Raw genomic sequence first — 115,343 nt, 5'->3', positions numbered from 1 at the left:
CTAAACTCTCTTCCTTCTCCTGTAAAGCCGATACCCATCTAGAAACATCCACCCTCTCTGAGCCCTGACTTTCACCTACTGAAGGCTCTGCTACCCAAGGAAATACAACATCCCCATTCTTGGAAACCAACTCGATATACTTATTATGGAGTTCCGCGTAATCCTCTAACCAACTGTTCTTTTGGTCCGCTAGAATTTTCAAATCTATAGTTAAATACTCTTGTTTCTGATAAGCCGCTTTCAAAAGCTCCTGACACTCAGTAAGTTCCCGATCTAAACCCTGAGCACGAGCATCTAAAAACTCCTTCTCCTGACTCTTTGTCAGCAGCAAATCTTCATAAGCACTACGTTGTGCATCCAAATCCTCAGAAAGCCTGAGTTGCTCCTTCCCCTTTACCATCTCTTCTTCTTGAGCAAGCCACACTCCTTGGAGGAAAAGCCCAAAAGCAAGCAAAAAGGAGACTCCTAAGCCAGATAACCAAAAAGAGACATATAAGGTCTCTCCAACAACATACTTAGCGACATAAAGAGTTACAAAAACCCCCAGAAGCAAAGCATAGCCCTTCCCACGAAAACATAAAATCAGAGGAAACGCTAAAAACGAAAATAGTAATAGAAAGGGAACTAAAGAAACTTTAACAACAGATGCGCAGCCTAAACATCCAAAAATCAACAACAGAGCGCTGATAAAAACCCATTCCACAGAAAATGATCGTGAGTTCTTTACCAAATCCCCTAATTTAATTAGTTGATTTACCCATCGATAAAGACGTTTGCTAAGCACGTACATCGGTTTCAACATCCCAATAAATGAATAGTTTAAGACTCATCTAAAGAGTCTCGTGCTTTTGTTAATAAATAGCTGATCACAGCTGGATCTCCTTCATAAGTCATCTCCACCTGGATTTTGCCTTCAGAAGACATCTGACCACAAGTTACCAATACGTAAGCACTTACGTCATCTTTAAAAACTTCTGGATAGTCATTGCACTCATTCCCAGACACGTCCTTCTCCTCTCCAGCTAAAGATTTATACCACAACTAGGGAGTCTACAAAAGCCTCCATTAGGACCCATATTAAGCTCTTCTTACTCCAATCTAGTACCCAACATTCTCTGGGCCGCCAAAATTTCTTATTAATTATAAAAAAAACAAAACACTTAATAACAACTAATAAAGAAAAATCATAAAAATTTTATTTTAATAAACGTTTTTCTTCTTGTTAGAATAAAACTAAACAAAAGTGAATTTTTTTATTATGTCTATAACCACCTTAGGGACTCTTCCCACAGTTAATACTATAAACAGTTCTCGTCCTCCCCTTGAGCCTCTAAATACACCTAAAATAGGTGCTGTGCTTTTTAGCATTTACGAGCTTCTTTTACAAGCAATTGAAATTCGACAACAAACAGTTCTGACTCAATCACAACAATTAAACGACAATACTAATATTCAACAACAATTAAACCAAGAAACTAATCAAATCAAGTATGCAATAGTAAGTGCTGGAGCAAAAGAAGACGAGATCACTAGAGTACAAAATCAGAACCAAAACTACTCAGCACAAAGATCTAATATCCAAGACGAACTCGTAACAACAAGACAAAACGGTCAAATTATCCTCTCACACGCCTCTACAAACATTAACATCATCCAACAGCAATCCTCACAAGACTCCTCATTTATCAAAACAACAAACTCCATAGGAAGCACCGTAAACCAACTGAATAAACCCCTAGGATAAGGAATTAAAACCATCCGTAAACATTTTAAAATCGAAAACCAGTTAGGTTGAATATGTGGATCATAGACCCTCTATCAGCAAAAAAACCTCTACAAGCAGCCATAAATGTTCCTGGCACTCCAATTACAGGAGGACCTAATACAGCAACTGCTGACGATATCATTGCAAAATTCTCCAAAGACTCAAACCCTCTGATTGTTACTGTTTACTACGTCTATCAATCCGTATTAGTTGCTCAAGATAACCTCTCCATCATTGCCCAAGAACTCCAAGCAAACTCTTCAGCTCAAACCTACCTAAATAACCAAGAAGCCTTATACCAATACGTCAGTATTCCTAAAAATAAACTGAACGATAACTCCTCTAGCTATCTACAAAACATCCAATCCGATAACCAAGCGATAGGAGCTTCTCGGCAAGCTATCCAAAACCAAATTTCCAGTTTAGGAAACGCGGCTCAGGTAATCTCCAGTAACTTGAACACAAATAATAACATCATCCAACAATCCTTACAGGTAGGACAGGCTCTTATCCAGACCTTCTCTCAAATTGTAAGCCTAATTGCTAACATCTAAGTATAGAGGAACTCATGTCGATACAACCCGTCTCTAATACAACAACTAAAGCCGATAAAGTGATTCCTGATTCTACAAAAGTAATTTCTGACTCCATCACAATTAACAAACAGTCTGCATTCTACTTTTGCATCTCCGTCATGCTTCGGCTCTCTGAATCCACAACAGAGTACGGCAAATCAATCTTAGCCGTACTAGAAGATAATACAATAGTCCAACAGCAAAGAGTGAAAGAGCTCATTAACCTCCCCTTACTTAAAGTACCCGATCTACAGAAAAAAGATGGAAGCGATGACGAATATAAGAACCAAAATGAAATCCAAGCCTACCAAAGCTCAAACCAACAGATCTCAGCAAATCGTCAAATGATACAACAGGAGCTCTCCTCGGCACAACAAAGAGCACAGGCAAACCAAAAGTCTGTAAACTCAACAACCATAGAATCCATGCAAATTCTACAAGCCACCAGCTCCATGCTCTCTACCCTAAAGGAACTAACAATCAAGGCAAATCTAACGAACTCACCCTCTGACTAAACTATGACAATAGACTTCTAATAAAACAATTCATCCTCTACTATGGGGGCCTGACCGTCAGATTGCAGGTAAAGCCTCCATGAGGGTGATTTTCCCCGATAAACATAATAACTTCCCCAACCTATCCAAGCTTTTAAAAAAACTTCCTTCAGTTATATTAGTTACTTCGTGTATCGCCCCGTTTTTCTCTTATATCATAAATAAATTTTTTGGAATTCCTGGGCTCCTCGAAATTCTAGCCCTCTCTGTTAAAGGGATACAGAAACACCATTTTTGGCAGTTTCTCACCTACCCCCTAATCACAGCAGATTCCCTATCCCTAAATAAAGATCAAAGCTTCGAAATCACCCAAAGACTTCTTTTGCGCAATGTCTTGGATTTTTTTCTTTTCTATAAAGCTATCCAACACCTCATCCGCAAATTAGGAGCCTTCAGTGTTCTCGTTGTAATCTCAGGCCAGGCACTCATTATAGGAGCTGTTCTCTGGGGATTCATGGCTCTCATCCACAGCTCCCAATCTTTCTTCGGTCCGGAAAGTATTATCTGTGGTGTTTTGACAGTACAGATCTTCTTAGATCCAGAAAAGCGCTTTACCATAGGACCCACTCCCCTATCCGTCTCAATAAAGTGGGGATTCTTGTTCGTCTTAGGGTTCTACTGTTGCATTCTTATTTTCTCAGGGGCCTTCCTTCTACTCCTCGCATCGATGCTTGCGATCGTTCTGGCTATCCTATTTTGTAAAAAAGAAAAGATCCCCAACCCCTATACTACTTCTTTGAGATTCTAGTTCTCTTGAGAGAGCGCCGCTAAAATCGCAGCTCGCACCTCACCAATTCCTGATAAGACACCCTCTTCAAAACGAAATGCCGGATTCCCTTCCAATTGAGGAAAATCCATAGGTTGCAATAAATCTTCAGGAGTGAGGTTAGGAACAATTTCCTCTCCTAACTTCTGAAGTCGTGACTCCTGATCCTCGTAGAGCTGATCTAATAATGTAACAATTTTATTTTTCACTTTTCTCTCTGCGCTTTTCTACAAAAAATTTTTTCATTAGATGCTCTGCCTCCTCGCTACACACGCCCCCAGTACAAGAAACCGTATGGAAAGGATGCTCTTCAGTAAAGATATTGACCCAACTTCCTCCTGCTCCTAAACGCACGTCTGGAGCTGCCCAGACAATTCTAGGAATTCTAGCCAATTGAATCGCACCCGCACACATCAAACACGGCTCTAACGTACAGTAAAGGACGGTATCCAACAAACGCCAATTATCTAAATCTTGGGCCGCAGACCCTATACATAAAATTTCAGCATGGGCTGTAGCATCCTTAAGCTTCTCCACTGAATTATGCGCACGAGCAATGATCTTATCGTCTTTGACAATCACACAGCCCACAGGAACTTCATCCTGATCATATGCCTTACGCGCTTCTTTGAAGGCTTGTTGCATAAAAAAAATATCTTTTTCCATATTGATAAGCTTCTCTCCACCCAATTCTAAATAATATTATTTATTCCATTATGAGTTCTAAAAACAAAAAAAATAACAATATACAATATCAATAAAACGCTTTTATGAAGCAATCTCAGACCTTTCCACAGCCCCTAATTTTTTCTTTGTTTATAGAAAAAAAAGTCTTACCCTACCAAAAGGTGTACATTAACCATGTTCTCAAGTATAATCAGCTTTTGCGGCAATTATTTTAAGGAGACATCCGATGTCTTTGGATAAAGGAACTAAGGAAGAAATCACAAAGAAGTTTCAACTTCATGAAAAGGATACAGGATCGGCAGATGTACAAATTGCTATTCTCACGGAACATATCGCAGAATTGAAAGAACATCTTAAAAGATCCCCTAAAGACCAAAACTCCCGCTTAGCATTGCTTAAGCTTGTTGGTCAAAGGAGAAAGCTCTTGGAGTATCTTAATTCTACAGATACCGAAAGGTACAAAAATTTAATTACAAGATTGAATCTACGTAAGTAGTTTTTTCGTTCCCTTTACAAATATCTAACAGGAGACCTTCATGAATTTTCAAACTATTTCTATTAATCTGACCGAAGGTAAAATATTGGTGTTTGAAACAGGGAAAATTGCTCGTCAAGCTAACGGAGCTGTTCTTGTCCGTTCAGGGGAAACCTGTGTTTTTGCAAGTGCATGCGCTGTAGATCTTGATGACAAAGTAGACTTTCTTCCTTTACGAGTGGACTACCAAGAAAAATTCTCTTCCACAGGGAAAACTCTTGGTGGATTTATAAAAAGAGAAGGACGCCCCTCTGAAAAAGAAATTTTAGTTTCTCGATTGATTGATCGGTCTCTACGTCCTTCCTTCCCCTACCGACTCATGCAAGATGTGCAAGTTTTATCTTATGTATGGTCGTATGACGGTCAAGTTTTACCTGATCCTCTTGCTATCTGCGCAGCATCTGCTGCTTTAGCAATTTCAGATATTCCACAGAGCAACATTGTTGCTGGAGTACGGATTGGATGTATTGATAACCAATGGGTCATCAATCCTACAAAAACTGAGTTAGCATCCTCTACTTTAGATCTTGTATTAGCTGGAACAGAAAACGCTATTCTAATGATAGAAGGTCATTGCGATTTCTTTACCGAAGAGCAAGTACTTGATGCCATAGAATTTGGTCACAAGCATATTGTTACCATCTGTAAAAGATTACAGTTGTGGCAAGAAGAAATTGGAAAATCTAAAAATCTAAGTGCTGTATATCCTCTTCCTGCAGAAGTTTTAACAGCTGTGAAAGAGTGTGCGCAAGACAAGTTTACTGAACTCTTTAATATTAAAGATAAAAAAGTACATGCAGCTACTGCGCATGAGATTGAAGAAAATATTTTAGAAAAATTACAGCGCGAAGATGATGATCTTTTCTCTTCTTTTAACATCAAAGCGGCATGTAAAACTTTAAAATCTGACACGATGCGTGCTCTCATAAGAGATAGAGAGATCCGTGCAGATGGACGTTCTTTAACTACAGTCCGTCCTATTACTATTGAAACTTCTTACCTTCCTCGTACTCACGGAAGCTGCCTCTTCACTCGTGGAGAGACTCAGACACTTGCGGTATGTACTTTAGGCAGTGAGGCAATGGCTCAACGCTATGAGGATTTGAATGGTGAAGGACTTTCAAAATTTTACTTACAATACTTCTTCCCTCCCTTCTCTGTTGGAGAGGTAGGAAGAATCGGCTCTCCAGGAAGGAGAGAAATTGGCCATGGCAAATTGGCAGAGAAGGCTTTAAGTCATGCTCTTCCTGATAGCGCTACATTTCCCTATACCATCCGTATAGAATCTAATATTACAGAATCTAATGGTTCTTCATCCATGGCTTCTGTATGTGGCGGTTGCCTCGCTCTTATGGACGCTGGCGTCCCTATTTCTTCTCCTATTGCAGGAATTGCTATGGGATTGATCCTTGATGATCAAGGAGCGATTATCCTTTCTGATATTTCCGGTCTTGAAGATCACCTTGGAGACATGGACTTTAAAATAGCAGGGAGTGGTAAAGGAATTACAGCCTTCCAAATGGATATCAAAGTTGAAGGAATCACTCCAGCTATCATGAAGAAAGCTCTTTCCCAAGCGAAGCAAGGGTGTAATGATATTTTAAATATTATGAACGAAGCCCTTTCAGCTCCCAAAGCAGACCTATCTCAATACGCGCCTCGTATTGAAACAATGCAAATTAAACCAACAAAAATTGCTTCAGTAATTGGGCCGGGAGGCAAGCAAATCCGTCAGATCATTGAAGAGACTGGCGTCCAAATTGATGTTAACGACTTAGGAGTTGTTAGCATCTCTGCGTCCTCAGCATCAGCTATCAATAAAGCTAAAGAAATCATTGAAGGTTTAGTTGGAGAAGTTGAAGTTGGAAAAACCTACAGAGGTCGCGTAACTTCCGTAGTTGCGTTTGGAGCCTTTGTTGAAGTTCTCCCCGGAAAAGAAGGACTCTGCCACATCTCTGAGTGTTCTAGACAGCGAATAGAAAATATAAGTGATGTTGTTAAGGAAGGCGATATCATTGATGTAAAACTCTTAAGCATCAATGAAAAAGGTCAACTTAAGTTGAGCCATAAAGCAACTCTAGAATAATCTTTCACATACATTCTATTCTATACGCTTAACATGAAAAGCTAGTCTTCTTAGAAAGACTAGCTTTTTTTATGATTACATCTAACTCTAATCTGATTCAATTGAGACAAAAAAAGAACCTAGGAGGATTTCCTAGGTTCTTTTCGGATCAGAATGCATCTTGAGGTATTCCTACCTACGTAGCATTAAACCCCAAACCAGGTAGAGTGTCTTCCTTGGGAGGAGGAGGAGGAAGATCGTCGGAAGACTTTTTAAATAGCATCCCTTCTTCTTTTAGACGTGCTCTCTTCTTCTCAGGATCCCAAGTATGGTCCATAATTTCTTTCACATCTTTAGAATCAAGAGTTTCGAATTCAATGAGCATCTGAGTCATAAGCTCTATTTCTGCCTTATGCTCATTAATAATATCTAACGCACGTTGGTATGCCGCATCTAGAAGCATTCTCAATTCTGTATCGATAGTTTTTGCTGTTTCTTCTGAATAGCTCTTTTCATGATAACCACCGTAGCCTGTCAAGCCATCGGAACGCTCATCATAAGTCACATTTCCTAGCTGAGGACTCATTCCCCATTCACAAACCATACTACGCACTAACTTTGTAGCCTGAGATATATCTTGCTGAGCACCGCTAGAAATGTCTCCGAGGAAAATCTCCTCAGCAGCACGACCTCCCATCAACACTGCGAGCTGGTCGTAAAGTTCTTTTTTCCAATAGCTGAGCTTGTTTTTCTCTGGTAGGAAATGAGTAGCTCCTAAAGAGAGCCCTCTTGGAATGATTGTAACTTTATCTACAGGATCTCCATGCTGTACACAAAGCCCTACAACGGCATGACCAGACTCATGATACGCTGTAGTTTTTCTCTCTTCGGCATCCATCTCTAAGCTTCTACGCTCTTTACCATAGAGAACTTTATCACGAGCTTCAGCGACATCAACAGCAGTCACTGCAGTTCGATCCTTACGTGCTGCTAATAAGGCAGCCTCATTTAATAAATTCTCTAAATCTGCTCCAGAAGCTCCTGGGGTACTTCTAGCCACGGCCATAAGATCTACAGTAGGATCTAACTTGATTCTCTTGGCATGTACCATAAGAATCTCAAAACGTCCCTTAATATCAGGAAGGTTCATTACAACACGTCGATCGAAACGTCCTGGGCGCAATAGAGCCTTATCTAGGACATCAGGACGGTTTGTTGCAGCCATAAGAATGACACCTTCATTGGTGCCAAACCCATCCATTTCTACAAGAAGCTGGTTTAATGTCTGTTCTCTTTCATCATGACCACCACCAATACCGGCACCACGATGACGTCCTACAGCATCAATTTCATCAATAAAGATAATGCAGGGAGCATTACGTTTTGCTTGCTCAAACATATCACGGATACGGCTAGCACCGACTCCAACGAACATCTCAACAAAATCAGAACCAGCAATGGAGAAAAAGGGACGGTCCGCCTCTCCAGATACAGCCTTAGCTATCAAAGTCTTTCCTGTTCCTGGAGGTCCTATCAAGAGGACTCCTTTAGGAATACGCCCCCCTAAACTGGTAAACTTATTAGGATTTTTCAAGAAGTCAACAATCTCGATGAGCTCTTCTTTAGCTTCCTCGATACCAGCAACATCAGCAAAGGTAACCTTATTCTGTCCCTTAAGGAGCATCCGCGCTGGGGATTTCCCGAAAGACATTGCAGAACCACTCATGCCTCTCATCTGACGAGAGAACACCAAGTAGACAAAGAGTAGAACTAAGATGATAGGTAAGAATGTGAAAAGATATCCTAAATAATGTGGCGAAGGCTCTTGGCTCTTAAATGTTTTCTCTAAAACGAGATTTCTTGGTTGGTCTGGAGCTTTAAATGATAGGGAGTGGTTAAATTTAAAGGCAGTCCACTCTTCCTTAGCCCCGGCAAACCAATGGCCAAAAACTTCAGGATCTTGTTTCTCTAAACTACGGGAGGAGAGCTCTTGGTTATTAAAATACCAAACTGTCTGGCTTAATTCACCACGGAGCTTCTCTAGTTGCGCTTGATTCAGATCGCGCGCTTCCACCAATTTATGATACTTATTCCACTCCTCCCGATAGAGACGTACAGAACGGAGTTGAGAAAAACGTTCTCCTCCCTCAGACACGACTAAAGAAGAAGAGATCCTGTTCAAAGTACTAAGAACCTGCCCATAAAGGGTGTAGGCTGCTTCCGTATCCGTCTCCTGAGTTAAGGAGACTTCCACTTGCTGGTAGAGATCTTTAAGTTCTCTTTTTAGCGTCTCAGATCCTATTCCTAAAACAGGAGATAGATATTTTCCTATTAACTCATAAAGATCGGATCCATAGGTGCGTAAAGCTTCTGGAGATCGTGATAGTGTAGGATAACGCTCCTGCAGAGAGTGGAGATTGATTAGCTGTGGAGTTGCAGGTCCTGTAACAACGAGAGGTTCTGTCAATACAGAGCCGCTGACTTCACTCGGATAAGAAATGGCATACCCTTGTTCAGGAATCGGGGATCCAGAAATTGCAGAAAACCAAAGTATGGAATTCGTGACCTCTTTCCCTAAGGTCGTAAGACTCTTGCTCGTCTCTTGAAGATCAAGGTCTAACCGATGGCCCTGATCAATAAGCTCTAGATAATGATAACGTAGTTGTCCTTCTTGAGTTTGGACATCACGAAAACGTCCGCCAAAAGAAACTAAGTTGTCATTAAGAGCTATCTTATGGCTATCTTCTGGAACAATCAGACGTAAGTTAACAAGGTGCTCGATTTGATGACTGAAACCGACTCTAGCCTTCTTTCCAGCTAGAAAATTTTGAAATGCGACTACACCAAAAACCACGCCAAACAAAAGAAAAAAAAAGACTGTAGGGAAATTTTTTTTCGGTTCAGGTTTCATTTTCTTATCTTTCGACATAAACTTCACAACTAAGCTAATCAATCAGACGGATAATTATTCAATATAACATATTTTTTATTATTTTGTTTTAGAAAAAATATTTTAAACTATAACAGCCAAATAAAAAATATGAACAGGCACTAATACAATGACCTAGTGTTCTCTCTTTTTTTCACATATAGAGAAGATAATGAGTATATACTTTCTAATCTATCACTACTACTCCAGGTTTTATGATTACTATCTTATTCCTCATGCGCAAAGTTGCGCAAGAACTCCGAGATAAATGATCATAAACCATTTGCAAAAAATGCCTTGAAACAGCAATTCCAGCATTATTAAAAAATTTCTTCATAACCCATTTGCATAAAAACGCTTGTTGAATGAGGCAGTCTGGACAGGGAAGCTCTCCTTGAGAATCTTGATGGGTAGCGGCAGAAAAAAATGGTTGTGCCTGCTTCTCAAGATACTCGGATAGTTCTGCTGATTCTTCACCTAAAGTTAGTAAAGGAAAGGTAATATTTTTTCCAAAGACCTCTTCAAGCCAAGGGAAAAGTTTTTTCCGCATCCTCGCTCTTAAATACCTTTCATCTTCATTTGAAGGATCTTGCAAATAAGAAATACCGCGAGCGTCTAGAGCTTCTTTCAACGAGCTTTTAGGAATATGTAACAAAGGTCGTAAAAGTAACACATCTTCAACGTATGATCTTTCCGCCATAGCTTTGAGATTAGTCAAATGGGCGCTTTCTAACAAACGTTTTAAGACCGTTTCTGCTTGATCATTGGCATGATGAGCGAGGAAAATTCCTCCCGCATCTAATTGTCGATAGGATTCATAAAGAAAAGCATACCGTTTCTTTCTTGCCTGATTCTCTAAATCTTTATCTCCTTGCTCTTCAGCAGTCAAAGTATATAGAACGAAGGGAACACCTTCACGAGCGCAAAGTTCCTCTAACTCTTTAGCTTCTTGAGCAGAGGTAGACCTCCAACCATGATCTATATGTACCGCAGTAAAGGAAACCCCTCGCTCTTTAAGTAGATAAAAAAGAAAAAGAGAGTCGCTTCCTCCAGAAAGAGCAAGCAAATATCTTTTTTTTACATCTAAAGAAGCAAAAAAAAGATCTAATTGCTTATCATCACGGAGTAAATCTGAGCTTAGTACCATTTTATACGCCTATATAAAAATCATTGAAAAGAATAGTGTTGCTAGGGATTTTTCAAAACAGATCGTGACTCTTTCACTCTATCAAGGCATCTAAGAAATTGTAATTACCAGGTAAGCCATGCCTATTTTATGGAAAGTTCTCATTTTCCGTTACTTAAAAACAGCAGCTTTCTGTACCTTAAGCTTAATTTGTATTTCTATAATTAGCTCTCTACAGGAAATTGTTGCCTACATTGCTAAAGACGTTCCTTACGATACAGTCTTACGTTTAATGGCTTACCAAATCCCCTACCTTCTTCCCTTTATTCTCCCTGGCTCTTGTTTTGTCTCAGCATTCTCTCTTTTCCGTAAATTATCAGATAACAACCACATGACGTTTCTAAGAGCGTCTGGAGCTTCTCAAAGCATCATCATGTTTCCTGTTTTGATGGTTTCTGGAGCCATTTGCTGTTTAAACTTTTACACATGCTCAGAGCTTGCTTCAATTTGTCGCTATCAAACATGCAAGGAAATTGCAAACATGGCAATGACATCACCAGCCCTGCTCTTACAGACTCTACAGAAAAAAGAAAACAATCGTATTTTCATCGCTGTAGATCATTGTGCTAAAAGCAAGTTTGACAATGTCATTGTAGCTCTAAAAGGAAATAATGAGATCTCCCATGTGGGAATTATAAAAAGTATCATCCCTGACACTACTAAAGATACTGTAAAAGCTAAGGATGTGGTCTTTATCTCAAAGCTTCCAGACTCGTTAACAGAATCTTCCTCACCATCTTCTCAAAGATTCTATATTGAAACCTTAGATGAATTGCTAATTCCCAAGATTACTTCAACATTGTTTGCAGGAAAATCTTATTTAAAGACACGGACAGACTATCTGCCTTGGAAGCAGCTTGTTAAACAGTCCCTAAAGCACCCGCATCTTCCTGAAACGCTCCGAAGAGTTGCTATTGGTTTTCTCTGTATCACGCTGACGTATGCTGGCATGATCCTTGGAATTCATAAACCTAGATTTCGAAAATCTATAGCTTTATATTTCATTTTCCCTATTTTGGACCTTATTCTGCTTATCGTTGGGAAAAATACAAAAAATCTACCCCTAGCCTTCATGCTATTTGTCTTCCCCCAATTGGTCTCTTGGGTTGTCTTTGCTGCTCGCGCGTATAGGGAAAGTCGAGGGTATGCTTAACGTATGTTGATTTGGAAACGCCACTTACTCACTAGATTTTGGTTTGCACTTACCTCTCTTTTGGTACTTGCTCTTATATTCTATGCTTCCATTCATCACTCTTTGCATACCCTTAAAGGGGCCTCTACAGCTGCTTCTGGAGCTTCTGTCAAGCTCTCTATATTGTACTACCTAGCACAGATTTCGTTAAAAGCAGAGTTCCTCATGCCTCAGCTTGTTGCAGTAGCAACAACAAGCACGCTTTTTGCTATGCAAAATAAGCGAGAAATTATTCTTCTACAAGCTTCTGGTCTCTCCTTAAAATCTCTAATGCATCCTCTTCTCCTTTCGGGAGCTGTGATCATGATGGTGCTCTATGCGAATTTCCAGTGGTTGCATCCTATTTGCGAGAAAATCTCTATTACTAAAGAAAATATGGATAGAGGCACGACAGATAAAGAGCAGGGAAAAATTCCTGCTCTTTACCTCAAAGATCAAACAGTACTCTTATATTCTTCTATTGAGCCTAAGACGCTTACTTTAAATAATGTCTTCTGGATCAAAGATCCTAAAACCATTTACACCATGGAAAAGTTAGCGTTCACCACCCTCTCTCTTCCGATTGGTTTAAATGTCACACAATTTTTCGCTAATGATTCAGAAAATCTTGAGCTTAAGGAGTTTTTCGATATGAAGGAGTTTCCTGAGATCGAGTTTAATTTCTATGAAAATCCTTTTTCCAAGCTATTTTCTGCAGGGAATAAAAACCGTCTTTCAGAATTTTTCAAGGCCATCCCTTGGAACGCTACAGGTTTAGGACTCTCGACACAAGTGCCACAAAGGATTCTTTCTCTTCTGGCTCAATTCTATTACGTCTTAATTTCACCACTTGCCTGTATGGCGGCTATCATTTTATCTGCCTATCTCTGTTTGAGATTTAGTAGAACACCAACGGTCACTCTAGCCTATTTGATCCCTTTAGGGACGGTAAATATTTTCTTTGTCTTCCTAAAGGCGGGAATCGTCTTAGCCAGTAGCAGCGTTCTTCCCACACTTCCTGTGATGGCTTTTCCTCTTATAGTACTCTTTCTACTTACAAATTATGCTTATGCGAAACTTCAGTGAGTTCATGCAAGTACCCGGTGAACTCCCAACCTTCAATGTCATCTTTGAAGAAAGACTTCAGACTAGAAAATCCCTGACGATTTTTCTTTAGACAGTTTACAAATTTACTTAAGAGTTCAATATGGGATACGAAGACCAGACGATCTCTAGCTACGAGTGTAGGAGATAAAACATTCGTAAGTAATAGTTTCAAGCTATGTTCATCCCAAAACGCTTCCCTAGAAAAGAACGCAAATCCCGCAATAAAGACAGAAACATAATCCAGCCCATCTTTAGATACGACGACAATAGAGTTGGGATTGGTACGTTCTATTAACTTAAAGACAATTAGGTACGAGAGGAGGTGTAGAAGCAAAAGCTTATCATTTCTGAATAGAATTTTTTTCTTAGCAAAGAAAATGTCTTTCAACGCCGTGAGTTTTTCTTTTAAGAAGCTACCTACGAACTCTTTTAATTCTTTCGTTAGAAAAAATGATGAAGCAAGAAGGGGTTTATGAAACTCTTCTTGCAGAATAGAAAAGAAATCAGCAAAAGTTTCAATATCTCCATGAATACTTTCCAAATTCTGGAGGAGTTCTTCGGGTTCAGGGAAAGAGAAGGCGTGGACATAGGGGGCGTGTTCTTCTTGTTCTAAAGCTTCTTCGATAACACGGCTTCGCGCACGTTCTTTTCTTGATATACGATTCTGAATATTTAGAACTAAAGTCACCTCACTGCGATGTGCTTTAGCATTAAGAAACCCTAAGAATTCCTCATTACAATTAGCATACAAAATCGAGCTTTGGGTCACAGGACTGGGAGATCGTATGATATCTATAGATTTCCCGTGGAGCTTTAACGTTCCTTCAAGGCTAGGGAGGATTCCTAAAATCATAGGATCATAGGGACGGGATTCATGTTCTAAAACTCTATCCATAGCTTTAAAAAGAGGCCCGTTAGGATATTTAGAGATAAGACGATGAAGTTCTTCATAAGCGTCTGTAAGATATTGTCCTGGTGAAAGAGGCTTCTTCCCGTTGGCGTTTTCTAATTTCGTTTGAATATTGAAGTAGAGATAACGAGATGCCTCTTCAAATACTAGTTTGCTTTCAAAGATCCCGAGACTTAAAGCGGAAGCAAGAAGTTTCGTCTGTTTTCTCTCTTGAGAATCAATCACGTTATTATTTAAGTCTTTCCATGCTTCTCTCAAAAAGAGCAAAAAGTCATTAAAGTACCATATATTATGCTTCTTAGGGCTTTTGAAGACCATTGTAGCTTCGTATCTTGAGAAGAACAACGCCATGACTGCGTTATGAACTTTGACCACAGCTTCGATGTCTAAATGGCTTAAAGCACGCTGATAAAACAATCGCAAGGGCATATCATTTACGATAACCAGCGAAGAGGCAATGTTTTTAACTTCTTCACTATTCCAGAGGAGTGTTTTAGTTAGGGGGTCACCTTCATTTACAGTTTCGTGTAGTTTATTTTGCTTATAGATGATCTGGACAAGAGCATCGTTATAAAAGCGTTTGTCTTGCTCATCTAGCATGTAGAAAAGCTCATAGGAACGGTCCCGCTTAACTTCAACAAGGTTATTTAAAAAGCACTCGGGTTCTTTGTGTTCCTCGGTTTCTTCATCTGTCGAGAGGTCATAAGTTGGGACTTCTTTAAGATTCTTTTTTACCTCATCATAAGCCTTAGTAACTTCAGAATATTCGTCTAGTAAAGACTTATAGAGGTCTTCTTGGTTCTCTAAAAAGGAAAAGACGTTTTGCACACCTGCAATTAAAAAATCTGATTCTTTAAGAGCTTTATCTGCATGACTTTTCGAAACACAGCTGATTTCGAGTAGATAATTTTCAACATTTTTCAGAGCCTCTTTCATTTCCATGACAGAAGAGCCTGTTTGTTTTCTCTGGTTGAAGCGTGCTGGATTATTTAGGTAGGAATCATTCGAGGTAGCTAAAGAAATCTCTTTGAGCTTTTCTAAATTTTCTAAAGCCTGTTCGAAGTTACGTCGAGACCTTTTCATTCTACCTCCTCGATGGAACCAAAAAAGTTAGATTATTTTTTATGAGATCGTCTTTCTAATTTATTATAAAAACAAATTAACCATCAATTAGTTTAAAAATAAAAATAATAGATTTAGATATAAATAATTAATAAAGAGAAAATTAAAAGTTAATAAAAACTATGAAACCTGAAAAGGCAAGAAATCAAAAGAAAAAAGAAAGAACTCGTTGAATACCAGAAACTCGTGGCTCTTAGCCACAAAGTTCCTCTATCGGAATAAACGTGAATAAAAAGGAAACGGAAGAAGAGGGATTCGAACCCCCGGACCCTTTCAGGTCTCCTGTTTTCAAGACAGGTGCATTAAACCGCTCTGCCATTCTTCCTTAAGAGAATTGTTGTAAAAACCTTAAATCGTTTTCACTAAAAAGTCGGATATCGGAGACGCCATATTTTAACATTGCCAATCTTTCGATTCCCATGCCAACAGCATACCCAGAATAGATTTCAGGATCAACATTTCCGTTACGTAGTACTTGGGGATGAATCATTCCCGCTCCCGCAACTTCCAGCCAACCTGTATGTTTGCAAAGGGCACATCCTTTGCCACAACATTCACAAGAGACATCTACTTCTATACCTGGCTCAACAAAAGGAAAGTAGCTATGTCTAAAACGTAACTCTGTTTTCCTTTGGAAGAAGGAATGGTAGAATGCACTGAGGATTGCAGTCAAGTCCGAAAACGTTACATTGTGATCTACATAAAAAGCTTCCACTTGATGGAAGAGCACATGAGAACGTGCAGAAATATCTTCGTTACGAAAACATAGGCCGGGGGCAACAACTTTGATTGGAGGTTGTTGTTTCTTTAGTTCACGAGCCTGTACGTTTGATGTGTGTGTTCGCAGTACTGTTGTAGCATTTAGATAGAAAGTATCATGCATCTGTCTAGCAGGATGATCTTCAGTGAAGTTGAGTAAGGTAAAATTATTGGCTTCACTTTCGATGTTAGGGGCTTCTCGAACACAAAATCCTAGGTGAACAAAAATATCGACAACATCATCGAGGATACTTTTTAAAATGTGTCTTCCCCCAGAAGGTTGAGAATCTCCAGGGAGAGAGCTATCTATTTTTTCTTTAGAAAAGGCTTCGGCTTGTTCTGAAGCAAGAAGCACAAGGCTTTTTTCTTGTAAAAGATCCTCTACATAAGTTTTAAAGTCGTTGATAAGGGAACCTAGTTTTGCCTTATCTGTACATTGCTTTAATTTTTCTGAGAAACTCCGAAAAATTCCTTTTTTTCCTAAGTAGCGGACCTTAAGATCTGCAAGTGCCTGAGAAGAGTTCACCTGATCTAACTCAGAGTGAAATTGCTGCTTTACAGCTTCAATCTCTTCTTTCATTTCCATAGAAATTCTAATCCCTAAACTGTGGCTTCCAAAGCTTTTTTAGCCTGGTTTGCAATTTCTGCAAAACCTTCAGGATTGTGGATAGCTATTTCTGAAAGCATCTTTCTGTTTAAAGAAATATTCGCGCATTTCAAGCCGTTGATTAAACGGCTATAAGAGAGGCTATGAATTCTTGAAGCGACATTAAGACGAGCAATCCAAAGGCTACGGAAATCCCCTTTACGGTCTTTCCTGTGCATGTAATTGAATGCCATAGCGCGCATGACACTAGAGCGACTCTGACGAATATGCCCTTTTCTATCACCCCAGAAACCTTTAGCTTGTTTTAATATACGTTTACGACGACGTCTAGAAGCTACCGAACCTGTTGCTCTTACCATAACTAACTTTCCTTACCTTTAAACAAGCATCATTCGCTTATACATACCTACCTGACCTTTATCTACAAGAGGCTGCTTAGATAGGTTGCGTTTTTCTTGCGAAGACTTTTTAGACAACTTATGTCTCTTCCCTGGACGAGTTCTTTTTAATTGGCCTGAGGCTGTTAATTTAAAACGTGCTGAAACAGACTTATTGGTTTTCATCTTGGGCATGAGACTTTTCCTGTTTTTTCTTTGTTTTTACTGTTCCTGGAGCCACAACACAAATCAAGGAACGACCTGCTAGTTTGGGTTCAGCTTCAACGAAACCAATATCCTCTAAACCCTGACTCATTTTTTGAACAACTTTAAAACCATGTTCTGGATAAGCTAATTCTCTACCACGGAACATGCATGTAATTTTGACTTTATTTCCTTTTTCAACGAACGTACGCGCTTGCTTTAACTTAGTCGAAAAATCATTTTCGTCTATGTTAGGCTTAAGCTTAACTTCTTTTATGCGCACCTGATGTTGAGCTTTTTTACTATCTTTTTCCTTTTTTGTCAGACCATAACGGTATTTACCGTAGTCCATGATCTTACATACAGGAGGCTCGCTATTTGAAGCAACTTCAACTAAATCAAGACCTGCCTCTCGGGCTAAATCCAAAGCATCTTTGATAGCAAGTATTCCTAACTGTTCTCCGGCTGAACCAATGAGACGAACTTTAGGAGCTCTTATTTGCCTGTTAATCTTAAAATTTAATGCCACACTCTATCTCAATTTCCTGTTAAGACAATTGCTATGGTCTGAAAGCACTGAGTGTTCCAGAAAAGACAATCCGATCTTTTATCCGTTCTAGACAAGAAGAAGGCTATCTTAGGGTATTAGGAAAAGAAAAGCAACGGAAATCCCTTTCTCATAATTATCCTTGTCGTCTTTAGAAATTAAAAATTTTTATATAAAAAATCTCCAGCAACTCTTTCTCTGAATCAGAAAATAAGTGAGTTCCGAAAACAAAGTACATTTTTCAACTAAGAAGTTTTTGTTGCAATTAAAACTTTCTAATAGATAACCTTGTTTCTTTCTCACAACTCCTTAGCTAAGGACCTCTTTAGCAGTTAAATGTGTATTATTAACTATTTTTTGGTTGCTTGTCATGGCCACATTGAGTCCTGAAAAATTCTCGGGGTCCCCTATTTCGATCTCGAAGGAATTCCCTCAGCAAAAGATGAGAGAAATCATCTTGCAGATGTTGTATGCCCTAGATATGGCTCCTTCAGCAGAGGACAGTTTAGTTCCTTTGCTTATGTCACAAACTGCGGTGTCTCAAAAACACGTACTCGTAGCTTTAAACCAGACTAAAAGCATTTTAGAAAAATCACAAGAATTGGATCTAATTATTGGGAATGCTCTTAAAAATAAGTCTTTTGATAGTTTAGATCTTGTAGAAAAAAATGTCCTACGCCTGACTCTCTTTGAGCATTTTTACAGCCCACCCATTAACAAGGCCATTCTTATTGCAGAAGCAATTCGTCTAGTTAAAAAGTTTAGTTATTCAGAAGCCTGTCCTTTCATTCAGGCGATTTTGAATGACATTTTCACAGATTCATCTCTAAATGAAAATTCTTTATCAATCTGATTAATTTAGACCAAGGGATTCTAAAAATGAAAGAAGCTGCGCCTATGCATTTTCCTTTTCCTGTTCGTCGTAGTGTGTGGCTGAATAGGTATTCCACTTTCCGCATTGGAGGACCTGCAAATTACTTTAAAGCCATCCATACTATTGAGGAGGCTCGTGAAGTTATCCGTTTCCTACATTCAATCAACTATCCCTTCCTCATCATAGGGAAAGGCTCTAATTGTTTATTTGATGACCGTGGTTTTGATGGCTTTGTACTCTACAATGCAATCTATGGTAAACAGTTCCTAGAGGATGCTCGTATTAAAGCGTATTCGGGTCTTTCCTTTGCAGCTTTAGGTAAAGCGACTGCCTATAATGGATATTCGGGACTTGAGTTTGCTGCGGGCATCCCTGGGTCGGTTGGCGGGGCCATTTTTATGAATGCAGGTACAAATGAAAGCGACATATCTTCCGTGGTGAGAAATGTTGAGACAATCAACTCTGAAGGAGAGCTTTGTTCCTATTCTGTAGAAGAATTAGAGCTGAGCTATCGCTCCTCGCGCTTCCATAGACAACAAGAGTTTATTTTATCAGCGACCTTCCAGCTTTCAAAAAAGCAAGTTTCTGCCGACCACTCGAAATCCATTCTGCAACATCGGCTCATGACGCAGCCCTATACGCAGCCTTCTGCTGGCTGTATTTTCCGTAATCCTGAAGGAACTTCTGCTGGCAAGCTTATTGACGCAGCTGGGTTGAAGGGATTAGCAATCGGAGGGGCACAAATTTCTCCGTTGCATGCAAACTTCATTATCAATACTGGCAAGGCCACTTCTGATGAGGTCAAGCAACTCATAGCTATCATCCAATCAACGTTAAAAACGCAAGGCATTGATCTGGAACACGAGATTCGCATTATCCCTTATCAACCGAAGATTCACTCCCCTGTCTCTGAAAAATAAAAAGTCTAGGGGCTCGACACCGATTCGCTACATAAAATGAGCTCACGCACCATTCCTTAGGATGTAACCGTTGTGCTAGGCTCTCGACACTATGTGTTTCCTTTTCTCCTTCTGGATGCCCTGGATAGCATACGACAGTAATGAGTCCATCGGGGCGGACTATGTTTAAAGCATATTCTAAGCTTATTTCTGTAGTTCTTGCCAATGTGGTGATTTCTTTATTCCCTTTCGGAAGATAGCCCAAGTTGTAGTGAATGAGCTTCACATCTTTCTCTAAAATATGCTCGTGCGACTGCTCTTTCATTTCGATAACACTTCTTTCTTGCTCTGACAAGTGTGTTTCAAACAATAGTAAAGCATTGGACAACGCTTCTTTTTGGATATCGTAGACAACAAGTCTTCCCTCTCCTTGAAGCAAGCGCGCTAAAAAAAGGCTGTCGTTACCGTTTCCGCAGGTCGCATCAATGACTGTATCTCCGGGAACAACTGTGGTTTTAAAAATTTCGTGTGATACCTGGACTACATTATGTGTAAGCAGGGTACGATATGCAAACATGAAGAAGCCTATTGCAAAGATACCATTTTCTAGTTAGGATAGTAGCTGAACTCGGGGTATTAGCTCAGTTGGTTAGAGCGTCACGTTGACATCGTGAAGGTCAGCTGTTCAAGTCAGCTATATCCCAGCCTTTTTTATAAATTCTGTATAAAAAATTTCCTGTCCCTTTGTCCGCCAAAGGTTTTCAAACCAAGAATTTCCATAAGTATCTGTCATTTTTATATAATATGGTGTTTCCATTCTTGGAGCTAAATGTGTTTGCAGCGCTTCTATGGATTCCAATAGGTATGTTTTATCATCGGTAGCCAAAGCAAAAACTGCGGAATCTTGGAGAGAGCGGGAGATTTCTTGAACGAATGAGGGTTGGAGAAGACGGTGTTTACGATGCCGCATCTTTGGCCAGGGATCTGGAAAATTCACAACAAGGCGTTGCAAAAACTGATCAGGAACATAGTACTGGAAAAAGGTTTCGGCAGTACCACAGACAATCCTTAAATTTTGGATCTGGTGGTTGATCATTTTAGACCAAATTTTCCTTACCCTATCAAAACGCTGTTCCACAGCGATCCAAAGTACTTGAGGATCTTTTTGCGCTTGAGCAACTACCCAATCCCCATTACCAGAGCATAGTTCACAAGCTATAGAAGTATGATTTTGAAAAAATTCTTGATGGTAGCTTGTTGAAAAATTCTGGTGTTCAAAGTAATGTCTAGGAACATAGAGAACTCCATCTTGAATACAAGGACGGCGTTCTTTCCATAAAAATGGCGGGGATAGATCTTGGGGTTTCATAAAAAGCAGAAATCAGAGACTGTTTGCTTTAGGAAAGTATAAAGCTTCTTGAAGTTTTTTCTAAGGACTTTCTTCGGAAGGGAAAGCTGAAAAATCCTGAGAGACGATCTAAGACCATCTCTCAAAACTCCCTTGAAAAAGAGGTGAAATTACCAACTTAAATTACCAGCGGTTTGGTATTCGGTAACCCGGGTTTCAAAGAAATTCTTTTCTTTATTCAGATCCATGGTTTCGCTCATCCAAGGGAAAGGATTTCTGGAGTGATAGATAGGCTTCAACCCAATTCTCTCTAAACGACGATCTGCAATATGACGAACGTAATCTATAAACATCGAAGATCTTAATCCCAAGATTCCTCGAGGTAAGCAATCTTTAGCGTACTCAATTTCAAGCTCTACAGCTTTTTCAATAAGAGCGACGATTTCTTCTTGTAGTTCCGTAGTCCAAACTTCGGGGTTTTCTTCTTTAATTCCATTGATAAGATCGATTCCAAAATTTAAATGTATGGTTTCATCTCTGAGGATGTATTGGTACTGTTCTCCAATTCCTGTCATTTTATTTTGTCTATGGAAAGAGAGAATCATTACAAAACCACTATAGAAGAAGATTCCTTCCATAATGATATAGTATCCTACTAAGTTTTTAATGAACTGCCCAAGGCCTTCTGAAGACTGTACAGAAAAATTAGGATCAAGGACATCGACTGTTAATGTCATTTGAAAATCATCTTTAGCCCTAATTGAGGCTCTTTCATTATAGGCATTGAATACTTCGCCTTCATCAAGTCCTAAAGATTCGCAAATATAGAGAAATGTATGTGTATGTACGGCTTCCTCAAAAGCTTGACGCAGTAAATACTGTCTTGCTTCAGGGTTTGTGATATGTTTGAAGATAGCAAGAACGATGTTATTTCCGACTAGGCTTTCCGCGGTACTGAAAAATCCTAGGTTTAACAAAATGACCCTGCGTTCGTCTTCAGACAGTTCATCTGATTTCCACAACTCGATATCTCTTGCCATAGGAACTTCAGTAGGAAGCCAGTTGTTTGCACATCCATTGAGGTAATGTTCCCAAGCCCATTTATACTTGATAGGGACTAGCTGATTGACATCTACTTGATTACAATTCACCAATCCTTTTTTACTTACCTCAACCCGTTTGAGCTTTCCATCTAAAATATCTGCTTCCATTTTAGCTCCTCTTTTTTCCGTTATTGACAAGATTCGCAACCTTCTTCCATTGAACAAACGGGGGTTGTTTTTCTTTCGACCACAATACTTGTGGACGCTGATTTATTTTTCATCCAACGAGGCTGAATGCCGCGTTTATTGATATCTATAAATGATTTCTCTACTGATGTTGCAGCTTGAGATCTTAAATAATAGGTAGTCTTTAATCCTTTTTTCCAAGCCGTGAGATACATATTGGAGAGTTTTTTACCATCTGGCTCAGCAAGATACAGATTTAGAGAAACTCCCATATCAATCCATTTCTGTCTTCTAGAGGTACACTCTATAATCCACTCGGGTTCGATTTCAAATGCCGTAAGGAAAAGCTTTTTCAAGTGATTAGGGATCCTTTCAATTTCCAATAGAGATCCGTCAAAATATTTTAGATCATCTAACATTTCTGCATCCCAAAGTCCTAATTCCTTAAGTTTTTTAATCAGGTAGGTGTTGGGGATCGTAAACTCTCCGGAAAGGTTGGACTTTACAAAGAGATGTTTATACATGGGCTCTATAGATTGGGTGACCCCTATGATATTCGAGATCGTTGCTGTAGGAGCAATTGCCATGACCTGGCTATTTCTCATTCCGTATTTCTGGATAGTATCACGAACTGGAGTCCAATCTTTTTTACTTGATGTGTCTACAAGAACATTATGCTCTCCGCGAGTTTCTTTGAGAAGCTCGATAGTATCTAAGGGTAGATACCCACGATCCCACTTAGATCCTGAATAAGAAGCATATGTACCTCGTTCTTTCGCGAGTAAGCTCGAGGCTAGAATAGCGTAGTATGCGATGATCTCCGAGCACTCGTCAGAAAATTCGACAGCTTCTTGTGAGGCATAGCTAATGTTCAACTCGTAAAGAACATCCTGGAATCCCATAACCCCCAACCCCACAGCTCTGTGAGTTAGGTTGGCTTGTTTAGCCTCTGGTGTAGGGTAGAAGTTCAGGTCAATAACGTTATCCAAAATACGGATGGCTATTGAGATAGTTTCTTTTAATTTTTCTTCATCTAACTTGTCATTACGGATATGTTCTACCAAGTTTATGGAACCTAAATTACAAACTGCAGTCTCTGATTCCGAACAGTTCAATAAAATCTCTGTACATAGATTAGAACAGCGTACGACGCCAACATGATCTTGGTTTGAGCGAATATTCGAAGGATCTTTAAATGTAATCCAAGGATGCCCTGTTTCGTAAAGCATGCTTAACATTTTACGCCACAGCACTTCGGCTTCTACTTTTTTATAAAGACGGATTTCCCCAGATTCAACCTTACGTTCATATTCTTCATAAAGCTTTTCAAACTCTAACCCATAGGCTTCGTGTAAACCTGGGACATCATCGGGGCTAAAGAGTGTCCACATGCCTTTTTTTTCTAGTCTCTTAAAGAAGAGATCAGGAATCCAGCTTGCTGTATTGATATCGTGAGTTCTACGACGCTCATCTCCTGTATTCTTCCGCAATTCTAAAAAGTCTTCGTAATCCAAGTGCCAGTTTTCTAAATATACGCACATAGCACCTTTACGTTTGCCCCCCTGATTCACTGCAATTGCAGTATCATTGGCAACCTTAATGAAGGGAATGACGCCTTGACTCTTTCCATTGGTTCCCTTAATTACAGCTCCTGTAGCACGGACATCTGTCCAATCATTTCCAATTCCCCCTGCCCATTTAGAAAGCAAAGCATTATCAGAAATCACCTTATAAATGTGACTTAGGTCATCTTTTACTGTGGAAAGATAGCATGAACTGAGTTGGGAATGACGCATTCCGGAGTTAAACAATGTAGGAGTTGCTGGGGTATAGCGGAATGTGGATAACAGATTATAGAAAGTGATTGCCCAAAAATTCTTTTGTTCTCCTTCATTTAAGGCTAAGCCCATAGAAACCCGCATCCAAAAGATCTGCGCAGTCTCTAAACGTCGTCCTTCATGCAGATTAAAATAGCGATCGTAGAGATTTTGGACTCCCATATAGGAAAACTGTTGGTCTCTAGAGAGGTCTAGGACTTCACTAAGAGCATCGAGATCATAATCCTTTAATTGAGGATTCAAGCGATACTCTTCTCCATTGAGGATGTATTCTTTAAAATGTTTTTTATGTATTTCTGATAAATTGGGGTCTTGAGAGCTGCATCCTAAGGTCTCTTCATACAAGGAACTCGTGAGGAGTTCTGCTGCGATAAAAGCGTAATCAGGTTCTCTCTCGATATTGGCACGTGCCGCCATGATGCATGCTGTGGTGACCTCGTCTTCTTTGATTCCTGAATACAAATTCATAAATGCCATATCTGCAAGCAGTTGAGAATCTGTAGTTTTAGGAAAGCGTTTGCATGCCCAAGAAAACCTCTTTTCTAAATCTGTTTTTCTCAGAAGGTAGGTGGTGCCGTCTTCTTTTTGAACAACGTACGTTTCCTCTTGGGGGACAAACTCTTCTTGTCCATCTTGATCTTTATTAGCACGGGCTCGTGCACGAGCTTCTCTATATAAAATATAATTCTTGGCCACATCATAATAGCCGGCAACCATAAGTTGCTTTTCAACAATATCTTGGATCTCTTCCAGATTAATAGCTTCTTCACCATGAAGGCTTAGGACATCTTCAACGATCCTAAGGGTAAGGTCATTAATTTCGGATAGTGTTGCAGGAGGAGTCATCCCATTAATTTGGAGCGTCGCTCTGAATGCTTTTTCGAGAGCTGCAGAGATCTTCATAGGATTAAATTTAGCGCTTCCCCCGTCTCTACGTATGATGGCAATTATGGACGAAGAGTTACCGCGCTCTGCCTTGCGTTGGTCCCTGTAAACAATATAATCGCGAGCCACATCCTGCAACCCGCTAATATAGAGCTGACTCTCTACAAGATCCTGGATTCTCTCTACAGTGACTACCTGACCTTCTGAAATTTTAGCGAGGACTTCCTTCACGACTTTATGAGTAATTTGCGCAATAGATTCTTCTAAGTCTTTAGGTAGTGGAGAACTAGTTTCTAAGCTACGCGTATCTCGAAAAGCTGCCTCCAAAGCCTGGAAAATCCGATCTTGATTAAATGGGACAAACATTCCATTACGTTTGACGATGGTGTAATGCTTTTCTTCAACTTCGACCATAACTTTTCCCTAAAATGATATTTAAATATTAGATTCTTTTATTCTTTGCGCACTAGAAAATCAGGACTCCAAAACCATAAATATTGGAGTACTTTTTCCTTTGTTATAATTAAAAAGTAGAAAGAAAAACGCCTTTAAACATAAGAAGGATTTTTCTTTAAAAAACCCAATATGTAGTGAAACGTTATGCGCTTATCTACCATATATAGGAATTGTCATGGTTTCCTGCAATTGAAAAATGCTCCCTTTCTCGGTAAAAATATCATACTCTAGGAGCTTTTGGAGATAGAGATCTTAATAGACAAGAGGACTGCAAAAACTTGTTGATTTTAGAAGAATCCATTATGCTACGAGCAAAAGAAACTCTGGCAAATTGACATGGCGGGATTAGATCTAGAAGCACGAGGCAAGCGTCGCGTAGTGACACCTAACGCTATTACTGCTTTTGGACTTTGTTGTGGATTATTTATTATTTTCAAAAGCGTATTAAGAACGTCGTCCTCTGTAGAGTTATTCCATCGTTTGCAGGGCTTATCTCTCTTGCTTATTAGTGCTATGATCGCGGATTTTTCTGATGGTGCGATCGCTCGAATCATGAAAGCCGAGAGCGCTTTTGGTGCTCAGTTTGATTCTCTTTCTGATGCGGTCACTTTCGGCATTGCCCCACCTTTGATTGCTATAAAAAGTCTTGATGGGATTTATGTTGGGAATTTTTTCTCTTCGCTACTACTCATCACCTCGATTATTTATTCTCTGTGTGGAGTGTTGCGGTTGGTACGTTACAACCTCTTTTCTCAAAAGACTGTAGATGTTTCAAAGCCTTATTGTTTTATTGGTCTGCCCATTCCTGCTGCTGCTGCAAGTATTGTCTCCTTAGCTTTATTTCTTGCTTCGGATTTCTTTCCAGACCTCCCTGCCCAACTTCGGGTAGGTCTATTATCATTTGCCCTTCTTTTCATTGGGGGTCTGATGATTTCTCCATGGAAATTTCCTGGAGTGAAGCATTTCCGCTTTAATGTTTCTTCTTTTCTGCTGGTAGTGACTATAGGTTTAGCAGCATGTCTTTTCTTTTCAGGACTTGTAGATCATTTTGTTGAAGTCTTTTTCCTTGTATCTTGGCTATATACTTTAGTAGGCTTTCCGATCTTTTCAATCATCTATAGAAAAAAGAGCTAGCATCTGTTATGAACCTCCCTGTTTCCCTAGCGTGCCTACTTTTATCTGGGTGTGTGTTTTTTCTGGGAGTCTTCGTATCGTCTTCTCTCTATGCAAGGAAGAAGCGTGCGTTTCTAGAGAAGATTCAGAAATTAGAACATGAAAACCAACTGCTACAGACTTCTTTAAATCTTAGCCGCCATCAAGAGCAGTTAATTGAAGATTTCAGCAATCGTCTAGCACTTTCTTCTCACAAACTCATCAAAGATATGAAAGAAGAGGCTCAGAATTATTTTGGTGATACGTCTAAATCTTTTCAGTCTATACTTTCTCCTATCCAAACGACACTCACGACATTTAAGCAAAGTTTAGAGACATTTGAAACTAAGCATGCCGAAGATCGTGGAAGGTTAAAAGAACAGATATCGCAATTACTTGCTGTAGAGAAAAAATTGGAGCATGAAACTCATGTTCTCACGGACATTTTAAAGCACCCAGGATCTCGAGGACGTTGGGGAGAAATCCAACTGGAGAGAATTTTAGAGCTTGCCGGGATGTTAAAATACTGTGACTACGACAGTCAAACCACAAGTGCCCAAGGAGCATTTCGGGCGGATATTATTATTCGGCTGCCTCAAGATCGCTGTTTAATTATTGATGCTAAAGCTCCGATTTCAGACTCCTATTTTTCTGTAGAGGAGATTGACAAGGGGGATCTTGTTGATAAAATTAAAGAGCACATTAAGACTCTGAAATCCAAGAGTTACTGGGAAAAGTTTCATCAATCACCAGAATACGTGATTCTTTTTCTTCCTGGGGAGAGCTTATTCAATGATGCAATTCGGTTAGCTCCTGAATTGATGGAGATTGGAGCTTCTTCAAACGTAATCTTATCCAGTCCTTTGACTTTACTTGCTCTACTTAAGACGATTGCTTACATGTGGAAGCAAGAGAATCTGCAAAAACAAATTCAAGAGGTCAGTCTTTTAGGTAAAGAGCTCCATCGTCGCCTACAGGTAGTGTTCACACATTTTCAGAAGATAGGCAAAAATTTAAACCAGACGGTACAAAGTTACAACGATATGACCTCTAGCTTTCAATACCGGGTACTGCCTACATTAAGGAAGTTCGAAGGCTTGGAAACCTCGTCATCCCATCAGATTGAAGAGCCTACCCCTATAGAAAGCTTAGCCACCTCGTTTCCACACACATGTGATATAGATACGAACTTAGCTGTTATTGAGTCTTTAGAAAAACAAGACTAAGTCTCAAATTGCTGGTACTATGGGGAAATCTTTATCTAGAGTAAGAACATTATTACGAAGCATCTCTTCCCCTGCAAAAGATATCAAAGTTGTCTCCTGAACTGTTGACTCTAGATATTTATCCATAACCATACAAATGTGTTCTTTAGTCACTTCAAGGACAGAACGGCGGAATGCTTGGCGCAACACGGGAATCCTACCACTTTTTAGCCTATAAAACGCTACGGAAGCACGGCTTCCTGGCGCTACGGGCATATCCAAACCTTGGACAACTCCAAGAGCTCCTTCATAGATATCTTCTTTAGTGAAATTACCAGAAGCAATCTCTGACACTCCCTTTAGAAACGTTTTGTAGGTAGTTGCAATTTCTGGATCTCGATAACTATAGCAATAGAAAGATCCTCGTGATAGGTTTGCAGCTGCTCCCGAGCCATAGGCTCCTCCTTGCTCTCGAATCTTAGTATGCAAGACCACATTATCTAAGATCTCTGCTGCTACTGTTAGAGCTGCAGCATCAGGATGGTCATAAGCTATATCGCCAATAGGGAAAGCAAGAGCATTGAATGCTGCACGTGCAGGAATATGCAACCCCCGAGAGGTTACATATAAGTTTATACTTGGATTTTCCCAAGGTTCGGGAATCACAATCAGGTAGTCTAAAAGACCGTAAAACTTATTATCTTTTAATTGCTGATAGTTATGAGCGCTTCCACTAATGACAATTTGCCGTTTCCCTGAGAAACACTTGGTGTATAATCGTTGTAGGATGACAACCGCTTCGTCTATATTCTGATCAAAGTTTTTTGTGAGTTCGCGAATTTTTTTCACATAGGGAAGCCCTGTAGTCAAGTAAGACATCGCCCCTGTTATAGAATTCCCAGAGCAGGCCATGCTCACTGCATAGCTCATGGGACTATTTCTCACACTATTGGTCAAGGCTTCGTTATGCTGCATCAGCAACTCACGAATCCTAGGAATATCCGTGAAATCCACGCTTGTTAACATATCGCTGACAATACCACAGAGCTTCTCAGATTTCGATGACAGAGCTTTGCCTCGGATACTTACCGATGGAGAGAGGAAACTATTTTTATTTGCATGAGGAGAGAAATCATAAGAGACGTCCACGCCACCTGTATGTTCTAACAAAAACTCTAAATGTTCTTTATAAGACCTGCCTCCACATCCCAGCTGCAACATTAAAAATACGAGCAAACGCAACCAAGGAAGTTCTTCTCCAGATAGCGGAGGGATATCTAAGACAACATCTATGAAGACAATATCATTCGTGAAGCATTCGTGATGAAGAACTTCTCCTTGACTCAGCCCCTCTTTAATTAAAGGAAATTCCTTCCCAGACGTGGGCACTTTATCCAAAGCAAGGTTAGGAAGAATACCATTCAGATCTTCCTTTTGTTCTTGAGATTCTGTGAGTTCTCGTACATTTTGTTGAATTTTTTCTTTATTCTCGTCTGTGAGTTTTTCACTAACACTGAGTAAAAGCTGCTGCTCATCTTTATTGTCCTTAGCAACAAGTTCGGTATCAGGAAGTAAAATCACTCTTGCAAAATGTGGATTATCTAAGAAGTACTTGCGGATCAACTTGGCAAGATAATCAGAATTTTTTAACGAATTACGGAGCTCAGAAAAGAGGCTATGGATTCTCAGGCCATCTTCGGCAGAGCCTCCGTGCTGTTTCAATAGTCCGGAGCGGAAAAATAGAGACAGCCCGTAGGGTAGAGAATATCCTGTGATCTCTTTTCTAGATAACTCTAACTGATGAACTGCTCCCTCTACAATATTTTCTGATATCCCTTCGCGGATGATTTCTTCAAGAGAAGCGAAAATCAAAGCTTCTAATTTCTGGGCTCCTGCTGGAGAACATCCTTTACATACCAAGGTCATGGGGATTTCACGGATATCATTCTCGATGCTCATTTCTGTCTGCTTACAGAACCCTGATTTCAGCAATCGAGATTTTAAAGGAGAGGCATCTGTACCCATGAGGATAATTTCTAACACATGCAGCGCAAGAAGTTCTTGTTGTTCTAAAATGGAACAGGTAAGCCAAGAAATTCCGAAAAGGACCTTATCTTCTTCTTGATGATCGACAGGATACGTTAAGATGTTCCTTACTGGTTCCTTAAACCGCTTTTGCAAAGGTACGGATACTGCCTGCTTTTCTAGCTTTGTAGCTTGTCTGAGTAGCTTTTCTTCCAAGAAATCTAAATGACGGGAAGGTTTGATATTTCCATAAAAGTAAAACAAGCATCGATTGATACTATACTGGCTTTGATGGAATGCTCGGACGTCTTCATGAGATAGAGTTACAATCTCTCTGGGTTCTCCTCCTGAGTTTACGCCGTAGGTCACAGAAGGGAAAATAGCTGCATTTAGAGCCTCAGAGAGCCGTGCCTCTCCCGACATCATCGCACCTTTCATCTCATTGAAAACTACTCCTGTATAACAGAGATGATTCTCGGAATTGAATTCGTATCTCCATGCCTCTTGAAGGAAACTTTGCTTGGTAAGCAAAGGATGAAACACGGCGTCAATATACACGCTGAGTAAATTATAAAAATCTTCAGGAATCTGAGAAGCTGCAGGATAGCATGTAAAATCTGGACCTGTAAACGCGTTGATGAAGGTATTCAGACTACGACGTGTCATCGAAAAGAAGGGATCCCGCACGGGGTAGTTCTCGGAACCACAAAGGACCATATGCTCTAGAACATGCGCAACACCGTTAGAAGTTTGTGGGCATGTTCTAAAGCAAATATTGAATACGTTTTCCTCATCGTTGTTGACGATCATCATAATAGAAGCTCCTGTCGGCTTATGTTCCGCCTCAAGGAGCTTACTTTCTATTTCAGGAAGATCTTTGCATGACTTAATAATGAAATTTCTATACGTATCACCAGCTTTCATACTTTCTGTAACTCATCTGATTAGTTAGGGCTGAATCCCTAATTTGTCATGCTTAATCATGCTAAAAAGCACGCTAAACCCTATGTTCTTATTTTCTTTTCGACAAAAGACAAGTTAAGTTACTGTGATATTATTTTCAACAACTGCTCTGGGAAACCTATGAATCTAGATTCGAAACATTTTGATATAAATAGTGCAAATTTCCTGGAAGAGTTTGCAAAATTTATAAGCTTCCCCTCGATATCTGCGGATAGTGATCATCTTCAGGATTGTGAAAATTGTGCACATTTTTTAGTAGATCATGTGAATAAGATTTTCGATGTAGAGCTCTGGGAAACGCCTGGGCATCCCCCTATCATCTATGCATCCTATAAAAGCGAAGATCCTCTTAGCCCTACTCTTATGCTCTATAACCACTATGATGTGCAGCCAGCACAGCTATCTGATGGTTGGAAGGGAGATCCCTTTATCCTTAGAGAAGAGAATGGCAATCTCTATGCCCGAGGAGCCTCTGATAACAAAGGACAATGTTTTTACACCTTAAAGGCATTACAGCACTATTACGAATCTCAAGGAAACTTCCCTCTAAATATTATTTGGTTAATTGAGGGTGAAGAAGAGAGTGGGAGTCTCGCATTATTTACTTGGTTAGAAAAGAAAAAAGAAGCTTTACGCGCGGACTATCTTCTGATCGTAGATGGGGGTTTCCTTTCTGAAAAACACCCCTACGTAAGCATTGGAGCTCGGGGTATTGTTTCCATGAAAATCTCCCTTGAAGAGGGGAACAAGGACATGCACTCAGGAGTTTTAGGAGGAATTGCCTACAATACGAATCGTGCTTTATCAGAAATTCTGAGCTCTCTGCATCACCCTGACAATTCTATAGCTATTGAAGGATTTTATGATGATCTTGCTCTCCCCTCGGATAGCGATCGTCCTGATCTTCCGAAGTCGGATACCCTTCGGGAATGCGAAGAAAACTTAGGGTTTCGACCTCAGGGTTACGAAGCTTCTTATAGCCCTGAAGAATCTGCGTTACGTCCTACTGTAGAAATCAATGGAATTTCTGGAGGTTATACGGGACCAGGATTTAAGACTGTGATCCCCTATAGAGCCACTGCCTACCTCTCCTGCCGACTTGTTCCTAATCAAGATCCTGATAAAGCTGCTCACCAAGTTATCCATCACTTGAAACAACAAGTCCCTTCTTCGTTAAAGTTCTCTTATGAAATTCTTCCAGGAGGATCTCGAGGTTGGAGAAGTTCTGCGAACCTCCCAATAGTCAAAGTGCTTCAAGAGATCTATAGTGACCTCTACAATGAAGAATGCCTGAGATTAGTGATGCCTGCTACGATCCCGATAGGTCCCCTATTAGGGGAAGCAGCACAAACCTCACCTATCATTTGTGGGACTTCGTATCTTAGTGATGATATTCACGCTGCAGAAGAGCATTTCTCGATGGACCAACTTAAAAAGGGATTCCTTTCTATTTGTCAGCTTCTTGATAAGCTTCCTAAAATAAAAGAGTGAAGAGAGAACTCTCTTCATTCCTCTTTATGAATCAAATGTATGACTCCAAGCTTTTTATTCTTCAGGTTTCAGGGCAATGAAGCGAATAACATCTCCTTGAGAAACCATAAGAAGAATATTCTCATTGTTAGAATCTTTTAACGTTCTATTCAGATCTTCAATCGAAGATACTTTTTGTCTATTCACAGCAAGGATCAGCTGACCAGGAGCAATTCCTGAAGAAGCTGCTACAGACCCTGGTTCAACACTTATAATCAAAATGCCTTTAGTCTCTGGAGCAATTCCCAGCTTCTTAGCAGTTTCAGGAGTTAGGTTTTGCACACGGATTCCCACACGCTGTAAAGCCGACATTCCATCTTCTTTTGGAGCTTGAGAAACTGTCACGGGTATTTCGATAACCTTTCCTTCACGAACTACCTTTAGAACAATACGTGTATCTGGATTCATTAAAGAAACAGCATTACGGAACATACTCAGTGAATCGACTTCTTTCCCATTATAAGCAATGATCACATCTTCTTGTTTTAGCCCTGCTTTATCTGCTGGAGATCCTTTAACAACATCTGTGACTAAAGCGCCATAAACCTTTTCGAGTTTGTAGCAAGCAGCGAGTTCCGCATCTATAGGTTGTAAAGTCACTCCTAAGAATCCTCGGGTAACTTGACCATCACGAATCAGCTGATCTATGATTCTATTTGCCATAAGGCTAGGAATCGCAAACCCGATTCCAATATAGCCACCACTACCACTGACAATGGCAGTATTAACACCGATGACCTGTCCATCAATATTTAGAAGAGGGCCTCCAGAGTTGCCTGGATTAATCGCAGCATCTGTCTGAATAAAATCTTCAAAATCTGCAATGTGGAGTTGATTTCTTCCTTTAGCACTGATGACACCTACGGTGACCGTAGCTTGAAGACCGAAGGGATTTCCAATTGCAATTGCCCAATCTCCGACTTTTAAGTGGTCGGAGTTTCCAAAAGAAAGATACGGGAGGTTTTGGGATTTAATTTTAATGACTGCAAGGTCTGTTTTAGGATCGAGTCCGATTACAGTTGCTGGGTACTTTTGCCCATCATGAAGAGTTACGTGAATCTTACCTGTATCTTCGACAACATGGTTATTAGTCACAATATAGCCATCTGGAGATACTAGGAAACCTGTTCCTCGAACCGCCTCTTTACTTTGAGGTTTTTCCCTCTGTGAAGGTAGACCAAAAAAACGATTGAAAAACTCATCATTAAAATAATCAAAAGGATTTTCATAAGGCCCACGGCGTCCAGGAGAAGGATGTGTTACAGCCTGGCTCTTTGGGAAACTTTCTATGTACACAACAGCGGGAGTCGCCTTGGTAGCGACCTTAGAAAACCCTCCCGAGATCTCTTTAAGAAGAACGTCTTGAGGCAGCTCGGAAACTCGAGATTCTTTTTTCCCGACAGCTTGCCCTGATAAAGGAAGAGCTAGCAGACCTGAACCAACAAGTACAGCTAGCCACGAACGCAATTGCTTAGTTATCATATCTATCCCTCAAGAAGGTTGTCTTTCGATGAAGCAGAATACCATCGTATACTAGCTAACACAGGTTCTGCTACCTAGTAATTACGAAAAACAAATCATATGTGACGAAAACATTACTACAAAGGGATTTTATATCTTTAGATTGAGAATACTTCATGATGTAGAATTAAAGTTTGAGGGAAACATCGCTCAAATCCGGAGACTTTGAGCTTGAAGATCCTCTCTTCTACTGCGAGGATGTCTTGTTACCTTAAAACTAAGCACCCCGACACTACGATCATTTTTAACTCCTTGAGAAGGGAATCTGTAATTGAATAGCTTCCGTATAAATAATGAGGCCGGCACCAACTTTCTTAATATCAACTCCTTCAGAACCGTGGTGTACGACTGCTCTTAGAAGACTGTTTCTCAACTCCTGATCTAATGTATTAGCCTTTTCTAGGCATAAAAAATCTAAATTAAGTTTACCACTCACTTCTTCTACTAATTCTTCAATAAAGGCCGGAGATTGTATAACTTCAAGAAACTTTGGCCACCAACACTGGCAAATAATGTCAGATACATGACTTAACAAAACTTCCTTATCCCCAGAGCTTTTGGTCGCACTCTCCTCATTAAGCAAACGTTGCACTTCTCCCTGGAGCTCCTGGTTATCAGTTAAGCAATATTGAAGAACTCTTTCAGGATCCAAGGAAGTAGCGCTTTGATAAGAGGTTTTCGATATATACTGCAACCACTCCCCACCTTCTGACGTTAGATAACCAATGACGTGGTCCAGCATATTTCTCACATAATCCCTCTTCCTTGTTTCTTTTTGTGAGAACCAATAACTGAAACGCGAGGTCTTTGGAATTTTCTGAAAAACGATAGGGAAAACTACCCAGTCTTTGCTATGTAGCGTATGATAATCTACATCAATACGTGGCCGTTTGGATTTATCTTTTTCAAACCAAATAAACGAGGAAACCTGGTTTACATAAGAACTGGGGAGTTTGCAGCTTTCTATATCAATTCCTAACTCCCTTATTTTTAACCAACGTTCCTTCTCTACGTCTATCCTAAAATTGCTATGTAAAAGACAACGAATTAACAGAGCTATTATGACAATCGGTACGAGTAGGTAAGAGAGTAGTTTCAAGACTTTTTCTGTCGTTGAAATAGACACAAGTTCTTGATACGCCCAACCTGAGTTACAACTATCTAGAGAAACTACTTTTAAACGGTGCCCTCCTAGAAAAAACCAAGCATCTAGTGCTGCCATTACACGGTGCTGAAACGAAGTCCTTACCGCAGGGTGAAAACTATAAACTTCCATAAAAAAATATTTTCAAAACATTCGCGAAGCGTTTATCATTATTTATTGAAAAATACAATGCATATTAAAAAAACAAATCATATGTAACTAACACAGCACTACAAAAGGATTTTTTATCTTTAGATTGAGAATACTTCATGATGTAGAATTAAAGTTTGAGGGGAACATCGCTCAAAGCCGGAGACTTTGAGCTTGAAGATCCTATATTCTACCGCGGGGAGGTCTTACTACCTTAAAACTAAGAACCTCGACACCTGCATCATTTTTGATTCCTTAAGAAGGGAATCTGTAATGCAAGAGAGTCCGGACAAATCAGGAAGATAACACCCATACTCGCAACACTGATTCCTTCAAAACCGTGGTGCAAGACTGCTTTCAGAAGGGTATTAAGGAACTTCTGCTCAAATTCATCATCTTCTGGGTATATACAATCTAAATCAAGTTTCTGACTCATTTCGTGTACTAATTCTTCACTGAAGGTCGGAGATTGTATAACTGAAATAAACTGTGGCCACCAACACTGAAAAGCCATGTCAAATAAATCACTCTGTACAACTTCCTTATCCTCGGAACCTTTGGTCGTTATATTTTCATTAAGCAGACGTTGAAATTCTCCTTGACTCTGTGGATGATCAATGAATCTGTATTGAAGGACTTTTTCAGCCCCCAAGGAAGTACTGCTTCGAGAGTCTTGCACTACCTGTTGAAGCCGTTCCTTACCCTGTGATGTTAGATAACCCATGACATGGGCCAGCATATGTCTCACATACTCAGTCTTTCTTGTTTCTTTTTCTGGAAGCCAATGAGTCAAACGCAGATCATCTGGAAGTTTCTGAGCAGGGATATAAAAAACCACCTTATCGCTGCTATGTAGCCTATGATATTCTACATCAACACGCTTCCCTTCCAAACGAATTGCTTTAAACAAAGTAGCTGAATCCATCGTGTTTACATGAGAACCGGGAAGTATGAAGCTTTTTATATCAATTCCTAACTGCAGGGTCTTTAACCAAGGTTTCTGTGATACCTTTGCCGTAAAATTGCTATGCAAAAGATAACGAATTAACAGAGCTATTATGACAATCGGTATGAGTAGGTAAGAGAGTATCTTTAAGACCTTTTCTGTCGTTGAAATAGGCACGTATTCTTCACAAGCCTGCCCTGAGTTACAACTATCTAGAGAAACTACTTTTAAACGGCGCCCTCCTAGAAAAAACCAATTATCTAGTGCCGCCATTACACGGTGCTGAAACGAAGTTCTTACTGAAGGGGAAAAACTATAAACTTCCATCAAAAAACTACTTTTTAAAATATTAGCAAATTGGTTTATATACAGTTATTAAGAAATACAATAAATATTTCAAAAGAAACGAATTATAAAGATTTTAATAAAATAATATAAAAAATGAAATTACTCCAAAAAGATGTATATCAAGACCTTATAGCAGGACTAGGAGACCAAGAGATCTCCTTTCTTTAAAAATATACGGAACTCGCAGCAGGTGGCAATTTTGGTGGAGAAAAGATGGTATAAAATAAAACTTGGTTACCACGCATAGTGAATGAGCTATTTTTCATCCCAGGGAGCCTGCGGTTTGCTTCGTTTATTATTGCCTTTAACAAATGTTCTTGGCATTTGCGATCTATTACATCACATACTGCTGAGTTTAAAATACTTGGACAACGAAACTCTCGGATTTTTTCATCTACCAGAGATTCAATGAAATCTGGACAACTCATAACTTCGAGATGCTTTTTACAGTAATCTTTTAAAAACTGTTTCGTAATACATTCCCCTTCTTTGCCCGGCTTCTCTGTACGAATTAGCGCCTCATCTAGTCTATTCACCATGTTACCTTCTCCTAATACATGTCGCGCAAGTGCCTTCCAAGATTCATCAAAATAGTGGTGAGTTACGCGAGGGGAATAGTTAGGGTCTGCTTCTTTTCCAGGGAAACTTTCGAAGGTGATGCACATCGCACGGATCTTGAGGATCACATTCGTCCAATAGGTCTCATCTAATGACAAGATATACCCAACAATGTCGGTCAGCATCGCTCTAAGATAGCTTGTTTTACTTTCTTCAGAAAACTGACCATCACTTACATAGTTTTCGCAACGGATAGCTTCTGGAATCTCCTTAAAACCGGGAAACTGAGATCTGAGATAATCGACCGGCACCATAAGCACATCTATTCCAGAGACATATCTCCGATTTTTCCATATATTTAGCCTCTCCTGATTATTGAAAAGTTGGAAATCATTGAAAGGTTGAACGTCGTGGGGGACTCTTGCGTCACTTAGAGAATCGCATTTCCAATTACATTTAAACCTAGAGTGTAAGAAACAACGGATTAGCAAAGCAATAAGGACAATAGGGATGAGTAGATAGGAAATTAGTTTCAATATCTTCTCTACTGTTGAGATAGACATATTTTCTTGAAAAGCCCGATAGTGATTACCCTCAAGCGTGAGAATTCTTACACGATGTCCTCCTAAGAAAAACCAACGGTCTAATGCCGCCATCAGGCGGTGTTCTGGTGAAGTTGGTACCGAGGGATCAAAACAATAGACAAGCATCAAAATCTATAATTATAATTATTATTAAAGTGCAAACAGTTTACATTTTAATTATTAAAAAGTAAATTATTTTATAATTATAAATTATTTATATACTTTAAAAAATAAATCATTAAATAAAAGAGGTTTTTTTCTTCTTTTCTGAACTCGATATCTTTTATAAAAGTTCCAGTTATCCATGATCCAAAAGTCACATGTAAAAAATCACGCATCACTCAAGTAACTCAGACAAATAGAAGAGACTGGTAAGATAAAATCTTTGAAAAGAAACAAAATTAACAATTTCTCTCTACTCAACTTGAATGTTTTCCCAACGCAGCAACCCAGAGAAATGAACAGAAAAGCAAAGATTCGAGAGCTTCGGAGCTAAAGTCAATGTTTGACCGGTAGAAGTCTGGAATATAGCGTTAAGTCTCTTGAAAATCTCCCCTCCAATACCTGCTTCTAGAACAGTTCGATTTGTGTTAGATACTTAAAAAAAATCGAAAACCAAAGGGTCTTATGGATCCCGCGAGCAGTTCCATGATCTAGAAGAGCCCACAGTTCCTCATTGGATCGAGTGATGGGTCCATCCCCAATGATTTCCTCTTCTCTCTTTAGCCTATCAAATACAGGAAAGACAACCTCATGACCTACAGACTCTACACGCGATCTCTTTGGAGGATTAAAAAAGTGCGTGAGAAGTAAACGCACAAGGTTTCGTTTACCACCAAGACTAATCAACTCCTCGGTCTCTGACACACGAAGTTCTTGAATCAGCTCTTCCTCTAGCCGATTTGCAAATGTCATATCTTGACGAAGGCATCTTGATGACCATTCCAGGGTTTCTAAGTCTAGAAGATCTAGCATTTCTTCTATCTTAGCCTCACTACATTTGTATGCTTGGTTTACCGAAAATCCTGGGAAGGGCACTACACTACAATGGAAATTTGCGTGCAATTGATAGCGAATCACCCAGGCGAGTAAAACTAATGGGAACAAAATAAGTGCAAGGATAATTTTAAGGATCTTTATAGCAATGGATAGTGCAACCTGTTCTTCTATTCCTCAAGCCAGATTAGGTTCATCTAAACCGATAATTTTTACCCGCTTTCCTCCAAAGAAAAAGCAGGCATCTAATTTTTCCATGAGTAAATTTTGAAATGTGGGTTGAACTTGACGAGAGAACTCGTAGACCTGCATAACATCCTGATTTTATTTTAATTAGAACTTCGTTCTAAGGTATTGATAAGATATTTCAAAAAATAAAGTCGTGTGTAAGGAAAGAAAAAAGCTTACGGATTTGAAGAAATTGGAAACAGTATACTCTTATGATATAGTATCCCACAACATCTATCTTATTTGTGTTGCCAGAATAGGGTTTGAACACACACTTAGATATGGCTGCCAGAGCACTCCTTGAAGGCACTTCTATCCACCCTTGGCTAGTTCTTAAAGAGCTAGTAGATGAGGGAAATAATATTTCAAGTAAATACTTTATAACTTGCGAATAGGTCTCTTTTTCTGATTTTCCTTACCCACAGGGAAATAGCGACGTAAGACATGAATAAGAACTAGGCGCAAGAATGAGTCCCCAAGCACAAGATCTTCATTAAAGTAGAGAGCTCCCAATCCAAAGGATTAAGCGAACCTTGTACTTGTAGGTTAGATGATTAAGCATTAGAGTTCTTTTGCCCGTAATACAGCGTCTACAGTTTTTCCGATATGGGCCGGAGACTCAACTACAGTAACTCCAGATTCACGTAGAACTTGTATTTTACTTTTGGCATCCCCAGAATTTCCAGAGATGATGGCCCCAGCATGCCCCATGCGTTTCCCTTTTGGAGCTGTAACACCAGCAATAAAAGCAACCACGGGTTTTGTGCAGTGTGCTTGGATCCAGGCCGCGGCCTCTTCTTCGGCACTACCGCCGATTTCCCCGATCATTAAAATCAGTTCTGTATAGGGATCCTCCTCCAGCGCCTGCAAGACATCAATAAATGAGGTTCCATTGAGGGGGTCTCCCCCAATACCTACACAAATACTCTGGCCGATTTTGAGCTGAGTGAGCTGCCAAACAGCCTCGTATGTCAGAGTTCCTGATCTAGAGACCACTCCAATATTTCCCGGCAGGTGGATATATCCTGGCATAATTCCAATTTTACATTCTCCAGGCTTGATAATTCCTGGACAATTCGGGCCGATAAGCTGTGAAGTACTGTTGTCCATAACTCTAGCCACTTCAAGCATATCTCGAACAGGGATCCCTTCGGTAATACAAACAATAAGTTCGATTCCGGCCTCTTCGGCTTCTAGGATGGCCTCGGCGGCATAAGGTGGTGGAACAAAAATCATGGTCGCGCGACACCCTGTAGCTTGCTTCGCCTCAAGTACAGAATCATAGACTGGCAGGTCTAGCCAAAGGGTTCCCCCTTTGCCTGGAGTCACACCCCCTACGAAATTCGTACCGTAGGCGAGGCACTGCTCAGTATGAAATGAACCTGCTTTCCCTGTAATTCCCTGTGTGATGATGGGAGTATTTTTACTTAGTGAGTGGAACATGTATCTCCTAAATCTACATACTCAGTTCTACAGCGCGTCTAGCGCCCTCTTCCATAGAAGAGACAAATTGGCAAGGAATCCCAGATTGCTGAACAATTTCTTTTCCCAATTCTACATTTGTTCCTTCGAGACGAATGACTGTAGGAACCACTTGATCTCTTGTTTCCATAACTGCAACGAGCCCGGAGGCAACTACAGAACAGTCCATAATCCCCCCGAAGATATTGATAAAAAGCACTTTCACGCTCTCATCGGACAATACTAAAGATACAGCTTCTTGGATTTGCTTTTGAGAAGCCCCTCCTCCGACATCTAAGAAATTCGCAGCATTCCCACCATGGAGCTTTAAAATATCTAAGGTACTCATGGCAAGTCCGGCGCCATTCACAATGCAACCGATATTTCCGCTTAGAGCGATGTAGGACAATCCGATTTGCTTTGCTAGGACATCCCGAACATTCTCTTGAGAGGGGTCATACAATACTTCTAAGTTGGGATGACGGTATAGGGCATTGTCATCGATCGTAATCTTAGAATCGAGGACAAGTAGCTCACCCTCTAAAGTCAACACCAAAGGATTGATCTCTAATAAAGAGACATCATTTTCATAAAAGCACTTCGCAAGCTTTTTGATCAATTGGACACCTTGGTGCATCACTTCTCCTTCCCACTCCATGAACTTAGTGGCTTGACGAAGTTGATAACTATAGATATGCCCATAAGAGGTCAGTGGTAATGTCAGGATCTGTTCTGGGGAAGAGTGTGCGACCTCTTCGATATCCATACCTCCTGCTTTTGAAAGCATAAGAACTGGGCATCGGTGTTTTCGATCCATAATCACTGCGACATAATATTCCCTTTGTATAGCAACAAGTGGTGAAATCAAGACTTTCTCTACGGGGAGAAATCCGTCGGCAGTTTGATTACTAGTAAAATGCATTCCTAAGAGCTTAGCTACGGCTTGCAAAATGCCTGCTGAGGATTTTGCAACAATGACACCACCATGTTTCCCTCGACCTCCAGCATGAACCTGTACTTTAACCACGGCGGAATCTAATCCCGACTTTGTGATAAGAAGTTCCCCTTCTTCCTCTGAAGACACTACCCAATAGGGGGGAATAGGCACATCGTAAGAAGCTAAGAGATCTTTAGCTTGGTACTCATGAAGATGCATAAATAACTCTTTGCTTTTTCCTTCTTATCTTGTATCATTTCTTTTACTTCAACTAACTTTGCTATTAGCAATGTTCAAATTCTTTAGAAACAAGCTTCAATCTTTATTTAAAAAAAATATATCTTTAGATCTTATAGAAGATGCTGAAAGTTTGTTTTATGAAGCAGATTTTGGTACTGAGCTTACTGAAGAATTGTGTGCACGATTACGTTGGACTAAAAAAGCTGACGCATCTACTATCAAAGATCTGATTACAGTTTTACTTCGCGAGTCTCTAGAAGGTCTTCCTTCTCAAGCTTCACAAAGTTCCCAGACCAGACCGATTGTTTCTTTACTTCTTGGGACCAACGGCTCAGGAAAAACGACAACAGCGGCCAAACTTGCTCATTACTACAAAGAGCGATCTGAAAGCGTCATGCTTGTAGCCACGGATACCTTTCGAGCTGCTGGCATGGACCAGGCACGACTCTGGGCCAACGAACTTGGCTGTGGCTTTGTCTCTGGACAACCCGGGGGGGACGCTGCTGCTATTGCCTTTGATGGGATTCAATCTGCAATCGCCCGGGGGTACTCTAGAGTCATTATTGATACCTCAGGTCGCCTGCATGTACATGGCAATCTTATGAAAGAGCTTTCCAAAATAGTCTCGGTTTGCGGCAAAGCTCTAGAGGGAGCTCCTCATGAAATTTTTATGACTGTGGACTCTACCTTAGGGAATAATGCTATAGAGCAGGTGCGGGTATTTCATGATGTTGTTCCCCTTTCTGGTCTTATCTTCACAAAAGTAGACGGCTCTGCCAAGGGTGGCACCCTATTTCAAATAGCTAAACGACTGAAAATCCCCACAAAGTTTATTGGTTATGGGGAATCTTTAAAGGATCTTAATGAATTCGACTTAGATCTTTTTCTAAACAAATTATTTCCTGAAGTAGAAAAGATCTAAGTCGTTGTTTAGTCTCGGTTTCCTGAAGATGAGAAAATCTGCAGCAGATACCAAAATACCATGATGACATTGCAATACATCTTAAGAGCAAACATCAAAGAGAGTTTGTAACTCAAGGTATTGTTATCCCCTATAGTAGAAGAAATCCGACGAATTGCTTGCGCATCAGCAGCTGTCAATCCAACAAAGATGACGAGCCCTAGATAGCAAATCAATAAGTAGATTAAAGGCATAGATACAAACATCGAAACCACAGCAAAGACTAGAGTCACTAGCAGAAGTCCTATCAAAGCAAAAGTCATAATCTTACTAATTTTAGTAAGATCGCTTTTTGTAAACGCTCCGTATACTGCTGCTAAGCCAAATACCAAGGCTGCTGATCCAAAAGCGGCCCAGATCACCCCTCCGCCATATTGAGCAGCGTAGACAGGAAGTAAGGTTCCAAAAAACATTCCTTCTAATGTTGAGTAGAGAAGGAAAAGGCCCCCTACAGCAGAAACCGATAGTGTCTGGATTTTAGAGTTGATAAAGAAAGACACGCCTAGCGTAGCGAAACACCACACCCACCAAAAAGAAAATAAACTTCTGTATAATCCAGAAAAATAAAGACCCAGGGCAACACATGAAGTTACGATTAGCCCTGCTGTCATCCACCCATAGACTCTTGAAGCAAAAGTTCCCTGCACTCGAGAATCTTGTATATAGTCACGATCATATAGTCCCATAGAACCCTCCTATTTGCTCACTTGAAATTGAAAAATAGAGCAAAACAAATTTAAAGCTCATGATAAATGCTAACTACATTTATTACTATCAACAAGAACATCAAAAATAAAGCAAACTTTCCTCCTGGAACTAACTGTTTCTCTCTGTGATGTTGTTTGCCATAACGCCCTTTCCACACAATCAATGTTGGGAATACCCCGATAATCACGGCGGCCCCGAATCCCCCAGCATACTTAAGACAGGTCAAAACAATTTCAGGATAACAAACAGCCCAAGCAAGGGGAATAATAAATGTTAAAAAGAAAATTGAAAATGGATGTGATTTTTTATTCCATTTTAAACCGTCTGCCAGGAAGTCCATAACACCGAGAGCAACTCCTACAAAAGAGGAGACTAAAGCAAAGAAGCCAAAAAGTTCTCCAGCAATATAAAATGCCCAAGAACGATGGGCCTGCTTGAGAGCTTCTACAGCAGTATATCCACCTATCTTAGCCTGGGAAAGAATCGGAAGAGAGACAGCACCTAAAACCACAACTTCCCATAAGACATAGAGAACAAGAGGAATCAACGTTCCTATGAGAATTGCCTTTTTAACATCTCCAACTTTTTTGTCCATGTAGTAGTACAACGTAGGAATGATACTTTGGAATCCAAAAGCAAGGAAAAACACAGGAAATGCGTTTATTGTAGTTAACCATGAGGAACGCACCAGAAAGCTAGGTTGGATTTTTAAAAATCCAAGGGCACAGAAAATTCCAAAAGCTACAGTTAAGCCGAACATAAAGAAACGATTACAGTAATCAATCACTTTTGTTCCCGCCATAATGATAGGCCCCATCAATATAGCAAAACCTAGAGGGCCAAGGTGACGAATCCATGAGATTCCTAAATTTTGACAATTAAACACGCGGCATAAGATGTTTCCCCCTTCGCAGAAATAGGCAATCAGTAGGGAGTAAAAGAGAAACAAGTAGACAAGGCATATAGAAATCTTGCCTACATGACCTAAAATAGATTCCGCCATAGAAAGCATGTTCACTGGGTTCTTTGATTCTTTCATCCAAGTCATGACTTCAAGAAGGCAAAGGCCTGAGGCCATAGAAAAAAGCCAGGAGACAATATAGAGAAAAGTTGCAGGGAAAAAACCGCCTTTTGCGGTCAATACAGGAACTGCTAAAACACCAGCACCGATGGCAGAACCTGCAATAAGCAAGGACCCACCTAGAACTTTATTTGACATAACGTATACCTAAATTTCATATGCACTCTTAAGACAAGTTCTAAAGAGTTTCATCATAGGATTGCGAGGTCTACTACTGTGAAGTACTTACTCTACAGTAACAGACTTGGCAAGATTTCTGGGACAGTCAATCTCCATTCCTTTTGCTAACGCCATAGCATATGCCATCACTTGACCAACTATAGTATATAACACAGGAGCAGCGAGAAAATGACAATCTGGGACAAAGATCTGTTGATCAGAAACTGCAGCGATATCTTCACGAGATTCAGGAGCAATAGCAATCACATGAGCATGACGAGCTTTAACCTCCATCATGTTGCCTATCATCTTTTCATAGACAATATCATCACCGCAAAATGCAATAACAGGGGTACCTTTGCTAATTAAAGCTATGGGCCCATGTTTCATTTCTCCACCAGGATACGCATTCGCTTCAATATAAGCAATTTCTTTGAGTTTGAGGGCAGCCTCCATAACCACCGGATACATCAACCTACGGCCTAGAAAAAGAAACTTATCTTCATAGGAGTAAGGCTGCGCCCAAGAATGGAGAGACTCGTTGGCAAGAAGTTTTTGACAGAGATCTGGTAAGCTTTGTAATCCCTGGCCAAAGGAACATTGTTCTGCGTGAGTCAAGGCACCATGTACATTTGCTAATTTCAAACCCAAAAACACAAGCAACAAGAGTTGCGAGGTAAAAGCCTTTGTCGTAGCTACACCGATTTCCACCCCCGCTTCTAAAAACAGACAGTGATCCACACCAAGAGCAATTGCTGATTCCGGGACATTGCAAATGCCTAGGAGATAAGCAATGTTTCTGCGACGTAATTCCTTCAAAGCAGCTAGGGTATCAGCTGTTTCTCCTGATTGACTGATCAAAATCCCCAAAGTATCTTTACCTATGTAGGGACGTCGATAGCGAAATTCGGAAGCCACTTCAATATGTACAGGAATTGAAACTAAGGACTCTATAATATATTTAGCGAGATAACCAGCATGATAGGAAGACCCGCAAGCAACAATCGTGATTTCTTTAAAACTCTTGATAGGAACATCTGATAAAAATTCAGATAAAATATGTCCTTCTTCATCCATATGTTTTTGAATCAGACCTTCTAAAACTTCTGGCTGATCATAGATTTCCTTCAGCATATAATAGCCGTAGCCACTTTTATCCGAAGCATCTTCACTACAGGTGATTTGTCGTACATCCTTATGGATTTTCTTAAGCTCCAAATTATAAACCTCAGGTTCTTTCCCTTGAGAAACTATAGCAAATTCTCCGGAGGCCAAGGCTTGAGAATGTCGAGTATATTTGAAGAAAGCTCGCGAATCTGAAGCAATAAACGTCTCTTCTTTCCCTAAACCAAGAATTAAAGGGCTCTCTTGAGAAGCGCAAAGAATCGTATGAGGATGATCTTTATGAATCAAAGCGCAGGCTACGCTACCTCGGAGTTGAGCTAGAGTCTGACAAAAGCTGAACACAAGATCTTGGGACTCTTGATAATATAGAGAAAACAGCTGAACAATAATTTCTGAATCGGTATCTGAAGCAAATGAAATGCCTTGCGCAGTCAGCTCGCGTCGCAACTCTTTGAAATTTTCTATAATTCCATTATGGACTACAGCACACGACCTTCCCTCATCCACATGTGGATGAGCATTAATCTCGGTAGGCACTCCATGAGTTGCCCAACGGGTATGGCCAATAACTGATGCCGTAGGGATTTCTCTTTCTTGAAACAAGTTTGAAAGCTCTTGAACACGACCTACAGTTTTTCTAATAAAAAGCTCTTGTTCAACTACAGCAGCAAGACCTGCGGAATCATAACCACGATATTCTAACTTTGCCAAGCCTTCTAGAACAATAGACACACCATCTTGGTTTCCCAAATATCCAAATATCCCGCACATACGATCCTACTCTCTACTACCTGTACCTAATTCTGCATCAATAACATCCGCAAGAGCCTTGGCAAGGCAGTCTACTTGATGTTTTTTATGACCTTCAACCATAACTCTGCATATATTTTCGGTTCCAGAATATCTTAATAATATGCGTCCAGAGGGGCCTAAGGCATCTTGAACATCTCTCAAGGTTCTTTCAATTAAAGGGATGGTTTCAAGAGGAATTTTCTCTCTTACAGCAACGTTGATCAATGTTTGGGGACTTTTTACAATTGGGGCTGTCAAATCTGAGAGCATAGATTCACTTTCTATCATGATGCGCAAAACTTGTAGCGCTGAGACAATTCCATCTCCAGTGGTATTGTAGTCCAAGAAAATCATATGTCCGCTCTGTTCACCTCCCAAGGTCACTTCATGTTCTAACATGGCGTGCAAAACATGACGGTCCCCTACTGGAGAGGTGAATACCTGTAGGCCTAATCCTTCCAAATATTTCAAGACTCCGAAATTTGTCATAATCGTGGCAACAACACGGTTATGAGGTAATGCGGATCTTTTTTTAAGATCACCAGCACATATACTGAGGATCATATCTCCATCGACAATATGCCCCTTCTCATCCACCATGATAATCCGATCTCCATCCCCATCTAGCGCAATCCCAAGATGTGCTTGATGTTCGATTACAGCTTTTTGAATGACTTGAGGGAAAAGAGCTCCGCAGTGTTCATTGATGTTGATTCCTGTAGGTTCGCAACCATAACAAATGACCTCTGCATCCAGCTCTTCAAATACAGAAGGTGCTACCTTATAAGAAGCTCCGTGAGCGCAGTCTAGAACAATCTTTAACCCCTTTAAAGTGCGTCCTTTAGGAAATGTTGCTTTCACAAACTCTACATAGCGTCCCATAGCATCTATCACACGTTTGTTCTTCCCAACTGCGTGATCTTCGGGTAATGGACCAAAGTCAGCTTCACTCACCATGGTTTCAATACGCTGCTCAAGAACATCAGAAATTTTAAATCCTTCTAAAGAGAAAATCTTAATTCCATTATCCCTGTAAGGATTATGTGAAGCAGAAATCATAATCCCTGCGTCCGCTCGATAGGCCCGTGTAATAAACGCAACTCCTGGCGTAGGGATAGGACCAAGAACCAAAGTTTCTATCCCCATAGAATTGAGCCCAGCAATCAATGCGTTCTCAAACATATATCCCGATAGCCTAGTATCTTTGCCTACTACAACACGATGTTTGCCCGATCTACCCTCACGAAGTACTCTAGCTACAGCTTTCCCTAATAAAACAGTCGTTTCCACTGTCATAGGTTCAAAATTTGCTCGTCCTCGCACACCATCTGTACCAAAAAGTTTTCTGACACTTTGTTGCATGTTTCTCCTAAAATCTATTCCTATTCTCCGTATCTTTTCACTTCTACACGCACAAATAAAAGCGAATTTATAAGCAGTAAACTATAAGTAAAAGAAAGTAGCCTCTGACTGTAGTACTCTTCTCGAAGAATACTTCGATCTTCTATAGAGAACTCTCCAATGGATGTAAAGTTCTATAATTGAATTCTGTCAGAAACTAGATATTTTTTATTCCATGCTTTTTACATCCTTTCTGCTCCCCAGGATCAAGGCATTTAAGAGCTCTCTACCGGGTTCTGTGGATGCTAGAGTCTTAAGAATGATCCATATATAATTAAAAATTGAAGAGGAATCTCTATAGAAAACATCTTTTGTTTTTCATTTTTATCCTTGAAAACTTCCCTAGTTTTGCTATGTTGGGATTTTAAAATGGAAGTAGACGCAAACTACACACTCTTTTTCTTCCAAGACTTTTAACTCTTAATAACTATAATAATGGTCTGCGAAAACAATATTCTCTCTGGTAGAGGCCTAGAATTGTTAAAAAAAAAATCTAATATCACTTTAACTCCTACGATCTATTCTGTTTCTAACCATAACATCAAACTCAAAGATTTCTCTCCTCACGCCCTGTCAGTGATCAAAACCCTCCGTAAAGCAGGGTATATCGCTTATATTGTTGGGGGTTGCATTAGGGATTTGTTATTAAATACCACGCCGAAGGATTTTGATATCTCCACTTCAGCGAAACCTGAAGAAATTAAAGCTATCTTTAAAAATTGTATTTTGGTCGGTAAGCGTTTCCGTCTTGCCCATATTAGATTCTCTAAGCAGATTATTGAAGTTTCAACATTTCGTTCGGGAAGCACCGATGAAGATGTCTTGATTACTAAAGATAATCTATGGGGGACTCCTGAAGAAGATGTCTTGCGAAGAGATTTTACAATCAATGGATTGTTTTACGATCCCGAGCATGAAGAGATTATAGACTATACTGGTGGCGTTAATGATTTAAGGAACCGTTATTTGCGCACTATCGGCGATCCCTTTACAAGATTCAAGCAAGATCCAGTACGCATGCTGAGACTGTTAAAGATTTTATCACGGTCGCCGTTTACTGTAGAAACGCAAACTCAAGAAGCTTTAATTGCTTGTCGCCAAGAGCTAATTAAAAGTTCTCAGGCACGGGTCTTCGAAGAACTTATCAAAATGTTAAATTCCGGAGCCGCAAAGAACTTTTTCCAACTGCTAATAGAGAACCATCTTCTTGAGATCCTTTTTCCCTATATGGATAAGGCATTCCGCTTAAATCGCGCACTAGAAGAGCAAACAGCCACCTACCTAAAAGCTCTAGATGACAAAATACTAAAAAAAGAGGCAGAGTATGATCGTCATCAGCTGATGGCTATATTCCTTTTTCCTTTAGTGAACTTTAATGTCCGTTATAAGCATCAGAAGCACCCGTATTTGTCTTTGACATCCGTTTTTGATTATATCAAAAATTTCCTAGAACAATTCTTTGCTGACTCGTTCACAAGTTGCTCAAAAAAGAATTTTATCCTGACAGCATTAATTTTACAAATGCAGTACAGACTCACTCCCCTGATCCCTACAAAAAAAGCGCTCTTCTTTAATAAGAAACTTTTACATCACACAAGGTTCTTAGAAGCATTATCTTTATTGGAAATTCGTAGTATAGTGTATCCTAAGCTCGATAAAGTGTATGTTGCTTGGATACGTCATCATCAAACACTTAAGTGTAAAAAGGATTCTCATTCTCAAAAGTAGGTCTAAACATGATCCCTTCTGGCCTAGTTTATCTGCTTTATCCCCTAGGATTTCTTGCTAGTCTTTTTTTTGGGAGTGCCTTCTCAATACAGTGGTGGCTGAGTAAAAAGCGCAAAGAGGTCTATGCTCCTCGAAGCTTTTGGATTCTCTCTTCAATAGGAGCCACTTTGATGATTGTCCACGGGACAATTCAAAGCCAATTTCCTGTGACTGTACTTCATGTCATTAACTTAATTATCTACCTCAGAAACCTAAATATTACTTCCTCTCGACCGATTTCCTTTCGAGCGACCTTAGTTCTGATGGCTCTGAGCGTGGTGTTCGTGACTCTGCCTTTCCTCTATGTGAACATGGAATGGATGGCCTCTCCTAATATCTTCCATCTTCCTCTTCCTCCTGCACAACTTTCTTGGCATCTTATAGGCTGTTTAGGGCTTGCTATTTTTTCGGGTCGTTTTTTAATCCAATGGTTCTACATAGAATCGAATAATACTAAAGATTTCCCCTTACTATTTTGGAAAATTGGACTTCTTGGGGGATTGCTGGCGCTGGTGTACTTCATTCGCATCGGAGATCCTATAAACATCCTGTGCTATGGCTGTGGATTATTCCCGTCCATCGCAAATTTACGTCTCTTTTATAAAGAACAACGTTCGACTCCTTATTTGGATACACACTGCTTTCTCTCTGCTGGAGAAGCTAGCGGTGACATTTTGGGGGGTAAGTTAATCCAATCCATAAAGTCTCTCTATCCAAACATACGGTTCTGGGGTGTTGGAGGTCCTGCAATGCGACAAGAAGGTCTCCAGCCCATTCTAAACATGGAGGAGTTTCAAGTTTCAGGATTTGCTGAAGTTCTGGGGTCATTATTTAGATTATATCGAAATTACCGCAAAATCCTAAAAACGATACTCAAACACAAGCCAGCGACTCTTATCTTCATTGATTTCCCCGATTTTCACCTTCTCTTAATTAAAAAGCTGAGAAAACATGGGTATCGAGGAAAAATCATCCATTACGTTTGCCCGAGTATTTGGGCATGGCGCCCCAAAAGAAAACGCATACTAGAGCAACATCTTGATATGCTCCTACTGATCCTTCCTTTTGAAGAAGGCCTTTTCAAAAACACATCTCTTGAGACTGTGTATTTAGGACACCCCCTAGTTGAGGAGATCTCTGACTACAAAGAACAGGCCTCTTGGAAAGAGAAATTCCTTAATTCTGACCGTCCTATTGTTGCTGCGTTTCCTGGAAGTCGTCGTGGTGACATCAGCCGAAATTTACGGATCCAGGTACAAGCTTTTCTAAATTCATCGCTATCTCAAACACATCAATTTGTGGTTTCCTCATCAAGCGCTAAGTACGACGAAATCATTGAAGATACTCTAAAAGCAGAAGGATGTCAGCATAGTCAAATCATCCCCATGAATTTCCGCTATGAGCTCATGAGAAGCTGTGATTGTGCACTAGCAAAATGTGGCACTATAGTCTTAGAAACTGCCTTAAATCAAACACCCACAATAGTCATGTGTCGACTTCGACCTTTTGACACATTCTTAGCAAAATATATTTTTAAAATTCTTTTGCCCGCGTATTCCTTACCAAATATCATTATGAACTCCGTGATTTTTCCAGAGTTCATTGGAGGGAAAAAAGATTTTCATCCAGAAGAAATCGCTACCGCTTTAGATTTGCTAAATCAACATGGCTCTAAAGAAAAACAAAAGGAGGACTGCCGCAAATTATGTAAAGTGATGACGACAGGGCAAATAGCTTCTGAAGAGTTTTTAAAAAGAATTTTTGACACACTTCCCGCTGTATGAATATTTAGGTTTCTTAAAACAAGTTCTTTAAGAACTCATAAATAAGTATAAAACAATTCGTTTTGAGCTACTTTTTTATAGTATTTCTAAATAAAAATTAATTGAATAACAATCAATCTTAGAAAGTATAATAAAATATTTCTACTTAATCCATAACTCCAAGATGCATATGTCTAACCCCATCTCTTTGTTTTCCCCTGCAGAGTTAATAGCAAAGTACAATTTAATTCCAAAAACTTCGCCGATTTATCCTCGGAGGACGGAACTTATTATCTTGGAAGAAAATGCGTGTCAAACACGCCTAACCAACGTGGCTCAGGTCCTACATCCTTCTAGCCTATTCAGTATGTCAAAAAAAATACTGAATCCCTGCGGGTGCTCTGGTGGTCCCTTATGTTGGGTGATTCTCAACATCCTAGCATTTATTATTACTTCAGTACTGTTTATCATTCTTTTACCGGTGAATCTCATCGTAGCAGGTCTTCGTCTCTTCATGCCTCTTCCCCCTAAAAAAATCGTAGAGGATTTAAGTGAACCTACTACTGAAGAAACGAATGAGGTCATTCAACCCTTCATTTTCGCTTTGCAAGCGTTGCTTTTTGAGGATAACAAACTTCGCTCTTTTAAAATTGTTGAACAAAGTGTAGGCAAAGCACCCTTACCTAATCCCTTTTTAAATAGACTAGTAGCAATTTCGCCGCAAGAAAGCCAAGAAGCCATGCGGAAGATTCCGGATCTATGCTCACAACTGAAAAAAGTATTAAAGTCTCTAGGCGTGCTAACTCCAGAATGGAAGCACATGCTGAAGTACTTTGAGGGACTGAAAAACGAACATGATAGTAATCCTGATAAAAAGACGTTCCCAATATTGATCAAGCTCCTCATAGAAGCTCTTACTGGAAAGTCCTCTTTACCCAAAACTCCTAGTACAAAGGAAAAAATGCAAGCGGCCTTATTTATTGCAAGTTCTTGCAAGACTTGTAAGCCGACTTGGGGAGAAGTCATAACCAGATCTCTTAACAGACTCTATAGTATAGCTAATGAAGGAGACAATCAGCTTCTGATTTGGGTTCAAGAGTTTAAAGAACGAGAGCTGATGTCCATCCAAGATGGTGATGATGCTGAAGAGTATCGGTTTGCGGCTCAGCAACACGGTGAGCGTTACACAGAGGCAATAGAACAAGTTCTACGAAACGAGTCAGCAGCCAAACTACAATGGCATGTGATCAACACTATGAAATTCTTCCATGGGAAAAATCTCGGTCTAGTTACAGAACACCTACAAGATACTCTCGGCGCCCTAACTTTACGTCAAACTACAGTGGACACACATCAAGGCAGAGAAGACGCTGATTTGTCAGCTGCTCTTTTCCTAAATAAGTATTTAAATTCTGGAAATCAACTTGTTAATAGCGTCTTTAAATCCATGCAAAAAGCAGATCCAGAAACCAAAGCTTTAATCCGTGAGTTTGCTCTAGATATATTATATGCATCCTTACGGCTTCCTCAAACTTCCGCTCATACCGAGGTCTTTTCTACACTCTTAATGGACCCAGAGACCTATGAACCTAATAAAGCTTGTATCGCCTACTTGCTCTATGTATTAAAGATCATCGAACTATAAGCATTAAGAGAAATAAAAAAGGGTTACTAAAAGTAACCCTTTTTTTTGATTGAAGCCCTGTCACATCGAACTAGAAAATAATACGGATACCACCATTGAAGTCATAAGCTATCAGATCTTCTCTCCATTCATAATTAAACGCTAAATACGTACTTAAATATGAATTCCATTCCGTATTATTGCTCAAGCGAGCCTTCCAAGCTTTACAAGGAATATCTACCCCATAACTCTTCCAAGAATAAGCAGCATCCTTGAGTGTAATCAAAGAGACAGGTCCCTTACGATATACATCAAAGACGTAAGCAAGCTGTACACTGTTCACTTCAGCACGTGAGCCACGCGAATAAGCATGTTCTAAAGCAAATCCAAAAGGAATGGCGACATTCTCAAAACGAGTTTTTTGGAACGTTCTAACCTCTTTACCCTGTTCGCTAATTTCTGGAAGATCTATACGGACATACTCGGCTTCTACAAAAGGAACCACTGTGGATACGATTGCCGATATAAACCGTCGAGGATTTACAATATAGCGGTAATCAATGCTTGTGCCTGCGATAAACCCTTTTCCTATCCATGAACCTGTTGAAATACCTAAAGTACCGTAATCTGTAGTCAAATCGTTGTTTATATTACCGTAAACAAAAGCTCCTTTTATTAACCAAGGACCTGCTAAAATCCCCGCATAAGCAGCTCCCATATAACTCTTCACATCGTTCTTAGCTTTGTAGGATTGGCTTTCAGTTTTACCAAAGAACTGTGAGAAACATCCTCCAATTAAGAAGTCTTCAACTAGTTGTGTATCCAAGCCTAGGGCATACCCTGTGAGATGATGTTTGAACCCATCAAACTCTCCGATGTTCTGACAATCTTCAACAACACCTAATCCTGATCCCCAGACATTTGTCGAGAAATCTAACTCCATTCTTTGAGCTATCGTATGATGAGCAAAGATCTCCTGCTTAAGAGCTCTAAGATCTGTATAATGACTCCAGAGATTATTCAAAACTAGAGCCCCTTGCTTCTCAGGATTTAACTTATATCCCGTAGGTTGCCAACCGACTACAAGTCTTCCATCTTCCATTTTACTTTCAGACCAAACTCCTGTGTGACCATACGTTGCTGGTGTGATCGAAGGTAAAGATACATCTATTTTTATATTAGATAGAGAAGCATCTGCTGTAGGCGTCCCTGTCATTCCTTCCGCTGTCTTAAGAGAAATTAATGGAATATCTTTATGAGAACTTAGAAGAGCATGATTTTCATATCCCACATTGGTAGGATCTATAATCTTAAGATCTATGGCATTAGAATGTAATTTTGTTCCCTTAGGAATGATAATTTCAGGAGGAAGAGGAAGAGTTCCGTCTTGCTCAGGAACAAATGAAGACAAATCTACAGTAATACTTATGATATCTGCAAGTACTGGAGTATCTACAGCTTTATCTTTATTGGGTGTAGGAGAGCTCATGTTAATTTGAACTCCGGCAGAAACAAGAGTCTCCTCTTTATTTTCTGTAGGAAGAGGCGCACTGCTATCAACCTGGGAATCAAAAATACGGAGAATAGATCCCGCAGACAATACGATAGAACTTCCTGTTTCCTGTTTAAGTCCTGCCAACCAAAGCTCTGCGTTTTGTGATAAAGCTAAGGTTCCCTCTTGTATAGCAGCAATCTGAGGAATTTTAGATACCCCTCGAGAAAACCGTATCGTCCCTTCATGATGTTGAGCGCTGTCATCTTGTGGCTTGGAGTTAAAAATTAATGAAGGGGCACTTAAAGGACTGACATCTTTATCTGGCAAGCCACGAATTGTGTTCTCTTCATAAGTAATTGCATCTTGGAAAATAATATTTTTATCTTGAACAGCAGAAAGCTCTACGATTTTTGAGTCATTCCCGCATAAGTGAATCGCATTGAAACTCCCATCAAAATTGATATTCCCTTCAAATAAGATATCTCCTCCAAAAGCCTCTAAACAAACAGTTCCTCCGTCTGCAATTTGGACACCAGCACCACTAGGAGCTCTGTTGCCATAGAAAGAAACGTTCCCTGCATTCTTTACAATTTTGAGGTTTTGTGTATAGATGGCCCCTCCACCAAAGGAATCTTTTTCTGATAAAGAAGCGGCTGTTTGCGTGCTATTTTTAGCAAATAGGATATCCCCACTGTTGCCTGTAATTGTAAGCGTTCGTGGGTTGCTGCCTTCAGAAGCAACCAAAGATCCTACAAAAATAGCACCTCCATAAGATCCCGTAGAGTTACTTACAAATAGGATATCTCCTGCGTTATCCTGAATATTTACAGAAGAGTTAGCAATGATAGCTCCTCCACCTGATCTTTGATTTTCAGAGCCAAAAACAAAGTTCTCTTTAAATGCTATGTTTCCCTGATTTCCACAAATCGTTACAGAGCCTTGAGGAGCTGCAACTCCAGCACCGCCAAGACGTGTTCTATTTTTAGAGAATGATACTGCCGAGCCATTGTCCGTAATGTTTACTGATTCGTTTAAAGCGCAAACGGCACCACCGAATTTCCCTGAACCATTAGAGACAAATTCAACCGAGTGGTTCGCGGAGATATCTACTTTTTTAGCTAAAATAGCTCCCCCTGAATCACAACCATTTGAAGTCACGTTATCAGAAAAAACAACATTTTGGTTACTGCAAACATTAACTTCATTAGTAGAAAGCAAAGCACCTCCTCCTACGATAGCTAAATCACCGACAGTAGAAGACTCTTCACCACCACCAAGGTTCCCAGAGAATCTCAGATTTCCTGTATTATCTGTAATAAAGATATGTTGAGCTAGAATGGCCCCACCACCACGAATATCTGTCGAAGAAACAACAGGATGTTCTTCTAACAATGAAGGTGGCACTTCCTCTTCTACAGTTTTAGGAGGATAATGATCTCCATGACTACAAGCATTAAGGCTCTTCTCGTCTTTATTTGTAGATGAAGCATCTGATTCCACGGGAGCTGTTTCTTGAGGAGCTACATATTTTTGAGCAAGACATTGGCCTTTGTTTCCTTTAAAAACAACATCTCCAGAGTTATTAGAAATTGTCACTCTATCAGTAGAGAGAATCGCACCACCACCGACATATTCTCCTATCCAGAAGGTACTTCCACCTATATTTCCTATAAATTGAATATTCCCACTATTGGAATCTAGAAGAACATTATGCCCCCATAAAGCGCCTCCACCAGCATAATCCTCAGCTTGTGTCATCACTTCTAAAACAGAAGCCTTATTTTTTAAAAAAGTGATAGCTCCGGAGTTTCCAATAATATTGATGTTCTCTCCAGAATCCTTTTGTTCTAACTTAGGATTAGATCGACATCCACAATAAATGGCTCCTCCGTGATTCCTCACTTCGTTTTGCTCAAAAAGAATTTCTCCAAAGTTATTTGCAATTATAACCTTATCATTTGCACTTAAAGCACCTCCAGTTAGAGCTGCTGTATTCTGCTTAAAGGCAACTTCGCTAATTGTTTCGTTGAGATCAACAGTACCTGCTAAAATAGCTCCACCATGTGTTTTAGAAGTGTTTTTAACACATTGCACTACTGCATTATTTCTTAAGGTAAGCGTCCCTTGAGCAGCTAAAGCTCCTCCACCTACAAAATCTGTAAGCCCTATATGCTCTCCAAGAGCAATTAGAGACTGGTTTCCTGAAAATTCAATAGCGCTACAGTTCCCTTGAATATCAATATCACTTGCTGAGGATATGGCTCCTCCTGATAATGCTTGATTTTCTTTCCACAAGGCGGTGTTTTCGTTGTTACTGTAAACAAAACTTCCGCAAGCAAAAGCTCCTCCATTGGACTTCTCAGCACTATTTTTCTCTACAACAATAGCTCCTTTATTGCCTACAACGGATAGAATTCCACCTGCAAGGTTATTTTGCACTTCATGGTTGCGAGCAGTGAAAACAGCTCCTCCACGAGAAAAATCTTTAACCAGACGTAAAGCTTCAAGGTCTAAACCAGTGGCACAATCAGTGAGAGTTACATCACCACAATGGGTCACAACAATGTTTACACCTGCGGCAGAGCCATCTTCTAAAGATTCACAAGATATAAAACTCAATCCTTTAACAAGATTTTCAAAAACAATATCTCGATCAGAATAAACTGCAGCCCCAGATTTCGGCGCCTTAAGATTTTCAAAACCTAGCCCTGAATTAGCTCCTGAACCAGAAAAGATAATTCCTTGAAATGAAGAATCCTTTTCAGAGATAGACTGAGAAGATGTATTTTTATAAAAAAATGCTAAACCCTGAAGAGGATCTCTTGCTGAAATGTTTTCTGAGATTTCAAGATCTTCAGAAATAGCTGCTACTGCAGTTTCAGGACTTTTAGGGAGATCTGATGAAACTTCTTTAAGGCCACTTTTTTTTGAAGGATCTTCAGTCTCTAGGTCTTTTCTATTCTCTTTGGTATCTGAGGAGATTTTCTCACTTACAGCATTACTTGTATCAGGTTCTTGAGTGGGTTGGGAAAAATTCCTAGTATCTAAATCTGACCAAACCAGCTTTTGATCGATACCAAATACTGTAGTCTCTTCAAAAAGATGCTGAAAATGCTCTAAGAAATTAGCATCGGCGAGATCCAAACTCTCTCCAGAGCTTCCTTGGGTAAGAGGCACTTGAGTGTACAAAACCTTCTCGGATTCTTTCTGAGAGGGATTTACAGGATCTGATCCCTTTAAAACAGATGTTTGAGCCTCTTCAACATGAGCAGAATGTTCCTCAAACTGTTTATTGAATACACCTAAATCTAGTTCTGAGCTGTGTAAGGAATGTGCTTCAAAAGCAATGCCTGCTGACAATATTGCTACTATTACGGAATGAGAAAATGAAGACCTATAAGATCGTACTGTTTTTTTCGCTACCATTGCAACCTTAAACCTGAGAGGTGTTTATAAAGTATTTTGCAAAATATGTAGCACTATCAACAAGATCCCGTCAATAAAGAAAAAGCTATACAGAGAAGCAAAAAATTGAATGTAGTTAACTAAATCAAATTAGACAAAATGCGTTTGCATAGGCGTGCTTGAGCCAGATTTATAGAGCCCAAAATGCCATGGAACAAAGAAGAACCGCACGCCTTACCATGACATTTGATCACAAGTTTAGAAAGACCACAGACTACAGAGCCGGGATAAAATGTGTAATCCAACCGACGTTGAATGTCTGCTTCAAGTTTATCCCCTAGAATACGCTGCAAGAACTCAAATACACCCTCAGCAGTCTTAAGGAAGATGTTTCCTGTAAACCCATCGGTGACAACTATATCTGCAGCACCGTCAAAGACAGCACCGCTTTCTATATTGCCTAAGAAAGCTTCGCCAAATGTCTCTCGCAGCATACGGAATGTCTGGCGATGGGCTTCCGTACCTTTACGTTCTTCTGAACCAATATTAAGCAATCCGATCGTAGGAATCTTAGAATCGCCAAGACACTGACGATAGGCAAGTCCCATACGAGCGAAACCTACCATTTCTTCAGGCTTTACAGAAATATTGGCACCAACATCTAGAATGACTGCATGACCTCGCATTGTAGGAACACAAACAAGTAATGCGGGACGAGATACGGCAGGAAATAGAGGAATCTTAGCACGTGCTAATGTAACTAAGGCCCCTGTATTCCCTGTGGATATAAAAGCGTCGAGTTTATCTTCCTGAAGATAATCCAATCCTAAAGCCATGGATGAGGATTTTTTGCGGATAGCTGCTAGAGGAGAGTCCTCCATAGCCACAAAATTTTCCGCAGAAATGATCTTAGGAAACTTCTCTTGAGGCAGATCTGATATAAATTCTTCTTGAATTTGCTTCCGAATCTCCTCGGAAGCAAAAAGAGTAAATGCAAAGGGAATAGTAGAACTTTGAGATTTAAGTACATCAACCAGCACTTGCCAAACAACAAGAGGAGAATGGTCCCCTCCCATTAAATCTATGCCAATTTGCACTTCCATAAAATCAGATAAGATTTATTTCTTTTCTACAGTCATAACGGCTTTACCGTTATAAAATCCACAAGAAGGGCATATAGTATGAGGAAGAAGGGCATGCTTACAATTGCTGCACTTTGCTGCGTGACAAGCCTTCTTAGCATCGTGACTTCTTCGAATATTCTTTCTTGCATTACTATGTCGATTGCGTGGTACCGCCATGTTCCTTACCTTTTATAAATACTCAAAGGGATTATTCCCCTCATGTTTTTTTCTGTCTTCCAAAAATTTTAAGATATTTTTCCTTTCGGGGCAGCCCTGCCCACTACACTCTTCGAAACAATCGCTTTCTAAAAGGAGCTCCTGACGAATCAAAGGTCTACAATCAAAGACTCCCGAACCTACCTCATCATGAGATATCACACGTTGAAGATCTGGCAAGCAGACGGAGTGTGAAAAAAAATTGTTACACACTGGGCAACATAAACCTAGCTGAGTCTTTAGGCTTAGCGAGAGAATCCATTGGTCACTATCTATGCGTCCCAGAGACCCTTCCACCTCGATGGGAGAATTCAAAAGCTCTTCTTCCCCCTTCTCACGAATGTATTCAGGGCTAATAGAATAGCTGATGCGTTCCGTATCTCCAGGTAGTTTCAAACGAAAAATATATAATTTTAAATTATCGACACAGTCCATACTAAAACCTTTACTACCTAGAACCAAGGCTTTTTGAGGATTAGAAAGATAGCTTACCAAAGACAATGATTATAGAAAACAAAGACCTACAGTTGAAAAGAATTAAATTAAAATAACCTAATTATTTTTAAAAAGAATCAAAAAGCCATTTCTGTAGAATTTTTTACCTATTTTCTTTATAATCACCAACGTAACTTATCTCACGAGCAGTTAGAAATTTAAGTTTCGACGTCTAGAAACCACTCTTTTCCCAAACAGAATAAGTAAGCTCAAGGATATGGTATAGGCACAAGGAAAGTCATGGAAAATGAAATTTTACTCAACATAGAATCGAAAGAAATTCGCTATGCCCATCTGAAAAATGGTCAACTTTTTGATCTAACTATAGAGAGAAAGAAAGTTCGTCAGCTCAAAGGCAATATTTATCGAGGTCGTGTTACCAACATTCTGAGAAATATCCAATCTGCGTTTATTAATATTGATGAGAGAGAGAATGGTTTCATTCATATCTCTGATATTTTAGAGAATTCGAAGAAGTTTGAACAGATGTTCGATATGGATGTAGATGCTCTTCCCGAAGAAGCTTCTGAAGCTCCTCTTCTTTCTTCTGAGGAAGCTCCCATTGAAGAATTTCTCAAATTAGACAGCCCCGTTCTCGTTCAGGTAGTCAAAGAGCCTATTGGAAGTAAGGGAGCTCGCTTAACTTCTAACATCTCCATTCCGGGACGTTATTTGGTACTTTTACCAAACTCACCTCACCGAGGTGTTTCTCGAAAAATTGAAGATCCCCATATGAGAGAGCAGTTAAAACAGCTCATTCGTTCTTTTGAAATGCCTCAAGACATGGGTTTGATTTGCCGTACAGCGAGCACTACAGCCTCTACTGAAGCTCTCATTAATGAGGCCCACGACTTGTTACTCACTTGGAAAACAATTTTAGAAAAATTCTATTCCACAGAGCAACCCTGCTTGCTTTATTCTGAGACGGACATACTAAAAAAAGCTGTGATTACTTGTATCGATAAGAACTACAAGCGACTCCTTATTGATGATTATGCTACGTATCAAAAGTGCAAACATATGTTAAAAAAATACTCTCCGGATGCTTCCATCAAGATAGAGTATTATCGGGATTCTATTCCGATGTTTGAGCGTTTCAATATAGAGAAAGAAATTGATAAGGCGACAAGAAGAAAAATTTGGCTGTCCAGCGGTGGTTATTTGTTTTTTGACAAAACAGAAGCCATGCACACTATCGACGTAAATTCGGGAAGAAGCACACAGTTAGAAAGTGGAGTTGAAGAAACTCTGGTCCAAATCAACTTAGAAGCAGCTGAAGAAATTGCCAGACAGTTGCGTTTACGTAATGTAGGCGGATTAGTGATTATTGACTTTATCGATATGAAATCTCGTAAGAACCAGCGACGTGTTTTGGAACGATTGAAAGAACATATGAAATACGATGCTGCTCGCTGTACTATTTTAAGCATGAGTGAATTTGGTCTTGTTGAGATGACCAGACAGAGAAATCGGGAATCTCTAATGCAGACATTATTCACTCTATGTCCCTACTGCAGCGGCAACGCCATTATTAAAACACCTGAAAGTGTGGTCATCGAGATTGAGAGGGATTTGAAAAAGGTTATTAATCACAAAGAACACTCTCATCTTTGTCTTGTTGTGCATCCAGAAATTGCAAGCTATATGAAACAAGAAAACGATGACAATGAAATGATCAATTTGGCTAAGCAATTAAAAGCTAAACTTCAGATCAATACATCGGACTCGGTTCATTTAAACCACTACCAATTCTTCTCTCTCATTACAGGGGAAAGTATAGATTTATAGGGCAATATACATGCAGTTTTCTAGGTATTTACGCTATGCTTTTGATAACCAGTATCTCCCAGAGCCTTTATATCAGAAATTTTCTGTTTTTCATCAGAATTACATCGATGCAGCTACAAAAAAAGCTGCAGCTGATCAAGCTGAGGTGCTATGTTTACAATGGGTCAAGGTTATCATCGAGGACTTGAAAAACCCTTTCATTTTCCCTCCGTATCATAAAAAAATTCGAGCTCCTATAGATCTATTTCGTTTGAGTATAGATTTTTTTTCTCTAGTCATTGACGATAAAAACTCTCGAATTTTAAACCTACACCGCCTTAAGGAAATAGAAGAATACATTGCTAGGGGAGATAATGTTGTTCTCCTTGCAAATCACCAGACAGAATGCGATCCACAACTCATGTATTATGCCTTAGGCAAGACGCATCCTGAGTTAATGGAGAACATGATTTTTGTAGCTGGAGACCGAGTCACTTCTGATCCCCTAGCACGACCATTTAGCATGGGATGTGATTTATTATGTATTTATTCTAAGCGTCATATTGCCACTCCACCAGAACTCCGGGAAGAAAAGCTTCTTCATAATCAGAAAAGCATGCAAATATTAAAGACCTTGTTAAATGAAGGAGGCAAATTTATTTACGTAGCCCCTGCAGGAGGTCGTGACAGAAAAAATGCGGAAGGAAGATTATATCCTTCAGAATTCTCTCCAGAAAGCATTGAAGTGTTTCGTTTATTAGCTAAGGCTTCTAATCAAACGACACATTTTTATCCCTTTGCTTTAAAAACCTATGACATTCTCCCCCCTCCTCCGAAAATAGAGAATGCAATTGGGGAGCAGCGAGCCATTTTCTTTGCTCCTGTTTTCTTCAACTTCGGAGCAGAACTATTTTTTGATGCATTATGTTCAAAAGAGGAACTTATTCATTGCGATAAACACGCCCAAAGAACATTAAGAGCAGAAAAAGTATTTTCTATTGTAAAAAATCTATACGAGGAATTGTAAGATGTTTTGGAAACTTTTATGTCCTATTTTAATTTGCACTTCCCTATCCATAACATCGTGTGAACAGCAGTTCAAAGTCGTCCCCAATCAGTGCCCTTTACAAGTTTCCACTCCTGCCGCTGCGGACCAGAAAATTGAAAAGATTATTTGTAGTAACGGGCTCCCTCTTCTTATTATTTCCGACCCTAATCTTCCTACTTCGGGAGCAGCACTCCTTGTGAAAACAGGAAATAATGCCGATCCTGAAGAGTATCCTGGGATGGCGCACTTCACAGAACACTGTGTCTTTCTTGGAAATGAAAAGTATCCTGAGGTCTCTGGTTTCCCTGGATTTTTAAGCGAAAATAATGGGGTGCATAATGCTTTCACTTACCCAAATAAAACAGTCTTTGTATTTTCAGTAGAACATTCTGCGTTTTCTGATGCTTTAGACCAATTTGTTCATCTATTTATTAATCCGAAGTTTCGTCAAGAAGATCTTGATAGAGAAAAGTACGCAGTACATCAAGAATTCGCTGCTCATCCTCTTTCTGATGGGAGACGTGTGCATCGCATTCAGCAGCTTGTTGCTCCTCAGGGCCATCCCTGCGCACGTTTTGGTTGTGGGAATGCTTCCACCCTCACCCCAGTGACTACAGAGAAAATGGCAGAATGGTTTAAGCTACATTATTCTCCTGAGAATATGTGTGCTATTGCTTACACATCAGCTCCGCTCTCTAAAGCAAAGAAACAGTTCTCAAAGATTTTTTCTCAGATTCCTAGATCAAAAAATTATGAAAGACAGGAACCTTTTCTTCCTTCTGGTGACACCTCGTCATTAAAGAATCTCTATATTAACCAAGCGATTCAGCCTACCTCTAATCTAGAAATTTACTGGCATATTTATGAATCTTCCCATCCGATTCCTTTAGGCTGTTACAAGGCTCTTGCTGAAGTTTTAAGAAATGAGAGTAAGAACAGTTTAGTCTCTTTATTGAAAAACGAGCAGCTAATTACGGATTTAGACGTGGAATTCTTTAGAAGTTCTTTAAATACTGGAGAATTCTATATTAGCTATGAGCTTACGGAGAAAGGCGATAAACACTATTCTCAGGTTATTGATAGTACCTTCCAATATCTTCGATATATTCAGGAACACGGGATTCCCAACTATACGTTAGAAGAAATTTCTACAATTAATGCTTTAAACTACTGTTACAGTTCCAAAAGTCCATTGTTTGATCTGCTTTGTAAGCAGATTGTATCCTTGGGCAATGAGGATCTATCTACGTATCCTTATCATAGCCTTGTGTATCCTAAATACTCTTCTGAAGACGAGTCTGCTCTTCTTAATTTAGTCTCTGATCCTGAACAAGCACGTTTTGTCTTATCTAGTAAGAACTCTGAGCATTGGGAAGAAGCGACTCAGCTCCACGATCCTATTTTTGACATGACCTACTATGTAAAAGCTCTGGACGGTGTTCAGGATTATGGAAAGGTGCAGTCACTAAAGCCCATAGCTCTTCCAAAGCCGAATCTGTTTATTCCTAAAGAGGTGACTCTTCCTGGTGTACACCTACTGAAAAAACAAGAATTTCCTTTTGCTCCTGCACTCAGTTACCAAGATGATAAATTAACTCTGTACCATTGCGAGGACCACTACTATACAGCACCGAAACTCTCCAGTCAGATTCGCATCCGCTCTCCTCAGATTTCGAGGTCCTCCCCTCAATTTCTAGTTGCTACGGAGCTCTATTGCTTAGCTGTGAATGATCAGCTTTTGAGGGAGTATTATCCCGCAACGCAAGCTGGTCTTTCTTTTACTTCTGCTTTAGGTGGTGATGGTATTGATTTAAGAGTTTCAGGGTACACAACAACAGTCCCTGCATTGTTAAACTCAATTTTAACCTCATTACCTAATTTAGAGATTAGCTATGAGACATTCTTAGTATATAAAAAGCAGTTGTTAGAGCTTTATCAAGGAGCTTTGCTCAACTGTCCGGTTCGTTCTGGGCTTGATGAGCTTGCCTCACAAGTTATGAAGGAGACGTATTCTAATACTACTAAGCTATCAGCTCTTGAGAAGTTAAGTTTTTCTGAATTCCAAGCGTTTGCCTCGAACCTTTTCAACAGTGTACATCTTGAAGTTATGGTCTTAGGGAACCTTTCTGAGCAGCAGAAGAAAGATTATCTTGAGATGCTACAAGTTTTCACTGCGTCACGATCTTCGCATGCTACAAAGCCCTTTTATTACGAGCTACAGTCTCAGGAAATTTCTGAGATCCATCATGACTATCCGTTAACTGCAAACGGGATGCTCTTATTACTTCAAGATAAGAGTTCCCCGTCTATACAAGGGAAGGTTTGTGCGGAGATGCTCTTTGAATGGTTGCATCACATTACTTTTGAGGAGCTTAGAACGCAACAGCAATTGGGTTATATGGTGGGTGCGCGCTATCGAGAGTTTGCTTCCAGGCCGTTTGGATTTCTCTATATCCGTTCGGATGCGTATTCTCCTGAAGAGCTTCTTGCTAAAACTTCTCTGTTCCTTAACAAGGTCTCAGCTTCTCCTGAGAAATTTGGAATATCGCAAGAGAAATTCGCAAACATACGCAAAGCGTATATCAATAAAATCTTGGAGCCTGAGCATTCCTTAGACATGATGAACTCGGCGTTATTTTCTCTAGCATTTGAGCGGCCTTTTGTGGAGTTTTCGACTCCCGACTTGAAGATTGCTATTGCGGAAACGTTAACATACGAAGAGTTCTTAAAATACTGTCAGTGTTTCCTTAGCAATGAACTAGGGACGCAAACTAGCGTCTATATACGTGGCACTCAGAAGACCTCTTAAAAACAAAGGCATAAGATCATATCTTATGCCTTTGTTTTATCTTTAGTTTACCTGAAAAAACAGTAGAGGAATTCTGGAACATTTTTCAATAACCAGAAGACTCCCAAGGAAATTATGGAGGGGCCTAAAGCTCCGAGAAACAACCATCCCATATGGATTGTCGATGAGGGAAATGCGGACCTTAAGATGAGGTATCCCACGATATTTGGGATATTGGAGACTAGGGTAAGTCCCCCTGCTGCCATGCAGCCTGCGACTACAAGATAGTGGTAGCAATCTGTAGCTACGGAGAGGTTATGTACTAGATAGTTCACAAGTGCATTATCTAAGAATATGGACAGCGTATAGGAAACTGTCATGTATCCGAAATCTGACAGACCTTGCATTAGATTCAGCACCCACCATTCTTGAAGATCTCCGAAGACTACCAATCCGGCATAAAAAAGTCCTACGTAGCATACCTTGGAAAGGTTGATTGGATCTTGATAAAAGATAGTGAACTTCTGAAACCCTAAGTAAAAGAGTAGTAGAGCTCCCATGAACAAGGGTGTGGATCGTGATAATATTATAGAACCGACAAAAATAATATTAACACAGATGATCCACCAGGGCACTTTTTCAACGCTAGGATCTTTGTCACTAGGGATATCTGGGAACTTTTTAAATTCTTTTCGAAAGATAAAATAATAGATTGTTGTAGAGATTAGGATAGCGACGATAGCTTTCCATGCGAAGTGGGAAAGAAAAAACGAGTGTTCCCATTTTAGTGCAGGAAAGATAAGGAAGAGAGCTCTTGAGGATACATAGCTTGTGAGTCCTCCTATGGAAATATTAGAAAACAGAAGTCCCATAGTAGCGTATGCGAAGCGTCTTGACGGAGAAAAAACATAAAAATGTCTCATAAGTAGAGTCGCACCGATAATCATAGCTCCTGTTTCTTTAAGGAGACAGGAGAGAAGTGGTGGTGCGATCATCAATGTCCACCACCAGGATTTGGGAGAGGTTTTTCCTAATTTTGCAATTGAGGAGAGCACAAGTTCTGCGAAATATACTATAGGGCGGGACTCTAGTAAAATGAGGATCACCATAATGAAGACAGCGAATCCATAATTTCTACTATTAAAATAGGCCATGGAAATCCTGTATCCTTCGGTATATAGAAACCAGAAGAACAAGGGTACTGCCCACAAGAAAAATACAATTTCTACTCTACTTAGGATTCTGAAGAGTTCTGACAACCGGGCATAGCGTTTCCAGCATTCTGGGAAAACAAGTTTTTTATGTTCGTAAGACTGACATAGAGTGTAGAGCCAGGGAGTCAGAAATGTGTGCAGTATGGAACAAAAAAAGAGCACTGCGGCGCCTATTTTCAAAGAATAAGAGTATGGAGGCAGGATCATAGAGAACCAGACGAGCTAAGTTAATACTTATGCGTAGACATAAAGGTATTCACAGTAAAAAGAAAGGGTCAAAAAATTTAGGAAGATCTCTGGTTTTCTTCTCGTAGAGAAATAGAAATTTCACATTAAGAAGCTAAAACACATTTATAAAAGAAATTGTTTAAAATAAAAAAATCCTTTAAGTAGGAAGAGAATGTGAGGGTTTATTTATGTCTTACAAGATTACACTTCCTAAAGCAGATGAAACGACTGCTAAAAAAGTAACGAAAATTTCCGAAGCTTCTACTCTTATATTCTCTGTGCTGAAGGAAAAGGCGAGTTTAGGTAATGTTCATGGATTTTGCCAAGCAGAAAACTCACTTTCTGTAGAGGCAAATAAAATCATATCTGTGGCTGAAAACACTCTAGCGGGCTGTTTTTGTAAGTAGATTGCTTTAGAGAATACCAATGCGGTTCCCTATAAAGACGGCTAACGGGAATTCCTTGGGTTTGTTTGATTAGGCTATGGATTTGGGAGGATACTTTTGAATCTTGTTCTAACTCTTCTAGATAACAAACGAATAGGGTAGCTCCTGAACCTGACATAAGCACATGGCTTTCGAAAGGACTCCACATCCTCTCTAACATGTGTTTTTTATTTTTCAAGTCTGTCCGTATACGAAATACGGATTTTTCTAGATCATTTTCACCATAGAAACAGGCGTTATGATTTCCTGTACTATAGTCTTGTGGAAGTAAGGATTGGTATGCCTTTTCTGTGGGTATTCCTTGATGATCGAGATAGAGAACATATTTATGTTTATGGTTGAGTTTTTTTATAGAGAAGAGGTGTTCTCCCCGACCTTTCCCTAATGCTGTTCCTGAAGAAAAAAAAAAGGAACATCGCTTCCGATTTCTCGAGCCCAAAGTTGCAATGTTGTTATAGGAATATGGGTTTGGAAATGCTCGTTAAGAGCGTAGAGGGCTGTGGCTGCATTACTACTGCCTCCTCCTAAGCCAGACTGGAGGGGAATAGATTTATTGAGGTGCCAAGAAACTGGTTGGTGAATTTGTGTTTCTCTTCTGAAAATTTCGAGGCTTTTCCAGATGAGATTCGAGGGGGAAAGCAATTCGTTAACATTACTGCTCAAACTATCCTTCATGCTATTCTTTAAAGAAAGTGTGTCTCCAAAATCTATAGCTTGATAAAGGGTTGTGAGCTCGTGAAAATTATCGAAACGCTTTCCCCATATTTTTAAAAAAAGGTTTAACTTTGCGGGAGAAAAGTATTGCATGATATCCTTATAACAAACTTTTCTACCCTACGTATTAGCCTTCTTGATTTTCCTCAGTTTGTTTTCCTTGAGCCAAAACAGTGACGTATTCATTGTCAGAGGTAACTTCGACCAATAAGGTTGCGGTTACTTCTTCTTTTAGCTTTAAAGGAATGTTTTTCTTGCCCAAATTCTTAATAGCGTAGTGGGCATGAGGAAAGTTTTTACGAACCAAGAAAATATTCTTTTTAGCAGCTTCTGCAATAATATCTGCAATGGTTACAGATCCGTACATATTGTTATCAGGGTCAACACGTACTTGGAATTCCAAAACGATATCTTTGAGAGCCTGAGCAATCCTTTCGGAATCTGCTTTATCAGCAGCTGCTTGTATTAAGCGTTGCTCTTTAAGTTTAGCTTGTAAACGCAGAGTTCCTGCACCAGCAATCACTGCTTTTTTCTTAGGGATAAGATAGTTACGGACATATCCAGGGCGAGCGGTAATTAAATCACCACTACGTCCTAATCCATCAACATCTTCAAGTAAAAGTAGCTGTTGTTTCATTCTTCTTCCTTTAAATTAATCTTCTCCAACAAAAGGCAACAACCCTAAATGGCGAGCTCTTTTGATTGCTTGGGATAGCACGCCTTGGAAACGGGAAGAAACACCTGTAATTCTTCTAGGTAATACTTTACCTCTTTCGGTAATGAATTTTTTTAAGGTTTCAACATCCTTATAATCTATTGTTTTCCAACCTGCGGAAACAAAAGGGCATTTTTTATTAAAACGCTTCCTTCTGTGTTCATTATTATGAACAGGCTTATTCATATTTTCTCCTTAACAAATTATTCGGGTAGAGAGGCGAATTCTAAAACTTCTTTTACAGAATCTGCTCTAAGAGTCATGAAACGAAGTAGATCTTCATTTAAGTGATACTCTTTCCAAAGCTCTGTAATGGCTCCAGGAGAGACAGAAAAATAAATAAAATAGTAGTAACCTTCTCTAGCTCCACGAATGGTATACGCTAGTTTTTTACGTCCTTGATCGTGAATTTTATGAATTTCACCGCCGTAATTAGTTATGCCTGAAATAACCTTATCCAAAGCTTTGCGCCTAGCTTCTTCACTAAGAGTGACGCTAAACACATAGGCGCCTTCGTAAAGTTGATTTTCTTTTTTTCCCATTAAAAACTCCTAAACACAGACAGATAGAGTAGTTTATTATCCTTAAGATATCTCAGTCCACTAAAATTATTTCAGAAACTTCTCAAGCCATTTAAAATTTCGAACACCACTCGGTAAATAGAGTAGATGCCTCAACAAATATGGATCCCAACTGAAGATTTTCTTCTTCAGAAAACTTTCCTAAAACGAAATTAGATAGCTCAACACCCTCTTCGAGGGGTCTTCCTACACCGAACCGTAATTGCCAATATTCATTGGAACCCAAGCTGGCAGTAATGCTCTTAAGACCATTGTGTCCCCCACTTCCTCCGTTAAAACAAAGGCGAAGTTTACCAAACGAACGGTTCACATCATCAGCGAGAACTAGAATGTGACTCAGAGCAACATTAAAATATTTTTTAGCCAAAACCACGGCTTTACCGCTTAAATTGACAAAAGTTGTTGGTTTAATAAAAACCAAAGGCCCTGAAGAAGACTCTACGAGAGTCATTAAAGCATGGCATTTTGATAACGGTTTAAATGGGGGGCCTTGGAGCTCCTCCACTAACCTATCAGCCAATAGGAACCCTGCGTTATGTCTAGTATTTGCATACCCATGCCTAGGGTTCCCTATCGCTACAATGAGCTTAGCCATATTATCTTCTAGAGACGGTTATAGCGACTTCTTTCAAAGGTGTAATTGTTTCTATTCCAGCAGGGATCTTTATATCGGATAGTTTTCTCGTTTGAGAAAGTCCAACAGACCGCACATCAAGTTCTAGAAAAGGTACAATATCTTTAGGTTTGCATACTACGCGAACGGCACGAATCACTTGTCGTAAAGATCCACCGAGTTTCACTCCAATACAGTCTACAGCATTGATACAACGGATAGGAATATTTAACTTTACAGGACGATCTTCTACGAGTTCTTCAAAATCGAGGTGAATTACATCGTAGGTGGTGATTTGATATTGGATATCTTTAACTAGAGCTTTAATTATACGCCCTTCATAAGACAAAGAAAAGACCGTAGAAGATAGGGCTCCGCTTTCTAAATTCGATAAAAACTTTTTAAACACAAGTGCATCCACAGTGATATTCGCAAGGCTCTTGCCTGCAGAATATACTACAGCAGGGATTCCACCTTGCTGACGAATTTTCTTAAGAAAAGATTTCTTACCAGTCTCTCGACTTGTAACTACAAGCTCCATAATGTTGTTTTCTCCGTAATCTTGAGCTAAAAGAGCTGTGCGCTATGCATTCACTCTGAGAGTCCAAACATATTTTCTTAGAGGGCCAATCACTGTCATGTCTTGGACGTCTATCGACAGTTTTCGAGGCAAAATTATATCTCCAGTTTGGAAAAAGTCAATACTTTCCCTAATTAAAGAATTGAACGTATATCCTTCTTGTAAGAAGAGACAACTAAAGAATACAGTTACCAAAAGGAGAAGAAAAGGACTCTGGGGTGGAAGGATTCGAACCTCCGATGCACGGTACCAAAAACCGCTGCCTTACCGCTTGGCCACACCCCAACAGAAAGGCATTAGTTTAACGAATCTTCAGTTTTTGAAAATAGGAAAATGATAAAAAACTCTCTTTTTTGGTCTTGAGATTTTACCTTCGCCCTTGATATGGGATATTTTATAGCTTTAGGGAGAGTCTATGAGAATCGTACAAGTCGCTGTAGAATTCACTCCAATCGTTAAAGTAGGCGGTCTAGGCGATGCTGTAGCTAGTCTATCTAAGGAGTTAGCGAAACAAAATGATGTGGAAGTACTTCTCCCTCATTATCCTTTAATTTCCAAATTCTCTTCGTCTCAAGTTCTTTCCGAGCGTTCTTTCTATTATGAATTTTTAGGCAAGCAGCAAGCCTCTGCAATTTCTTATTCTTACGAGGGTCTTACGCTTACTATAATTACGTTGGATTCACAAATAGAGCTTTTCTCAACCACGTCCGTGTACTCTGAGAATAATGTTGTACGTTTCTCTGCTTTTGCAGCTGCAGCTGCAGCTTATCTTCAAGAAGCGGATCCTGCTGACATTGTGCACTTGCATGACTGGCATGTAGGTTTACTTGCGGGTTTATTAAAAAACCCTTTAAACCCTGTGCATTCGAAGATTGTCTTTACTATCCATAATTTTGGTTATCGAGGGTATTGTAGTACGCAGCTATTAGCAGCGTCGCAAATTGATGATTTTCATTTGAGTCACTACCAACTATTTCGCGATCCGCAAACTTCTGTTCTAATGAAGGGAGCTCTCTATTGTTCGGATTACATTACGACAGTGTCTCTTACTTATGTGCAGGAAATTATAAACGACTATTCTGATTACGAACTTCATGATGCGATTCTAGCAAGAAATTCTGTATTTTCTGGGATCATCAATGGCATTGATGAAGACGTTTGGAACCCGAAGACAGATCCTGCTTTAGCTGTACAGTACGATGCAAGCCTATTAAGCGAACCTGACGTTCTCTTTACTAAAAAAGAAGAGAACAGAGCGGTATTATATGAGAAGTTGGGGATCAGTTCAGACTATTTTCCTTTGATTTGTGTGATCTCACGCATTGTTGAGGAAAAGGGTCCTGAATTTATGAAAGAGATTATTCTCCATGCTATGGAGCACAGTTATGCCTTTATCTTGATTGGGACAAGTCAAAATGAGGTTCTTCTTAATGAGTTCCGTAACTTACAAGATTGTTTAGCGAGCTCCCCCAACATTCGTTTGATCTTGGACTTTAATGATCCTTTAGCCAGGCTAACTTATGCTGCTGCCGATATGATCTGCATCCCTTCACATAGGGAGGCTTGTGGACTTACCCAGCTGATAGCGATGCGTTATGGCACAGTTCCTTTAGTTCGTAAAACTGGAGGGCTTGCTGATACAGTGATTCCTGGGGTAAATGGTTTCACTTTCTTTGATACAAACAATTTTAATGAATTTCGGGCTATGCTTAGCAACGCTGTAACGACGTATCGTCAGGAGCCTGACGTTTGGTTGAATTTGATTGAGTCGGGAATGCTTCGGGCCTCTGGCTTAGATGCCATGGCTAAGCATTACGTAAATCTTTATCAATCTTTACTCTCATGATTCTTTTCTGAATCTTTTGTTTTAGCTCTTTGGGATAAAAAGTTTTTGTTCATCCAGAAGTATTCGATTCCTGAGGCTATAGAATACACAGCTATGATTGAAACCGTAACTGAGGCAAAGATTTCCAATCCATTCTGAGAAAGAAGTCCTAGGGAGTGAGGAATCATAACCAAAAGAATTAAGAAGAAGCTGACTCCTTGTAGTATAGCTTTTAGTTTCCCACTAGCCCTTGCAGCGACAACACGCCCACGGAAAGCACATACAGTACGCAAAGTACTAATTACAGAATCCCGTGCTAGGAAGATGAATACCAGAAGCAAAGGTAAATTGACTGGAGGCTGTGTAAAAGTTAGGTAGATAGAAATTCTGTAGATACTATCTGCCATAGGATCCAGGAGTTTTCCTAAATCGGTAACCTGTGAAAATTTTCTTGCGACATAACCATCGATAGCGTCTGTTAACTCAGAGATTGCCAGGAGAGCTAACAGCACGTAAGGCAACACTACTGGAGTGATTCCAAACCATTTTCCTTTTAAATACAGGATCATGAAAATCGGTGTAATAAAGAGTCTGGAAAAAGTGATGTAATTAGGTAGCCCCACCCTACTCCCCTAATATATGGTTCTTGTCTGTCCATGAGATGAGTGCCTTACTAAGAGGAAAGCACTGAAATCACAGTCTGCGTATTTTTTGTTCTAGCTTACTTAAGGAAACCCTATAGTTATTTTATTCACAAGATCGAGGATAACTTTGAATTTAAAAGGAAGTCGTGTTTTCCTTAAAATCAATTGCTCGCATGATCCATTTTTGTATATCGAGAACCCTCTTGCTCTAAGCTAAATAGAAAATTTTCTAATTTTTCTAAATTATTGAAAATATTGTCAAGCACTATGAAAATAACTCAAAATTGAGTGTTATAATCCAAACATCTGCTCACAGGATTGTTCTTAAGATTACTCAAGAGAGTTTTTAGGTCAAAAGGTAAAAAATCTTCATATAATTTAATTAGAATGGAAATGATGTTTTAAAAACTTGTTCTCTGATCTTGTTAAATCTATGTCGTTATTTTCTTTTGGTTTTCTGTACTGCAGTATTTTTCAAAAGGTATATACTCATCCTAACACGTACCGTGAGACACACGGAAATCTACGCTTGTGGAGAAGGTGTGACTGTAGCTTTAAAATCTATGCTACCTTCAATGAAACAAGAATCTCCCGCTTTAGCTAAGGAGAATGTCAAAAGAAAAAATGTTATACCTTGGAGTCATTTGTGTCAGAACATCCCCTCACCTTACAGTCTATGATTGCGACTATCTTACGATTTTGGAGCGAGCAAGGGTGCGTCATCCATCAAGGATACGATTTAGAAGTTGGTGCTGGAACATTCAATCCTGCAACGTTCTTACGAGCCTTAGGACCTGAGCCCTATAAGGCTGCTTATGTAGAACCTTCAAGGCGTCCGCAAGATGGTCGGTATGGCGTGCATCCGAACCGGCTACAAAACTATCATCAACTCCAGGTCATTTTAAAGCCCGTGCCTGAAAATTTTCTCTCACTCTATACGGAATCGCTACGGGCCATTGGTTTAGACCTTCGTGATCACGATATCCGTTTTATTCATGACGATTGGGAAAACCCTACCATTGGAGCTTGGGGCTTAGGTTGGGAAGTGTGGCTCAATGGGATGGAAATTACCCAGTTGACCTATTTCCAAGCCATTGGGAGTAAACCTTTGGATACTATCAGTGGGGAGATCACCTATGGCATTGAAAGAATTGCGATGTATTTGCAAAAGAAAACCTCTATTTATGATGTCTTATGGAATGACACTTTAACGTATGGACAAATTACACAAGCTTCTGAAAAAGCTTGGAGTGAATATAATTTTGACTATGCAAACACCGAGATGTGGTTTAAGCATTTCGAAGATTTCGCTGAGGAAGCTTTAAGAACTCTTAAAAATGGTCTTTCTGTTCCTGCTTATGACTTCGTGATCAAAGCGTCGCATGCTTTTAATATCCTTGATGCTCGGGGAACGATTTCTGTTACTGAGCGTACACGTTATATTGCTCGTATCCGTCAATTAACTCGTTTAGTTGCGGATAGCTATGTAGAGTGGCGTGCTTCTTTAAATTATCCTTTACTTAGTCTTTCTTCAACATCTGAGCCTAAGGAAACATCAGAATCTGTAGTTCCTATGATTTCATCTACAGAGGATCTCTTACTAGAAATTGGTTCTGAGGAACTTCCTGCGACTTTTGTTCCTATTGGAATACAACAACTAGAATCGTTAGCTCGCCAGGTTCTTACTGATCATAATATTGTTTATGAGGGGTTAGAGGTCCTTGGCTCTCCACGACGGTTGGCTTTGCTTGTTAAAAACGTAGCTCCTGAGGTCGTGCAGAAGGCTTTTGAGAAAAAAGGTCCTATGCTGACGTCTTTATTTTCTCCTGATGGAGATGTGTCTCCTCAAGGCCAGCAGTTTTTTGCTTCTCAGGGTGTGGATATTTCTCATTATCAAGATCTTTCCCGTCACGCTTCCTTAGCTATCCGTACAGTCAACGGTTCTGAATATTTATTCCTATTACATCCTGAGATAAGGTTACGAACTGCTGATATCTTAATGCAGGAACTTCCTTTATTAATTCAGAGGATGAAATTCCCTAAAAAGATGGTTTGGGATAACAGCGGAGTCGAGTATGCCCGCCCTATACGTTGGCTAGTTGCTCTTTATGGAGAACACATCTTACCAATCACTCTCGGTACTATAATAGCTTCAAGAAATTCTTTTGGTCATCGTCAATTAGATCCGAGAAAAATTTCGATTTCCTCTCCTCAAGATTATGTAGAAACCTTAAGGCAAGCGTGTGTTGTAGTTTCACAAAAAGAGCGTCGCATGATTATAGAACAAGGGCTACGAGCTCATAGTTCTGATACAATTTCTGCGATTCCTCTTCCCCGTTTAATTGAAGAAGCTACCTTCCTGTCGGAGCACCCTTTTGTCTCTTGTGGGCAATTTTCCGAGCAATTTTGTGCTTTACCGAAAGAGTTACTTATAGCTGAGATGGTAAATCACCAGAAGTATTTCCCTACCCACGAAACCTCTTCTGGAGCTATTTCTAACTTTTTTATTGTAGTTTGTGATAATTCTCCGAATGATACAATCATTGAAGGAAATGAAAAGGCACTCACTCCTCGTCTCACTGACGGAGAATTTCTTTTCAAACAAGACTTACAGACTCCTTTAACAACCTTTATTGAAAAGCTCAAGTCTGTGACATACTTTGAAGCTTTGGGTTCTTTATATGACAAGGTAGAGCGTTTAAAAGCACACCAAAGAGTGTTCTCTACTTTTTCCTCTTTAGCGGCTTCCGAGGACCTAGACATTGCCATCCAATACTGCAAAGCTGACTTAGTGTCGGCTGTCGTCAATGAATTCCCTGAACTTCAGGGGATCATGGGAGAGTATTATCTGAAGCATGCGAATCTTCCCACAGCGTCTGCGGTTGCTGTAGGAGAGCACCTACGACACATTACTATGGGTCAAAAGCTCTCAACCATAGGAACTCTTCTTTCTCTTTTAGATCGTTTGGATAACTTGCTTGCTTGCTTTATTTTAGGACTTAAGCCTACGTCATCGCATGATCCTTATGCACTACGTCGTCAATCCTTAGAAGTGTTAACACTAGTATCCGCCTCTCGGCTCCCTATAGATCTTGCTTCTCTTTTAGATCGTCTAGCGGACCATTTTCCTAGCACCATTGAAGAAAAGGTCTGGGATAAGTCCAAGACTATACACGAAATCCTTGAATTCATTTGGGGTCGGTTAAAAACATTTATGGGATCCCTAGAGTTTCGTAAGGATGAGATTGCTGCTGTTCTTATAGATTCTGCAACGAAAAATCCTATTGAGATTTTAGATACTGCTGAAGCCCTTCAGCTATTAAAGGAAGAGCATACAGAAAAATTAGCAGTGATTACGACCACTCACAATCGTTTAAAGAAGATTCTTTCCTCTTTAAAACTCTCCATGACTTCGTCCCCTATTGAAGTTCTTGGGGATCGTGAATCTAATTTTAAGCAAGTTCTTGATGCTTTCCCTGGATTTCCTAAGGAAACTTCAGCACATGCCTTTTTAGAATATTTCTTATCCCTTGCTGATCTTTCCAATGATATTCAGGATTTTCTGAATACTGTGCATATTGCTAATGATGATGGTGCAATCCGCAACTTACGGATTTCGCTATTACTTACTGCTATGGATAAGTTTTCCTTGTGTCATTGGGAATCTGTAGCTGTATAATTTCATAACATTTAGATAAAGAAAGCGCTCGTGGGAGGAATCCTACGAGCGCTTTCTTTTATTAAGGGAAGATCTTGGTTATGCTATAGCTGGATCTTCTGATTGAAGTTCAGACGTGCTCTCTACTTCTGTAGTTTGTTCACTTGGTAGCGTCTCTTCTTCCTCTACGGTTAACGAAACCGGACTGACTTCTATGATATCACCAGGTCCTTCTGGAGTGACACCAACAACAATAATACTTAATCCTGTAGGGAAAGACTCATCTTTGAACAACTCCTTAAACTTTACAATCTCTGCGAGAATCGGATCTTCAATTGGAGGATAAATGAGTGGGTTCACTCCTGAAGGGACAAGTACGACGAAGTTAGCTAACTCGGAAAAAATAGATCCTGAAAGTACAGAAAGGACCTCCTCACATGTTTCACTTAACCCTATGGTGCATGCCTGGCCATCATCACCAGAATTGCAAAGTACTACAATAACCAGGGGCTTTCCTTCGATTCGGGATGCTTGCAAGCCCTGTTCATAGGAATGATAAAGACATACCTGTGTATCCTGAGATCCGACTATCTCCTGCGTATTACTGTTGCCGTCTTCTGAACCAGGGCGACTTTCCTCTCCGAAGATAGGGAATATCATTAATAATGAAAGTAGAGATAGTGCGATACGCATGTAATGCCTCCTTAATTGATCAAAATTATGTCCGAAGTAGGATGGCAAAATTTTGTTTTTAAATATACTCTAATTCTTTGTTTCTAAAGGCAGGACAGCCTGACATTGAGCCCCACCCTGTTCATCTATTAAGATATAACATAAGCGAGGGCCACTAACTGCCTCCACTTCAGGGAACATCTCTAGAAAACTTCCCATATAGAGAATCACAGGATCCATTTTGTGGAAAAAGTCTAAGGGACTGATAAGCCCGGGGCATAACACAACGACATTAAAGCCCTTGGCGATTGGCGTAGAGAGAGAAAATGAACCATTCGTTAAGTCGGCAAATTCTGGTGTGGGTCGCTCAGAGAAAAAGACTAAAATCCCAGGTTTCCCTTCCTCAATTGCATTATTATAGGCAGCTTCGAATTTACAGAAGAGTTGCGAACCTTCTGCACAGGAAAGTTGTGTAGGCCACCCCCCTTTTCTGTTTTCACTTGGTTGTAGCTCTGCCCTGACTAAAGAAGGAGAGAAAATGAGAAGTGCTAATAAAGGAATAAAATAACGGTGCATCATAATTTTTATTTAAAAATCTTTATTTAAAGTTAAAGTAAGTTATCACAGATAATCAATTTTATCAAATTGCAAACAGATAGAATTAAACTTATAATTTTATAAAATCTATTTTTTGGAGATAGATAAGGATATGAGAGTTGGAAAGCTAGATCGCGGTCAAGCTATGAATTTTAGAGACTACAGTAGAGAAAATCATACTTGCTAAGCTATAGAGAACAGGTCGCCGATATAAATAGGCAAAGATACTTTGTAAGTGAAAATATCTCAAATTTACATCACCTCATTTTGTGCTAATAAGGATTCTATTTCTAACCACTGTTGTGTTTGCCAGTCGCGGAGAATACTAGATGCTCCAACTCCATATCCGATTCCCTCTAAGAATTCATGAGCCTTCTCAGATAGAACAAGAGTCTTCACTGCCGACATTCCAATGGATTCGGTCACTGAAATTGCTCTGGAGCGTGGAGAAGAGAGTAGGTTTCCACAGCAAAGAATAACACTTAAAAATGGCAACAAAAACTTAAAAGATTTCATAAAAAACTAATAATAAAAATAAAAACGAAACAATATTTTATATTATATTTATTAAAATTTCAATAAATTATAAGTAAGTTGCTTTTAATAGGAATTACGCCGCTTTCCGGTTTATTGAAAGGCACATCATTGCAGGTTCCTCCTCCAAGGAAATTAGGAAACATCTAAGAAATCCGGGGGATTTAGAAAAACAAGAATTCTTTACAAAAGAAGAGCTGGGTTAAGGAATGAGCTCACTTTCTGGATCTAGAAGTGTGATTATTGTTCTATCTTTACGCAATTGAACATAGTCTTCCAAAATCTCAAGCTTTTTATCCTGAATATTTTGGTTAAGAGAGAGAGGTTTGCATTGCTCTCGCCATCTCCTATCTGCCATTTTTTGAAGAGATTGTACGAAGATAGTATCGAGAGCTTCTGTGTTTAGGCGCCGCTTGGTTAACAGTTGAAGAATCTGAGAATCAGAAAGTACCTGACAGGCTTCATCAAAGGGAACATTTTTCCGATATTTTTCGTAATAGGAAATCATAAACGCAAACAATTTCCTACATTCGGGATGTTTGAAATCCTCCGGGACAAAGTAGAATTGCGCTGTGTAGAGAATTTTAGTATTGGATCCACAAAAAAGCATACAACGCAAGATATCTGTTTCCATCACAATATGAGGATGTATCTTGGGAACTTTTTGTTTTATGGGAATATTTTGTGGTTCGGCTGTTACCTGAGGGTTTGCTAAAGACAATACCATGTCTTCTGGAACCATCATTAAGGAGGCTAGTTGTTTTAAATGCTCATATACAAGAATAGGACTCCCCCAATGCTTGATCTGACGAATCGCTTCTTCAACTAGAAGAGCCTTTTCTCTAGGGCCAAACTTCGGGTAAGAACTCATTTTTTCACTGATCAAAAACGTAAGATAGTCTTGGCTTTGCTCTAATAAAGCAATGAGTCCTGAGCTTCCTCGTTGCATAAGAAAAGAATCGGGATCATGGCCTTGTGGTAGCTTACAGACAAATACGGACATCTGAGCAGTTTGACAAAGATCCCCAACACGTAATGCTGCTTTATTTCCTGCTTCATCACTGTCGAAGAGTAGGAAGACTTTTAAAACTCCTAATTTACTTAACTCTTTCACATGTTCTTCTGTAAATGCTGTACCTTGAGCTGCCACTGTACAATTAAATCCTGAATCTATCATTTGCAGGCAATCGGCCTGTCCTTCCACTAGGATGACTTTTTTTTCTTTGGCTATTCTCCTACGTGAAAAATTTAACCCAAAGAGGATCCTGGACTTTTTGAATATAGGAGTTTCTGGAGTGTTGACATACTTACCCCCTTGGGAGTTTTCTAAAAATTTCCTAGCGGAAAATCCAATGGTATGTCCTAGCGCATCGTGGACAGGAAAGATGATTCTTCGTGCAAACAAAAACCATTTATTCCCAAAAAACCCTGCAGTATGCAGTTGTTCTTGTGAGATTTTCCTTTCTTCCATGGCTTGTAGAAAAAGAGATTGTTCTGGTCCATAACCCAAATGGAATCGATCGATTGTATCTGGAGAAAATCCCCGATGGTATAAATACTGCAAAGCGTGTCTCGCTTCTGGAAGGTGATACAAGCAATAACGGAAAAAAGTTTCAGCTTCACTGTTGATGTGACGTAATTCTTCTTTCAGTCCTTGAGGAGGGGTGTATCCGGAATCCTTGGGTTGGAGAACTAGGTCTACTTGAAATTTTTTAGATAATACCAAAATGGCTTCAGTAAAAGAGTATCCCAAGTGCTGCATGAGGAAGCCAATGGCATCTCCATGTGCACCACATCCAAAGCAGTGGTAGTGTGCACCCGCAGGATTGACTATGAACGAAGGTGTTTTCTCTGTATGAAAAGGACAACATGCCTTGTATGTTGCACCGGAGCGCTTCAAATGGATGTGTTCCGAAAGGACATCCACAATATCTATACTGTGTCTCAGGTTATCTAAGCTCTCTTCCGTATACATAGCGGTACGCAACTTGGTTATGCTGCAATTTTAACTTACAGATTTCTTAGTTTAAAAAGACTGAGGCTCTATAAAATAAAGAGACTCTCCCCAATTATTAATTTACCTCTGTATTTTGTCTAATGCAGCTTTTCTTTCTGGATGAATTTCTTTTATATTAGGGAATTCTTATAAAAAGAAATTTTCTATTTACAGCATCCCAGGGAAGGATTTACTACCGAGAATTGCCTTGGAATTAATATCCCATCCTGTTTATCTTTTCTCAAGGGGACCGGCTCGTAATGCAGCATTCTTAACTCCCACTCTAGATTTACAACTGAGGCTGTCTCTCAGGAATTTTAGAGGCTCGTTCGAAAACTCTACTTTCTTGTATAGTCAAAGCAACCGTTAGCAAAAGCCACGGTAATAAAGCAGTAATCAATTAGCTCAATACATTTGAATCCTAATGGATATGAAAACAATAACGTACATTGCGAATAAGTTATGACGGAAAAAAAACCTACCCCGATGATGGAACAATGGCATCAGTGTAAAGAAAAAGCTGGAGATTCTGTGCTTTTATTTCGGATGGGAGACTTTTACGAAGCTTTTTATGACGATGCGGTTCTTTTATCCCAACATTTGGAACTTACTTTAACACAACGACAGGGAATTCCTATGAGTGGGATTCCTGTATCTACTGTTGATACCTATGTGGATCGCCTCATCGGCAAGGGATTCAAAGTTGCTGTTGCAGAACAATTTGGCGAGCCTGCAAAAGAAAAAGAGAGTAAAAAAATCGGTCCCATGGCCCGGGATATTCAGAGATTTGTCACTCCTGGCACTTTGCTATCCTCCACCCTGCTCCAGGAAAAATTCAATAATTATATTGTTGCTATCAATCGTATCGGGTCTCTGTTTGGTTTTGCTTGTTTAGATCTTTCTACGGGATCTTTCTTTATTGAAGAATGTGAGAATACCAAAGAGCTTGTTGACGAGATCTGTCGTCTTGCTCCTTCTGAAGTGCTCTCGTGTAACAAATTTTATAATAAAGAAACTGCTATTGTCATGCAGTTGCAACAACACCTCAAGCTGACCTTATCTACGTATGCGGACTGGGCCTTTGAACATAAGTTCGCCTCTCAAAAACTTACAACGCATTTTCAAGTGGCCTCCCTAGATGGATTTGGCCTGAAAGGGCTCGTCCCAGCGATCAACGCTGCTGGAGGCCTTCTCTCTTATATCCAAGATAAACTTTTATTACCTACGAAACATATTGCGATTCCCCAAACGCGTGGAAAACAGCAAAAGTTATTAATAGATACGGCATCTCAAGTGAACCTTGAGCTCCTCGCTCCCTTGAATGATCCTCAGGGGAAAAATTCTCTCTTACGTATCATGGATCATACAAGCACACCTATGGGGGGAAGACTTTTACGTCAAATTTTGATCAGTCCTTTCTATAACCCTAAGGAGATCCTTGTACGTCAAGATGCTGTAGAATTTTTCCTTCGGCAAGTGACTTTAAGAAAAAATATCAAAACGTACCTTTGTCAAGTACGTGATATCGAACGACTGATGACCAAAGTGACCACAGGATTGGCAGGGCCTAGAGATATCGGGACACTCAGAGATTCTTTTTCTGCAGGAGCTCAAATCTACGAACAACTGGCTTCTGCGACTCTTCCAGAATTCTTTATAGATAAATGCTCGTTAGATACAAAGCTAGCCTCCTTAATTGCACTGCTTTCAAAGTCCTTGAACGGCGACCTCCCTCTCCGAGTTTCTGATGGAAATATTTTTGTGGATGAGTTCCACAATGATTTAAAGCGCTTACGCCACAATCAAGAGCATTCTCAAGAATGGATTTGGGAATACCAAGAACGCATTCGTAAAGAAACAGGGATCAAAAAACTCAAAATCTGCTTTGCTCAGGCTTTAGGATATTATATTGAAGTGAGCAGCGAGTTTGCTCCTCAACTTCCTAAAGATTTCATCCGTCGGCAATCACGATTGCATGCAGAAAGGTTTACTACTATTGAGCTGCAGCAATTCCAAGATGATATGTCTAATATCTCTGAAAAACTTCAAACTTTAGAAACGCAATTCTTCAAGGATCTTTGCTCACACATCCTACAGTTACGCACTGAGATTTTGGCTCTATCTCAAAGTCTTGCTGATCTAGACTACATCATTTCTCTTGCGGATCTTGCACATGCTCAGGGCTATTGTCGTCCTCGTGTAGATATGAGTGACACCTTATGTATTTATCGTGGTTGTCATCCTGTAGCAAAAACTCTTGTAGACACAGGGAAATTTATTCCCAATGACACTGAAATGCGTGGCTCTCAAACTCGAATGATCTTACTTACTGGGCCTAATATGGCAGGAAAATCTACCTATATCCGTCAGATAGCTCTTCTTGTGATTATGGCTCAAATGGGGTCGTATATCCCTGCAAAATCAGCTCACATCGGAGTGATTGATAAAATTTTTACCAGGATAGGCGCTGGAGACAACCTCTCAAAAGGAATGTCTACTTTTATGGTAGAAATGGCCGAAACTGCGAATATCCTTCACAATGCCACGGACCGCTCTTTAGTGATCCTAGATGAGGTAGGAAGAGGAACCAGTACTTATGATGGCCTTGCCATTGCTCAAGCTGTTGTAGAGTACCTCCTTTTCACTGACAAAAAGAAAGCTAAGACGCTTTTTGCAACTCATTATAAAGAATTGACGACTTTAGAAGACCATTGTCCGCACGTTGAAAATTTTCATGCCGGAGTTAAAGATAAAGCAGGGCAGCCTGTTTTCTTATATGAGATTCTCAAGGGACATTCACAAAAAAGTTTCGGCATTCATGTCGCCAGGCTTGCTGGCTTTCCCCTTTGTGTGGTATCGAGAGCTCAGCAGATCCTAAGACAATTAGAAGGCCCGGAATCCATTACACGCCCTGCTCAAGATAAGATGCAACAACTGACATTATTCTAGTTATGCGCATTGAGGATTTTTCTCTCAAACTCATTCCTTCCTCTCCTGGAGTCTACCTGATGAAGGATGTCCATGATCAAGTCCTCTACATTGGCAAGGCTAAAAATCTCAAAAATCGCTTAGCATCCTATTTTCATGAGAAAGGGGACTCTCGAGAACGCATCCCTTTTCTCATGAAAAAGACCGCGTCTATTGAAACTATTGTTGTGTCGAATGAAACTGAGGCCCTCCTTTTAGAAAACAATTTGATAAAGCAGCACCATCCTAAATACAATGTGTTGCTCAAAGATGATAAAACCTTTTTCTGCCTTGCGATTTCCCTGTCACATTCGTGGCCCAAAGTGGAAGCTATCCGCACGAAGGCGATAACCTCTTCACAACGACAATTGATTTTTGGCCCTTATGTAAGTGCTGAAGCCTGCCACACTCTCTTAGAGGTTATCAGCCAATGGTTTCCTCTGAGGACTTGTTCAGATCGAGAGTTTGCCTTAAGGAAACGCCCTTGCATTCTTTATGACATGAAGCGCTGTCTTGCTCCTTGTGTCGGCTATTGCACTCCTGAAGAATATCAAGGAACCTTAGACAAGGCGATCCTCTTTCTTAAAGGAAAGATCGAAGAAGTGGTCAAGGACTTAGAAAAAGTGATTCAAAAGGCTTCCGATAACTTAGAATTTGAGCAAGCTGCGAATTACTACCGCACGTTGTCCCTAATTAAGCAAGCTATGGCAAAGCAACAGGTGGAAAAATTTCATTTTCAAAATATTGATGCTCTTGGTCTTTACAGACATAAACAACGCACCATCCTCACGCTACTTACTGTCCGCTCAGGGAAGCTTCTTGGGGCACGCCATTTCTCTTTCTTTGAGAATGCTCAAGAAGATCAAGACTTGCTCTCCTCTTTTATTTTGCAATATTATGTTAGCCAACCCTACATTCCTAAAGAAATTCTGACACCTCTTCCCCTAGAATTTCCTACTCTCTCCTACGTATTGAATGCGGAGTCTCCTCCCCGCCTACGTTCTCCAAAAACAGGATATGGAAAAGAACTTCTTGATCTAGCCTATCGCAATGCCAAGGCGTATGCAGCAACTACACTTCCTTCATCAACGCTCCCCTACCAAGACTTTCAAAATATACTGCGGATGTCACAATATCCGTATCGGATAGAATGCTACGATAATGCTCATATGCAAGGTGCTCACGCTACTGGAGTGTACATTGTATTTGAAAATAATGGGTTCGATCCCAAGCAATATCGTACGTTTTCCATAGATTCTGAAAAGACTCAGAATGACTTGGCTCTATTAGAAGAAGTGCTCTTACGAAGGTTTCATTCACTGACCACAGCTCTTCCTGATATGATTGTGGTTGATGGGGGGAAAACGCACTATAACAAGACAAAAAAAATAATCCAAACTCTCAATCTTACAGGAATTCAGGTTGTTACTATCGCAAAAGAAAAAAGTAATCATAGTCGAGGGTTAAATAAGGAGAAGATTTTCTGCGAGACGTTCCCAGAGGGTTTTTCTCTTCCCCCGACTTCTAATTTATTACAATTTTTTCAGATCCTTCGTGATGAGGCACATCGCTTTGCGATTAGTAAGCACAGGAAAAAAAGAGGAAAGGCTTTATTTGAACAGGAAAAAATCCCTGGAATCGGAGAGGTAAAGCGAAAACGATTGTTGCAGAAATTTAAAAGTTGGAAACAGGTAATGCTTAGCTCCCAGGAAGAGCTGGAAGCTATTCCTGGGCTAACTAAGAAAGATATTGCAGTGCTTCTTGCAAGGCAAAAAGACTTCAACAAATCTGATTAAGTCTACCCTTCAGAATTCTCAAGTAAGAAGTCTTCAGGTGAAGGAAGATCTTGAACAGAGACTTCCTCTTCAATTTCTTCATCAATACGATCTTTTGGTTGTGTCAACCCTTTAATGATCACGTGGACAGCGGCCACATGAAGTCCTGTATATTCTGAAATTTCTGAAACAATGCATCCCTGGATTTCTTCTGTTTTCTCTGGTATAGAAACACCGTAATCTACGTTCACTTCGACACGAACTTTGACCAGATGATTTTTTGAATCCTGTTCTACATAGATCCCCTTCATTCTTTCGATATCTCTACCGAACAGAGCGTCTATTAGATTTCCTCCGAGGAGGGAAACACCGTTAATTTTTGCTAAACAATGCAAAATAATTACTTGGATAACACGAGTTTCGATATCACGGCTGAATACCGTTTCAGGAAACTCAATCTCTTTGACATCTAATTTTAAATTTTGTTTTTCCATTTTTCCTCCTCCAATGAGCTCTATTTCTTCACTAAAGAAATATAACACGGTGGAAATAATAAGTGTTAGCGACAGTCTAATCGTCCAGCGGTTAATATGCTACATCCATTAGATCCAACTTCTAGGTTCCCCTACCGCTCTGCTAGTAAAGAAAAAAAGTCGCACTCTTGCCTATGAGTTTTTTTATCCACTTTAACGTCTATAGATCTACCTTCTCTTTTTCACTACTATATGGCATCAGAAAAGTTCTGAAATTGTTCTTCTTGAACTGATATTTTTAATTTAAGACTTGTATTTTCTACGTTTCCTTATGAAACGTGCCCTATTTCTCTAGCGAGAAATACAACACATGGAAATAATAGGCGTTAGTGACAGACTATTAATCTTTCAGGTACGCTACGCACTATGCTCCCTATTTCGATTTTATTATTTTATGTGATTCTAGGTTGTCTATCTGCCTACATAGCAGATAAGAAAAAACGAAATGTTATTGGCTGGTTTTTTGCGGGAGCATTTTTTGGATTTATTGGTCTAGTTGTCCTTCTTCTTCTTCCTTCTCGTCGAAACGCTTTAGAAAAGCCACAAAACGATCCTTTTGATAACTCCGATCTTTTTGATGATTTGAAAAAAAGTTTAGCAGGTAATGACGAGATACCCTCATCGGGAGATCTTCAAGAAATCGTTATCGATACAGAGAAGTGGTTTTATTTAAATAAAGATAGAGAAAACGTAGGTCCGATATCTTTTGAGGAGTTGGTCGTACTTTTAAAGGGAAAAACGTATCCAGAAGAAATTTGGGTATGGAAAAAGGGAATGAAAGATTGGCAACGAGTGAAGGATGTTCCATCACTACAACAGGCTTTGAAAGAAGCATCAAAATAAAGCCCCACGTCCTTAAATAGGGTTGGGGCTCTAATCAGAATAGACTACCAACTAGCCTTAATAACGCCGGGGATTTCTCCCATAGAAGCCATTTGTCTAAAACAGATTCTAGAGATAGCAAACTTTCTTAAGTAGCCTCTAGGACGGCCTGTCAATAAGCATCGATTATGCAAACGTGTAGGAGAAGTATCTCTCTTCATTTTATTTAAAGAGATACGGGCATTTTCTTTTTCTTCTTCGCTAACAGACAAGCTTTTCACGATTTTACGAAGGTCGGATCGTTTTTTAAAATTAGCCTCTACCAATCGTCGACGCTTAGCTTCTCTTGCTACTGATGATTTTTTCGCCATGCGTTTTACCTAAATTTTTAAATTATTTTTTACGTGCAGGTCCTGCTTGGCGCTGCTTTCGATTTGGATCTTTCTTATTAATTACATAAAGACGTCCTTTACGGCGGACTAATTTGTCCCCCTTAGATGGATCAGCCTTAACAGATGAACTAACTTTCATGAGATATTACCTTCACTTCTCATAAAAAGGAGAAGCATACTAAGTTACAACAAGGAACCAATTTAATCTCCTAGGAGCTTTTTTGACAATACCAGACTGTCATCTCTCGAATTTTCTTAGATAAGTTGGAAGAAAGCCGATGTCTTCTTATTGATCTTTATTGATATAATCTTCTAAAATTTCGGGCAAAGCCTCTTTAGTAAGACTCAACCGTGAATGAGGCAAGGAATTATAGGAAGACACTGTGAAACGGACTTATCAACCTAGCAAAAGGAAACGCCGAAATTCTGTGGGTTTCCGTACTCGTATGGCCACAAGAAATGGAAGAAAACTTTTGAATCGTCGCCGCCGCCACGGTAGGCATTCCCTAGTCGATTTATAATTTAGTATTTCGTGCACCCACTCACCTTACCAAAACAATCCCGCGTTTTGAAAAGAAAGCAATTTCTTTACATTACGCGTTCAGGTTTTTGTTGTCGTGGTAGTCAGGCGACTTTCTACGTGGTCCCTTCTAGGCATCCCGGGACTTGTAGGATGGGTATTACTGTATCTAAAAAATTTGGCAAAGCTCACGAAAGAAACTCTTTTAAACGTGTCGTTCGTGAAGTATTTCGGCATGTCCGCCACCAACTTCCCAATTGTCAAATTGTTGTTTTCCCCAAGGGACATAAACAGCGCCCTGTCTTTTCAAAACTTCTCCAGGATTTTATAAATCAAATCCCAGAGGGGTTACATCGTCTTGGAAAAACGAAAGCTACGACTGGTGGCGAATGTACTCCAAAGAGCGAGAAATGTGTGACCGCACCTCGTTAGGAGCAGCTTCAAAGGCAACCTCTGCATGTTGCAAAGCATGATGCCATTGATCAGAATCTAAGTAAAACTGCGCTATCATCATTTCTACACGCCACAAGTTATCCTTATCTTGCTGCCCAAATTGAGAAATATAACTCTCTAGAGGAGCGATGACTTGGCTGGCATCTTGGCGCACACCAGCTCGAGATCTTTTTGCCAGTTCTTGAAACTCTATCAGGGCTACGGTAAAATGGGTTTGCTTTTCATTTTTAGGATCTTTGTTGAGAAGGCGTTTTTTAATTCTCTGACACTCCTCAGAATCCATTTTGCCCACTTCTACCAATAACCGAAACTTCTCAGATAAAAAGAAGTAATCGTCACTGCGCACCCCAAGCTCAAGAGCATGCTTGAGGAATTCTTTATGAGAGAGCTCTTCAGCAAGTCGGTAATACCTTTGCAGTTCCGATAAAGATAGCGACGTCATCATAGGAAACGCCCTTCTTAGTAAAGAATCACTCTCTACGATATGACAAAGACTGTCCCCTAAATTGGAACCCGTCTCATTACCAAAAGAACCTATTCTGTAGATTTCTCTCTCCTCATGTGAGAGCAAAATCATGCAGGGCAGTTCATTAATTTTAAATTTAGATTTCAAAGCAAGATTTTGCTGACGAATGTTTTCAACCTGCGGTCTATGTTTCAGATACTCCACTTCCACACAGACAAACTTCCCCTGAACTCTTTTGATGAATTCAGGTGATTCCAACACCTCTTTACGGATTTTCATACAAGGGCCATTCCAATCGGAACCAGAAAAAATAACAAGCAAAGGAAGCTCTGCTTCCTTGCTCTTTTGCAAAGCCTCCTGATAATCCAGGTGCCAAACAATAGAATCAGAATCTCTGTTCTCGGCTGCTTCTAGCGTAGGTAAGCTCAAGCTCAACAAAAGAGTAGCCAAGACCTTCAACTGTTTTAAGGAACATCTTTTGATATTTTGTAACAGGATCACGGGCTACCTCCTCCTTTCCTAAGATTAGGACGCAATTTATTCTATTCAGGGCGGGCCAGATATGCCTCGAGAACATCTTTCTAGCGACTCTTGTTGTATAGTCTTTTTTTTATTAAAACGAAATAAAAAACACTACTTAAAAACGTTGAACTTCGCTACTAAAAAAAGTTTAGCTTCTATTGCATGAATAAATATGAAATTCTAAGAATATTTATGCGATTTTTTATTTCTTTTGAAAAGAAGGAAATTTGCTATCTTTTCTCCTATAAGATTTTCGAAAGCAAAAATCATAGATCTAGAAAATTTATTTTGTTAGGATAGGCCGAAGAGACTGACGTTAAATTCTCTCTGTCTATATAACAACAAACTCCTGAGTCAAGAGTGATACAGTTATGGCATTTTCTCATATCGAGGGTCTCTATTTCTACAATACAGCATCTCAAAAAAAAGAACTTTTTTTCCCCAATCACACCCCTGTAAGACTATATACTTGTGGTCCTACCGTGTATGACTACGCTCACATAGGGAACTTCCGAACTTATGTCTTTGAAGATATTCTCAAACGCACTCTAGTATTCTTTGGCTACTCTGTAACCCATGTGATGAATATTACTGATGTAGAAGACAAAACCATAGCAGGAGCCTCGAAAAAAAATATTCCGCTGCAAGAATACACGCAGCCATATACCGAAGCCTTTTTTGAAGATCTCGATACTTTAAATATTGCTAGAGCAGATTTCTATCCACACGCAACACACTACATCCCTCAAATGATCCAAGCGATTACAAAGCTCTTAGAGCAAGGAATCGCCTATATAGGTCAGGATGCTTCCGTATATTTTTCTCTAAACCGTTTTCCAAATTATGGGAAGCTCTCTCATCTGGATCTAAGTAGCTTACGCTGCTGCTCCAGAATTTCTGCTGATGAGTATGACAAAGAAAACCCAAGTGATTTTGTACTGTGGAAAGCATACAATCCAGAACGTGATGGCGTCATTTATTGGGAAAGTCCTTTCGGGAAAGGAAGACCTGGATGGCATTTAGAATGTTCGATTATGGCGATGGAACTTCTTGGAGATTCTTTGGATATCCATGCGGGAGGTGTAGATAATATATTTCCTCATCACGAAAATGAAATCGCCCAATCTGAGGCTCTTTCAGGGAAACCCTTTGCACGCTATTGGCTGCATTCGGAACATCTGCTTATTGATGGGAAGAAAATGTCAAAGAGCTTAGGGAATTTCCTCACTCTACGAGACCTTCTCCACCAGGAATTTACTGGTCAAGAAGTACGCTATATGCTACTGCAAAGCCATTATCGTACGCAACTCAACTTTACAGAAGAAGCTCTCCTTGCCTGTAGGCATGCCTTACGCCGCTTAAAAGATTTTGTTTCTCGACTTGAAGGCGTAGATCTCCCTGGGGAATCTCCCCTTCCCAGAACCTTGGACTCTAGCAGTCAATTCATAGAAGCTTTCTCAAGAGCTCTTGCTAATGACTTAAATGTTTCTACAGGATTTGCATCTCTGTTCGATTTTGTTCACGAAATCAACACCTTGATCGACCAAGGGCACTTTTCTAAAGCCGACTCTCTCTATATCTTAGACACTCTTAAAAAAGTCGATACTGTACTTGGTGTGCTTCCTCTAACCACAAGCGTGTGCATCCCAGAAACCGTAATGCAACTTGTTGCAGAACGTGAGGAAGCTAGAAAAACTAAAAATTGGGCGATGGCAGACACCTTACGTGATGAGATACTTGCCGCAGGCTTCCTTGTCGAAGACTCTAAGTCAGGGCCTAGAGTTAAGCCCCTTTAATTCGTCTTCTCTGCATCGAAGCGCCGCATTACAGGGAAATACAGCACATCGCGTATAGATGCAGCATTTGTAAGAATCATAACAAGTCTATCGACACCTATACCAAATCCTCCTGCAGGGGGCATTCCCTGACACAGAGCTTCTAAAAACTCTTCATCGATAGGATGACACTCACTATCCGGAAGGAGTTCTTTTTTAGTATGCTGTTGCTCCAAGAGTTCTCTTTGACGGATAGGATCATTGAGTTCCGAATAGGCATTACACAACTCTTTCCCTAAGCAAAAACTTTCGAAGCGCTCTACAAATGCGGTATCTCCGGAACGCAGAGTTTTACATAACGGGGTTGTCTCTACAGGGTGATCTGTAATGTGGTGAGGAGCTATTAAATTATCAGAGACAAGTTCATCAAATAAGGCTGCTATCAACATCCCCCGGGAAGCTGTCGCAAATGCAGTCTCAGGAAAGGTAGTTTTCTTCTTTAAGATTTCCTTAAGCTTCTGATCACTGTGAACGTCAACATCAATACCTGCATAGGTCGCGATACTTTCTTTCATTGTCATACGAATCCAAGGAGCTTTAAAATCTACCTCTTGGGGGCCATGTTTCCAATAAGAATAGACTAGAGAGGTATTGTCGTGATTTACAGCACGGACAAGATGCTCAACAAGATTTTCTACAAAGACCATGACCTCTTTATAGTCCATGTAAGCAGCATACGCTTCTATCATGGTAAATTCAGGATTATGTGTTCTATCGATTCCTTCGTTTCTGAAGACTTTACCGAGTTCATAAATACGAGGAGCTCCTCCTACTAGGATTTTCTTCAAAGCGATTTCCAGGGAGATTCTTAAAAACATCTCCGAATGTAAAGCTTCCATTGTTGTTGTGAAAGGCTTAGCTTCTGCTCCCCCGTAGATATTTTGTAATATAGGAGTCTCTACCTCTAAAAATCCATGAGCATCCATATAATTACGGATAAGCTTAATAATATAGCTTCTTTTCACAAAGGTATCGCTAACCTCTCTTGAGGAAATTAGATCTAACCAACGCTTGCGGTAGCGGACTTCTTTGTCACTCAAACCTGCGTGCTTATCAGGCAACGAAAGTAAGGATTTACAAAGTAGGGTTACAGTCTCTACAAGAACGGTAAGCTCTCCGGAATGGGTGAAAAATAAATAGCCATCGATCCCAAGGATATCTCCTAAATCTAACTTTTTTTCTATAAACTTAATCGGAGTAATCTCAGCATCTTCAGAAAGTCCGTGTACGGAGGTAAACTCACGGTTGAACATCACTTGGATGGTTTGATTATGGTCTAAAATTTGCCCAAAAGCATTTTTCCCCATCGCACGGAAAAGAACCAAACGCCCAGCAAAACGCACTCTAGGAGTGGACCTACTCATAGCAGCTTCACTATTCCCTAACTCTTGACTAGCAAACGTTTTTTTAATATCTTCGCATGAAAAAACTCCAGGAAACTCGTAAGGATAAAGGACTACACCCAACTCAGAAAGTTCCTGAAGTTTGTGACTCCTATATAAAAAATCCTCATGGTCTAAATATTCTGCTCTCGCCGTCATTCTTTCCTCTAGTATGTTTGTATAGATATCGCTTTTCCAACCCAAGACTCTAAAATCTATCTATCTAAAGTTGTAAAAAGCAGGCCGATCCCACCAGACAGAGTATCTGATGCTTTAATTACACGGCAAATTTTATATAGCTTACTGAGTTTTTGACTCTCTTCGCTCTAGGAAAACTTTAGATTCATAAAGAAAGATATCATGGAATTTCCCCGAGCAAAACCAAGGCCTATATTCTAAATGGTAGTACAGCTCTTGTTTTACTTCTATAAATGGATCCACTGTTGTTGATCACTCTGAGTCTTTTGAAGATTCTGATACTTCTATACATTCTATGTATGTATCAGTAAAAAATTTAAGAAGAATACGCTTTTCTAAATACAAAACTCCTTCTTTCAATCGATAGTCATTTAGTTAAAGAAGTCTCCCTTACAAGTCTCTCCCACTTTTTTGCGTGAACTAAGACACACCAAAACAAATCTTCTAAACCATGAAGGATGAGATTATGAAAAAGAAATTCTAGATGCAAGATTCAGGATGCGGACAAAGACTTAAGAATGTTTGAAAAACATTCCCGTATAGCCAGAAGATGGGTAGTCACAGCCCCGATGTTGACGCAAAAAGTCTTCCCCATGGTCTTCGCATTTCATCCAATCTATTAGGCTTTTTAAACTTTGTCGATGCTCAGGATCGTAATCCTTGTTTTTGTATAGCTTCGTTAAATATTCTATGTCAAATAACTGACGATAGAGTCGAATCCCTGAATTAAAAGCCTGGCGAGCAACATAACATGGATGTCCTTCTTCAAAAAAGAGCTTGGCGGTCCATGTCTTTGCGAAGCGCGAGATAAGAGCCTAACATAAATCTAGGGATCTCCCTATAGAAGACCATGCTTCCATCGTAATAATGAGTATGAGTATAAGCAAAGGTCGCTTTCTTTTCTAAAGATGCATAGTCTCGTGTCTTTACAAAATCTATAATGCTTTGATCTTTAGAAATCATCTCAGGAAGAGGCTCCAGAGCAATCTGATCCACCTCCCTTGTCTTCTTGTATAAATAAATGAGGGCGATCGAAGAAAACAGAATAAGAATCATTCCTCCAATGACTCCAAAAAGCGAGGGCAGGATTGCTGCAGCACCTAAGCCAACCAACACGATTCCTGCAATTAAAGACAGACAGGCGGCTATCGTTAGAATGACTCTCCGCGTATCAAGGGCATGATGGACCTGCGTATGGGGGACCACCTGCAATCCTGTCGAGCAGGGGGCGAGCTCGCTCATCTTATTTTAAAGAATTAATAAATTAAAATTAAAAATAGAAACTATCAAATAAAAACTCTTGGAATATTAAATAAATATTTTAATATTTATCCTTAAGTTAGTAAAATCTCTATCTATAACTCGACTTTCTGTATCCTCTAAAGAAAGAGCTGTTGTATTTTTTAAGTTCTTTTAGATAAACAACTTGAGTTCAGGCCAAAACAGTAGAAGAAATTTTCTCCTCAAAAAAATTTGTTTATAGTTGGTTACATTCGTGTAATCAAGAATGAGGATAAACTTCTTTACAAAGTCAGAACCGAGTGAAGATATGATTCTTTTTTATTCCCTTATTGCTTAAAATTTATTCTCTTAGAATTCGATCCTGAAAATCTTACTAACTGTAAAGCTAGATCAGTTCTTGGATGGCAATAAAGAAAAGACCACAAACTTTTGTGGACAGACATTGAAGCCTGCTCTAGACGACTCCATATCGGCAACATTCTACCTGAACCCCCCCCCTCTATACGAACAAATCAAAAACCAAGTAGTTCCGTAAAAAGAACTTAAATTTTATAGGAAAAGTTCATGGCTCCAATTCACGGAAGTAATGCGTTTGTTGAGGATATTTTACATTCCCACCCTTCTCCACAAGCGACTTATTTTTCTTCAACACGCGCCCAAAAACTTCATGAGTTTAAAGACAGGCATCCCGTGCTTACACGGATTGCTTCTGTAATTATTAAAATTTTTAAAGTTCTGATAGGGCTGATCATCCTTCCCTTAGGAATCTACTGGCTATGTCAAACGCTTTGTACAAACTCGATTCTCCCTTCCAAGAATTTATTAAAAATTTTCAAGAAGCAACCCAACACTAAAACCTTAAAAACTAATTATTTGCATGCTTTGCAAGATTATTCCTCGAAAAACCGCGTTGCTTCCATGAGACGAGTTCCTATCCTCCAGGATAATGTTCTCATCGACACTTTGGAAATATGCCTTTCACAAGCACCTACGAATCGTTGGATGCTCATTTCTTTAGGAAGTGACTGTAGCTTGGAAGAAATCGCTTGTAAGGAGATCTTTGATTCTTGGCAAAGATTTGCCAAGTTGATAGGGGCCAATATACTCGTTTATAACTACCCCGGAGTCATGTCCAGCACAGGGAGCAGCAGCCTAAAGGACCTAGCATCAGCTCATAATATTTGTACAAGATACCTTAAAGATAAAGAACAGGGCCCTGGAGCAAAAGAAATCATTACCTATGGGTACTCCCTAGGAGGTTTGATACAAGCAGAAGCATTGCGAGACCAGAAGATTGTTGCAAACGATGATACTACTTGGATAGCAGTCAAAGATAGGTGTCCTCTCTTTATATCTCCAGAAGGTTTCCACAGTTGCAGACGCATAGGAAAGCTAGTAGCTCGTCTTTTTGGCTGGGGGACCAAAGCCGTAGAGAGAAGCCAAGACCTTCCCTGCCTAGAAATTTTTCTCTATCCTACGGATTCCTTACGAAGATCAACAGTCAGACAGAACAAGCTCTTAGCACCTGAACTTACTCTCGCTCATGCGATAAAAAATAGTCCCTATGTTCAAAATAAAGAATTTATAGAAGTACGATTATCGTCTGATATCGATCCCATCGACAGCAAAACAAGAGTGGCTCTTGCCACACCAATTTTGAAAAAGCTCTCTTAGAAAGAAGGGATGCTCCTTAAGAATCAGATTTAAAGGCACTTAACTATTTAATCTTTCTAAGGACACCGTTATAATATAAGCGCGAAAAACAGCCGCCGATAACACTGAACTTTGTTTGACCTGACGTCCCCAGTCCCTTGAGATTAGAGACGTAAGGATTTCGCATTCACTCTTTTGAATCTTTCAAACAGGTCTGATATTTTGTCAGGAATATTTTCAAATCCTCATCCAGTTTCCTATTTTTCGTCAACACACGCCAAGCAGTTAAGTGACTTTAGTAAGAAGCACCCCATACTCACCAAAATTGTTACGATCATTGTTAAAATTTTCAAACTCTTAATCGGTCTGATTATTCCGCCCCTGGGAATTTATTGGTTATGTCAATTAGTATGTTCCTTGGCTCTTTTCCCCCGTTCTTCGATGCTTTACAGCGTCTTGAAAACCTGCTTTAAAAAGTATCGTTTGGAACAGGAAATACAAGATTATTTTGTAAAGAATCTAGATCCCTCTTTCAAAGACCCAGCAGTCTCGGAAAGTAAAAGAATCACGATCCAACAAGACCATCTTACCATTGATACTTTAGCAATACATTTCAGTACGGCAAGGCCTAAACGTTGGCTGCTGATTTCTCTAGGAAGTGGAGATTTCCTCGAAGACATGATAGGCCTGAAAGATTCCTTGTTTCTCTCCTGGAAAGAGTTAGCTAAACTGCTAGGCGCTAATATCCTAATTTACAACTATCCTGGGGTTAAGTCGAGCACAGGAAAATTGAACTTAGAGAACCTAGCGACAGCTCATAATCTATGTGCAAAGTACCTACAAGATAAAATTCAGGGCCCTGGGGCTAACGAAATCATCACCTACGGATATTCCTTAGGAGGGGTAGTCCAGTCTGCAGCTTTGCAAAAAAATCCTTTTACAAATAGCGAGACTTCTTGGGTAGCAGTCAAAGACCGTGCTCCCCACTCTTTACCCGCAGCTGCTAATAGTTTCTTCGGGCCAATAGGAAAACTCATCGCAGTCCTCGCTCGATGGAAAATGGATGCGGAAAAAAACAGCCGAGAGCTTCCTTGCCCAGAAATTCTTGTTTATTCTGCGGATCGATTTCGCCCTTCAGAAGTTGGTGATGATACCGCATTGCTCCCGGAGTTTACTCTTGCTCATGCAATAAAACGAACCCCATTTGCCAGGAGTAAAAAATTTATAGGAGAGGTAAATCTACTCCACTCAAGCCCTCTGAAACACCCTACAATACAAAAGCTTGCTGAAGCAATCCTTGAGAGTCTCTCTAGAAAAAATTAAAAAATTATAATGCGTATTCTTTTTCTTTTGTTCTCTTTATACTCTGTGTACCTAAAATTTAGGACTCTTGTATGATCCCATCCCCTACCCCAATAAACTTTCGTGATGATACGATTCTAGAGACGGATCCAAAGCCGTCTTTAATCATGTTCTCTTCAAAAAAAACAGAGATAGCTTCTGAAAGACGGAAGGCCCATCCCACCTTATTTAAAGTTCTAGGAACGATTTGGAATATTGTGAAGTTTATTATCTCAATCATTCTGTTCCTTCCCTTAGCGTTATTGTGGGTACTCAAGAAAACCTGTCAGTTTTTCATTCTCCCATCTTCTATCATATCTCAGAGCATGTCAAAAACAGCTGTGGCAATTCGGCGAATGACCTTTCTGTCCCATATTAAACAACTCCTAAGCCTTAAGGAAATCTCAGCTGCCGATCGTGTGGTTATACAATATGACGATTTGGTGGTTGATAGCTTAGCTATAAAGATACCTCATGCTCTTCCCCACAGGTGGATTCTTTATTCTCAAGGAAACTCTGGATTGATGGAAAACCTGTTCGATCGGGGCGATTCCTCTCTACACCAGCTAGCCAAAGCAACCGGCTCGAATCTTCTTGTGTTCAACTATCCTGGAATTATGTCCAGCAAAGGAGAAGCGAAACGAGAAAATCTGGTTAAATCGTATCAGGCATGCGTACGCTACCTACGAGATGAAGAGACAGGTCCTAAAGCCAATCAAATCATAGCTTTCGGATACTCTTTGGGAACTAGTGTCCAAGCTGCTGCTCTAGATCGTGAGGTCACTGATGGCAGTGATGGAACTTCATGGATTGTTGTAAAAGATCGGGGCCCTCGCTCTCTAGCAGATGTCGCGAATCAAATTTGTAAGCCCATAGCTTCCGCGATTATAAAACTCGTTGGTTGGAACATAGACTCTGTGAAACCTAGCGAAAGATTGCGTTGTCCCGAAATTTTCATTTACAACTCTAATCATGATCAAGAACTCATTAGCGACGGCCTCTTCGAAAGAGAAAATTGCGTAGCAACACCTTTTCTAGAGCTTCCTGAAGTAAAAACCTCGGGGACTAAAATTCCTATACCCGAAAGGGATCTTCTCCATCTAAATCCTCTCAGTCCAAATGTAGTAGACAGATTAGCAGCAGTGATCTCTAATTATTTAGATTCTGAAAACAGAAAGTCTCAGCAACCTGATTAATATCCTACGCACTTTTTTGAGACCTTATCCTAATCCAAGGGTTTGTAAGAAAGTTCTCACATTCAACTTAAAAAAGGAAGGTCTCAAAAATAAGTTATAAAATCCCTTAACGTAGTTTAAGAGCAGACTTCACCTTGCTTACGTAAGCAGCTCCACCACCAGGCTCAAATCCCATGCGAGCAAGCTGTTTTCCTTCTGCATCTATGAAGACCAGTTCGGGGAATCCTGTAACTTTATATTGAGCTTTCAGTTCTTGATTTTTTTGGCGCTGCTCTTCAGGTTGATGATTCTTTTGGGGGAAATCAACTTCAACCATATGCAGATGCACACCCGCAAAATGCTTAAACTCAGAGCTTTGCAAAATCTGGTCTTGCATTTTTATGCACCACATACACCAGTCTGATCCTGTAAAGAAAAGACAAATAGGTTTGTGATCTTGTTTAGAATGTTCAAGAGCTTCTGCATAGCTCTCCCATTGTAGATTTGCAGCTGCTATAGGACGAGTTTGTTGCAAATTTTCTCCAGAAGCACGTCTTCGTGCAGCACAACAAGGTAAAGTCAATAGCAGACAACCGACAAAAGCACATCCTTGCAACCAAAATTTCATGTCACTATCCTTAAAAAAACGTGTCGAATAAGTTTGTTGAGTATGATGACACTATTATCTGATTTAGGATAAAATAAGAATAGAAATTCTTATCCACAGAGAGCTCTCCTTTTATGGGTACCAAAACGTACCTCTCTTTTTTAGAAACATTGGCTATTTATGGAAAACTCTCAAAATTTTCATGACACTCTCTGTCAACTTTTGGATCGTTATTCTGAGGAACTCTATCCAACACTTGCATCTCTCCTGAATGTAACTCTTCCGAATACTGCAATCTCTGCAAGTGTTTCTTCTATACCTGAGAAAGCTGTAGAAGTCCCCAATGCAGAACCCCAACCAATCACCCCTCCTCCACCGACAAATCTTTCTCAAGAAAAGACTAAGCCTTCAGATTGGAAATGTGTTCCTCTGCATCCAGACCTGTCACAAAATGCTATTTTAAAAGAGAAATATCCCGCTTTAAAAGATTGTAGTCTTCCTGCTCCGAAGATCCCCTGCTCTATTTTTGTTTATGAAGAAAACAACGAAGAAGTGCTGTTTTTTAACAGATTAGCAAAAATTCTTACGCAACAACTTTTCCCTACAAAGTTGACTTTGATTCATGCGAAGACGAATATCTTCGTAAACAACCCCAATTTTTTTTTAGCTCTAGCCCCTTTAAATGTGATCCGTTATAAAATTCCTACAACTGATTATCATCAATCTCTGACACAAAATGGATGTATCTTTCTTCCCCTCTATTCTTCACTAGAGTATGAAAAAGATTCACAGCTAAAACGAAATCTATGGGCTATATTGAATCGTCTACCTTTCGCCTATACGCCGAAGTCATCGTAGGCTCTAACATCAACAAGGTACTCGATTATGGCGTTCCTGAAAATCTAGAGCACATTACTAAAGGAACTGCTGTTACTATCTCTTTACGGGGAGGGAAAAAAGTTGGAGTTATTTATCAAATAAAAACAACGACCCAATGTAAGAAAATTTTACCTATCTTAGGATTATCCGATTCAGAGATTGTCCTTCCTCAAGATCTTCTAGACTTGCTATTTTGGATCAGCCAATACTACTTTGCTCCTCTTGGGAAAACTCTAAAATTATTTCTTCCCGCTATCTCTTCGAATGTGATTCAGCCTAAGCAGCACTACCGTGTCGTCTTAAAGCAAAGTAAAGCAAAAACTAAAGAGATTCTTGCAAAATTAGAAGTTTTACATCCTTCTCAAGGGGCTGTTTTAAAAATTCTACTACAACATGCGTCCCCACCGGGTTTATCTTCCCTTATGGAGACTGCCAAAGTATCGCAATCTCCAATTCATTCTCTTGAAAAGCTGGGCATTCTTGATATTGTAGATGCAGCGCAGTTAGAGCTTCAAGAAGACCTCCTAACCTTTTTCCCGCCTGCTCCTAAGGATTTACATCCTGAACAGCAAAGTGCTATAGATAAAATTTTTTCCTCACTAAAAACCTCACAATTCCATACACATTTACTTTTCGGAATTACAGGAAGTGGTAAAACAGAGATCTATCTTCGAGCAACAAGCGAGGCTCTTAAACAAGGGAAAAGTACAATTCTTCTTGTTCCAGAGATCGCTCTCACAGTGCAGACAGTCTCATTATTTAAAGCGCGCTTTGGCAAGGATGTAGGTGTTCTCCATCACAAGCTTAGCGACAGCGACAAAAGTCGCACGTGGCGCCAAGCTTCCGAAGGATCCCTACGTATCCTCATAGGACCACGGTCTGCTCTTTTCTGCCCCATGAAGAATCTGGGACTGATCATTGTAGATGAAGAACACGATCCCGCCTATAAACAAACGGAAAGTCCTCCTTGCTACCATGCCAGGGATGTCGCTGTAATGCGAGGCAAACTCGCTCATGCTACTGTGGTTTTAGGAAGTGCGACTCCCAGCTTAGAAAGCTATACTAATGCGCTATCTGGCAAGTACGTTCTGTCTCGGCTCTCTTCAAGAGCAGCTGCTGCTCATCCCGCAAAAATTTCTCTTATCAACATGAACTTAGAGAGGGAAAAGTCAAAAACCAAGATTCTATTTTCCCAGCCTGTGTTAAAGAAAATAGCCGAACGTCTGGAAGTGGGAGAGCAGGTTTTGATTTTCTTTAATCGTCGGGGATATCATACCAACGTCTCTTGTACTGTTTGCAAGCATACATTGAAATGCCCTCATTGTGACATGGTGCTCACCTTCCATAAATATGCAAATGTGCTTCTCTGCCATCTATGCAACTCCTCACCTAAAGACCTCCCACAATCTTGTCCAAAATGTCTTGGAACTATGACGTTGCAATATCGAGGCTCAGGAACAGAAAAAATAGAAAAAATTCTCCAGCAGATTTTTCCTCAGATACGTACCATCCGTATTGATTCAGACACTACCAAATTCAAGGGGAGCCATGAAACGTTACTCAGGCAATTTGCAACAGGAAAAGCAGATGTTTTGATCGGCACCCAGATGATTGCCAAAGGCATGAATTTCTCTGCAGTCACACTCGCGGTCATTCTAAATGGAGATTCTGGATTGTATATCCCTGATTTCCGAGCTTCAGAGCAAGTCTTCCAGCTCATTACACAGGTAGCAGGTAGGTCGGGTCGGAGCCACCTACCTGGAGAAATTCTCATCCAATCCTTTCTTCCTGACCATCCCACAATTCATAGTGCTATGCGTCAGGACTACTCGGCATTTTATAGTCAGGAAATCACAGGTCGCGAACTCTGTGAGTATCCTCCATTTATCCGTCTTATCCGTTGTATTTTCATGGGGAAATGTCCCAAGCAGACTTGGGAAGAGGCCCACCGAGTCCATAACATTCTAAAAGAGCAGCTAGAAAGCACGAATCCACTGATGCCAGTGACTCCTTGCGGTCATTTTAAAATCAAGGATACGTTCCGCTATCAGTTTTTAATTAAGAGTGCTTATGTCATTCCAGTGAATAAGAAACTCCATCACGCCTTAATGCTGGCAAAGCTCTCGCCAAAGGTGAAATTCATGATTGATGTGGACCCTATGACTACTTTTTTCTAAGTATGGCTTCATAACTTGAGCCAACAGGTTCACTTCATCGACAGTATTGTAAGCGTGCAAGTTCACACGTAAGAAAGGATGCTTAGCAAAGGCAACAACGCCTACATGGATCCCTGTAGTTTCTAAAACAGAAATTGCTTCTTCCAAGCAGGTGTGTGGTAAAAATATAGGCTGCACACATCCTGGAGCATGAGAGTCGAAACACTCATGAAAGTGCTCTTTTAACTTAAAGACTTGCTTCCGTGCGATTTCCCCTTCAGAGGCTAGAAAATCATACGCCGTGCCTATAGAAATTAGAGTATGAGGAGATAAAGATGTAGAATAACGCAAGGGCGGAGAATTTTGCATTAAATCGTACTTCACTTCTGATGACGTTAATAAAGAGGCTCCCATCGTCCCTAAAGCTTTTCCGTAAGTAACCAATACAGCATAAAAATTCTCATAACCTAAGGCATGGCACAGTCCTTTACCATCGTCTCCAAAAATTCCCATAGCATGAGCTTCATCTACAATTAAGTGGGCATGATACTTCTTTGATAGTGCTATGATTTGCTCAAGAGGAGCTAAAGTCCCCCTAAAAGAATATACAGAAGAGACAAAGATAAAAATTCTTCCCTTAGAGCTTATCCTGTAACACTGTAATAGAGATTCTAAGTGTTCCAGATTGTTATGATGAAAAGTATGATGTTGCCCAGAGATTGCAGATAGGCTGTGCACTACTGACATATGCACTTCTTCATCCCACAAAAGGACATCTGTAGATCGTGATACGTGATGACATAAGCCTAGGTTCGCCATATAGCCACTATTGACTATGAAAGCATTAGGAGCTCCATGATAGCTTGCGATTTTAGACTCAAGATCGTCGATAACTGAAGAAGGCCCTACCATAAGCCGAGAACCTCGGATCCCGAGCTTCTCATGAGGAAACTGCTGACAATGTATTTGGAAACGCTTACTTACCTCACAGTATATTGTGGGAGAACGAGCGAAACCTAGAAAATCATTTGTTACAAAATCTATAACATCACTGGTAGTCAAGAAACTCTCCTTGCAAACTCACTATGTATCAACCTACCCAGAGAAACGGCTACTTACCCAAATAATGAAACAGCCAGAGCATTTAATGAAACGTAATCAGGTTTCCCAATGCCTAAGATAGGAATGCTTTCAACCTGATGCACATACGATATCTTCACTATGCTACTGGTTTCAGCGCTTTTTAAGATATCATTTACTTCATGTATTGTTGTAGCAAGAGTAGTAAATAAACACAGCCTTACCTTATCCCCAGGAATACCACACACCACTAGGGAACCTGCGTCTTCATTTTGATTTTCAGTAAAATGCTCATGCAAAATACTTTCTAAAGCTTCTAGGCTTACCATTTCTCCACCGATTTTTACAAATCGGCTTAGCCTACCTTCTAAAAATAGATCCCCGCTAGGACCTATATGACCCAAATCTCCAGTCAAATACCACTGATCCCCACCTAAGGAGACAAAACTCTGATGTTCATGGTTCCCAAGATATCCTGAAAATACAGAGTTCCCACGAACAACGATCAATCCCTGTTCTCCCGAGGATACGGGAATATGAGTCTCTTTAGAAATAATCAGCACATCCATCCCTTCGATCGGCATTCCCACACACTCGGATTTCCTAGGACTTTCTTTCGTAGTAATCGAAATTACAGGAGAACATTCGGTAGCACCGTAGCCCTGATAGAGAGCAATTTGTGGTTGTAATTTCTTAGTTTCTTCGTAGAGGGTATCTTTCAATGCATCCCCGCCGATCACAACAAGTCGTAGGGACTCCAAACAGGAATTTTGTTTTTTTGCTGTTTTCAGAATATAGTCGAAAAATACCGGAGTGCTCCCAAAGAAGGTGACCTTTTTATCATCGATAAACTCAACTAACTTTTTAGGGTTTAGAGGATTCGAAGCGAATACTACATGAACGCCCATCAGTAAAGGAAACAAGCCACAGCTATTGAATCCATAAGCATGAAAAGGAGGGAGAAATGCCAACATGACATCTTGTGTATTAGGATCGAAAAATTTGAGGCATGCCTCCTGATTTTCCATTAAATTCTTATGGGTTAGAGGGACTGCTTTTGGAAGTTTTTCTGTTCCAGAAGTAAACAAAATGACAGCAGTATCATCGCTCTCAACCCCTGAAACTCCAAAGATTCTGAGCAACCAAGGGACGGAGCATTTAGAATACAACCCTATCCGGCACTTCTCCCACCAGGAAAGGCGTTTACGCACATCTTCCATATACATAAGATCAAAGGGATATTCTACGAACCCTTGGACCTCAGTTAAATGTTTGATGAACTGCTGTGAAGTAAGAACACGTCGAACCTCTACTGTTTTTGTACATGCACGTAGCTCTCTGAGTCCTTGACTCCAGTTCATCATTACGGGAGTCTTCCCCGCAAGAAGAATGCCAAAATAGGCAATGAATGCTCCTATAGATGCGGGCATCATCACCCCAACTCTATCTTCAGAAAACTTGGAGACCTTAATTGCTACAGCAATTATAGCATTGCGAAGTTCTCGATAAGAGAGTGAGCCTAGATGTTCGTCAAAACAGGCAATTCCCTCTTCATGTTCGGAACATAATATTAAAAAAGCTTCCAATAATGTAGATCCAGGTCGCAACCTTAAATTATGGTTGTTATGACCCCTATTCCGTTGATCGTGCATACGTCGTAACTTCCTCGTTATGCGTAAGGAACTTCTATGGGCAAATTGTCATCTCCTTGATTAAACCAAGAAGCCAAAAAAGTATTTAGGTCTTGTTTTGTTGGAAATTGCTTTAAAAAAAGATGATCTACTTGACATAGAGTAATTTTTACAAACCTTTTAGGCATAAAAAAAATCCCACGACGCAGTAAAGCTCGAAAAGCTTCTTTAAACGCAGGGCCTAACTTAGGTGTAGAGTTCTGCTTATAGCGCGAAAACGCACTCCCCCATAAGCCTGAAACTCTGACTAAAACCACGTTGCATTCCATAACTCTATGTAATAACACATAAGCAGAATACTGATTAACGATTTCCTCTTTCCCTGTTCTCGATAACCTTCCTGAAGGATAAAGAAGGAGGCTTTCCCCTCTATTTAAAGCTCGTGAGGCTTCTTCATAACATACGTTCATACGTTCTAAAGAGCGCTTACTCTCTTTACCGGGAACAAGTTGAGGGATAGGAATGGATCTTACAGAATTTAAAAACCATTGAACAACGCGACTATGAAACAAATACTCGACCGCCATGGGACGAACATGGAATCGACTCCAAAATAGATATTCTAAGATAATAGGGTCCACTTCTGCAACGTGATTGGCAAGAAACAAACACCCCTGCTTAGGATTTATGTTTAAGGTGTCCCACCCTTCAACTTGCATACGGTAGCGCAACTTTAGCAACGCACCCACAAGAAATGTATACATCCCTTCATAAGTAGCTCGCCATAGCTTGATTAGCATAAGTTCCCCTTACTTAGGGAAAAAGAATTTTTTGTAAGCACTATGCTATCTATTATAGTGCTACTCCCGAAGTTTAACATAATCCTAACTTTTGCTAACATTCTTATCTAGATACTTGAGGAAAATTCTATGCACTCCGAGTTGCCTAACTATCAGAACATCGTTGAGTCTGTAGTTACGGAAATCACTACACAACTACTAAACTATCGAAGCGAGCACCGTTTGGTTCCTTTTTGGGAAAAATCCGATGGTTCTTTTATCACCGCTGCTGATTACGGCAGTCAATATTATCTAAAACAACAGCTTGCAAAAGCCTTTCCCAATATTCCTTTTATTGGAGAAGAAACTCTATATCCTGATCAAGACAACGAAAAAATCCCTGAAATCTTAAAATTTACACGCCTGTTAACTTCTTCAGTCTCAAGAGATGACTTAATTTCTACCCTGGTCCCTCCTCCATCTCCGACTTCTTTATTTTGGCTTGTCGACCCTATTGATGGTACTGCAGGTTTTATCAGACATCGTGCTTTTGCCGTTGCTATATCACTAATTTATGAGTATCGACCGATTTTGTCGGTCATGGCATGCCCTGCCTATAATCAGACATTTAAACTATATTCAGCAGCTAAAGGTCATGGTCTTTCTATTGTTCATTCTCAAAATCTAGATAGACGCTTTGTTTATGCTGATAGAAAACAAACAAAACAATTCTGTGAGGCTTCGTTAGCTGCATTGAATCAACAGCATCATGCAACACGTAAGCTAAGCCTGGGTCTCCCCAACACTCCGAGTCCTCGTCGTGTAGAAAGCCAATATAAGTATGCTTTAGTTGCTGAAGGCGCCGTAGATTTTTTCATTCGCTACCCTTTTATTGATTCTCCCGCTCGTGCTTGGGATCACGTACCTGGAGCCTTCCTCGTTGAAGAAGCTGGGGGTAGAGTCACGGATGCTTTAGGAGCCCCTTTAGAATATAGAAAAGAAAGTTTGGTCTTAAATAATCACGCAGTGATTCTTGCTTCTGGAGACCAGGAAACCCATGAGACAACATTAGCAGCGTTACAAAACCAACTCAATGTTGTCCCCACGGATAAGCTTATTGCTCTATGACGTATAGGCCAAGAGCTTGTCTTCCACGAAGGAATCTGATAAAGCTACAAGGTCTTTTCCTGTAGTTTTACTTTGATTGTATAGCTTACTTAGAACTATAGGAAGCTCTTCTACTTTAAGAAGCACTTCTTTAGGAGCATAGACTCTTCCTTCTATTGCTGCGGCCACATTAAGCAATCCCCCAGCATTCACTAAATAGTCGGGACCATAAAGAATTCCCCGTTCGTGGAGCATCATTCCAGCTGAGCTATCTTCAAGTTGGTTATTTGCGACACCTACAATCGCCTTACAATTTAAATCTGCAAGATTATCTTTACGAATCACGTTCCCACGAGCACAAGGAGAGAAAATATCACATTCCAATGCATGAATCTCTTCTGTAGGAACAATCGTAGCCCCATAGAGCCTTGCAGCATCCTGAACGGCTCTTTCTAAAACATCAGCAACATAAAGTTCGGCGCCTTCAAAAAACAACGATTGTAATAGACGTCGTCCTACAGAGCCTATTCCCTGAATCGCAATTTTTTTCCCTCTAAGAGAGGAAGATCCCCAAAGATACTTAGCGGTTTCTTTTATGCATAAAAATCCGCCATGTGCGGTGTATATAGAAGGATCTCCACTAACATCAGCGATCCCACACACATAAGGAGTTTCTTCAGCAACGATAGAAATATCATTTATAGATACACCAAGATCTTCAGCACAGATGTAGGTCCCCTCTAAAGCATTCACAGCCTGGCCAAAAGCCCTCAGCATGTCTTCAGTGAGGGAAGGAGCATCCTGGGGAAGAATAATAACACTTTTCCCCCCGCCTGTTCCTGTATTACTAATGATTGCCTTGTAGGTCATCCCCCGAGCCAAGCGAAGAGCGTCTGTGCACGCATCCTCAAAAGAAGAATATAGAGAGGCTCGCACTCCACCTAAGGCGGGTCCTACTGCCGTTTGATGAATAGCAATAATTGCATGAAGACGAACTTTTGAACATGTGACTTCAATAACACGCTCATAATCATCTATTTTGATCTCTTTAAAGTTCAGTGAGTATTTCATAAATTAGTGAGGTTTAATTAGAAAATAAAATTATTGACTACTTTTAATTAAAAGTCAATTAGGCCTGAGCAGACACTTCTCTTAAAACTTTCTCCGTGTTAGTCTAAATTCACTAAACCCGATTGTATAGGAAATTTTATATTGAGAGTTACTTATGTCTAAAAAACCATTATATGTTGCACATCCTTGGCACAGCCCTACATTAACCCAGGATAATTATGAGTCCCTGTGTTGTTATATAGAAATTACTCCTTATGACTCTGTAAAATTTGAATTAGACAAGGCTACAGGCTTGCTCAAAGTAGACAGACCTCAAAAATTTTCTAACTTTTGTCCCTGCCTTTATGGTTTACTGCCTCAAACATACTGTGGCACTGCTTCTGGGAACTATAGCGGGGAACAAACACGTCGCGAAGGAATCCAAGGTGATAAAGACCCTCTGGATGTCTGTGTTCTTACAGAAAAAAATATCCATCATGGAAATATTTTACTTCAAGCACGTCCTATAGGAGGTCTTCGCATCATTGATTCTGGAGAAGCTGATGATAAGATTATTGCTGTTTTAGAGGACGATTTAGTCTTTGCTGAGATCGAAGATATTTCAGACTGTCCAGGCACAGTATTAGATATGATCCAACACTATTTCCTAACATATAAAGCGACTCCCAATCATTTAATTAAAGGTAGCCCTGCAAAAATTGAAATCGTGGGGATTTACGGGAAGAAGGAAGCACAAAAGGTGATACAGCTCGCTCACGAGGATTACTTATCCTATATTGGAGACACTGCTGAAGTGAATTAATGTCTAAGGAGAGGGGTTCCCTCTCCTTGAAAATCAAGAAGAGAAAAGATAGTTATTAATAAATTTATCTGCTTCTACGGTAAGATCTCGTAGCTCAGGAAAACTTAATAAGCGGAGTCCTTCTTGCAAAGATAACCATTGACTATCGCAAATTTCCATAGGATCTGCATGGATGTCACCACGAACTTCAGCAAGAAAATAGGTGACTTCTTTGCGAACGAAGACTTGTTCTTCATTATTAAACGAATACTGTTCGATAAGAACTTTAGGGAAGAAATTAACAACACTTAGTCCGGTTTCTTCTACCAATTCTCTCTCTGCAGCCTCTTGAGGACCTTCCTTATCTTCAGAATGCCCTTTAGGGAATCCCCAATGTTTTCCTCGAGTATGGCAAATAAAACAAGCTTTTAATGTGTTCTTATCGGGGGTGCCAAAAAATTTTATAGGAATAACACCAAAAGAATACTCATATTTTGTCTTCATCATAACTAGGGTACATACCTCGAGAATAATATCGTTGAATTATGTCCACCAAAACCAAATGAGTTGGACATCGCTACATCAATATCCCAGTCTTGAGCTTTATTTGCAACTACATCAAAGTCTTCAATTTCTGCGATAGGGTTATCCAAATTAATCGTAGGATGAAGCTTTCCCGTAAGGATAGCTTGAATTGCAACGACGGCTTCAACACCTCCAGCAGCTCCAAGACAATGCCCTATCAATGATTTAGTGGAGTTCATGCGGAGATTTCGTACATGGGAGCCAAAAGCCTTTTTAACAGCTAGAACTTCAGAAAGATCCCCTAATGGAGTCGACGTTCCGTGAGCATTCACATAGTTGACACGTTCTTTAGGAATTCCTGCGGAATTTAAAGCACCAAGCACGCATGCAGTAATCCCCTCACCGTCATCTCTAGGAGCGGTAATATGGAAGGCATCGCATGTAACATAGCTTCCTAACATCTCAGCAAAAATAGGAGCATCGCGACGTAGAGCACTCTCTAGGGTTTCTAAAACAAGAATTCCTGCTCCTTCTCCTAAGACAAAGCCATCACGATCTCTATCCCAAGGACGTGAAGCTTGATCTGGAGCATCGTTTCTCTCAGAGAGAGCACGATTAGCAATAAAACCCTCTAAACCAATACGGTTCACTGCAGCTTCCGTACCACCACAGATGATCATATCAGCGCGCCCAGATACTAAATGTTGGTAGGCGGCATCAATACAATAATTTCCTGTAGCACATGCAGTTGATATAGAATAATTGGGGCCCATCAAACCAAAGTCCATAGCAATAAGTGCTGGGGCCATATTTGTAATGATATAAGGAATAAAGAAGGGAGATAATTTTTTATGAATAACTAAGAGTCTTTCCATCCCTTGGTCTAGGGTAGAGAGCCCACCCATTCCAGAGCCGACAATCACTCCACAACGCACGGGATCGGAAGGCAGATGGTCTTTATCCCAACGTGACATAGCGATCGCTTTCTTAGCAGCTACCATGGCATAGGTAATAAAGGGGTCGACACGACGTGCTTGCTTTTTATCTACATAAGGCTCGGGATTGAATTCTGGGATCCAGCCGGCAAAACGAGTGGCATAATCCTCACAAGGAAAGGATGTAATTGGCCGTACGCCGCTGACACCGGCAAGAAGATTATCGTAAAAGGTATCTACTTCATTACCGAGGCAAGATACAACACCGAATCCTGTAACAACTACGCGTTTTTTACTCATGTAGACCCTTACTCCATTAAGAAGCTAAAAGCTTGGATGTGACAATAAATCCGTCCTTCCATAGCTCTTCTAAACGATATTTTCCACGAATTTCAGAGACAAATACATGGACGACGATAAATCCGTAATCTATCACCACCCAATTACCATCCGTTATCCCCTCCACATGAAGAGGACTAACTTTCTGCTTTTTTAACTCTTCTACGATAGTATTTGCTAAAGCCTTAACATGCACATTCACACTACCTTCAACAAAAACAAAATAATCGGTAAATTCCGAAATTGTTCTAACATCTAGAACAACCAGATTATTCCCTTTTTTGTCGTCAATAGCTTTAGCAGCTACTTTCAATAGATCAAAACAAAATGAATCCATAAAACCAGCTTTAGGATACTCGATTATCCAAGATAAGGTCGAGCTTTTTTTTAAATGGAATTAAACGATATTCCAGTAATATTTTTTTGCCATTTTCTTGAGTCGTCCCTGAGGGCGAACGACGGTTTTCTCTTCTCCCAGCATAAGAAAAGGAAGATCTAAAATATGGTCGGAGAAGGTATGGCTTCTTGCTTGATTAATTTTTTTAATATAACTCAAAATTTGCGCTTTTTTATCCCCTGTAAGACATTTTTTATAGATCGTCTGTTCTGCAGACTGATCGCGATAACACGACGCATACCAAGAACTAATCCCGAGTTGCTGCGCTATGGGGTGGACAATAAAGTCTGGAGAAGAAGAAAAAAGGATCACCTGTCCTGTGGTATCTGCAAAAGCTTCTTCTAGTTTTTCTAAAACAGGAGCATAAAAATCGGAGCCGGTCAGAGTCGATACAAAATTCAAGGCAACTTCATAAAGATCATCACAGGGAACAGAAGAGAGTAGACGAGTTACTATCGAATAATAGAAGGATGGAAGATCCCAAAAAAAAACTTAAATCTAAAAAAGCGGTAAATGCAGGGGGGCAACGTTTTATAGGAAAACAAACCTTGAAGTAAGCCGTAGCAATAAAAACTCCAGCTGCTATTCCCCTTCAATAAGGTTCCGTCTAAATCAAAAGCATATATACAGTTTCTTCTCATAGCAATTGCTGAATCTGTTGCTTCAATTCTAAAATACTTGCATCCAATTCTTCAAGAGCACGCTTGTCTTCTTCAACTAGAGCACTATACTGCATGGCCCGATCAAAATCTAATCCTGAAGACCCTAATAATTTTTTGTCCTGCTCTAATTTATCTTTAAGTTCTTGACGACGCTCTCGTCTTTGCTTCAATACTTGGCGCATATTCACAAGCTTTTCTCGAGAATCTGGAGAAGAGAGAAGTTGTTCTTCAAAGAAGTTAACAATAGTTTGAAGAGCAAGATTGAGTTGATTATCTAAAGAAATTTTTTCAGGAGGAGGTAAAAAAGACATTTTACCTAAGAGCTCTTTCAATGTCTGCCATTCTTCTCGAGATTCGGAAGTAATGTTCCCTTCGGAGCAAGTTTTTGAGAATGTTGTGATGCGCTCAGCAAGAGAGCGAGCCGCTTCTTTCTTGACTTGTTTATCTTTAGCTAATTGCTCTTGATAGGAATGCTCTGCCGCGTCTTGTTTCTCTCGTAATTGATCAAATAATTGTTGCATTTCTTTTTTCAAAGAGATGACATCATCGTGCGTAAGATCAAGAGCTCGAATTTTCTTAGAAATGCCCTCCAAGTCTTTACGAACTTTACTCAGATCATTTCCCTCAATAAGAAGAGAAGAGACCTCAGCTAACATCTGGCGAACTTCTTTTGAATTTTCAGCAGATACAACACGTAAGCGGCCTTGCTCTTGGCGAATTTCTTTTTCCATCCCCTTGAGCTGATCCCAGCACTTACTGAGTTTCAATCGTGTTTCAGCAAAAACATGCGATGAGACAAAAAGTCTTTTTGCTGCGTGTTGAAGGTTTTTGATTTCTTTTCTTAAAAAAAAAACCGTTTTTTTCAATGTTTCTTTATCGGATCCAATAAAATATTTAGCGACAAATGCATCAACATCTTCTGCAAATGTTTGACTTACTTTTTCGATCAGTTCCTTTCGTTTAGGAAACACCTGATTTCCTAAATTAGAGAGACGTTGAAAAAATTTACTCTTCAACCGCATCCGCATCCCAACATTTATCAGTTCCTTGCGGAGATCTATGATTTTTGAAGAAAAACTACTTAACCATAGCAATGAGGTATGATGCTGCTTATAAAAAGCCTGATGTTTATCTAGAGCTTGGCTTTCTAAGAAATTATCTTCTCTATCTTTGAAAATTTTATCTTCTGTTCCTTCTTGGAACTTAAGAATATCTTTTTCTAGACATGTGATTGCCAAATCAATCTGACCAACGACAAAAGACCCTTCTTCATCCTGAAGACCCTTGAGATGACGGCCTTCCTTAGTCAACTCGATATAACAACGCCAATGATCTGCCCGTTTCGCGGTATCTTCGATTTCATTAAATAAGGGGAGGCATTGCTTCCTTAAATCCCAAAACAACCTTAAGTCTGAGCCTTGAGATGATCCTGTTAAGGCTTCCCTCATCTTATTCAAGATAAAAGCAACTTTCTTTTCTGGGGAGGGGAGCTCTTGAATCTCATCAGCGAAACATAATGTCGCATCAGAAATTTCTGTGCTTTCTGTAGACGCCACTTCTTCGACTGCTAATTCATCGTTTAAAAACGATCCCTGCTCCGTTTCCAAAGTATGAAAGCTGTTGTCTGAATTATCCATAATAACAACTTAGGTGTGGGGCTTGACAAATAAAATTGTTAAAACTTAAAGTCTGCTGCTAGCAATCTTTAACGTCAATTATTTTATGAATTTATGTAAAAGAATTTCATTTGAAGAAGGATTAGAGCTATTTGTTTCGTCCCCTATCGAGAGATTACAAGAGCGTGCGGACGCGATTCGTAAAGAACGATATCCTTCAAATGAAGTTACTTATGTTTTGGATGCCAATCCAAACTATACTAATATTTGTAAAATAGATTGTACGTTTTGTGCGTTCTACAGAAAGCCTAAATCTCCCGACGCTTATCTATTATCTTTTGATGAAGTTCGCAGCCTATTACAACGTTATGTAAGTTCAGGAGTCAAAACTGTTTTACTGCAAGGTGGTGTGCACCCGGGGTTAGGCATCGATTATCTTGAAGAACTCGTACGCATTACTGTTCAAGAATTTCCTTCCATCCATCCTCATTTCTTTTCTGCAGTAGAAATCGAACATGCTTGCCGGGTCTCTGGCATCAGTATTGAGCAAGGTCTCCAAAGGTTATGGGATGCGGGGCAACGTACCATCCCTGGGGGCGGGGCTGAGATTCTTTCAGAGAGAGTTAGAAAAATCATCTCTCCAAAAAAAATGCAGCCTGGGGGCTGGATCAATCTACATAAGTTAGCCCATCTCATGGGCTTTCGCACAACAGCAACAATGATGTTTGGGCATGTGGAGAACCCAGAAGATATCCTTATACATCTTCAAACACTCCGTGATGCTCAAGATAGCTGCCCTGGCTTTTATAGTTTTATCCCCTGGAGTTATAAACCTGGGAATACGGCCCTAAGACGTAACGTTCCTCAACAAGCTTCTATTGAAACCTATTACCGCATTTTAGCTTTGGGCAGAATCTTTCTGGATAATTTTGATCACGTAGCAGCCTCATGGTTTGGCGAGGGTAAAAGCTTAGGAGCGAAAGCTCTCCATTACGGAGCTGATGATTTTGGAGGGGTTATTTTAGACGAAAGCGTGCATAAAGCTACAGGATGGTCGATACAGAGCTCTGAAGAAGAAATCTGTAATATCATTCGATCTGAAGGTTTCATTCCTGTGGAGAGAAATACCTTTTATCAACACATCAGCTGTACAGTAAGTAGTCTTTAGCTATCTTCTGAGCAATTGCGTCCGAAGAGAGGCCTAATGTCGGAAGTTCTCGAAATATCGAATAACGTTTAAACCATGTTTTTTGTTTTTTAGTATAATGCCAACTATTGGATACAAATTTTCTTTTTGTCTCCTCGTACTCTTCTAATTTCTCTCCGTTATCAAGGAATTCTATCCATTCTCGATATCCAATGGCCTTGAATGCTGAAGGGTTTTCCCTTATTCCCTGGTTCAATAATCCCCTGACTTCCTCTAGCAGCCCTTCTTGCAGCATAGCTTCGCAACGCATTTGAATATTATTTTTCAAAAATTCTGTTTCAGGGGAAAGAAACCAGGCACGACAACAATACTCTCTTGAAGCTTTGGGAACGATATCCCATTCATGATCGCTAACTTTTTTTCCTGTAAGTTGGATAATTTCCAATCCTCGAATGATTTTATTTTTATCATTCTTAGTGATTGTTTGAGCATATTCTGGATCTTTAAGAAGTAGGTCCTCATAAAGAGCAGAAACCCCGTGTTCTTCTGCTATCGCTTCAAGCTGTTCTCGTATCTGAGGATCTGCCGCGGGACCTTTAGGAGGACCTGAAAGAAAGGCATGAAAATAAAACCCTGAGCCACCAACTAAAATAGGAACTTTATTTCTTGATAAAATGTTTTGGCATGCTTGAATTGCTTCATAATAAAAATCCACAACATTAAACGGCTCTTGAACATGTCGGATGTCAATTAAATGGTGAGGAATCTCTTGTCTAGCTTTTAGAGATACTTTTGCAGTTCCGATATCCATGCCTTGGTATACTTGCATAGAATCCACTGAGACGATCTCTCCATCAATCATGGGGGCTAATGCTAAAGAAACATCAGTTTTCCCAGATCCTGTAGGTCCTGAAAGCAAGACGATCGTACGCTTAAATAGCTTTACAAATAACTTCTGAGGATCAAGGCATACGTCGCATTCAGGAGAAGAAGTTGTATTAAACTCGAATTCAAAAGGAAGCATATAGAGAAACTATAACTTACTTAAACATTCCTGTTCAGACTGGCAGAGCAAGATCAATTGGTCTAAACCTGCAATCCGCATGACTTCGGTTACACTCTCTTTGACACAGCATAGGCACATTTTTCCTCCCAAGCTCTGAACCAATTTAAAATTAGACAGCAGTAGACGAATCCCTGCGCTACTGATATACGAGACATCTGTAAAATTCAGAGCAATTTTAAGATGTTTCTTCTGTATAAACTGCTCTAAATACTCTTGAACACTAGGCACTGAGACGGCATCTAAAGATCCTTGTAAATAAATAACAATGATATCTCCGTATTCTTTAGCTGATAAATTCATCAGTAATCTCTCCAAGAGGAATCTCGTAAATATTAGCGATATTATTTATGATCATAATAAAAAACAATGAGCTCATGATAAGACGTTTTTTCAAAACGCTTTTCCCTCCGGGTCCTCAATACTCTTTATGTTATGCTTCGATCCTGATCGTTTTGAGTTCCCTTGTTTGTGTTCCTACATTTTGTTGGTTATTTCTCCCTGAACTGTCTTTATCTAAATTCAATCCTTCTCCCATTAGGAACCTATTTTTAGTTTCCTCCACTCTATCCAAAGTCCCTCCTACTGCGATTGCAGAACATTTACGTCTTTCTGCGGATGCACCTACATATCTCCATGAATTCTCTATTAAAGAAGCTGAGTCGAGCTTGCATGCTCTTGGGATTTTTTCCTCTTTAGTTATAGAAAAATCTCCTGATAATAAGGGCATTACAATTTTCTATACCTTACAAACACCTATTGCTTATGTTGGGAACCGATCTAATACGTTATGCAATCTCGAGGGGAGCTGCTTTCTTGGTCAACCGTACTTCCCCTCTCTGAATCTCCCTCAGATTTTTTTCTCTCAAGAAGATTTAAAAATGCAAAAACTCCCTAAAGAAAAAATGCTTTTTACCAAGATTCTTCTTAAGGAGCTTGCTATGGAGTCTCCGAAAATCATTGATTTATCTTTATCTGATGCATACCCTGGAGAAATTATAGTGACGCTCTCTTCAGGCAGTCTGTTAAGACTTCCAATTAAGACCTTAGATCGTGCCTTAGACCTGTATAAGCACATGAAAAAAAGTCCTGTAATCGAGAGCGAAAAACAATATGTCTATGATTTGCGTTTTCCAAATTTCTTATTATTAAAAGCTCTATGACTGCTGTTCT

At 39.9% G+C, this 115,343-nt stretch carries 100 protein-coding genes, 3 tRNA genes and 1 pseudogene (2 of these 104 cut by a window edge); 40 read left to right on the top strand and 64 right to left on the bottom strand.

The genetic code is table 11. The features are described 5' to 3' along the window. Positions 1-802: the 5' portion of a hypothetical protein gene (locus CPB_RS05210; protein ID WP_010883641.1), read on the bottom strand. The gene continues 497 nt to the left of window position 1, outside the view; the window shows 802 of its 1,299 coding nt (coding positions 1-802); it begins with the start codon at positions 800-802; its stop codon lies beyond the left edge, outside the window. A gap of 17 nt (positions 803-819) precedes the next feature. Beyond that, entirely contained in the window at positions 820-1,005 is a 186-nt protein-coding gene (locus CPB_RS05205) for a hypothetical protein (RefSeq protein WP_010892199.1), read from the bottom strand. A 253-nt stretch (positions 1,006-1,258) separates the two neighbouring features. Here CPB_RS05205 and CPB_RS05200 point away from each other — a divergent pair, with 253 nt between their 5' ends. The 4 genes from CPB_RS05200 to CPB_RS05185 all read left to right on the top strand — a co-directional run bounded on the left by CPB_RS05200 (position 1,259) and on the right by CPB_RS05185 (position 3,642). Continuing rightward, a complete protein-coding gene (locus CPB_RS05200) occupies positions 1,259-1,744 on the top strand; it encodes a DUF720 domain-containing protein (protein WP_010883639.1) in 486 nt (161 codons plus the stop codon). 53 nt (positions 1,745-1,797) lie between these two features. Next, positions 1,798-2,319 carry a DUF720 domain-containing protein gene (locus CPB_RS05195; RefSeq protein WP_010883638.1) on the top strand — a complete coding sequence of 174 codons (522 nt, stop codon included), beginning with the start codon at positions 1,798-1,800 and terminating at the stop codon, positions 2,317-2,319. A 14-nt stretch (positions 2,320-2,333) separates the two neighbouring features. Next, positions 2,334-2,855 (top strand): CT847 family type III secretion system effector, encoded by a 522-nt coding sequence (locus tag CPB_RS05190; RefSeq protein WP_010883637.1) that lies wholly within the window; start codon positions 2,334-2,336, stop codon positions 2,853-2,855. A 79-nt stretch (positions 2,856-2,934) separates the two neighbouring features. Further along, the gene (locus tag CPB_RS05185) at positions 2,935-3,642 is read left to right on the top strand and encodes a hypothetical protein (RefSeq protein WP_010883636.1); all 708 of its coding nucleotides are present in this window, start codon (positions 2,935-2,937) and stop codon (positions 3,640-3,642) included. Here the strand turns inward: CPB_RS05185 and CPB_RS05180 are convergent. Then, complete coding sequence (locus tag CPB_RS05180; RefSeq protein ID WP_010883635.1) at positions 3,639-3,869, bottom strand: hypothetical protein; 231 nt, start codon at positions 3,867-3,869, stop codon at positions 3,639-3,641. The two genes, CPB_RS05185 and CPB_RS05180, sit on opposite strands and share 4 nt — an antisense overlap. Beyond that, entirely contained in the window at positions 3,859-4,332 is a 474-nt protein-coding gene (locus CPB_RS05175) for a nucleoside deaminase (protein ID WP_041466983.1), read from the bottom strand. Before CPB_RS05175 ends, CPB_RS05180 begins: the two co-directional genes overlap by 11 nt. A 241-nt stretch (positions 4,333-4,573) precedes the next feature. Here CPB_RS05175 and rpsO point away from each other — a divergent pair, with 241 nt between their 5' ends. Then, positions 4,574-4,843 carry a 30S ribosomal protein S15 gene (gene rpsO, locus CPB_RS05170; protein WP_010883633.1) on the top strand — a complete coding sequence of 90 codons (270 nt, stop codon included), beginning with the start codon at positions 4,574-4,576 and terminating at the stop codon, positions 4,841-4,843. A 40-nt stretch (positions 4,844-4,883) separates the two neighbouring features. Beyond that, positions 4,884-6,968 (top strand): polyribonucleotide nucleotidyltransferase, encoded by a 2,085-nt coding sequence (pnp, locus tag CPB_RS05165; protein WP_011126275.1) that lies wholly within the window; start codon positions 4,884-4,886, stop codon positions 6,966-6,968. A 175-nt stretch (positions 6,969-7,143) separates the two neighbouring features. Here pnp and ftsH read toward each other — a convergent pair whose 3' ends face one another. Further along, positions 7,144-9,876, bottom strand: coding sequence for an ATP-dependent zinc metalloprotease FtsH (ftsH, locus tag CPB_RS05160; protein WP_010883631.1), 2,733 nt, complete (start codon positions 9,874-9,876; stop codon positions 7,144-7,146). Between the two features lie 187 nt (positions 9,877-10,063). Next, a complete protein-coding gene (tilS, locus tag CPB_RS05155) occupies positions 10,064-11,023 on the bottom strand; it encodes a tRNA lysidine(34) synthetase TilS (RefSeq protein WP_010883630.1) in 960 nt (319 codons plus the stop codon). A gap of 118 nt (positions 11,024-11,141) precedes the next feature. On the opposite strand from tilS, the gene CPB_RS05150 reads away from it, so the two are divergent. After that, the gene (locus tag CPB_RS05150; RefSeq protein ID WP_011126274.1) at positions 11,142-12,215 is read left to right on the top strand and encodes an LptF/LptG family permease; all 1,074 of its coding nucleotides are present in this window, start codon (positions 11,142-11,144) and stop codon (positions 12,213-12,215) included. A 3-nt stretch (positions 12,216-12,218) separates the two neighbouring features. After that, positions 12,219-13,319, top strand: a complete 1,101-nt coding sequence (locus CPB_RS05145) for an LptF/LptG family permease (protein ID WP_010883628.1) — start codon at positions 12,219-12,221, stop codon at positions 13,317-13,319. Here the strand turns inward: CPB_RS05145 and CPB_RS05140 are convergent. The 6 genes from CPB_RS05140 to infC form a co-directional block, all read right to left on the bottom strand. Then, positions 13,288-15,333, bottom strand: coding sequence for a hypothetical protein (locus CPB_RS05140; RefSeq protein ID WP_010883627.1), 2,046 nt, complete (start codon positions 15,331-15,333; stop codon positions 13,288-13,290). The genes CPB_RS05145 and CPB_RS05140 overlap by 32 nt on opposite strands. A 279-nt stretch (positions 15,334-15,612) precedes the next feature. Continuing rightward, a tRNA-Ser gene (locus CPB_RS05135) sits at positions 15,613-15,697 on the bottom strand. Then, positions 15,698-16,717, bottom strand: a complete 1,020-nt coding sequence (locus tag CPB_RS05130; RefSeq protein WP_010883626.1) for a phenylalanine--tRNA ligase subunit alpha — start codon at positions 16,715-16,717, stop codon at positions 15,698-15,700. It abuts the tRNA gene before it with no gap. Positions 16,718-16,731: 14 nt separating this feature from the next. Beyond that, on the bottom strand, positions 16,732-17,097 hold the full coding sequence (gene rplT, locus CPB_RS05125) for a 50S ribosomal protein L20 (protein ID WP_010883625.1): 366 nt from the start codon (positions 17,095-17,097) through the stop codon (positions 16,732-16,734). 18 nt (positions 17,098-17,115) lie between these two features. After that, the gene (gene rpmI / locus CPB_RS05120) at positions 17,116-17,310 is read right to left on the bottom strand and encodes a 50S ribosomal protein L35 (protein ID WP_010883624.1); all 195 of its coding nucleotides are present in this window, start codon (positions 17,308-17,310) and stop codon (positions 17,116-17,118) included. Beyond that, positions 17,288-17,848 carry a translation initiation factor IF-3 gene (infC, locus tag CPB_RS05115; RefSeq protein WP_010883623.1) on the bottom strand — a complete coding sequence of 187 codons (561 nt, stop codon included), beginning with the start codon at positions 17,846-17,848 and terminating at the stop codon, positions 17,288-17,290. The genes rpmI and infC overlap by 23 nt, the downstream gene beginning before the upstream one ends. Positions 17,849-18,236: 388 nt before the next feature. Between infC and nusB the strand changes: the two genes are divergently transcribed. Next, entirely contained in the window at positions 18,237-18,719 is a 483-nt protein-coding gene (gene nusB / locus CPB_RS05110) for a transcription antitermination factor NusB (protein WP_010883622.1), read from the top strand. A gap of 26 nt (positions 18,720-18,745) precedes the next feature. Further along, entirely contained in the window at positions 18,746-19,660 is a 915-nt protein-coding gene (murB, locus tag CPB_RS05105) for a UDP-N-acetylmuramate dehydrogenase (protein WP_010883621.1), read from the top strand. Here murB and CPB_RS05100 read toward each other — a convergent pair. After that, positions 19,614-20,216, bottom strand: a complete 603-nt coding sequence (locus tag CPB_RS05100) for a tRNA (mnm(5)s(2)U34)-methyltransferase (RefSeq protein WP_010883620.1) — start codon at positions 20,214-20,216, stop codon at positions 19,614-19,616. The genes murB and CPB_RS05100 overlap by 47 nt on opposite strands. Before the next feature lie 53 nt (positions 20,217-20,269). On the opposite strand from CPB_RS05100, the gene CPB_RS05095 reads away from it, so the two are divergent. Further along, a tRNA-Val gene (locus tag CPB_RS05095) sits at positions 20,270-20,343 on the top strand. Here CPB_RS05095 and CPB_RS05645 read toward each other — a convergent pair. The 3 genes from CPB_RS05645 to CPB_RS05085 all read right to left on the bottom strand — a co-directional run bounded on the left by CPB_RS05645 (position 20,334) and on the right by CPB_RS05085 (position 25,353). Next, positions 20,334-21,008 (bottom strand): tRNA (guanine(46)-N(7))-methyltransferase TrmB, encoded by a 675-nt coding sequence (locus CPB_RS05645; protein ID WP_010883619.1) that lies wholly within the window; start codon positions 21,006-21,008, stop codon positions 20,334-20,336. The genes CPB_RS05095 and CPB_RS05645 overlap by 10 nt on opposite strands. A 149-nt stretch (positions 21,009-21,157) precedes the next feature. After that, the gene (locus CPB_RS05090) at positions 21,158-22,222 is read right to left on the bottom strand and encodes a ribonucleotide-diphosphate reductase subunit beta (RefSeq protein ID WP_264370741.1); all 1,065 of its coding nucleotides are present in this window, start codon (positions 22,220-22,222) and stop codon (positions 21,158-21,160) included. Then, entirely contained in the window at positions 22,219-25,353 is a 3,135-nt protein-coding gene (locus tag CPB_RS05085; protein ID WP_010883617.1) for a ribonucleoside-diphosphate reductase subunit alpha, read from the bottom strand. Before CPB_RS05085 ends, CPB_RS05090 begins: the two co-directional genes overlap by 4 nt. A 378-nt stretch (positions 25,354-25,731) precedes the next feature. On the opposite strand from CPB_RS05085, the gene CPB_RS05080 reads away from it, so the two are divergent. Next, entirely contained in the window at positions 25,732-26,529 is a 798-nt protein-coding gene (locus tag CPB_RS05080) for a CDP-alcohol phosphatidyltransferase family protein (protein ID WP_010883616.1), read from the top strand. Between the two features lie 8 nt (positions 26,530-26,537). After that, the gene (locus CPB_RS05075; RefSeq protein WP_010883615.1) at positions 26,538-27,773 is read left to right on the top strand and encodes a DNA recombination protein RmuC; all 1,236 of its coding nucleotides are present in this window, start codon (positions 26,538-26,540) and stop codon (positions 27,771-27,773) included. A gap of 3 nt (positions 27,774-27,776) precedes the next feature. Here the strand turns inward: CPB_RS05075 and CPB_RS05070 are convergent, their stop codons facing one another. Further along, on the bottom strand, positions 27,777-30,701 hold the full coding sequence (locus tag CPB_RS05070; RefSeq protein WP_010883614.1) for an insulinase family protein: 2,925 nt from the start codon (positions 30,699-30,701) through the stop codon (positions 27,777-27,779). A gap of 159 nt (positions 30,702-30,860) precedes the next feature. On the opposite strand from CPB_RS05070, the gene CPB_RS05065 reads away from it, so the two are divergent. Then, entirely contained in the window at positions 30,861-32,231 is a 1,371-nt protein-coding gene (locus CPB_RS05065) for a M20/M25/M40 family metallo-hydrolase (RefSeq protein ID WP_041466982.1), read from the top strand. 54 nt (positions 32,232-32,285) lie between these two features. On the opposite strand, the gene CPB_RS05060 is transcribed toward CPB_RS05065, so the two are convergent. From CPB_RS05060 to sucC, 7 genes and pseudogenes are all read right to left on the bottom strand, one after another. Then, the gene (locus CPB_RS05060; RefSeq protein ID WP_041466973.1) at positions 32,286-33,752 is read right to left on the bottom strand and encodes a serine protease HtrA; all 1,467 of its coding nucleotides are present in this window, start codon (positions 33,750-33,752) and stop codon (positions 32,286-32,288) included. Positions 33,753-34,035: 283 nt separating this feature from the next. Further along, positions 34,036-35,067: a DUF648 domain-containing protein gene (locus CPB_RS05055; RefSeq protein WP_010883611.1), complete on the bottom strand. Its 1,032-nt coding sequence runs from the start codon at positions 35,065-35,067 to the stop codon at positions 34,036-34,038. 259 nt (positions 35,068-35,326) lie between these two features. Then, positions 35,327-36,358: a DUF648 domain-containing protein gene (locus CPB_RS05050; protein WP_010892206.1), complete on the bottom strand. Its 1,032-nt coding sequence runs from the start codon at positions 36,356-36,358 to the stop codon at positions 35,327-35,329. A 185-nt stretch (positions 36,359-36,543) separates the two neighbouring features. After that, positions 36,544-37,647 (bottom strand): DUF648 domain-containing protein, encoded by a 1,104-nt coding sequence (locus CPB_RS05045; protein WP_010892207.1) that lies wholly within the window; start codon positions 37,645-37,647, stop codon positions 36,544-36,546. Between the two features lie 444 nt (positions 37,648-38,091). Next, a pseudogene (locus CPB_RS05040) lies at positions 38,092-38,829 on the bottom strand (DUF648 domain-containing protein). Between the two features lie 477 nt (positions 38,830-39,306). After that, positions 39,307-40,188 (bottom strand): succinate--CoA ligase subunit alpha, encoded by an 882-nt coding sequence (gene sucD, locus CPB_RS05035; protein ID WP_010883607.1) that lies wholly within the window; start codon positions 40,186-40,188, stop codon positions 39,307-39,309. Between the two features lie 13 nt (positions 40,189-40,201). Then, positions 40,202-41,362 carry an ADP-forming succinate--CoA ligase subunit beta gene (gene sucC / locus CPB_RS05030; protein ID WP_010883606.1) on the bottom strand — a complete coding sequence of 387 codons (1,161 nt, stop codon included), beginning with the start codon at positions 41,360-41,362 and terminating at the stop codon, positions 40,202-40,204. A 70-nt stretch (positions 41,363-41,432) separates the two neighbouring features. On the opposite strand from sucC, the gene ftsY reads away from it, so the two are divergent. Next, the gene (ftsY, locus tag CPB_RS05025; protein ID WP_041466981.1) at positions 41,433-42,305 is read left to right on the top strand and encodes a signal recognition particle-docking protein FtsY; all 873 of its coding nucleotides are present in this window, start codon (positions 41,433-41,435) and stop codon (positions 42,303-42,305) included. A gap of 8 nt (positions 42,306-42,313) precedes the next feature. Here ftsY and CPB_RS05020 read toward each other — a convergent pair whose 3' ends face one another. The 4 genes from CPB_RS05020 to glmM form a co-directional block, all read right to left on the bottom strand. Beyond that, entirely contained in the window at positions 42,314-43,030 is a 717-nt protein-coding gene (locus CPB_RS05020; protein WP_010883604.1) for a Bax inhibitor-1/YccA family protein, read from the bottom strand. 50 nt (positions 43,031-43,080) lie between these two features. Beyond that, the gene (locus CPB_RS05015) at positions 43,081-44,271 is read right to left on the bottom strand and encodes an aromatic amino acid transport family protein (protein WP_010883602.1); all 1,191 of its coding nucleotides are present in this window, start codon (positions 44,269-44,271) and stop codon (positions 43,081-43,083) included. Between the two features lie 87 nt (positions 44,272-44,358). After that, on the bottom strand, positions 44,359-46,188 hold the full coding sequence (gene glmS, locus CPB_RS05010) for a glutamine--fructose-6-phosphate transaminase (isomerizing) (protein ID WP_010892213.1): 1,830 nt from the start codon (positions 46,186-46,188) through the stop codon (positions 44,359-44,361). 6 nt (positions 46,189-46,194) lie between these two features. After that, on the bottom strand, positions 46,195-47,571 hold the full coding sequence (glmM, locus tag CPB_RS05005) for a phosphoglucosamine mutase (RefSeq protein WP_010883600.1): 1,377 nt from the start codon (positions 47,569-47,571) through the stop codon (positions 46,195-46,197). Between the two features lie 474 nt (positions 47,572-48,045). Between glmM and pcnB the strand changes: the two genes are divergently transcribed. The 3 genes from pcnB (at position 48,046) to CPB_RS04990 (ending at position 52,785) form a co-directional block, all read left to right on the top strand. Next, complete coding sequence (gene pcnB, locus CPB_RS05000; protein WP_010883599.1) at positions 48,046-49,338, top strand: polynucleotide adenylyltransferase PcnB; 1,293 nt, start codon at positions 48,046-48,048, stop codon at positions 49,336-49,338. 8 nt (positions 49,339-49,346) lie between these two features. After that, entirely contained in the window at positions 49,347-51,161 is a 1,815-nt protein-coding gene (gene lpxB, locus CPB_RS04995; RefSeq protein WP_010883598.1) for a lipid-A-disaccharide synthase, read from the top strand. Positions 51,162-51,330: 169 nt separating this feature from the next. Beyond that, the gene (locus CPB_RS04990) at positions 51,331-52,785 is read left to right on the top strand and encodes a DUF1539 domain-containing protein (protein WP_011126263.1); all 1,455 of its coding nucleotides are present in this window, start codon (positions 51,331-51,333) and stop codon (positions 52,783-52,785) included. A 70-nt stretch (positions 52,786-52,855) separates the two neighbouring features. On the opposite strand, the gene CPB_RS04985 is transcribed toward CPB_RS04990, so the two are convergent. The 4 genes from CPB_RS04985 to CPB_RS04970 form a co-directional block, all read right to left on the bottom strand. Next, positions 52,856-57,685 (bottom strand): autotransporter domain-containing protein, encoded by a 4,830-nt coding sequence (locus CPB_RS04985; RefSeq protein ID WP_010883596.1) that lies wholly within the window; start codon positions 57,683-57,685, stop codon positions 52,856-52,858. Positions 57,686-57,804: 119 nt separating this feature from the next. Beyond that, positions 57,805-58,767 carry a phosphate acyltransferase PlsX gene (gene plsX, locus CPB_RS04980; protein WP_010883595.1) on the bottom strand — a complete coding sequence of 321 codons (963 nt, stop codon included), beginning with the start codon at positions 58,765-58,767 and terminating at the stop codon, positions 57,805-57,807. A gap of 15 nt (positions 58,768-58,782) precedes the next feature. Next, positions 58,783-58,965: a 50S ribosomal protein L32 gene (rpmF, locus tag CPB_RS04975; RefSeq protein ID WP_010883594.1), complete on the bottom strand. Its 183-nt coding sequence runs from the start codon at positions 58,963-58,965 to the stop codon at positions 58,783-58,785. Positions 58,966-58,977: 12 nt separating this feature from the next. After that, positions 58,978-59,439 (bottom strand): YceD family protein, encoded by a 462-nt coding sequence (locus tag CPB_RS04970; RefSeq protein ID WP_011126261.1) that lies wholly within the window; start codon positions 59,437-59,439, stop codon positions 58,978-58,980. Positions 59,440-59,739: 300 nt separating this feature from the next. Here CPB_RS04970 and CPB_RS04965 point away from each other — a divergent pair, with 300 nt between their 5' ends. Genes CPB_RS04965 through CPB_RS04955 form a run of 3 tightly spaced genes read left to right on the top strand, consistent with a single transcriptional unit; the run spans position 59,740 to position 65,123 of the window. Beyond that, positions 59,740-61,287 (top strand): Rne/Rng family ribonuclease, encoded by a 1,548-nt coding sequence (locus tag CPB_RS04965; protein WP_010883592.1) that lies wholly within the window; start codon positions 59,740-59,742, stop codon positions 61,285-61,287. A gap of 10 nt (positions 61,288-61,297) precedes the next feature. Further along, positions 61,298-62,293, top strand: a complete 996-nt coding sequence (locus CPB_RS04960; protein ID WP_010883591.1) for a 1-acyl-sn-glycerol-3-phosphate acyltransferase — start codon at positions 61,298-61,300, stop codon at positions 62,291-62,293. 1 nt (position 62,294) lies between these two features. Continuing rightward, on the top strand, positions 62,295-65,123 hold the full coding sequence (locus CPB_RS04955) for an insulinase family protein (RefSeq protein ID WP_010883590.1): 2,829 nt from the start codon (positions 62,295-62,297) through the stop codon (positions 65,121-65,123). A gap of 47 nt (positions 65,124-65,170) precedes the next feature. On the opposite strand, the gene CPB_RS04950 is transcribed toward CPB_RS04955, so the two are convergent. Then, entirely contained in the window at positions 65,171-66,523 is a 1,353-nt protein-coding gene (locus CPB_RS04950) for a putative Na+/H+ antiporter (RefSeq protein ID WP_010883589.1), read from the bottom strand. Between the two features lie 209 nt (positions 66,524-66,732). On the opposite strand from CPB_RS04950, the gene rbp7 reads away from it, so the two are divergent. Beyond that, on the top strand, positions 66,733-66,951 hold the full coding sequence (rbp7, locus tag CPB_RS04945; RefSeq protein WP_014518152.1) for a reticulate body protein Rbp-7: 219 nt from the start codon (positions 66,733-66,735) through the stop codon (positions 66,949-66,951). A 420-nt stretch (positions 66,952-67,371) separates the two neighbouring features. Here the strand turns inward: rbp7 and CPB_RS05835 are convergent, their stop codons facing one another. The 7 genes from CPB_RS05835 to CPB_RS04905 all read right to left on the bottom strand — a co-directional run bounded on the left by CPB_RS05835 (position 67,372) and on the right by CPB_RS04905 (position 70,478). Beyond that, a complete protein-coding gene (locus tag CPB_RS05835; RefSeq protein WP_010895392.1) occupies positions 67,372-67,797 on the bottom strand; it encodes a 4-(cytidine 5'-diphospho)-2-C-methyl-D-erythritol kinase in 426 nt (141 codons plus the stop codon). A gap of 34 nt (positions 67,798-67,831) precedes the next feature. Beyond that, positions 67,832-68,341, bottom strand: coding sequence for a 50S ribosomal protein L9 (gene rplI / locus CPB_RS04935; protein WP_010883588.1), 510 nt, complete (start codon positions 68,339-68,341; stop codon positions 67,832-67,834). 15 nt (positions 68,342-68,356) lie between these two features. Continuing rightward, on the bottom strand, positions 68,357-68,605 hold the full coding sequence (gene rpsR, locus CPB_RS04930) for a 30S ribosomal protein S18 (RefSeq protein WP_010883587.1): 249 nt from the start codon (positions 68,603-68,605) through the stop codon (positions 68,357-68,359). A gap of 17 nt (positions 68,606-68,622) precedes the next feature. Then, positions 68,623-68,961: a 30S ribosomal protein S6 gene (gene rpsF / locus CPB_RS04925; RefSeq protein ID WP_010883586.1), complete on the bottom strand. Its 339-nt coding sequence runs from the start codon at positions 68,959-68,961 to the stop codon at positions 68,623-68,625. 91 nt (positions 68,962-69,052) lie between these two features. After that, a complete protein-coding gene (pth, locus tag CPB_RS04920; RefSeq protein WP_010883585.1) occupies positions 69,053-69,595 on the bottom strand; it encodes an aminoacyl-tRNA hydrolase in 543 nt (180 codons plus the stop codon). Between the two features lies 1 nt (position 69,596). Beyond that, positions 69,597-70,154 carry a 50S ribosomal protein L25 gene (locus tag CPB_RS04915; protein WP_010892216.1) on the bottom strand — a complete coding sequence of 186 codons (558 nt, stop codon included), beginning with the start codon at positions 70,152-70,154 and terminating at the stop codon, positions 69,597-69,599. Between the two features lie 252 nt (positions 70,155-70,406). Next, positions 70,407-70,478 (bottom strand) — tRNA-Gln (locus tag CPB_RS04905). A gap of 130 nt (positions 70,479-70,608) precedes the next feature. Here CPB_RS04905 and glgA point away from each other — a divergent pair. Further along, positions 70,609-72,039 carry a glycogen synthase GlgA gene (gene glgA / locus CPB_RS04900; RefSeq protein ID WP_010883583.1) on the top strand — a complete coding sequence of 477 codons (1,431 nt, stop codon included), beginning with the start codon at positions 70,609-70,611 and terminating at the stop codon, positions 72,037-72,039. Here glgA and pgsA read toward each other — a convergent pair. After that, a complete protein-coding gene (pgsA, locus tag CPB_RS04895) occupies positions 72,021-72,641 on the bottom strand; it encodes a CDP-diacylglycerol--glycerol-3-phosphate 3-phosphatidyltransferase (RefSeq protein WP_010883582.1) in 621 nt (206 codons plus the stop codon). The genes glgA and pgsA overlap by 19 nt on opposite strands. Positions 72,642-73,308: 667 nt before the next feature. Here pgsA and CPB_RS04890 point away from each other — a divergent pair. Further along, positions 73,309-76,341 carry a glycine--tRNA ligase gene (locus CPB_RS04890; protein WP_010892217.1) on the top strand — a complete coding sequence of 1,011 codons (3,033 nt, stop codon included), beginning with the start codon at positions 73,309-73,311 and terminating at the stop codon, positions 76,339-76,341. A 78-nt stretch (positions 76,342-76,419) separates the two neighbouring features. Here CPB_RS04890 and CPB_RS04885 read toward each other — a convergent pair whose 3' ends face one another. The 5 genes from CPB_RS04885 to dnaG form a co-directional block, all read right to left on the bottom strand. Beyond that, the gene (locus CPB_RS04885; RefSeq protein WP_010883580.1) at positions 76,420-77,013 is read right to left on the bottom strand and encodes a hypothetical protein; all 594 of its coding nucleotides are present in this window, start codon (positions 77,011-77,013) and stop codon (positions 76,420-76,422) included. Positions 77,014-77,082: 69 nt separating this feature from the next. Next, entirely contained in the window at positions 77,083-77,571 is a 489-nt protein-coding gene (locus CPB_RS04880; RefSeq protein ID WP_010883579.1) for a hypothetical protein, read from the bottom strand. Between the two features lie 145 nt (positions 77,572-77,716). Further along, positions 77,717-77,839: a hypothetical protein gene (locus CPB_RS05860; protein WP_010892218.1), complete on the bottom strand. Its 123-nt coding sequence runs from the start codon at positions 77,837-77,839 to the stop codon at positions 77,717-77,719. 2 nt (positions 77,840-77,841) lie between these two features. After that, positions 77,842-78,105 (bottom strand): hypothetical protein, encoded by a 264-nt coding sequence (locus CPB_RS04875; RefSeq protein WP_010883578.1) that lies wholly within the window; start codon positions 78,103-78,105, stop codon positions 77,842-77,844. 220 nt (positions 78,106-78,325) lie between these two features. Next, positions 78,326-80,098: a DNA primase gene (gene dnaG, locus CPB_RS04870; RefSeq protein ID WP_010883577.1), complete on the bottom strand. Its 1,773-nt coding sequence runs from the start codon at positions 80,096-80,098 to the stop codon at positions 78,326-78,328. A 483-nt stretch (positions 80,099-80,581) separates the two neighbouring features. Between dnaG and mutS the strand changes: the two genes are divergently transcribed. Next, complete coding sequence (mutS, locus tag CPB_RS04865; protein ID WP_010892221.1) at positions 80,582-83,068, top strand: DNA mismatch repair protein MutS; 2,487 nt, start codon at positions 80,582-80,584, stop codon at positions 83,066-83,068. Positions 83,069-83,070: 2 nt separating this feature from the next. Further along, positions 83,071-84,882, top strand: coding sequence for an excinuclease ABC subunit UvrC (gene uvrC, locus CPB_RS04860; protein ID WP_010883575.1), 1,812 nt, complete (start codon positions 83,071-83,073; stop codon positions 84,880-84,882). Positions 84,883-84,884: 2 nt separating this feature from the next. Here the strand turns inward: uvrC and CPB_RS04855 are convergent, their stop codons facing one another. Continuing rightward, entirely contained in the window at positions 84,885-85,355 is a 471-nt protein-coding gene (locus CPB_RS04855) for an Asp23/Gls24 family envelope stress response protein (RefSeq protein WP_010883574.1), read from the bottom strand. Positions 85,356-85,760: 405 nt separating this feature from the next. On the opposite strand from CPB_RS04855, the gene CPB_RS04850 reads away from it, so the two are divergent. Further along, positions 85,761-86,237, top strand: a complete 477-nt coding sequence (locus tag CPB_RS04850) for a DUF4339 domain-containing protein (RefSeq protein WP_010883573.1) — start codon at positions 85,761-85,763, stop codon at positions 86,235-86,237. 44 nt (positions 86,238-86,281) lie between these two features. On the opposite strand, the gene rpsN is transcribed toward CPB_RS04850, so the two are convergent. Both rpsN and rpmJ read right to left on the bottom strand, forming a co-directional pair. After that, a complete protein-coding gene (gene rpsN, locus CPB_RS04845; RefSeq protein ID WP_010883572.1) occupies positions 86,282-86,587 on the bottom strand; it encodes a 30S ribosomal protein S14 in 306 nt (101 codons plus the stop codon). Between the two features lie 22 nt (positions 86,588-86,609). Then, entirely contained in the window at positions 86,610-86,747 is a 138-nt protein-coding gene (gene rpmJ / locus CPB_RS04840) for a 50S ribosomal protein L36 (protein ID WP_010883571.1), read from the bottom strand. Positions 86,748-86,991: 244 nt separating this feature from the next. On the opposite strand from rpmJ, the gene rpmH reads away from it, so the two are divergent. Together rpmH and rnpA are read left to right on the top strand one after the other, a co-directional pair. Next, positions 86,992-87,129, top strand: a complete 138-nt coding sequence (gene rpmH, locus CPB_RS04835) for a 50S ribosomal protein L34 (RefSeq protein WP_010883570.1) — start codon at positions 86,992-86,994, stop codon at positions 87,127-87,129. An 11-nt stretch (positions 87,130-87,140) separates the two neighbouring features. Beyond that, positions 87,141-87,560 (top strand): ribonuclease P protein component, encoded by a 420-nt coding sequence (rnpA, locus tag CPB_RS04830; RefSeq protein WP_010883569.1) that lies wholly within the window; start codon positions 87,141-87,143, stop codon positions 87,558-87,560. Here rnpA and CPB_RS04825 read toward each other — a convergent pair. Then, positions 87,502-88,548: a thioredoxin family protein gene (locus CPB_RS04825; protein WP_010883568.1), complete on the bottom strand. Its 1,047-nt coding sequence runs from the start codon at positions 88,546-88,548 to the stop codon at positions 87,502-87,504. The genes rnpA and CPB_RS04825 overlap by 59 nt on opposite strands. 392 nt (positions 88,549-88,940) lie before the next feature. Here CPB_RS04825 and cysS point away from each other — a divergent pair, with 392 nt between their 5' ends. Then, positions 88,941-90,365 carry a cysteine--tRNA ligase gene (gene cysS, locus CPB_RS04820; RefSeq protein ID WP_011126256.1) on the top strand — a complete coding sequence of 475 codons (1,425 nt, stop codon included), beginning with the start codon at positions 88,941-88,943 and terminating at the stop codon, positions 90,363-90,365. Here cysS and lysS read toward each other — a convergent pair. Together lysS and CPB_RS04810 are read right to left on the bottom strand one after the other, a co-directional pair. After that, complete coding sequence (lysS, locus tag CPB_RS04815) at positions 90,362-91,945, bottom strand: lysine--tRNA ligase (RefSeq protein WP_010883566.1); 1,584 nt, start codon at positions 91,943-91,945, stop codon at positions 90,362-90,364. The two genes, cysS and lysS, sit on opposite strands and share 4 nt — an antisense overlap. 804 nt (positions 91,946-92,749) lie before the next feature. Beyond that, complete coding sequence (locus CPB_RS04810; RefSeq protein ID WP_041466971.1) at positions 92,750-93,226, bottom strand: hypothetical protein; 477 nt, start codon at positions 93,224-93,226, stop codon at positions 92,750-92,752. A 564-nt stretch (positions 93,227-93,790) separates the two neighbouring features. Here CPB_RS04810 and CPB_RS04805 point away from each other — a divergent pair. From CPB_RS04805 to CPB_RS04795, 3 genes are all read left to right on the top strand, one after another. Next, positions 93,791-94,900: a CPn0927/CPn0928 family alpha/beta hydrolase fold protein gene (locus tag CPB_RS04805; RefSeq protein WP_010883564.1), complete on the top strand. Its 1,110-nt coding sequence runs from the start codon at positions 93,791-93,793 to the stop codon at positions 94,898-94,900. A 201-nt stretch (positions 94,901-95,101) separates the two neighbouring features. Continuing rightward, entirely contained in the window at positions 95,102-96,202 is a 1,101-nt protein-coding gene (locus tag CPB_RS04800) for a CPn0927/CPn0928 family alpha/beta hydrolase fold protein (RefSeq protein ID WP_010892228.1), read from the top strand. A gap of 71 nt (positions 96,203-96,273) precedes the next feature. Then, the gene (locus CPB_RS04795) at positions 96,274-97,416 is read left to right on the top strand and encodes a CPn0927/CPn0928 family alpha/beta hydrolase fold protein (protein ID WP_010883562.1); all 1,143 of its coding nucleotides are present in this window, start codon (positions 96,274-96,276) and stop codon (positions 97,414-97,416) included. A 106-nt stretch (positions 97,417-97,522) separates the two neighbouring features. Here the strand turns inward: CPB_RS04795 and dsbH are convergent, their stop codons facing one another. After that, entirely contained in the window at positions 97,523-98,023 is a 501-nt protein-coding gene (gene dsbH, locus CPB_RS04790) for a disulfide reductase DsbH (RefSeq protein ID WP_010883561.1), read from the bottom strand. A 159-nt stretch (positions 98,024-98,182) separates the two neighbouring features. Here dsbH and CPB_RS04785 point away from each other — a divergent pair, with 159 nt between their 5' ends. Together CPB_RS04785 and priA are read left to right on the top strand one after the other, a co-directional pair. Next, on the top strand, positions 98,183-98,860 hold the full coding sequence (locus CPB_RS04785; protein WP_010883560.1) for a hypothetical protein: 678 nt from the start codon (positions 98,183-98,185) through the stop codon (positions 98,858-98,860). Then, positions 98,809-101,058, top strand: coding sequence for a primosomal protein N' (gene priA, locus CPB_RS04780; RefSeq protein WP_010883559.1), 2,250 nt, complete (start codon positions 98,809-98,811; stop codon positions 101,056-101,058). Before CPB_RS04785 ends, priA begins: the two co-directional genes overlap by 52 nt. Here the strand turns inward: priA and CPB_RS04775 are convergent. The 3 genes from CPB_RS04775 to CPB_RS04765 are packed head-to-tail and all read right to left on the bottom strand — an operon-like array spanning position 100,987 to position 104,548. Further along, the gene (locus CPB_RS04775) at positions 100,987-102,099 is read right to left on the bottom strand and encodes an aminotransferase class I/II-fold pyridoxal phosphate-dependent enzyme (protein WP_010883558.1); all 1,113 of its coding nucleotides are present in this window, start codon (positions 102,097-102,099) and stop codon (positions 100,987-100,989) included. The genes priA and CPB_RS04775 overlap by 72 nt on opposite strands. A 53-nt stretch (positions 102,100-102,152) precedes the next feature. Beyond that, on the bottom strand, positions 102,153-103,769 hold the full coding sequence (locus tag CPB_RS04770) for an AMP-binding protein (RefSeq protein ID WP_010883557.1): 1,617 nt from the start codon (positions 103,767-103,769) through the stop codon (positions 102,153-102,155). A gap of 17 nt (positions 103,770-103,786) precedes the next feature. Further along, the gene (locus tag CPB_RS04765; protein ID WP_010883556.1) at positions 103,787-104,548 is read right to left on the bottom strand and encodes a lysophospholipid acyltransferase family protein; all 762 of its coding nucleotides are present in this window, start codon (positions 104,546-104,548) and stop codon (positions 103,787-103,789) included. Positions 104,549-104,677: 129 nt separating this feature from the next. Here CPB_RS04765 and CPB_RS04760 point away from each other — a divergent pair, with 129 nt between their 5' ends. After that, positions 104,678-105,655 (top strand): inositol monophosphatase family protein, encoded by a 978-nt coding sequence (locus CPB_RS04760; protein WP_010883555.1) that lies wholly within the window; start codon positions 104,678-104,680, stop codon positions 105,653-105,655. On the opposite strand, the gene CPB_RS04755 is transcribed toward CPB_RS04760, so the two are convergent. Next, entirely contained in the window at positions 105,650-106,705 is a 1,056-nt protein-coding gene (locus tag CPB_RS04755) for a Glu/Leu/Phe/Val dehydrogenase family protein (protein WP_010883554.1), read from the bottom strand. The two genes, CPB_RS04760 and CPB_RS04755, sit on opposite strands and share 6 nt — an antisense overlap. Positions 106,706-106,859: 154 nt before the next feature. On the opposite strand from CPB_RS04755, the gene CPB_RS04750 reads away from it, so the two are divergent. Next, positions 106,860-107,507 carry an inorganic pyrophosphatase gene (locus tag CPB_RS04750; protein WP_010883553.1) on the top strand — a complete coding sequence of 216 codons (648 nt, stop codon included), beginning with the start codon at positions 106,860-106,862 and terminating at the stop codon, positions 107,505-107,507. Between the two features lie 33 nt (positions 107,508-107,540). Here the strand turns inward: CPB_RS04750 and CPB_RS04745 are convergent, their stop codons facing one another. The 5 genes from CPB_RS04745 to CPB_RS04720 all read right to left on the bottom strand — a co-directional run bounded on the left by CPB_RS04745 (position 107,541) and on the right by CPB_RS04720 (position 111,981). Continuing rightward, a complete protein-coding gene (locus CPB_RS04745; protein WP_010883552.1) occupies positions 107,541-107,993 on the bottom strand; it encodes a bis(5'-nucleosyl)-tetraphosphatase in 453 nt (150 codons plus the stop codon). Between the two features lie 2 nt (positions 107,994-107,995). After that, positions 107,996-109,246 (bottom strand): beta-ketoacyl-ACP synthase II, encoded by a 1,251-nt coding sequence (gene fabF, locus CPB_RS04740; protein WP_010883551.1) that lies wholly within the window; start codon positions 109,244-109,246, stop codon positions 107,996-107,998. Between the two features lie 16 nt (positions 109,247-109,262). After that, the gene (gene rsfS, locus CPB_RS04735) at positions 109,263-109,622 is read right to left on the bottom strand and encodes a ribosome silencing factor (protein WP_010883550.1); all 360 of its coding nucleotides are present in this window, start codon (positions 109,620-109,622) and stop codon (positions 109,263-109,265) included. A 60-nt stretch (positions 109,623-109,682) separates the two neighbouring features. Beyond that, on the bottom strand, positions 109,683-110,084 hold the full coding sequence (locus tag CPB_RS04730; RefSeq protein ID WP_010883549.1) for an HAD family phosphatase: 402 nt from the start codon (positions 110,082-110,084) through the stop codon (positions 109,683-109,685). Positions 110,085-110,319: 235 nt separating this feature from the next. After that, a complete protein-coding gene (locus CPB_RS04720; RefSeq protein ID WP_011126252.1) occupies positions 110,320-111,981 on the bottom strand; it encodes a hypothetical protein in 1,662 nt (553 codons plus the stop codon). Positions 111,982-112,066: 85 nt separating this feature from the next. Between CPB_RS04720 and mqnC the strand changes: the two genes are divergently transcribed. Continuing rightward, on the top strand, positions 112,067-113,128 hold the full coding sequence (gene mqnC / locus CPB_RS04715; protein ID WP_010883546.1) for a cyclic dehypoxanthinyl futalosine synthase: 1,062 nt from the start codon (positions 112,067-112,069) through the stop codon (positions 113,126-113,128). Here mqnC and miaA read toward each other — a convergent pair. After that, positions 113,103-114,131 (bottom strand): tRNA (adenosine(37)-N6)-dimethylallyltransferase MiaA, encoded by a 1,029-nt coding sequence (gene miaA, locus CPB_RS04710; protein WP_010883545.1) that lies wholly within the window; start codon positions 114,129-114,131, stop codon positions 113,103-113,105. The genes mqnC and miaA overlap by 26 nt on opposite strands. 9 nt (positions 114,132-114,140) lie before the next feature. Then, positions 114,141-114,473 (bottom strand): STAS domain-containing protein, encoded by a 333-nt coding sequence (locus CPB_RS04705; RefSeq protein WP_010883544.1) that lies wholly within the window; start codon positions 114,471-114,473, stop codon positions 114,141-114,143. Between the two features lie 74 nt (positions 114,474-114,547). Between CPB_RS04705 and CPB_RS04700 the strand changes: the two genes are divergently transcribed. Continuing rightward, positions 114,548-115,333, top strand: a complete 786-nt coding sequence (locus CPB_RS04700; protein ID WP_010892231.1) for a hypothetical protein — start codon at positions 114,548-114,550, stop codon at positions 115,331-115,333. Continuing rightward, a protein-coding gene (cutA, locus tag CPB_RS04695; RefSeq protein ID WP_010883542.1) for a divalent-cation tolerance protein CutA crosses the window boundary here: on the top strand, positions 115,330-115,343 show its start. The gene runs 325 nt beyond the window's last position; the window shows 14 of its 339 coding nt (coding positions 1-14); its start codon is at positions 115,330-115,332; the stop codon falls past the right edge of the window. The genes CPB_RS04700 and cutA overlap by 4 nt, the downstream gene beginning before the upstream one ends.

This window comes from Chlamydia pneumoniae TW-183 (genome assembly GCF_000007205.1).
GTDB lineage: Bacteria > Chlamydiota > Chlamydiia > Chlamydiales > Chlamydiaceae > Chlamydia > Chlamydia pneumoniae.
This window is presented reverse-complemented; position numbering and strand designations above follow the sequence as displayed.

Bases quoted from the DNA above. Each gene is read 5' to 3' on its own strand.
- CPB_RS05200 (WP_010883639.1), top strand. From the start codon at position 1,259: ATGTCTATAACCACCTTAGGGACTCTTCCCACAGTTAATACTATAAAC.
- CPB_RS05195 (WP_010883638.1), top strand. From the start codon at position 1,798: ATGTGGATCATAGACCCTCTATCAGCAAAAAAACCTCTACAAGCAGCC.
- CPB_RS05190 (WP_010883637.1), top strand. From the start codon at position 2,334: ATGTCGATACAACCCGTCTCTAATACAACAACTAAAGCCGATAAAGTG.
- CPB_RS05185 (WP_010883636.1), top strand. From the start codon at position 2,935: ATGAGGGTGATTTTCCCCGATAAACATAATAACTTCCCCAACCTATCC.
- rpsO (WP_010883633.1), top strand. From the start codon at position 4,574: ATGTCTTTGGATAAAGGAACTAAGGAAGAAATCACAAAGAAGTTTCAA.
- pnp (WP_011126275.1), top strand. From the start codon at position 4,884: ATGAATTTTCAAACTATTTCTATTAATCTGACCGAAGGTAAAATATTG.
- ftsH (WP_010883631.1), bottom strand. From the start codon at position 9,876: ATGTCGAAAGATAAGAAAATGAAACCTGAACCGAAAAAAAATTTCCCT.
- tilS (WP_010883630.1), bottom strand. From the start codon at position 11,023: ATGGTACTAAGCTCAGATTTACTCCGTGATGATAAGCAATTAGATCTT.
- CPB_RS05150 (WP_011126274.1), top strand. From the start codon at position 11,142: ATGCCTATTTTATGGAAAGTTCTCATTTTCCGTTACTTAAAAACAGCA.
- CPB_RS05145 (WP_010883628.1), top strand. From the start codon at position 12,219: ATGTTGATTTGGAAACGCCACTTACTCACTAGATTTTGGTTTGCACTT.
- CPB_RS05140 (WP_010883627.1), bottom strand. From the start codon at position 15,333: ATGAAAAGGTCTCGACGTAACTTCGAACAGGCTTTAGAAAATTTAGAA.
- CPB_RS05130 (WP_010883626.1), bottom strand. From the start codon at position 16,717: ATGGAAATGAAAGAAGAGATTGAAGCTGTAAAGCAGCAATTTCACTCT.
- rplT (WP_010883625.1), bottom strand. From the start codon at position 17,097: ATGGTAAGAGCAACAGGTTCGGTAGCTTCTAGACGTCGTCGTAAACGT.
- rpmI (WP_010883624.1), bottom strand. From the start codon at position 17,310: ATGCCCAAGATGAAAACCAATAAGTCTGTTTCAGCACGTTTTAAATTA.
- nusB (WP_010883622.1), top strand. From the start codon at position 18,237: ATGGCCACATTGAGTCCTGAAAAATTCTCGGGGTCCCCTATTTCGATC.
- murB (WP_010883621.1), top strand. From the start codon at position 18,746: ATGAAAGAAGCTGCGCCTATGCATTTTCCTTTTCCTGTTCGTCGTAGT.
- CPB_RS05100 (WP_010883620.1), bottom strand. From the start codon at position 20,216: ATGTTTGCATATCGTACCCTGCTTACACATAATGTAGTCCAGGTATCA.
- CPB_RS05645 (WP_010883619.1), bottom strand. From the start codon at position 21,008: ATGAAACCCCAAGATCTATCCCCGCCATTTTTATGGAAAGAACGCCGT.
- CPB_RS05085 (WP_010883617.1), bottom strand. From the start codon at position 25,353: ATGGTCGAAGTTGAAGAAAAGCATTACACCATCGTCAAACGTAATGGA.
- CPB_RS05080 (WP_010883616.1), top strand. From the start codon at position 25,732: ATGGCGGGATTAGATCTAGAAGCACGAGGCAAGCGTCGCGTAGTGACA.
- CPB_RS05075 (WP_010883615.1), top strand. From the start codon at position 26,538: ATGAACCTCCCTGTTTCCCTAGCGTGCCTACTTTTATCTGGGTGTGTG.
- CPB_RS05070 (WP_010883614.1), bottom strand. From the start codon at position 30,701: ATGAAAGCTGGTGATACGTATAGAAATTTCATTATTAAGTCATGCAAA.
- CPB_RS05065 (WP_041466982.1), top strand. From the start codon at position 30,861: ATGAATCTAGATTCGAAACATTTTGATATAAATAGTGCAAATTTCCTG.
- CPB_RS05060 (WP_041466973.1), bottom strand. From the start codon at position 33,752: ATGATAACTAAGCAATTGCGTTCGTGGCTAGCTGTACTTGTTGGTTCA.
- CPB_RS05055 (WP_010883611.1), bottom strand. From the start codon at position 35,067: ATGGAAGTTTATAGTTTTCACCCTGCGGTAAGGACTTCGTTTCAGCAC.
- CPB_RS05050 (WP_010892206.1), bottom strand. From the start codon at position 36,358: ATGGAAGTTTATAGTTTTTCCCCTTCAGTAAGAACTTCGTTTCAGCAC.
- CPB_RS05045 (WP_010892207.1), bottom strand. From the start codon at position 37,647: ATGCTTGTCTATTGTTTTGATCCCTCGGTACCAACTTCACCAGAACAC.
- sucD (WP_010883607.1), bottom strand. From the start codon at position 40,188: ATGTTCCACTCACTAAGTAAAAATACTCCCATCATCACACAGGGAATT.
- sucC (WP_010883606.1), bottom strand. From the start codon at position 41,362: ATGCATCTTCATGAGTACCAAGCTAAAGATCTCTTAGCTTCTTACGAT.
- ftsY (WP_041466981.1), top strand. From the start codon at position 41,433: ATGTTCAAATTCTTTAGAAACAAGCTTCAATCTTTATTTAAAAAAAAT.
- CPB_RS05020 (WP_010883604.1), bottom strand. From the start codon at position 43,030: ATGGGACTATATGATCGTGACTATATACAAGATTCTCGAGTGCAGGGA.
- CPB_RS05015 (WP_010883602.1), bottom strand. From the start codon at position 44,271: ATGTCAAATAAAGTTCTAGGTGGGTCCTTGCTTATTGCAGGTTCTGCC.
- glmS (WP_010892213.1), bottom strand. From the start codon at position 46,188: ATGTGCGGGATATTTGGATATTTGGGAAACCAAGATGGTGTGTCTATT.
- glmM (WP_010883600.1), bottom strand. From the start codon at position 47,571: ATGCAACAAAGTGTCAGAAAACTTTTTGGTACAGATGGTGTGCGAGGA.
- pcnB (WP_010883599.1), top strand. From the start codon at position 48,046: ATGGTCTGCGAAAACAATATTCTCTCTGGTAGAGGCCTAGAATTGTTA.
- lpxB (WP_010883598.1), top strand. From the start codon at position 49,347: ATGATCCCTTCTGGCCTAGTTTATCTGCTTTATCCCCTAGGATTTCTT.
- CPB_RS04990 (WP_011126263.1), top strand. From the start codon at position 51,331: ATGTCTAACCCCATCTCTTTGTTTTCCCCTGCAGAGTTAATAGCAAAG.
- CPB_RS04985 (WP_010883596.1), bottom strand. From the start codon at position 57,685: ATGGTAGCGAAAAAAACAGTACGATCTTATAGGTCTTCATTTTCTCAT.
- plsX (WP_010883595.1), bottom strand. From the start codon at position 58,767: ATGGAAGTGCAAATTGGCATAGATTTAATGGGAGGGGACCATTCTCCT.
- rpmF (WP_010883594.1), bottom strand. From the start codon at position 58,965: ATGGCGGTACCACGCAATCGACATAGTAATGCAAGAAAGAATATTCGA.
- CPB_RS04970 (WP_011126261.1), bottom strand. From the start codon at position 59,439: ATGGACTGTGTCGATAATTTAAAATTATATATTTTTCGTTTGAAACTA.
- CPB_RS04965 (WP_010883592.1), top strand. From the start codon at position 59,740: ATGGAAAATGAAATTTTACTCAACATAGAATCGAAAGAAATTCGCTAT.
- CPB_RS04960 (WP_010883591.1), top strand. From the start codon at position 61,298: ATGCAGTTTTCTAGGTATTTACGCTATGCTTTTGATAACCAGTATCTC.
- CPB_RS04955 (WP_010883590.1), top strand. From the start codon at position 62,295: ATGTTTTGGAAACTTTTATGTCCTATTTTAATTTGCACTTCCCTATCC.
- CPB_RS04950 (WP_010883589.1), bottom strand. From the start codon at position 66,523: ATGATCCTGCCTCCATACTCTTATTCTTTGAAAATAGGCGCCGCAGTG.
- rbp7 (WP_014518152.1), top strand. From the start codon at position 66,733: ATGTCTTACAAGATTACACTTCCTAAAGCAGATGAAACGACTGCTAAA.
- CPB_RS05835 (WP_010895392.1), bottom strand. From the start codon at position 67,797: ATGCAATACTTTTCTCCCGCAAAGTTAAACCTTTTTTTAAAAATATGG.
- rplI (WP_010883588.1), bottom strand. From the start codon at position 68,341: ATGAAACAACAGCTACTTTTACTTGAAGATGTTGATGGATTAGGACGT.
- rpsR (WP_010883587.1), bottom strand. From the start codon at position 68,605: ATGAATAAGCCTGTTCATAATAATGAACACAGAAGGAAGCGTTTTAAT.
- rpsF (WP_010883586.1), bottom strand. From the start codon at position 68,961: ATGGGAAAAAAAGAAAATCAACTTTACGAAGGCGCCTATGTGTTTAGC.
- pth (WP_010883585.1), bottom strand. From the start codon at position 69,595: ATGGCTAAGCTCATTGTAGCGATAGGGAACCCTAGGCATGGGTATGCA.
- CPB_RS04915 (WP_010892216.1), bottom strand. From the start codon at position 70,154: ATGGAGCTTGTAGTTACAAGTCGAGAGACTGGTAAGAAATCTTTTCTT.
- glgA (WP_010883583.1), top strand. From the start codon at position 70,609: ATGAGAATCGTACAAGTCGCTGTAGAATTCACTCCAATCGTTAAAGTA.
- CPB_RS04885 (WP_010883580.1), bottom strand. From the start codon at position 77,013: ATGCGTATCGCACTATCTCTACTTTCATTATTAATGATATTCCCTATC.
- CPB_RS04880 (WP_010883579.1), bottom strand. From the start codon at position 77,571: ATGATGCACCGTTATTTTATTCCTTTATTAGCACTTCTCATTTTCTCT.
- CPB_RS04875 (WP_010883578.1), bottom strand. From the start codon at position 78,105: ATGAAATCTTTTAAGTTTTTGTTGCCATTTTTAAGTGTTATTCTTTGC.
- dnaG (WP_010883577.1), bottom strand. From the start codon at position 80,098: ATGTATACGGAAGAGAGCTTAGATAACCTGAGACACAGTATAGATATT.
- mutS (WP_010892221.1), top strand. From the start codon at position 80,582: ATGACGGAAAAAAAACCTACCCCGATGATGGAACAATGGCATCAGTGT.
- uvrC (WP_010883575.1), top strand. From the start codon at position 83,071: ATGCGCATTGAGGATTTTTCTCTCAAACTCATTCCTTCCTCTCCTGGA.
- CPB_RS04855 (WP_010883574.1), bottom strand. From the start codon at position 85,355: ATGGAAAAACAAAATTTAAAATTAGATGTCAAAGAGATTGAGTTTCCT.
- CPB_RS04850 (WP_010883573.1), top strand. From the start codon at position 85,761: ATGCTCCCTATTTCGATTTTATTATTTTATGTGATTCTAGGTTGTCTA.
- rpsN (WP_010883572.1), bottom strand. From the start codon at position 86,587: ATGGCGAAAAAATCATCAGTAGCAAGAGAAGCTAAGCGTCGACGATTG.
- rpmJ (WP_010883571.1), bottom strand. From the start codon at position 86,747: ATGAAAGTTAGTTCATCTGTTAAGGCTGATCCATCTAAGGGGGACAAA.
- cysS (WP_011126256.1), top strand. From the start codon at position 88,941: ATGGCATTTTCTCATATCGAGGGTCTCTATTTCTACAATACAGCATCT.
- lysS (WP_010883566.1), bottom strand. From the start codon at position 91,945: ATGACGGCGAGAGCAGAATATTTAGACCATGAGGATTTTTTATATAGG.
- CPB_RS04810 (WP_041466971.1), bottom strand. From the start codon at position 93,226: ATGAGCGAGCTCGCCCCCTGCTCGACAGGATTGCAGGTGGTCCCCCAT.
- CPB_RS04805 (WP_010883564.1), top strand. From the start codon at position 93,791: ATGGCTCCAATTCACGGAAGTAATGCGTTTGTTGAGGATATTTTACAT.
- CPB_RS04795 (WP_010883562.1), top strand. From the start codon at position 96,274: ATGATCCCATCCCCTACCCCAATAAACTTTCGTGATGATACGATTCTA.
- dsbH (WP_010883561.1), bottom strand. From the start codon at position 98,023: ATGAAATTTTGGTTGCAAGGATGTGCTTTTGTCGGTTGTCTGCTATTG.
- CPB_RS04785 (WP_010883560.1), top strand. From the start codon at position 98,183: ATGGAAAACTCTCAAAATTTTCATGACACTCTCTGTCAACTTTTGGAT.
- priA (WP_010883559.1), top strand. From the start codon at position 98,809: ATGGGCTATATTGAATCGTCTACCTTTCGCCTATACGCCGAAGTCATC.
- CPB_RS04770 (WP_010883557.1), bottom strand. From the start codon at position 103,769: ATGCACGATCAACGGAATAGGGGTCATAACAACCATAATTTAAGGTTG.
- CPB_RS04765 (WP_010883556.1), bottom strand. From the start codon at position 104,548: ATGCTAATCAAGCTATGGCGAGCTACTTATGAAGGGATGTATACATTT.
- CPB_RS04760 (WP_010883555.1), top strand. From the start codon at position 104,678: ATGCACTCCGAGTTGCCTAACTATCAGAACATCGTTGAGTCTGTAGTT.
- CPB_RS04755 (WP_010883554.1), bottom strand. From the start codon at position 106,705: ATGAAATACTCACTGAACTTTAAAGAGATCAAAATAGATGATTATGAG.
- CPB_RS04750 (WP_010883553.1), top strand. From the start codon at position 106,860: ATGTCTAAAAAACCATTATATGTTGCACATCCTTGGCACAGCCCTACA.
- CPB_RS04745 (WP_010883552.1), bottom strand. From the start codon at position 107,993: ATGATGAAGACAAAATATGAGTATTCTTTTGGTGTTATTCCTATAAAA.
- fabF (WP_010883551.1), bottom strand. From the start codon at position 109,246: ATGAGTAAAAAACGCGTAGTTGTTACAGGATTCGGTGTTGTATCTTGC.
- rsfS (WP_010883550.1), bottom strand. From the start codon at position 109,622: ATGGATTCATTTTGTTTTGATCTATTGAAAGTAGCTGCTAAAGCTATT.
- CPB_RS04720 (WP_011126252.1), bottom strand. From the start codon at position 111,981: ATGGATAATTCAGACAACAGCTTTCATACTTTGGAAACGGAGCAGGGA.
- mqnC (WP_010883546.1), top strand. From the start codon at position 112,067: ATGAATTTATGTAAAAGAATTTCATTTGAAGAAGGATTAGAGCTATTT.
- miaA (WP_010883545.1), bottom strand. From the start codon at position 114,131: ATGCTTCCTTTTGAATTCGAGTTTAATACAACTTCTTCTCCTGAATGC.
- CPB_RS04705 (WP_010883544.1), bottom strand. From the start codon at position 114,473: ATGAATTTATCAGCTAAAGAATACGGAGATATCATTGTTATTTATTTA.
- CPB_RS04700 (WP_010892231.1), top strand. From the start codon at position 114,548: ATGATAAGACGTTTTTTCAAAACGCTTTTCCCTCCGGGTCCTCAATAC.